This is a genomic window from Allokutzneria multivorans (genome assembly GCF_039537405.1).
Lineage (GTDB): Bacteria > Actinomycetota > Actinomycetes > Mycobacteriales > Pseudonocardiaceae > Allokutzneria > Allokutzneria multivorans.
On record NZ_BAABAL010000017.1, the window covers coordinates 487,523 to 599,867 of the forward strand.

Sequence of the window (112,345 nt, forward strand, 5' to 3'; positions counted from 1 at the left end):
CTCGGTGAGGCCGACCGCATCATCACGCTGCTGTCCCGCCAGCACGGCAAGGTGCGCGCCGCCGCGAAGGGCGTGCGCCGCACCAGCTCCCGCTTCGGCGCGCGGCTCGAGCCGTTCTGCCACGTGGACGTGCAGTTCTACACGGGGCGGACGCTCGACGTCGTCACGCAGGTGGAGACGGTGGACGCCTTCGGCTCCGGGATCGTCGGCGACTACCCGCGCTACACCGCCGCGTGCGCGGTGCTGGAGACCGCGGACCGGCTCTCCGCCGAGGAGGGCGAGCCCGCGCTGAAGCTCTACCTGCTCGTGGTCGGCGCGTTGCGCGCGCTGTCCGGCAGGGAGCGCGATCCGGCGCTCGTGCTCGACGCCTTCCTGTTGCGCGCCATGTCCTTCGCCGGGTGGGCGCCCGCGCTGACCGAGTGCGCGCGCTGCGGCACGCCCGGCCCGCACCACTCCTTCAGCGTGCCCGTCGGCGGCGCGGTCTGCGGCGGCTGCCGTCCCGCGGGCGCGGCCAAGCCGACGGCGGACACCTTCCGCATGCTCGACGCGCTCCAGCACGGCAACTGGCCGGTCGCGGAGGGCATGCCCAACACCACCCGCAGGGAGAGCAGCGGCCTGATCGCCGCGCACCTCCAGTGGCACCTGGAACGACAGCTGAGGTCGCTGCCGCTGGTGGAGCGCAACCGGGTCGCCGAGGTGCAGTGATGGCCATTCGTCCTTATCGCCCAAGCGATTTCGACGCCGTGCACCTCATCTGCAAGGCCACCGCCGACGCCGGGGTGCCGATGACCGGCCTGCCCGACCCGGACATCGTCGGCCACTGCTTCGCCGGTCCCTACGTCACCTTCGAGCCCGAACTGGCGTCCGTCCACGAGGACGAGCAGGGCGTGGCGGGCTACGTGATCGCGGCGCTGGACTCGACGGCCTTCGAGGCCCGCTGGCGCGCGGAGTGGTCGCCGAGGTTCATCGAGAGCCACCCGCCACCCTCGGTCTCCGCCGAGCCCGAGGCCGACGCGTGGCTGCGGGAGCTCCTGCACAACCCGTCGTCCCCGGCGGCCGTGGAGTTCCCCGACCACCCCTCGCACCTGCACATCGACCTGCTGGCGCGGGCGAGGGGAGCCGGGGTCGGCCGCCGCCTGCTGGACGCGCTCTTCGATTCCTTGCGCGCCAAGGGTTCCCCGGGCGTGCACCTGCTCGTCGGCCAGACCAACACGGCAGCCATCTCCTTCTACCGCGCGGTCGGCTTCACCGAGCTGACCACATCGGTCCCCGGCCTGGCCGCCTTCGGCATGCGCCTGGACTAGAGCCTGCGGATGTCCAGCGTGGTCTCGACGACCTTGCCGTCAGCGTCGCGTTCGACCAGGTAGGCGCCGGAGTTCTTGCGCTCCGCCAAGGCTTCCACGAGTTCGGTGCCGTGGTAGAGCAGGCCCGCGCCGTCGTCGGTGCAGTAGGTCCGGCCCAGCTCGCCGGACGCCACGCCCGCGTGCACGAGGGGACGCCGCCGAGCTTCGGAGTCGTAGTGCACGCCGTTGTCGAAGGGCAGCAAACCCAGGCCGTTGTCGATCAGCCGCAGCTCCGGGCCGAAGGAGTCGGTCGGACCGCCCTTGTGCCAGCAGATCGAGCCCGCCGACACCCCGGCCAGCACGACGCCGCTCTGCCACGCCTCGCGCAGCACCTCGTCGACGCCGTGCAGCCGCCACAGCGCGAGCAGGTTGGCCACCGACCCGCCCTGCACCCACACCGCGTCGCACTCCAGAACGAAGCCGCGCAGGTCGTCGGTCGGCGGCATGGGGAACAGGTTGAGGTGCCTGACCTGGTAGCCCGCGAGGTCGGCGGCCTCGGCGAAGTCGGCGTTCCACGAGCGCTGGTCGCCGATGGCCGTGGCGACGTGGCAGATCCGCGGCGCGCGACCGCTCACTCCGGCCAGCTCGACGGCGTGGTGCACCAGTGGCGCGAACTCGATGCGGGTGCGGTCTCCCGCGCGGTAGCCACCCGAGGTGGCGAGGATCGTCGGCTGCTCAGCGGGCATGCGCAGATCCTGCCACCCGGACCCGGCCGATGCGGAGCGTGATCCTCTGCAACCATGGGGGTCGTGACGGAACCGGCCACGAGGAAGCGCCCCAGCCGTGCGCGCTGGGTGCGGCGAGCCCTGTTCGGCGCCGTCCTGGTCGCGGGGCTCGTCGTCGGCGGGACCGCCGCGCGGGTCTGGCAGGTGGCGCGCTCAGACGATCAACGACCCGCGGACGTTGTCGTGGTGCTCGGCGCGGCCCAGTACAACGGCAAGCCCTCCGAGGTGCTCGAAGCCCGGCTCGTGCACGCGCAACGCCTCTACGCGCGCGGAGTCGCGAAGACGATCGTCACGGTCGGTGGCGCGCGCGAGGGGGACGCGTACAGCGAGGCCGAGGCGGGCAAACGATGGCTGCTCGGCACCACCACCCGCACGGGCGATGCGAAGGAGCCGCTGCCGTCGGACCGCGTGGTGGCGCTGACCACCGGATCGGACACGCTGGGCAGCATCCGCGCGGTCGCCGAGGAGGCGAAGCTCCAGGGCTGGAACAGCGCGGTGATCGTGAGCGACCCGTGGCACTCGCTGCGCTCGCGGACCATGGCGCAGGACTTCGGCCTGACCGCGTGGTCGTCGCCGACGCGCAGGGGCCCGATCGTGCAGACCAGGGAAACGCAGATCAACTACATCGTCCGCGAGACCGGCGCGCTGCTCTACTACCGCCTCACCCACGCGCCCGCCAACGATCACACCGTCGTCGGCTGAACGCGCGCCCAGCCGAGGTTCCGCAGTCTTCAAGACCCGCAAACCCCACCGCCAGCGGTCGCAAACCGCGTCATTCCCGCGCGGAATGACGTCGTTGACGACCGCTCGGCCCGGGGTTGCGCGTACTTGAAGACCGGCGAACCCCGGAGGGCCCCGCGCGCCCTACGCTTGCCCGCGTGACGAGCGCCGACTACACCCACGAGGACGCCGAGCGGCTGTACGACGAGCCTCCCAAGCTCGCCGCCGGGCTGTGGAGCGGCGCCGAGGACCGCAGCGACTTCGCCAGGGACCGCGCGCGCGTGCTGCACTCCGCAGCGCTGCGCCGCCTCGCGGCCAAGACGCAGGTCGTGGGCCCGGGGGAGGGCGACGTCCCGCGCACGCGGCTGACCCACTCCCTCGAAGTCGCGCAGATCGGCCGGGGCATCGGTGCCGCACTGGGCTGCGATCCCGACATCGTCGACACCGCCGGGCTCGCGCACGACATCGGCCACCCGCCGTTCGGCCACAACGGCGAGCGCGCGCTCAACGAGCTTTCCCAGTCGTGCGGTGGTTTCGAGGGCAACGCGCAGACGCTGCGCATCTTGACGCGGCTCGAACCGAAGGTCCTCGGGCCGGACGGTCGCGGCTACGGCCTCAACCTCACGCGCGCCTGCCTGGACGCGGCCACCAAGTACCCGTGGGCGCGCAAGGAAGGCAGGGTGAAGTTCGGCGCCTACGCCGACGACATGCACGTGCTCGACTGGGTCCGCAAGGGCGCCCCGAGCGAGCGCAAGTGCCTTGAAGCGCAGGTCATGGACTGGTCGGATGATGTCGCCTACTCGGTGCACGACGTCGAGGACGGCGTCCTGTCCGGCCGTATCTCGTTGCGCGCGCTCACGCACCCCGACGAGGTCACCGCGCTGGCGGAGCTGGCCGCGCACAACTTCTCCGACGAGCCCGTCGCGGACCTCGAAGCCGCGGCGACGCATCTGCTCCAGCTCGACGCTGTGCGCGCGTTGGCGGAGCACGAGTACGACGGCTCGCTCTCCGCACAGGTCGCCTTGAAGCAGCTCACGAGCGAACTGGTCGGACGGTTCGCGTCGGCCGCCGTTGTCGAGACGCGGCGCGTGCACGGAGACGGTCCGCTGCGCCGCTACGACGCCGATCTGGAGATCCCGCACCAGGTCGCGGCCGAAGTGGCGCTGCTGAAGTCCGTCGCCCTGCGCTACGTCATGAGCGACCCCGAGCGCCTGGATCTCCAACTCCGCCAACGGCACATGCTCACCGAACTGCTCGCTGTCCTCGGAGACCTGGCGCCGCGCGCGCTCGACCCGGCGTTCCGCCCCGCGTGGGAAGCGGCGACGTCCGACGCCGAACACCTCCGCGTGCTCATCGACCAGGTCTCGCTGCTCACGGACACCCAAGCGATCGCGTGGCACAAGCAGCTCATCCCCAGGAACTGAGCTGTCACACCTCGAACGGCGGTCTCGTCCACTGAGCGAACCGCCGATCGAGGAGGGCGCAATGCCACGCATTCCCGTTGTCCCGTACGCCAAGGCCAGCAGGCTCACCCGGTTCTTCTACCGCTTCGCCAAGCGCAAGTTCGGCGCGGTGCCCGAGCCCATGTCGGTCCTCGCGCACCACCCCGGCGCGCTGATGTCGTGGACGGTCATGGAAGGCAGCTTGGAGAAGGCGCTCCGCACGCTGCCGGGGAGCTTGCGCGACTTGGCGGTCTACCGCGTCGCCACGCTCGTCGGCTGCTCGTGGTGCGTCGACTTCGGCACCATGAAGCAACGTCTCGACGGCCTCGACATCGAGCGTCTGCGCGAGATCGACGACTACGCCGCTTCGGACCGCTTTACAGAGACCGAAAAGCGCGCGTTGGCGTACGCGGACGCGATGACCGCTCAACCGCCCACGGTCACCGACGAGCAGGTCGCGCAGCTCGATGCCGAACTCGGCCACAAGGGGCTCGCCGAACTGACGTTCGTGATCGGCGTCGAGAACCTCCGCGCGCGGTGCTTCCACGCTCTCGGCATCGTCGACCAGGGCTTCACCTCGGGCGACGCGTGCCAAGTACCGCTGCCTTAGCGCCTCAGAACTCGACCGTGGTCAGCTTGTCGGGGTTGACCACGTCGTACATCGCGGCGATCTTGCCGTCGCGCACCACGAACGCGGTGACCCTGCGGTCGACCGCCTTGCGCTCCTCGGAGCCCTCCGTGCCCGTGAACAGCATGCCGAGGTCGCCGTTGATCAGCACGAAGCGCATGCCCGCCGCGTCCGCCATGACCCCGTACATGCGCATGAGGCCCACGGTGAAGCGCGCGATCTTGTCCGCGCCGACCATCCGCTGAGCCGCCGTGCGCGCCTTGCCGTCGCTGTCGCCGATGAGCACCGCCTCCGGGTGCAGCACCTGAGCGATCGCGGCGGGGTCCCCGGTGGCCATCGCGGCGAGGAAGCTCTCCAGCACGCGGCGCTGCTCCGCGAGGTCGGCGCGGGGCGGCGCGTCCGCGTCCGCGACGGCCTTGCGCCCCCGCGAAGCGTGCTGGCGCGCCGCGGCGACCGAACAGCCCAGCATCTCCGCGATCTCCGCGAACGGCACGCTGAACGCGTCGTGCAGCACGAACGCCACGCGCTGCTCCGGCGACAGCTCGTGCAGCACGACGAGCGCGGCCATGCGCACGCCGTCATCCCGCACTACGAGATCCAACGGGTTCGCCTGCTCCGGCACGCCAACGGGGCGCACGACGGGCTCCGGCAGCCACTGCCCGACATAGCGCTCACGCCGCGCCGCCGCCGACTTCAAACGGTCGAGGCAGAGCCTGCCGACCACGGTCGTCAACCAGCCGCGCAGGTCACGGATGTCCCCGGCGTCCGTACTGGCCAGCCGGAACCACGCCTCCTGGACCGCGTCCTCGGAGTCCGCGAGCGAGCCGGTGATCCGGTACGCGACACCGAGCAGGTGAGCCCTGTGCTCGGTGAACCGTTCGGCAAGCACGTCGTCCGTGGAGGTCACAGGCACGATTCTGGCCCATGCCCACTGCCCGCGACGCGAGCGGCCTAGACTCGGTCACCGTGGCGGGCAGGATTCGGGAAAGCGACATCGCACAGGTACGGGATCGCAACCGGATCGACGACGTCATCGGCGAGTACGTGGCGCTGCGGCGCACCGGTGGCGCGGTCAAGGGACTGTGCCCGTTCCACGACGAGAAGACACCGTCGTTCAACGTGCGGCCCAGCCACGGCACGTTCCACTGCTTCGGCTGCGGCGTCGGCGGCGACGTCATCAGCTTCATCCAGCAGTACGAGCACCTGAGCTTCACCGAGTCCGTCGAACGCCTCGCCGCGCGCGTCGGCATCCAGATCGTCTACACCGGCGGTGGCACCGGCAGCGTGCAGCGCGACCGCGGCACGAACTCGCGGATGCTGGAGGCGCACAAGATCGCGCACCAGTTCTACGTGGAGCTGCTCTCCACCCCCGAGGCGCAGGCCGCGCGGGACTTCCTCAGCGAGCGCGGCTTCGACGCCGACGCCGCCGCGAACTTCGGCTGCGGCTACGCGCCCTCGGGCTGGGACAAGCTCACCAAGCACCTCCTCGGGCGCGGCTTCGAGCTGACCGAGCTGTACAAGGCCGGGCTGTCCAAGGAAGGCCGCCAGGGGCCGATCGACCGCTTCCACAAGCGGCTGCTGTGGCCGCTCAAGGAGCTGGCGGGCGACGTCGTCGGCTTCGGCGCGCGGCGCATCCACGACGACGACCCGATCCAGGCCAAGTACGTCAACACGGCCGAGTCGCCGATCTTCAAGAAGTCCAAGGTGCTCTTCGGCATCGACCTCGCCAAGCGCGAGATCGCCCGCCGCCACCAGGCCGTCGTCGTCGAGGGCTACACCGACGTGATGGCCATGCACATCTCCGGCGTGCCCACCGCCGTCGCCTCGTGCGGCACCGCCTTCGGCTCCGACCACATCTCGGTGCTGCGCAGGCTGATGCTCGACGACGCCGAGTTCCGCGGCGAGGTGATCTTCACCTTCGACGGCGACGAGGCGGGCCAGAAGGCCGCGATGAAGGCCTTCGAGGACGACCAGAAGTTCGCGTCCAAGACCTACATCGCGATCGCCCCCGAGGGCATGGACCCCTGCGAGCTGCGGCAGAGCAAGGGCGACACCGCCGTGCGCGACCTCGTCGCCCGGCGGCAGCCGCTGTTCGAGTTCGCCATCCGCCGCATGCTCGCCGACCACGACCTGGACCGGGCCGAGGGGCGCGTGGAGGCGCTGCGCCGCACCTCCCCGCTCATCGCCCAGATCAAGGACTCCGCGCTGCGGGATGAGTACGCCCGTCAGCTCTCCGGCTGGCTCGGCTGGGACGACACCGCCGAAGTGCTCCGCCGCGTGCGCATCGCCGCTGGTCAGAGCCCGGACGCGCGCGCGGGGCGGCAGCGCAAGCCGCAGCCGGTCGACCCCGACCAGGGCGCGCTCCCCGTCGAGGTGCCCAGCGGTCCGGCTCGCCCCGACCCCCGCGACCCGGGACTGCGGTTGCAGCGCGAGGCGATCAAGGCCGCGCTGCAGATCCCCGCGCTGGCCGGTCCGGTCTACGACTCGCTCTCCGACGAGGCGTTCACCCACCCCGCGTACCTCGCGCTGCACCAGGCGGTCCTGGCCGCCGGGGGCACGGCGTGCGGGCTCGCGGGCGCCGCGCTCAGCGGCTCGGTGGCCGAGCACTGCCCGGAGACGCTGCGGTCGATGGTGACGGAGCTGTGCGTCGAGCCGCTCCAGCTGCCGCCCAAGTCCGACGACGACAGCCGCTACGTCAACGGCGTCCTGTCCGCGTTGCAGGCGAGCCTCGTCGGCAGGCAGATCGCCGAGATCAAGTCCCGGCTCCAGCGGATCTCCCCGGTGACCGACCGCGAGGAGTACCACGCGCTGTTCGGGGATCTGGTAGCCCTTGAGGAGTACCACAAGGGACTGCGCACCCAGGGGATGGCATCGCGGTGAGTGGATGGTGGCGGCGGACGGTCGAGCGGCTGACCGGTGGGGCCAAGCTGCCCGCCGGGTTCACCGAGAGCCTGGAAGCCGAGGAGAACGTCGTCGCCATCGCCGATGTGCGTGGCGGCGGGCACCTCGTGGCGTCCTCGCACGGCCTGTGGCTGCCCGAGGGGTCAGGTGCTCACCGGCGCGTCGGCTGGCACCTGATCAGCAAGGCCGGGTGGGCCAACGGCTCGCTCACCGTCACCGAGGCCGAGGAGACCGGGACCGCCGGTGAGGCCGTGCTGCTGGCCGACCGCGCTCCTCGGCGCTACGTGCTCAGCGAGTCCGGCAAGCTGCCCGAGGCCGTGCACAAGCGGGTCACCGGGTCGATCAAGTCCACCCACCGCAGGGACCTCCCCGGTGGCGGCGCGTGGTTCGTCCAGCGCAAGATCCCCGGCCGCGACGGCTTCGTGCTCCAGGTGCGCGCCGACCCCGGCACCGACATGGCCCTCGTCGAGCCCATCGCCGTCGAGGTCGCCGAGAAGCTCCGCCAGGCGCGCGCCGCCGAGAACTGACCCCCGTCGGGGCCCTTCCCCCGGCCACCACTCTCCCTATACAGTACGTACGTACGGTTTTTATGGAGGTGTGCATGTGGGATCCCGCCCAGTACCTGGCGTTCGCCGACCACCGCGCTCGACCGTTCCACGAGCTGGTGGCCAGGATCGGCGCTTTTGAGCCGAGAGCGGTCGTCGACCTCGGGTGCGGTCCCGGCAACCTGACGACCGTCCTCGCCGAGCGCTGGCCGCGCGCCCGCCTGGAGGCCCTGGACTCCTCCGCCGAGATGGTCGAGGAGGCCCGCCGCCGAGGCGTCCCCGCCGAGGTCATGGACGTCGCCAGGTGGAGCCCCAAGCCCGACACCGATGTCGTCGTGTGCAACGCCGTGCTCCAGTGGGTGCCCGGCCACGCCGAGCTCGTGCGCGGCTGGCTCGCGGCGCTGCCCTCCGGCGCGTGGTTCGCATGGCAGGTGCCCGGCAACTTCGACGCGCCGTCCCACGTCATCTTGCGCGAACTCGCCACCACCCCTCGGTGGAACGAGTCCCTCGGCTCCGCTCTGCGCGACGAGCAGCCCGTCCACACCGCGCACGAGTACGCGTGCCTGCTCGCCGACGCCGGCTGGCACGCCGACGTCTGGGAAACCACCTACCAGCAACGCCTTTCCGGCGCTGACCCCGTGCTCGACTGGGTCGTCGGCACCGCGCTCCGCCCCGTCCGCGCCGCACTCTCCGACAGCGACTGGGCCGCGTTCCTGGCCGAGCTGGCGCCCCGCCTGCGCTCCGCGTACCCGCAGAGCGCCGACGGCAGCACGTGGTTCCCGTTCCGCCGCGTCTTCGCCGTCGGCCAGAAACCCGCCTAGGGCTTCGCCAGCACCGGCTCACGCTTCTCGAAGGGTGCCGTGTGGTTGTTCTTGCCGTGCCCCGTCTTCTCCGAGACCTTCGCGCGCAGGAACCCCGCGGCACCCTGCACCGCCGGGTGGTCCAGCAGCCGGTGGTACGTCCGGTTGATCTGCTCGTACCTCTCCCGCCCCGCCCGCGTCCCCAGCACGTACCCCACCGCCGCGCCCAGTACCAACGCCTTCATCATCACTACCTCCCATGACCTGCGTAAACGCGTCCACGGAGCGGGTACCCGGGGGTGGTGAAAACCAGTCGTCAGGATGCGCTAGAGTTACTTCCTGTCAGGCCGAGGCCGGACAACAACAGAACACGATCCTCCGTAGCTCAATTGGCAGAGCATGCGACTGTTAATCGCAGGGTTACTGGTTCGAGTCCAGTCGGAGGAGCTCCCACCCCAGGTCAGCGACCTGGGGTGTTGTCGTTTCAGGGGGTCGTCCCCGCCCTTCCCGTGGTGAGCGGGCTGCTCGGCCGCGTGCTGTCCCGTGAGGCCGCACCAGCGGCGACCGCTGTGAGGGAGCGGCTAAGCGACCCCGCGGCAGCCAAGTGGATGGACTCCGAAGGGAGCGGGCTGGGCCGAACGAGGACGGTCCCTCAGATTGCCGAGAGACTTGCGTGGCCGGGGTGGTCGACTTCCGTTCCTGCGGGCTGGTCGACGTATTGGCAGAATCGACCAGCCCACAGCCTCGCCTGCGGATAGCGTGAAAGCCTGCTACGAGATGCGATGTGGTGCCGTTACATCTGTGTTGGCAATCGCATGATCAGCGGGTTTCGTAGATCGCTTCTACCACCGTCCCCCAGGGGCAGCTGGCCACGGCTGCGTCGTAGGCGCCATTGTTCAGGGTCTTCCATTTGCTCGACCCGGCCGGGCTGAGGTGGGAGCAATGGGCCACAGCTCGAAATTCTCCCCCGGGCGGACCGCCTCTGCAGCCTGCCAGCGAAGATGTCTCACCGTCGAGAACGTATGCCTGACAGTTCCAGGGGCGAGAATGGGCCGGGTTGGCCGTCGCCGCACCGGCGCCCAGCACGGGGGCGATTGCGACGATCAGCGCGAATGCGCCAATCGAACGCGCACTTCTCTTTCGCATGATTTTTTGTCCTTTCGGTTTGAGGGAATCCTTGAGGACCCCTCTGGGTTCCTGAGGGCTGTGACAGTGAGACGGTATGAACGTCTGATCATTGCGTCAATGATGTTTCCTGATGGCTGAATCAATGAGCAAATTTCATTTTGGTGCCGCCGTGCTGCTGGTTTTTCGCCAAGCCGGTAGTCTTTGGCCAACCCGAGGCGTGTCGCGGGCCAAGTGCGCGTGGTCTCTGTGCGTACAGCGGTTGTGGCCAGCTGTGTCAGCACTGTGTCAGGGGCGTGTCAGGCGACCTGGTGACCATCGTCGGCATGGATGACACGCACAGGTCCACAAGCACGACGGAGCCCCGCCCACTGTCCGGAATCGCGAAGCGGCTACTGGCTGATCGGCACTCGCTGCCGCTGTCCATCGCTTTGCACCTGGTCCCCGGTGCATTGATCGTCGCGATCTATCTGCTGTTCGCCGAACGGTTCGTACTGTCCATCGGCTACCCGGTGTTCCTGGGCTGGGCGATCGCACTGAGCCTGGTTCTCGGGCCTCTGATGGCAGGCTTGTACTGGCTGGGGCGCAAGCGAAACGGCCAGTTCTCGTTGCGCGGAGTGCTGCACTACACCGACAAGCCGTTGTCGCGGGGAAAGCTCGCTGCCCTGGCCATCCCCATGTTCCTGTGGATGATGGTGCTGTCGTTCGCGCTCACGCCCCTGGACAGCTTCATCTTCGACCACTTCTTCACCTGGCTCCCCTTTGCCGACGCGGGCGGTAGCGCCACCACGTACCTCCAGGGGAACGGTCGTTCGGCCATGCTTGCCACGCTGGCGATGTGCTTGCCGCTGACCGGAATCGCACTGCCGCTCATTGAGGAGTTCTACTTCCGAGGGTTCCTCATGCCCCGCATCGCTCACTTGGGCAAAGGGGCGCCGGTGCTCAGCACGGTCTTGTTCTCGGTGTACCACTTCTGGGCGCCGTGGACGGTCATCTCGAAGCTGATCTTCTTCTTCCCGGGCCCCTGGTTCGTGTGGAAGAAGAAGGACATCCGGCTGTCGATCGGGATGCACGTCGGCTCGACCTTGATCTCCACGGTCGGCGGCATCGTCGCAATAGCACTGAACCTCGTGTGATTCCTGGTTTTCCGAACTCATCTGAACAAGACCAACGACGACCAGCCGAGCGCGGTTTCCACGACGGCGGCGACGTGGCCTTCTGCGGTGGCCGTGATGGCGCCAGCGACTCGGCGGAAGGCCACCGCGTCGTCGTGGGCTTTGACTCGGATCGAGTCTTCCACGACTGGCGTTCTACGGATGTAGACGAGCATGTCAGGGTCGCGGGGATCGCCGATCGGCACGCCGATCCACCCCGCCAACATCAATCGCTGCAACGCGAAAACATTCGGATCCACTGAAACTCCCGACGCAGTGAGGTGTGGGCGCCGACATTCAGGAATCAGTCGGTGCGGGATGTCTGATCACGCTACGGTGCGTCTCGGTTTCGTTTCCAGCTTCAGTCAACCTGTCGCATAAAGTCGCTTCTGATGCGCGACAGCAATTCTCGTGCGGCCTCACCGGAGACGGCGTGATCTAGCAGCGCGTCGAACATCCCGGCGTGCTGGGTGATGTCTTTGGGGTCGCGATGGGTCATCACGCCGCTGAACAACTCGACAGTGACCAGCCGGTCGTCATAAATCGTGAAGTAGTTCAACGGCCGGATCGGCAGCCAGGCGTCGCGCGGGAGGATGGCCAGCTCGACGTTCGGGTACTCGGCGACCTGGGCCAGACGATCACACTCGGCGGCCATGATGTCCGGGTTGCCGACCGGCCACCGAATCGCGTTCTCAGTGAGAAGGAACAGGAACCGTCGGTCATGATCGCTCAGTGTGTCCTGAGTGGACAGTCGAGCTGCGACGGCGCGCTCCACGTCTCTCTTGACCTTGCCGGGGATCGCGGGCGTGAGCACGGTGCGGGCGTAGTCAGGGGTTTGCAGCAGTCCTGAAGGCATGACTGGCAGGAATTGCCGCACCAGGGTCGCGGAGCGGATCAGCGCCTTGATGGCGTCCTGTGCCCGCCACAGCCCGGCTTCGGCGTAGGCCCTGAGCGAAGTGAAGTCGGTGTTCGCCACGCGGGCGAGCTGGAGCATGCGTTCGGCGACATCTGGCGGCGTGCCCAAGGCGTGCAGGATGCGTTCCACCTCGGCCACCGTGGGCACCGCTCGCCCGGTCTCGATCCTGCTGATCTTGGTTTGGGACATGGTGCAGCGAGCGGCCAGGCGTTCACCGGACAGGCCTGCCGCTCGCCGCAGCGCGCGCAGAACGGACGCGAGATCGTGCCGGTCATCAGGCAGTCGGTCAGGATCGAGCATCCCAGTCTCGAAGCGGTACAGAGGAGTTGATCGCGACCTGTTGCCAGGAGCGATACCGGTCCTGCTCAGCCTCAGCCACGAGGGTCCGGTTCAGCAAGCGTCCGTCGGGGTCGAAGTTCAACCGCAACACCGTGCACACGTCGGCAGGGCCATCGAAGATCCAAAAATCCTGTTGCGGCGCAACAACATCGGGGTGCGATTCCGGATCGAAGACGCGGACATCCTCTCCTGCCGCCATGTTTCCGGGGATGCCCCAGGCGAGCTGGTACCGCTGGTAATCGGTCAACGGATGCGACAGCACCCGGACACGCGCAATGCGCTTCCCCTCGGCGGTCCACGCGGCGATCCGGCGGTGCCAGGAGGCGTTGTGGTTCTCGGGCTTCGGCTCACCCGCGAGGAATTGGGCCAGGGTGGGTTGCTCCGTGGGAATGGTGTACGTGGGTTGGGCCTCCCACCGCCACGCGCTCCGGCACGCTTGGAACAGGTCGGTCACCGCGGCGCCATCGACTTCGATCACGAGATGTCCTTGCGGCGGTCGAGTTCGGCGACCGCATCCCGAAGGACCTGTTCCGGGAGTTCTACGACCAGTTCACCAGGACCAGGGGGCACGCCGTCCACCTCGGTCACCGGCATGCCTTGGGCAAGGACGTTGCCGGTCTCGTGAGGTAGATCGTCGGGCAGTCCGCTTCCTCGCAGCCCGCGATGCGCTCAGCTCTCATGCCGAAATGGATACCACGCACGTACGCGCTGGTGGGGTGCTAGTCACGCTCATGCATAGACCTCACTCGCACGCAGTACGGCGATTGCCGGTGGCAAGGCGTGCTGTCCAGGGCACGATCCTTCGCAGCCAGGTTGGCAGAGCTTCCGACTGTTAATCGCAGGTTTACTGGTTCGAATTCAGTCGGAGGAGCAGAAAGGCCCAGGTCAGACGACCTGGGCCTGCTTCTTGCTCAAGATCCGTCCAGCTAGTACCGAGCCAAAGGGGGTCAAGCCTGGCCCCATGGCGACGTCTTGGCAGCGCTGACCAGCCCATGGCCTTGCCTGCGGATCATGCACATGCCGGACGGCGAGTACCGCCACACCAGCATGGGTGTGCACGTGATCAACGGGTCTCGTAGATCGCCTTGATCGCTTCTCCCCAGGGACAGTAGGCGTGCCTGGACTTGTAAGAGACCCCGAGCAGGCTCGTCCATTCGCTCGCCCCGGCCGGGCTCAAATGGGAGCAATGGACCACGGCTCGAAATTCCCCTCCGGGCGGGCCGCCGCTGCAACCTGCCCGGGAACCTGACTTGTCGGTGAGAATGCTCGCGGTGCAGTTCCAGGGGCTATAGCTCGCCGGGCTCGCCGTCGCTGCTCCGGCGCTCAGTACGGGAGTGATCGCAGCGATCAGCGCGAGCGCGCTGATCGAGCCCGTGCTCCTTCTCATCCGTACGCCTGAATTTCTGACTGCGATTCGCATGCTCCTGTCCCTTTGTGTTGGGTAGATGTTGCTCGGCTGCGATGGGAAGCTATGAAGCTTTCTTTGCCCCGTCAATACTGTTGCGCAGCGGCTGAATTAGTGAGTCATCTTCAATTTTGTGCCGCTGTGCTTTCCGTGGACGGTCACGTGGACATGTGGCCGATGTTCCGGGATGTGGCGGTGCTGGGGAGTTCCACGCGCTCGTCAGCAGGTCGCCCCAAAGTGTCGATGTGCGCCGAAGTGGTGGCACGATCAGGCGTGAGCCGATAACTGTTGTGTCCCAGGGAAAACCGATGCGGGGAGTGGGGATGGCGAACCCCTACGAGGTGTGCGGCGAGTTCCACGTGCTGACGGACACGCAGGCACATCGTTGGTGCACAACGGAGTTCCGTGCGGGGCGCACGACGACGGAGCGCTGGGTGGTGTGGGACAAGGTCGCGGCCGTACCGCAGGCGAAGTGGGTGGGACCGGCTCCGATCGCACCACAGATCGCCGGAATCCTTGAAACGGCTGGAGAAACCGGCGCGCTACCGGTCTTCGTCGCCTACGCGATCCCGTTCCGCGACGCGGGCGGAGCGTCCTCCGGGGGCTTCCGGAGCGTGAAGGAGTACCAGGCGTGGGCGAAGTCCTTCGCGCGGCTGGTCGGAGCGGCGCCAGCGGTGGTGCTCCTGGAGCCGGACACGCTGATCCACATGCCGGGCCTGAACGCGGAGCAGCGCAGGAATCGCTTGTCCTGCTTGGCATTCGCGGTTCAAGCCTTCAAACAGCACGCGCCCAACACCTATGTGTACCTCGACGGCGGCGACGGTCGCTACAACTCGCCGGAGTCGCTTGCCCCGTGGCTCCTCCAAGCCGGGGTCGCTGACGCGCGCGGCTTCGCGGTCAACGTCTCGAACTACAACACCACTGGAACGTGCGAGTCCTTCGCGGTGGAGCTGCGCGACCTCCTCGGCCTGCCCGACGTCGGCTTCGTCGTCGACACCTCCCGCAACGGCAACGGCCCGCCGCCGGACTCCTACATCCGCGCCAACCCGAGCACCTGGTGGGGCAACCCGCCCGGCCGGAAACTGGGGGATCGGCCGCAGTACCTGGGCGACGCGAACGGTTTCGACGCGAAGTTGTGGGTGAAGCTGCCAGGGGAGTCGGACGGCCCCTTCGGCGTGGCGCCGCACAGCAGCTCGTCGGAGTTCCTGCCCCGCGTGGCCCACGAGCTGTACTACGGGAGGTAGTCGCGCGGTACAGGAAAATGCCCACAAACCGGTAGCGCCCCCGGAGGGGAAGTCACGGTGTGGGTGGACTAACATCGCAGCCCTCACGCGGGGCTACAACGCGTGATGGGGATTGGGCCGTTCGTGGAGATGGGCCATCAAGGGGCAGTAGCTCAGCTGGTCAGAGCAGCAGACTCATAATCTGTCAGGTCGTGGGTTCGAGCCCCACCTGCCCCACCAGCTCCGTTGACGGCTACGGACGCGGAGTCCGCAACGATCGCAATTGCTCCCAGTCTCCGGGTTCGCCACCGCCGAGCAGTTTCCCCGCTACGAGCATCTGCAGGAAGAGCGCCTCGTACGTGTCACCCTGGCGGCGATATCTGTCGGAGTTGGACTCGACCCACGCTTCCGTGATGCGCCAGCCGTCGGGCTGCTCGGAGAAAACCGCCTCGTAGACGCCGAAACCGGTCCACGAGCGGTGCAGGAACAGCCGGTCCGCCTCGACGAGCGCCAGCCAACGGTCCTCCATCTGCCCCGCGGCGAGGCCCAGCCGGATCGCCCGCATCTCCGCGCCGCTCCACACGCGAGCCGGGGGCGGCAGCGGAACCGGTCGAGTGATCGGCTGGAGCGTCGGGAGCTGGTCTCGGGTCACGGGGTCGCGGGCGGTCATGAGCGCATGCTAGCCGCGCTCAGAGCGTCCACTGTGGACTCACTGTGCGAGCCAGTTCCCCAGGCGTTGAGCGAACCACTCCGGCCGTTGCAGCGGAATGCCGTGACCGCACCCGTCCACAATCTCCAGTTCGCTCCCGGGGAGTGATTCGTGAAGCGAAAGTGCTGACTTCTTCATGAAACCGCGCTCTCCCGCACCGGCGAGGACGAGTGCCGCACCGGGAAACTGTGCCCATCCTGGTGGCTCGGTGAACCGGATGTTCTCGCCGACGGTCGTCATGAGCGTCTCTCTGGAGATGCGAGCGGAAGTGCGGAGATAGTCGTCCATCAGGGATGCCGGTATGAACAACGCCCTTGCTTGCAGTTTCGCGAACCATTGCTGCTTCGCGAGCGGCGCTGTGGCGCTGAGAAGGCTGAGCGTCAGTCCTGGTGCGCGTGTCGGTTCGGCTTGTGCGCTGACAACCGCGACTCGCTCCACGAGGTCGGGCCGATTCGCGGCCAGGAGGATCGCGAGCTGAGCTCCGAGGGAGAACCCGACGACGGTCACGGGCCGCTCAGCTTCCCGCTCGACAACAGCTGCCAGCTCGCTCACCGTCTGGTCGTGCGACACGTACCTCTCCGCAGAACTCCGGTCATGTCCGGGAAGGTCGGGGACGATGAACCGGAGCCCTGCGGGAAGAAGTTCCGTCGTCGGTTTCCACATCCAGCCAGCCACACCACCGCCGTGCAGGAGCAGCACGGCTCGCTCGTCACCTATCCCCGACGATCTGACGTGCATGCACTCCGTCCCCTGCTGCTAGTCGGCGCTGTCGCTCGATGTCTGGACACGGTAGTGGTCGGCGATCTCGTCGCTGGTGGTCAACCAGATGTCGGGCTGCGCGGCCAGGAACTCCAGCGCCTGGTCGAGGTACTTGGCGCGGAACGCCTGGCCGATCACGAACGGGTGCAGCGCGAGCGCGAGGACGCGGCCGCTGTGCTCGGAGTCGGCGAGCAGTTGCTCGTACTGGTCCTTGACGATCTGCACGAAGTCCGGCCCGGTGAAGCTCTTGCCGAACAGGAGCAGGTCGTTGAGCTCGACGGTGTACGGAACGCTGAGCATGCCGGGCACCTTCAGCGAGTACGGCTGGTCGTCGTTGGTCCAGTCGAGCACGTACTCCAGACCGAGTTCGGCGAGCAGCGCCGGGGTGTTGGCGGTCTCCGTCAGGCCTGGACCCATCCACCCGCGCGGCCGCTGACCGGTCGCGGCGGCGATGGTCCCGACGACCTCGCTGAGGAACGCGCGCTCCTCGTCGACGGACATGCCGGTGTGCAGGATCGAGTTGGTCTTGCCGTGCGCGAGCCACGCCCAGTTCCGCTCCAGCCCGGCCTCGATGATCTGCGGGTAGTGCTCGGCGACGTCGGAGTTCAGCAACACGCTCGCCCGGAACCCGTGCCGGTCAAGGCTTTGCAACGTGCGCCAGATGCCGACCCGCGTGCCGTAGTCGCGCCAGCCGTGGTTGAGCGGATCGGGCACCAGGTCGGCGGTGCCGGGCCAGATGCTGGTCGAGGGCTTTCCGGGCACGAAGTGCTCGACGTTGAGGCCGACGTAGGCAGCGACCTTGGCCCCGCCGGGCCAGGTGATCGGCGCGCGTTCGGTGATCGGGCTGTAGTCGTAGAGGTCGTTCGTCATGCGACCACGGTAAAATCTGACATCAGTGTCAGGTTCAAGTCCGAGGACGGCCGAGATGAAGATCGGTGAGCTCGCGCGGCGCACGGGGGTCAGTGAGCGGTCGCTGCGCTACTACGAGCAGCAGGGCCTGCTCGTCTCCGAGCGCACGCCGGGCGGCCAGCGCGACTACGCCGAGCGCGCGGTCGACCGGGTGATCCGCATCCAGGAGTTGTTCGCGGCCGGGCTGAACAGCAAGAAGATCGCCCGAGTGCTGCCCTGCATGCGCGATGCCGACGGTGGGCCTTCGGAGATCGCCACCGGCAAGCTGGTCACCGAACTCGCTGAGGAGCGCACGCGGATCGACCAGATGATCAACAGCTTGGTGAACTCCCGCGACGTGCTCGACGGAGTGATCGACGCGGCCGCGGAGGCCGAGCGCTAGCGCACTTCCCGCACGTGGTGCGAATGCCGAACTGTCGTTTGTCCGATCGGGTGAGGAGTCGTGCGCGGGCTAACGAATCTCGGGTCGGGGCGAAACGCGGGGTACTGATCGGGGAGAAGGTGGGGGACATGGCGGCGGAGTCCTGGCACGCGGCACGGCTCATCCCGACCTCGGGCGTCGGTGGTGCCGAGGAGCGGCAGCGGCGGTCGGCCTCCGCCCTGCTCGCCGTTCTCGCGGCGGTCCCGGAGTTCGGCGCGGCGGTCAGCGAGATGCTGGGCGCGCCGTGCGGGCGCGTCGAGTCGTTCGTGGACGTGCCTTTTCGTTTTGGTGACGCGGTTTTCGTGCCGGCCGGGCTGATCCGGGTCACTCGGGGAGCCTGTCGCTGGACCGCGTTGGTGGAGGTGAAGACCGGCGCGGACGTCATCCCCGCCGACCGGCTCGGCATGTGCCTGAGCCTCGCGCGGGAACAGGGTTTCGACGCGGTGCTCACCATCTCCAACGAAGTTCCGGCTGTCCCGGCCCCGCCTCTGTCTACAGTGGACGAAGCGCGGCGGCTCCAGGTCTCCTGGTCCCAGTTGCTGTGCAAGGCGGTCGCGGTGCGGGCGGTGGTCAACTCGGAGCGCGCGTGGATTCTCGGCGAGCTGATCGGATATCTGGAGCACCCGAACTCCGGCACGGTGACCTTCGACGACATGGGTGAGGCGTGGGAACCGGCACGCGCGGCGCTCGCGGCGGGCACGTTGCGCGCGGAGGACCACGCGGCGACTGAGGTCGCGGCCCGCTTCGACGAGCTGTTGCGCTTCGCCAGCCTCCGGCTCGGTGTGGAGGCCACTCCTGCGTTGTCCCGCAAGGAAAGCGTCGACCCGCTGCTGCGCACGCGCACCCTCGCCGAGCGGCTCGCGGAGGACGGTTCGCTGGCCGGAGCCATCCGGATTCCGGGCAGCGCCGCGCTGTTGCACGTTTCCGCCGACCTGCGCGCGGACCGGCTCGCCTGCTACGTGGACATGGACGTGCCCCGCGAGGGACGGCCGACGACCAGGGTGAACTGGGTGGAGCGGCAGATCAGGAACGCGCCGTCGAGCGTGCGGGTCGAGCAGCAGCGGGAGTTGCGCGCGTTCCGGATCTCCCAGGATTTCGCGATGGGCACGGGGCGCGCGGGATTCGTCGGCTCGGTGCTGAGCGCGGTCACCGCGTTCTACGAGGACGTCGTGCAGAACCTCAGGACGCGTACCGCGCCGGTGCCCAGAACGCGTTCCGGAGAAGCCGTCGCGGGCGCGCTGTAGTCCGGCTCAGAACCTCGGCGGGCGCTTGTCGAGGAACGCCCGCACGCCCTCAGCGTACTCCGGGCTGGTGTAGCTCGCCTCGAACAACGCGTGCAGCTCGTCGTTCTCCACGTGCAGGCCGTCGGTGATCCCGTTGACGACCGCCTTCGCCCCGCGCACGCTCACCTGGGCGCGCGTGGCGAGGACCTCGGCCAGCTCCTTGGCCCGCGCGGCGAGCTCGGCCGCGGGGTGCACCTCGTTGACCAGTCCGATGCGCAGCGCGGTCGCCGCGTCGATCAGGTCGGCGGAGTACAGGATCTGCTTCGCCCACGCCGGGCCGACCGCTTCGACGAGCCGCTTGGTCGACATGAAGTGGTAGATGATGCCGAGCTTCGCCGGAGTGATGCCGAAACGCGCGTCCTCGGTGGCCACGCGGATGTCGCACGCCAGCGCGATCTCACAGCCCCCGCCGACGCAGAACCCGGTGATCGCCGCGATCACCGGCTTGCTCAGCGAGGCGATCGCGCGCTCGCCCGCGTGCACGACCTCGCCGTACGCGCGAGCCCCTTCCGCTCCCTTGCGCAGCGTCTCGAACTCGCTGATGTCCGCGCCCGCCGAGAAGTGGTCGCCGCCCTGGACCACCAGGACACGCACCGCGTCGTCGTGCTCGACCCGATCCATCAGGCCGGGCAGCGCCGACCACATGGCGTGGCTCATCGCGTTGCGCTTGGCGGGGCGGTCGATGGTCAGGGTCGCCACCGCGCCGTCGACGGTCAGCTGGAGGTGCTCGCTCACCCGGCCACCGTATCCGCCGAGGCGGTGTCGCCGGGTTGTGCGTTGGCACTCACCCGGCGACGCCGACGGTGCTCTACCAGCGCAGGCCGAGGCTCGCGTCCAGGGCCTGTCCTGTAAGTGGTTGAGCTGCGTATTCCGGTCACGGTGCCGCTGGGGGTCGGGGTGTCTTCAAGACCACCAAACCCCCCTGTTGATCATCGCCAACCGCCGCAAACCCAGCAGCCTCGTGAGGTTTGCCGTCGTTGAAGACCGCTGGGGCAGGGGTGTGTAGGTCTTGAAGACCGCTGAACCCTGCGACTTGCAGGACAGGCCCTAGTCAGTCGTCCGCCGGGGAAGTGCGGGGTGGGCGCCCTTCGCGCCGGAGCCGGAGGTGGCCGCCAGGGCGAGGGAGGAGAGCACGGTGGCACAACCGTGAATTCGCAGGTCAGGGCGCGTAGCCGTGCAAGAAGGCGTGCACGCCGGTCCGCACCATCTCGGTGATCTCCTCGGCGGAGGGCTCGGCGCCGGGGAAGGACGGGTTGAACGCGCCGACCAGGACGAGCAGGTGGACGGCGGCGCGGTCGGCGTTGGTGATCCGCAGCAGGCCCTGGTCGCTGAGTCGCTGGAGGTGCCCGGCCAGCTCGCGGCGGACCCGCAGCGGGCCGGTCTCCTGCCACGCCTCGATCGCGGTGCGCGGGATGTGCGCGGCCTCGGCGTTGATCTGGCGGACCAGCGCGAAGTGCTCGCCGGTGCCGATCGTGGGGCCTGCCCACTCGATGCCGAACTCGATCAGGTCGGCCGCCAGGTCGGTGACCTTGCGCAGGTGCCGGTCGATCACCTCCAGCTGCCGCTGCGCGGTGCGCGCGGAACTCGCCTGGATGACGGCCTCGAACAGCTCGGCCTTGCCCTGGAAGTGGTTGTAGATCGTCCGCGTGGACACCCCGGCGGCCTCGGCGATGGTGTCGATGCTCGCCCGGGTGTAGCCGTCGCGCGCGAAGACGGTGAGCGCTCCGTCGAGCAGGGCGGCGCGCTTGTCGGCGGCCCCGCCGCGTGGTCGTCCCTTGGCGCTGTTCGTGCTGGTCACCGCGGCTCCTGGGGTCGTCGTCCGATCAAAAGTGCAATGAGCGTTGTATTTATTGCCATGGTCGTTGTACTTTACCTCCTGTGTCGAACCGCCCGAGTCGAACCGCACTCAAGGAGCTCATCGGATGACCCGCATCGCAGTTCTCATCGGCAGCACCCGCCCCGGCCGCCGAGGGGTGGTCGTGGCCGACTGGGTCGCCAGGGCGGCCGCCGCGCACGCCTCGGTGGCGGCGGGCGAGGTGGAGATCGACGTGGTCGACCTCGCCGACCACGCGCTGCCGCTGCTGGACGAGCCCGTGCCCGCGCTCGCGGGCGACTACCGCAACGAGCACACCCGCCGCTGGGCCGAGGTGATCGGCGCCTACGACGGCTTCGTCGTCGTGACGCCCGAGTACAACCACTCCTTTCCCGCCGCGCTGAAGAACGCGATCGACTACCTCTACGCCGAGTGGAACGACAAGGCCGCCGGGTTCGTGAGCTACGGCGCGCACGGGGGCATGCGCGCCGTGGAGCAGCTGCGCACGGTGCTCGCCGAAGTGAAGGTCGCCTCCGTGCGCACGCAGGTGTTCTTCTCGATGGCAACCGACCTCGAGCTGTTCACCGAGCCGGACGCGTGGACGGCCAGCTCCTACCAGGCGGAGAACCTGGCCACCATGCTCGACGAGCTCATCGCGTGGTCGAACGCCCTGAAGCCGTTGCGCTCCAAGGTTGCCGCCTAGCCGCCGTTGATTCCCACGCAGAGCAGGGCGTCCGGCGTCTTCGCCCTGCCGGCGACGCGCCCGGTCCACGCGACGCCACCGACGTACTCCGTCTCCGCGCACTGGCCCTTGAAGCGCCCGTGCGCGAAGTCGCCACCGCGCGCCCCTGCGGGACGGTTGTCGCCGCGGTCGAACCACACCGTCCTTCCGTTGGCGCCCAACGACTGCGCAACCCGTTGGCACAGCACCGAGGACATGTCGGCGCCGCGCATCGCGTACCCGGTCACCACGTGCCCGGGCGGGCACTGGAACTTGGTGTAGCCGCTCGCCCAGTCGGAGCCGACGTTGCGCTCATCGCGAACCACTTGCCGCCCAAGCGGATTCGCGTCGAGCCCGGCCTCGGTGCACAGGCCGCGACCGCCGACCTGCGCGAGTCCGACCAGGCGCTGTCCGTCCGGGCACGCGGCCTTGCGCGCGCCGGAGTCCCAGTCCGACTCGCCGAGCAGTCGTGCCGACCGCACGGCATCGCCGTGGTCCGGCGCGAGCATGCTCCACGCGTCGGACCGCGGCACCGGCCCGGTTCTCCCTTGTGCGCCAACGAGTCGACGCCAGGCCGGAGCACGCCAGTCGTCGCCGTCGTCCACGCTCATCCGGTTGCCCGCAACGTCCCAGTGCAGCATCGCCCAGCCGTTCCCTCGCCGGTCCTGGTGCCAGCCCACCAGTGGCCAGTACGCGAAGTCGGTGTCGTTGCGCACCAGGTGGTCCACGAAGTTCTCGAACCACGCGCGCGACTTCGGGTCGGTCTCCTCGCGCCCGCCCGAGCCGAACTCGCTGATCCACACGGGCGCGGTGAAGTGCTGACCGCTCTGCTGCGCCACGAAGAACGCCTGCCGGTCCAGGACGGCGAACAGCTCCTCGCGGCCGAAGTCGCGGTAGCGGGGATCGCTGGTCTCGCCGATCCCCGTGGCACCGCTGTGGTTCGGGCCGGTGTAGCCGTAGAAGTGCGCCGAGTACACCAGTTTCCGCGACCGCACCAGGGTGTGCGACAGCGTCCGGACCGGCTCCAGCGTCGGCCTGCCGTGCGGGAGCCCGTTGACGGGGAGGCCGAACCAGTTGATGCCCTCGATGACGATCAGGATGTCCGGGTTGGCCTCGGTCAGGATGCGGTCGGCCGCCCGCTGCGCCGCCGCGTGCCAGTCGTGTTCGTTGCCCCACCCCCAGTTCGGGTCGTCCAGGATGTTCCGCCGGACCTCGTTGTACAGATCGGCACCGACGACCCGGGCGTTGGAGCGGTAGCGCTTGACCATCAGCAGCCAGTCGGCTTCCCACTTCTGGGTGGCCTGGCTGGTGTTCCACCTCTCGTTTCCGTCCACGCCGCAACACCATCGGCTGGTGTTGGTGTGGTTGTTCAGGATCACCGCGAAACCCGCTGAGGTCAGCGCTTCGACCACCGCGTCGTAGACCTGGAGCGGGGTCTTCCCGCGCAGCGCGGGGTTCGCGCGCACGGCAGCGTCGGGCACCGGGCGGGTGTCGTGCACCATCTCGTTGGAGAACGGCAGGCGGATGCTGTTGAGCCCGATCCCCCGGAAGCTCTCGATCATCGCCGCCATCGGCGCGCGGTCCAGGCCGAGCGGGATCTGGTCGGACTTCTCGCCCGCGTGGTGGGCGGCCGGGTCCGCGATGTCGCCGGAACCGTTCCACGTGCCGCTCGCACCGTGCCAGTTCCCCGACTTCAGCTTGAAGCGGTTGCCCGTCGCATCAACGATGTAGCGCCCCTCGGTGCTCAACGGCGCGGTCCACGACACCGCCTCCGGAGCGGCCCTCGCCGGGGCGGGAACAGTCATCGATGCCAGTAGCAACCCCGCCACCACGACCCGAGTCAGCGCCATGGGGTGATGGTCCCGTCCGCGTGGGAGCGCGCACATCCGACGAACGGAGTTTTATTCACGTTCGTAGTTCGCGGCGAAGCGCTCCAGCGCCGCCGTGGTGCCCTCCCGGTCGCCGGTGGCCAGCAGGTCGAGCAACAGGCCCCGCACCACGGCGAGGCCGAGCCGGGCTTCGGCGCGGGCGGTCGCCGGATCGAGCTCCCAGTGCTCGGCGGCCCGTACGCCCGGCTCCAGCCAGTTCTCCACGACGCCGTCGAGCAGGGAGGTGGTGCCGGGGCGGCCTTGCAGGGCTTGGCCGTAGATCTCGAAGAACAGGCGCTCGTGCGGCCACAGCGCGGGCTCGGACAAGCGGCGCCAGAACTCGCGGATCACCTCGGCGGGCGAACCGGCGGCGTAGAGGTCGGCGAAGGCCTCGCGCTGGCGCAGCTCCACGGCTCGGATGACCTCCACGAGCAGGCCTTCTTTGGAATCGAAGTGGTAGATCAGCATGCGGTGGCTCGTGCCGAGCGCGGTGGCCAGCTGGCGCAGGCTGAGATCGGTCAGGCCGTGCGCCGCCAAGTGCTCCACCGCCGCGTCGAGCAGCCGTTGCCGCGCGTCGCCCATCACGCCCCCTTGCCGCCCGGGTGTACCACTTGGTACATGTACCACATGGTTCACACTATCGAGGTCGAGCGCTTCGCCGCCGCCGAGCCCTCCGTGGTCTACGCCCTGCTCCGCGACGGGTCCGGCTGGCCGACGTGGTCGCCGCTGGGCTCCTTCGAGCTGGAGCGGCCGGGGGAGACCGAGCGCGAGGGCGTCGGCGCGATCAGGGTCTTCCGCACCTGGCCGGTGCGCAGCCGTGAGCGGATCGTCGAGCTGGAGCAGGACCGGCGCCTCGCCTACGTGCTGGAGTCGGGGCTGCCGATCCAGGACTACCGGGCGCAGGTCGACCTGGAGCCGCGCGACGGCGGAACGGTGATCCGCTGGCGCTCCGTCTTCGGCGCCAGGAGGCCGCTGCTGGGCCGTTTGGTCCATACCATGCTTGATCGTTTCATCCGCCGGCTGGTGGCCGGTCTCGCGGCCGCCGCAGAGTCGGTGAACGGGACCCGTACTATGGATGGCCAAGGCCGCTGACCTGCGCAAACACTGTGCGGAGGGTAACGGCTCGCACACGCGCCGCAACGGTGCAACCTGAGTTGCTCGTCATGCGTCTTCTGTATGAAAAGCAACCCGGCGCGACGCGGCCCGGAGTAGCGTTGATCAGCGGGGCGGCCCTGTTTCCGGCCGACTGGAGAATGAGGAGCACCAGTGGGCCGACATCACCGTGCGTTCCGGTACCAACCGGAGCCCATTGTGACGCCGCCGACGAAGTCCCAGGTCAAGCGCGCGCGCACGATGGGCGGCGCTCTGATGCTCGCCCTGTTCTCCGCCGTCCTGCCCGGGTCCGGGCACCTCGTGCTGCGCCGCCGCGTCGGCTACTTCGTCCTCGGCCTGTTCCTGCTGCTGGTCGGCACGGGGGTCTACTTCGCGCTCACCACCTCCACCGACGAGGTGCTGGAGTACGTCGCCTCCTCGGAGTTCCTGCTCTACGTCATGGGCGCGCTCGCGCTGGTGGCGGTGCTGTGGATCACGGTCGTGGTGAGCGCCTACGTCGCCGCCATGCCGCGCCGCAGCGCGACGGGGCACCGCGTGGTCGGCGCGACCCTGGTCACCGTGCTCTGCCTCGCGGTCGCGACGCCGTTCGGCTACGCCGCCTACAACCTCGACGCGCACCGCAACCTGCTGGACACCGTCTTCCCCTCCGGCTCCGCCAGCGCCAACGGCCAGGCGGCGGACGTGAAGGGCTTCCGCAAGCCGCGGATCAACGTGCTGCTCATCGGCAGCGACGCGGGCGCCGACCGGATCGGCACCCGCACCGACACGATGATGACCGCGAGCATCGACACCAAGACCGGCAGGACCACGCTGTTCGCGTTGCCGCGCAACACGCAGAACGCGCTGTTCCCGCCCGGCTCGAAGCTGGCCAAGCAGTTCCCGAACGGCTTCACCGATCCGCGCAGCCCGAACTCCTCGGAGTACCTGCTCAACGCCATGTACAAGTACGGCAACGAGCACCCGGACGCGGTCCCGCCCGGCGGGCCGAGCAAGATCGCCGGGCTGAACCTGCTGTGGTCCTCCGTGAGCACCATGCTCGGCCTGGAGCTGGACTACTACGTGCAGGTCAACATGGAGGGCTTCGCCTCGATCATCGACGCGCTCGGCGGGCTGGACGTCAACGTCGGCCCGCACCGGGTGCCGATGGGCGGCATCGGCCCGTTCGGCGAGGTCGTCAAGCCCTTCGGCTACATCGAGGCCGGGCGCCAGCACCTCACCGGTGACCAGGCGCTGTGGTTCGCCCGCTCCCGCACCAACACCGACGACTACACGCGGATGGGCCGCCAGCGCTGCCTGATCAAGTACGTGGTCGAGCAGAACCCGCCGACCAAGATCCTCAACAACTTCCGCAGCGTCGCCGAGGCGACCAGCGCCAACGTGGCGACGAACATCCCGCAGGACGTGCTGCCCGCCCTGCTCCAGCTGGCCATGAAGATCAAGGAACAGCCGCTGGAGAGCATCTCCTTCGACCCGAACCTGCCCAACCCGAGGGCTCGGGACGGCAAGTTCGACACCGCGCGCCCGGACTACGCGTTCATGAAGCAGGTCGTGCAGGCCGCGATCAGCCCGCCGCCGAACCCGCACGCCGCGCCGGTTCCCGGCACCACCACGACCACGGTCCCGCCGACCACCACCACGAGGCCCGGCGGCAAGACCACCACCGGCAAGCCCAGCGGTTCGGTGAACCCGTCCTCGGCCCCGGCGACCTCGCTCGACGACGCCTGCGCCGCCTGAGCCGGACAGCGGTCGTGGTGCGGGAGTTCGCCTCGGCCGTATCGGGGTGTGATGTGGTTGACGATGATCGACAGGGGGTTCGGTGGTCTTGAAGACACCCCAACCCCGGGACCCTCACCGGTAGCGACGCAGTTCCTCGGGGTCGTGGGAGCTGAAGATCTCGATCTCGGAGCCGTGGTTGGCGGCCAGCTCCCGGAGCCGGTCGCGGTTGGCCCGGCGCCTGGCGTGGTCGGTCCCCACCGCGTACTGGAAGTACTTGAGGCCGGGAGTGCAGTGCGGGTGCTTCGGGTCGACCTCGCCCCGGTAGAAGTAGGCGTCCCCGGCGTGCAACAGCCACCGTGAGCCGTCGCGGATCGCGACGGCGCTGTGGCCCCTGGTGTGCCCGGCGAGCGGGACGAGCAGGACGTCCTCGCTCAGGCCGTCGAGCGCCCGGACCGCGTCGAAGCCGAACCAGCGCTCGCCGTCGGCGCGGTAGGTCGCCCAGTCCGGGCCGTGCGCCCACTGCTCGGTCAGGTAGCGGCGGCGCTCCGGGAGGCTGAGCTTGCCGCTGACCGCGGCCAGCTCGTCGGCGTGCACGTGCACCTTCGCCCACGGGAAGTCGCGCAGCCCGCCCGCGTGGTCGTAGTCGAGGTGGGTCAGCACGACGTGCCGGACGTCCTCCGGGGCGAAGCCGAGCGCGCGCACCTGCTCCACGGCGGTCTCGGAGCGCCGCATCGACGGCCGCATGAACCGCCGGAACTCGGCGGTGGTGTCGCCGGGGCGGGAACCGACGCCGGTGTCGACCAGCACGAGCCCGGCTCCGGTCTCGATCAGCAGGCAGTGGCAGACCAGTTCGGCGCGGTCGAAGAGCCCGCCGTCGCCGTTGACCAGCCTGCGCAGGGGCGGGGCCAGGCTGCCGCAGTTCAGGTGGTGGACGCGCATGGGCTCGAATATATAACGAACGGTCTAGCTAGAGAGCGGGTCGCCCCGTCCCGCGAGCGGAACGGGGCGACCGCAGGGGGTGCGCTCAGGACTGGCTCAGTACTGGGCGCCGCACTGGGTGCAGACGAGCCGGCCGTTGTACCGGACGACCTCGCCGTCGCACTTCGAACAGGTACCGACGTGATCAGTGGCGTACATCGCTCACCTCTGGAACGGATCTCGACTGGGGTGCCCTGCAGGGGTGACGCCGTCGAGTCCTGCCCGTGACGTGAAGCGAGCGGATGACTACTTTCTGTCTGGGTAACTTCAGCCCGGCTCGGGCGCGTCGAGGGTGGCCTCGATGTCCAGCGTGATGGTGATCTGGTCGCTGACCAGCTGTCCTCCGCCGGGCAGGCGCGCGTCGAAGCTCAGCCCGAACTCGCGCCGCCGGATCGTGGTGTGCGCGCTGAACCCCGCCCGGGTCACGCCGCTGTACGGGTCGTCGATGATCCCGTTGAAGGTCAGCTTCAGCCGCACCGGCTTGGTGTGCCCGTGCATCGCCAGCTCGCCGTCGACCAGGAAGTCGGTGTCGTAGGCGTGCACGGCCGAGGAGCGGAACTCCATCGTCGGGTAGGTCTGCGACTCCAGGAACTCCGAGGAGGCGAGGCTGCGGTCCCGCTTGACGCTCCCGGTGTCCAGCGAGGTCGCGTCGATGATCGCGCGCACCGCGGACTGCTCGACGGTCTCGCCGGTGAAGACCTTGCCGACGAAGCGCCGGAAGCGGCCGTGCACCTTGCCGACGGCCATGTGCCTGGCGGTGAACAGGACGCTGGAGTGCTCCTGGTCGATGGACCAGAACCCGCTGCGATAACCCGCGACCGCAGGTGTCGTCATCCGCCCCGCCCTTCCGTTGTCGATCACCCGAAAGGGGGGATCTTGGCGAACGGGGGCCGCCGCGCGCAAGGGCGGTCAGGCCGATCTCAGGCCGATCTCAGACCGATCTGAGCTCGGTCCTGCACTGGTCGGCGACCAGCTGCTCCAGCGAGGAGCTCCTCGGCTGCCAGCCCAGCTTGCCGCGCAGCCTGCCGTTGTCGGCCATCAGCTTGGGCGCCTCGCCCGGGTGCGCCGGGTGGTGCGCGACCGCGAGCTTGCGGCCGGTGAGCTTGCGCGCGGTCTCCAGGATCGAGGACACGCTGGCCGGGGTGGCACCGACGTTGAACACCCGGTGGGTGCCCGTCTCGCACGCCTCCAGCGCCAGCAGCACCGCCCGCGCCACGTCGTTGACGTGCACGAAGTCCCTGATCGCCGAGCCGTCGCCGTAGACGTCGACCCTGCGGGCCCTCCCGGCCGCGACCGCGGCGACCCTGGGGATGATCCGCGAGCCGTCGGGGTCCCCGGTCTCGCCGACCGCTCCGGCGATGTTGAAGATCCGCAGGCTGACCGCGCCGAGCTGGCCGGTCGCGCACTGCCAGGCGATGGCCTGCTCGGCGGCCAGCTTGGAGGCGGCGTAGGGGTTGCGCGGGTCCGGTGGGGCGTCCTCGTCGATCGGCTGCCGCTTGGGCACGCCGTAGACGCTGCCGGTGGAGGCGAAGACCAGGCGCGCGGGCGGGGCGTCCCCGCCGGAGATCGCCAGCGCCTCCATCAGGTTCAGCGTGCCGGCGACGTTGACCCGGTAGTACCTGGTCGGGTGCGCGAAGGCCTCGCGGACCCTGGTCAGCCCGGCCAGGTGCACCACGGCGTCGACGTCGGAGGTCGCCAGCACCAGGGAGTGGAAGTCCAGCAGGTCACCCCGTCGCCACTCCACCCTGGAGAAACCGCGCGGCTGGTGCCGGTGCACGAGGCCGACGACCTCGTGGCCCTCGGCGTCGAGCATCCGCACCGCGACGCGGCCCAGGTACCCGCTCGCCCCCGTGACCAGAATCCGCATGACATCCCCGCACATCCACCGCTGTGACGCTCCCGACAGCGCCGCCGAGGAGTATGCCCGTACGGCGACGGGCGGTTTGGAACCACCCGTCGCCGGGGAAAACCGCGACGCGTGGAGGCGATCTCAGGCCGGGCTGTTGGTCACGGTGAACAGCGAGGTCACGCCCGCGATCTCCAGGATGCGCAGGGCGTACTTGCTCAGGTGCGTCAGCTCCAGTTCGCCCCCCGCCTCCTTGGCCGACTCACGCGCCCGCACCAGAGCGCTGAGGCAGGCGGAGTCGAAGAAGGAGACGCCGGAGAAGTCCACGGTGAGCCGGGTGGCACCCGCCGCGAGCAGGCGCGCGACCTCGGCGTCCAGCTGGGGAGCCCCCGCGTAGTCGATCTCACCGACCAGCTTGATCCGCCCGGCGGTGCCCTCGACCTCGCCGTGCACGGAGCTGCCGATACCGGCCTCGGCAGCGTCGCTCACCGGCTGCGTGGGGTTGTTGCTCGTCATCCTGAACTCCCGCTGAGGTCGTCGTCGGCCGTGCCGCTGCCAGGGACCAGTGCCCGGCAGTTTTCTACAGATGTGTCCAGCCGGGGCCGAGTTGAACCCCGAAGTGCCACTCCGAATATGTTTGCCGCGAGACAAACATACCCGTCGCAGGCAGTGAGGCAGGAAGTCCATGGGTGAACAGCAGCGCCATTCCGGAGCAGAGGTCGCTTCCTTCCTCCTGGAGCACGAGTCCGAGGTCATCGGCTCGTGGCGGCAGCTGCCCTTCTTCGACTCCGGCGACTCCGACACCGCGCAGATCGAGCGGGACTGCGGCGCCGTGGTCCACGCGCTCGCCGAGGCCGTGCGCACCGGGGACGGGGACGATCCTGCCGCAAGCCCCTTCAACGCGCTGCGCGGACTGTTCATGGAGCTGGCGGGCAGGCGCACCCGGCTCGGCGACACCGCCAGCGAGATCGCGGTGGAGGTCGGCAAGCTCAAGCGCCCGGTCATGCGGCTCTGGAAGTCCGTCGGCGGCCAGCGCGGCGTCGAGGAGACCGCGCTGCTGGTCGACGCGCTCGGCACGCTGCGGGTCGCGGTGATGGAGATCGCCGTCGCCAGCGGCGCCGAGCTGATCCAGCAGCAGCAGGAGCAACTGCTGGAGCTGTCCACCCCGGTGATCCGGCTGTGGCGCGGCATCCTGGCGGTCCCGCTGATCGGCACGCTGGACAGCGCGCGCAGCCAGATCGCGATGGAGAGCCTGTTGCAGGCCATCGTGGACCAGAGCGCCGAGGTGGCGATCCTGGACATCACCGGCGTCTCCATGGTCGACACCATGGTGGCCCAGCACCTGCTGAAGACCGTGATGGCGGCCAGGATGATGGGCGCGGAGTGCATCATCAGCGGCATCCGCCCGCAGATCGCGCAGACCATGGTGCAGCTGGGGATCGACCTGGAGGAGGTCACCACCCGCGCCGGTCTCGCGGACGCGCTGGGCTACGCGCTCACCAAGATCGGCTACCAGGTCAGCGCCCCGAGCGGATCGGTCGGCCGGTGAACGCGCTGCCGCTGCTGCGGATCGGCGACGTCCTGCTGGTCAGCATCCAGATCGAGCTGCACGACGAGCTGGCGCTGCGGTTCCAGCGCGAGCTCGCGGAGAAGGTCGCCGACGAGGGCGTCCGGGGCGTGATCATCGACATCTCCGCGCTGGAGATCGTCGACTCCTTCCTGGGCCGCGTGCTGCACGACATCGCCGCGACCACCTCCGTGCTGGCCGCGCGCACCGTCGTGGTCGGCATGCGGCCCGCCGTCGCGATCACCCTGGTGGAGCTGGGCCTGTCGCTGCACGGGCTGCGCACCGCGCTCAACGTCGAGGCCGGGCTGCGCCAGCTCGGCATCCGCAGGCTCGACGTGTCCGGGGAGGCGCGATGAGCCGACTCCTGGCGGCGGACACCATGCCGATCAGGTCCGAGGGCGACATCGTCGGGGTCCGGCAGCTGGTCCGCGAGCACGGGGCGGCGGCCGAGCTGTCGCTGGTCGAGCAGACGAAGCTGGTGACGGCCGCGAGCGAGCTGGCCCGCAACACCCTGCTGCACGGCGGGGGCGGCGAGGTCGAGGTGCGCTCCACCGAGGAGGACAAGCTGCGCACGATCGTGCTGCGCTTCGCCGATTCGGGACCCGGTATCGAGGACCTGGAGCTGGCGTTGACCGACGGCTACACCACGGCGGGCGGACTGGGGCTCGGTCTCGGTGGCACGCGCAGGCTGGCCAGCGAGTTCGAGATCGACTCGAAGCCGGGTGAGGGCACGGTCGTCACCGTGTGCTTCCACACGCGGGTCCGCAGGTGAGCGAACGCCGGCTGGACATGCGGGTGCACGAGCCCAGTCACGTGGGCCGGGCTCGTGCGCTCGCGGTCGAGGCGGCCAAGCGAGCCGGGCTGTCGGAGGACGCGGTCGGCCAGGTCGCGCTCGCGGCCAGCGAGCTGGCCAGCAACCTGGTCAAGCACGCCGTCGACGGCATGCTGCTCGCCCGGCACGCGCCGGGGCGGCTCGACCTGGTCACGGTGGACCGAGGACCGGGCATGCGGGACCCGAAGCGCTGCCTCGCCGACGGGTTCTCCACGGCGGGCAGCATGGGGACCGGCATGGGTGCGATCCGTCGCTCGGCGGACTTCTTCGACCTGTACTCCTTGCGCGGCAAGGGAGCCGCGGTGCTCGCGCGCTGGCTCGAAGGCGGTGCCGAGCCCGGCGCTGCCGGTCTCGTGCTCCCCGCGCCGGGGGAGTCGGCCTGCGGTGACGGCTGGCGCGTTGTCGACGACGGTCGGCGGGTGACGGCCGTGCTGGTCGACGGCTCCGGCCACGGAGAAGCGGCCGAGGCGGCCGCGGCGAGCGCGCTGAGGGTGGTCGACGAGTCCCCGTTCGTGCGACCGCTGGACGTGCTGGAGCTGATGCGCGAGCGGATCGCGCAGACCAGGGGCGCTGCCGCGGCGGTCGTGCGGATCGACCGCGAAGCCGAGATGCTCCACTTCGCCGGGGTGGGCAATATCGTGGTGAAGGTGCACGAACCCGGGGCGGAGCACGGCGTCCAGCTGGTGTCCTCGCCCGGGATAGTCGGCCACCGGAGCCAGCGCCACCGGCCTGTGGAGACGGTGCGGGAGTGGACGGCGGAGACCATGGTGATCATGAACACCGACGGGATCAGCCAGCGGTGGTCGCTGGCCGACTGGCCCGGCGTGCGCGCGGCCGACCCGCTGCTGCTGAGCGCGCTGATCCTGTGGCAGGCCAACCGTCTGCGGGACGACGCGGGGGTGCTCGTGCTCGCCGGGAACGGCGGCGGCCGATGAGCCCGCGCAGAACCGAGCTGGTCACGCGCGAGGTCGGGAACGAGGCCGACGCGGCGCGGCTGCGCGAGCTGGTGCTGCGCGTGGTCCTCCAGCTGCCCGTCGACGACGTGAACCGGGCCGAGCTGCTCGTGGCGACCTCGCGGGAGCTGCGCGCGCTGCTCGGCGCCGGGGGCGGCACGGTGCGGATCGCGGTGGAGGACCTCCCCGAGGGGACACCGCTGCCGGTGCTCGGCGAGGAGCCGGAGCGGCTGGGCGAGGACGCGCTGCTGGTCCCGCTGCTGCGGGTGATCTCCGAGCAGCGCAAGGTGCTCGGCTGGCACCAGACCGAGCTGCAGCAGACCAACGCGGGCCTGCTCGCCCTGCACGCGGAGCTGGAGCAGCAGCGGCGCAGGCTGACCTTCCTCGACGAGATCAGCCGGATGCTGGTCACCTCGCTCGCCGAGGACGAGGTGCTGCAACGGCTGGTGCAGCACCTGGTGCGCGCGGGCTTCGCCGAGACGGCCACCGCGTGGGTGCCCGTCGAGGAGGTCCTGTCCTGCGCCGCCACGACCGAGGACGAGATCCCGCGCATGCCCTCGCAGCGCGTGATCGCGGCCGCGCGGACCCACCGCACGCAGAGCGGCGAGGGCACGCTCGTGCTGCCGTTCCTGGTCGGCACCCAGAGCCTCGGCGTGCTCGAACTGCGGCGGCCGCAACCCGACTACGACGAGGACGAGCGCGAGCTGGGCAACCACGTGGCCAGCCGCGCGGCCGTGGCCATGCGCAACGCCCGCGAGTACGAGCGGGAGCGCGACCTCGCGGAGACCTTGCAGCGGGCGATGCTTCCCGCGCTGCCGCACCCGCCGGGCATGCGGGTCTGCGCGCGCTACCGCCCCGCGACTCGCGGCATCAACGTCGGCGGCGACTGGTTCGACGCGTTCACCCAGCCCGACGGGCGGCTCGTGCTGACCGTCGGCGACGTCACGGGGCACGGCATCGACGCCGCGCTGATGATGGGCCAGCTGCAGAAGGCGTTGCGCGCCTACGCGATCGAGGGGCACGGGCCCGCCACCACGCTCGGCCTGGTGCACAAGCTGATGCGGACGCAGGACACCGACCTCCTCGCGACCGCCGTGCTGGCCGAACTCGACCCGGAGACCGGAGTGCTGCGCTGGGCGGGCGCCGGGCACCTGCCGATGGCGCTGCGCTCTCCGGACGGCGCCGCGCGACTGCTCACCGAGCGGCAGGCTCCGCTGCTCGGACTGCCCATGACCAGCCTGGAAGTGCCCGAGCACGCCACGGTCGTCGAGCCCGGCGGAGGCCTGCTGCTCTACACCGACGGCCTGGTCGAACGACGGCACTACGACATCGATACCGGTTTGAGACGTTTGACCGGTGCGTTTGCTGCCGATCCCGGTATCCAGGGGGAGCCGTTGGTCCGGTCGATGCTCGCCGACCTGTTGACGGACAGTCGGCACGAGGACGACATGTGCCTTCTCCTGTGCGAGCGAGTGGCATCTGAGAACCCTGATGCGGAGTGAGTGCGTGCAAGAGGCAGCGAGTTCGGAGTCCACGCGGACCGTCGTCCCGTTGCAGCGCGATCCCGGGGCCTGCGCGGCGGTCCGGGCCCTCGTGACGCGGGTGCTCGGCGGTTGGGAGATGCCGGAGGAGCTCGTGCGGGACGCGGTGCTGGTCGCGAACGAGTTGGTGGCCAACGCCGTCGAGCACGGTGAGGGGCAGGTGTGGTTCGGCCTGAGCAGGGTTGGAGCAGGCATCCGGATGGAGACCGGCGACAGCGGCGCCGAGCTGCCCCGCCTGCGCAGCACCGGCCCGACCGACGAGCGGCACCGGGGCCTGGTCATCATCGGCGCGCTGAGCACCGGCTGGGGGATCGAGCACCGCCTCGACGGCAAGGTCGTCTGGGCCACCATGACCCCCTGACGTACCAGAGCCTGTCCCGTTGGCGTTTGAGCTGTGCGTTCCGGGGCGCGCGGAACGGGAGCGCGGTGCGGTCAGGGGCGGCCGCGCCAGTCGAGGCAGACCGCCACGGCGTCGTCCTCGGGGTCGGCCTCTCCGCCGAAGCGGCCGAGGTCGGCGAGGAGTGCGCGGACCGTCTCGGCCGCTGACAGCTCCCTGGTGCCTGCCAGCAGGAGGGGCAGCTGCTCGTCGCCGTAGCTGCGCTCGCCGGAGCGCGCCTCGTAGACGCCGTCGCTGATGATCACCAGGCGGTCGCCGGGCACCAGCTCGAAGCGCTGCTCCAGGTAGTGGGTGCTGTCGAACATGCCCAGCGGCAGCTGCGGCTCCAACCGCATGTCCAGCACCTCGTCGCCGCGCAGGCGCCAGATCTGCGGAGAACCCGCGTCGATCACCGCGAGCCGCCCGGTGGCCAGCTCGATCTGCAGCAGCAGCGTGGACACGTGCTGCTTGCCGCCGTGCTGCGCCCAGATCGCCTGGTCCGCCAGCGCCGCCTGGTCGGCCAGCTCGACACCGGCGCGGCGGGCGTTGCGCAGCGCGTGGATGGCCAGGCTGGTCAGCAGCGCCGCGTCGACGCTCTCGCCCATGCCGTTGGTGACCGCGATGGTCAGGTGCTCCTCGTCGGAGCTCCAGTCGAAGTTGTCCCCGCGCACCGCGTACGCGGGCTCCAGCTGACCGGCGAGGCTGAACTCCGCCTGGTCGAGGCCGCGGCCGGGCAGCAGGTCCCACTGCATCTCCGCGGCGAGGGTGAGCCGTTCGGTGCGGCGGGCCCTGCGGAAGCGGTCGGTGACGACCTCCGCGACGATCAGCGCCTGCCCGATCCGATCGGCCAGCTCGGCCAGCTCCGCGAGGTCCCCCGGTGGTGTCCCCGACCAGCGCAGCCGGAGCACGCCGAGCTGGTCGCCCCTGACGCTGATCGGCAGGTGGTGGAAGTCCCCGTCGACCACGGCCCTCTGCTGGGCAAACGCGGTCCCGGCGGGGGAGGAGGGGACGGCGTGCCCGCCCGTTCCCGGGTGCAGCACGGGCTCCAGCGAGCGGGACCGGTAGTCGGCAAGCAACACCTCGGCTTCCTCGGCCCCGTAGCGGGTGTGGAGAATGTCCCGCACGGCGTCGCCGAGGCTGTGCGCGGGCGCGCTCGTCATGGCACGCTCGGCGTCAGTCAGCCGATGGGTCGGGTGCAACAGGTCCTCCTGGAGCGCCGGGCGCGGAACGGATGGCCCAGCCCGGGGCCGTTGTTCTAGTGGATGCCCCGGAACAGGGGCGGAAATGTCGACGCTTCTCGTCAGATCAGAGTGGAGTATGGCGCTGGTGCGGCACACCAACCACCAATCGGCCGACATCGCGGCCGCAGTGGAGGCAGCCGCGGAGGCCCTGGTGATCGTCTGGGGCCGCAGTTCGGAGCGCCTGCACCCGAAGGTCTCGCCGTCCCAGCTGCGCGCGCTGCTGGTGGTGGAGCAGCACGGCGCGCTCACCCTCGGCGGCCTGGCGGAGGAGCTGGGCGCGATCCCGTCCTCGGCGAGCCGGCTGTGCGACCGGCTGCAGGCCGCCGGTCTGCTCGCGCGCACCACGGGCTCCACCGACCGCCGTGAGGTGTCGCTGCGGCTGACCAAGGACGGCCAGCGCCTGCTGGAGGAGCTGCGGCTGACCAGGCGCGAGGAGCTGGCCAGGGTGCTGGAGGCGATGAACCCGCAGGCCAGGGAGGCGTTGCTGGCCGGACTGGACGCCTTCCGGGTGGCGTCGGTGCGCGCGGGACTGCGCAGCGGGGAGACCGGCTAGCGCTGCGGGGAGAACGGCCGGCGCCGAGGAGTGCCCAGACCCGTGAAGCCTCGACATGCCGCCAGCCTCCAGAAGATGTTTGCCCTAGGGCAAGAATTCTAGCGAGCGACCGTTGCCCTTGTGCAAGTAGTAGGTCGAGTACTCCCTCGGCGTGTCCCGCTCACCGGCTCAGCGGCTCGGCGGGACCGCGACGGTGGTGTTCGCCGGAGTGGTCGCGGTCGTCGTCCGCGTGGTGGTGGCGGGCTGGGCCGGGGTGGTCGTGGTCGGCGGGTCGTCCTGGCTCGGCAGCGGGATCAGCACCGTGGGCACGACGATCGAGGGCAGCTGGATCGGCGACGGGCTCGGCGTGACCAGGGTGCTCCCGTTGATCACCGTGGTGGTCGGGACGAGGGTGATCGAGGTGCGGCCGGGCTGGTACTCCATCGGCCTGCCGTCGGGGTTGGTCTCGTAGTGCTGGTCCGCGCCGCCCTCGCCGGGGCGTGACGCGCCGTCGCCGTTCCTGCCGGGGGTTCCGGTGGAGGTGAGCTGGTCGGTCAGCAGGACGCCGAGCACGACGGCGACGGCCGCCGAGGTCGCCAGGGCGAGCGACCAGACCGGGAACGGAAGGCGGGCGCGTGCCGCCGAGCCCTCAAGTGAGGGAGATTCGTGTTCCGCGGCGGTCTTCCGGGGGGAACTGTCGGACAAAAGGGACTCCTGGGCAGGGCGCGGCACACCGCCGCGCATGGCTCCCCGAACCGCGCGGCCATGTAATCACCGAGGCGCTCAAGGACTCGAATCCGTTCACTCGTCCGGGTGGTCCAGGTGGCGGATTGCCGCACTGCGGACCCCATGGGAAAAAGTCTTAACAAATTCCCCGGGGACGGAGACCGTTCATGTTGAAGTGCACGTCAACCCTGGTCAGGAGCCTGGCTGTCGGCGCTGCGGCGGTGCTCGCGCTGGGCGTGGCGACCCCCTCGGCGCTGGCGTACTCGGGGGCCTTCCAGCACACCCAGAGCGTGGGCAACCGGGGCGCGGACGTCGCCGCCGTGCAGCACCTGCTGCGCCAGCACGGGCAGGCCACCGCGGTCGACGGGGTGTTCAGCGCGGACACCGCGACCGCCGTCAAAGCCTTCCAGCAGACCAAGTCCCTGCCCGTCGACGGCATCGTCGGGCCGAAGACCTGGGCCGCGCTGGCGGTGCAGGTGCGCGAGGGCGACACCGGCGAGGCCGTTTCCGCGTTGCAGGCGCAGCTCAACGCCAAGCGCAAGCTCTCGCTGAAGGTCACCGGCACCTTCGACGCCGCGACGAAGCAGGCCGTGACCAGCTTCCAGTCGCACGCGGGCATCGGCGCCGACGGCGTCGCGGGACCCATCACCTGGGAGAACCTGGTGTGGCACTTCGACTACCCGGACTTCGCCGCCGGGTTGTGCGACAAGGACCCCGACGGCAACGGCACCGCGAACTGGGGCACCGCGAGCACCATCGCCCAGCTCGAAGCGGCCGCGCGCGGCTTCGCCTCCACCAACCAGGGCAAGATCCCGCTCGGCGACGTCAGCTTCGAGCACGGCGGCGCGATCAACGGCCACTCCAGCCACCGCGTCGGCATGGACGTCGACATCTGGCCGATCCGCACCGACAGCAAGCAGTGCTCGGCCGGGCGGATCACCTGGGAGTCCTCGACCTACGACCGCGCCGCGACCCGGCAGCTCGTGAAGGCGATCAAGGCGGCGGCGCCCGGCCACGTGAAGGTGGTCTGGTTCAACGACCCCGTGCTGATCAGGGAAGGTCTGACGCAGCCGCTGGTCAACCACTCCAACCACCTGCACGTGCGCTACTGCGCGAAGACCCACCCCAGCAGCCTCTACACCTGTTAGCTAACGGGTGTGCGCGACGAGCGCTGACACGAACGTGCCCCACAGCTGCCTGGGGACCTCGTGCCCTGCCCCTTGCAGGACCAGCAGTTCCGCGCCGGGGATCGCATCGCGCAGCGCTTCGCCGTGGGGCAACGGGAAGACGGGGTCGAGCTCGCCGTGCACGACGAGCGCGGGCACGGCGATGTCCCCGAAGCCGCCTGAGGTCGGGCCGTCGAAGTCGATGAGGAAGTGGTTGGTCAGCGCGGAGGCGATGTTGTTCGTCCGAGCCACGTCCTCTTCGACGAGCGCGCGCGTCGCGTGCTCGTCGAAGTAGGGCGAGCCACCCGAGTACGCCTTGAGCAGATCGGTGACGAACTCGACCACAGCAGCGGTGTCGGTCGGGTCCGGGTTCTCCGGGGTGTGCGCGAGGAACTCCTCGGACATCGGAGGTAGGTCGTCTTCGCCGGTGCTGGTGGTCACGAAGGTCAGCGACGCCACCCGGTCCGGGTGATCAACACCAAGGGTCAGCGCGATCGCCCCGGCCATCGATCTGCCCACCACGTGCGCGCGCTCGATCCCCAGCGCGTCAAGGACTCCGACGGCGTCGCGGGTCATGTCCGACAAGGAGTACCCGGGCTTGCCGGGCGGGTAGCTGACCGAGCGGCCGGTGTCGCGGTTGTCGTAGCGGACCACGAACCGGCCGTGCCCGGCGATCGCCGAGCAGAGGTCGCTCTCCCACCCGAGCATCGACGCACCCGCCCCATGGATCAGCAGGATCGCCGGGTGGGTCGCGTCACCGAAGGTCTCCACGCACAGCTGCACGCCGTTCGCGTCGATGAGCTTCTCCATCGTCTTCTCCTTGCTGTTCGTGGGATCGCTGCTCATGGTGTTGCCTTGATCGCCGGGCCGTCGCGAAGCACGCCGCGGACCTCGTCGGCGGTGACCGAGTGCGGGTCGAACGCGGTGAGACACCAGGTCGCCCCCGCCCGAACGTAGGCCGAGATGTCGGCGCCGGGCTCGACCTCCGCCACGTAGTCGTAGGGCTGGCCGTCCCCGGCGCGCAGGTCGCTGACCTGGCTCACCGCCTCGGCGAACTCCTCGGGCGATGTCAGGTTGACCGGGAAGAACCCGTCGAGGCGGGCCGCCCTGCGCATCGGCCGGATCTTGCCCGGGAAACCCGCAGCCCACACCGGGATGCCCGTCGGCCGCACCGGCGTCGGCAGGAACTGGATGCCGTCGACGGTGTAGTGCTCGCCGTGGTGGTGCACGGTCTCGCCGGACCACGCGGCGGCCAGGATCTCCAGAGCCTCGTCGAGCTTGCGGGCGCGCACGCGGTCGTCGGTCTCCTCTCCGGTGCGGGAGAACTCCCCGGCGAACCGGTCGCTGCCCAGGCCGACGCCGAGGGTGAGCCGCCCGTTGCCGAGCCGGTCCAGCGTCACCGTCTCCCTGGCCAGCTTCGTGGGCCTGCGCCGCGCGATCGCCGAGACCATCGGCCCGAAGCGCAGCCTTTCGGTGGCCGTGGCGACGGCGGCGAGGGTGATCCACGGATCGGCCGTCTCGCGCACCGGCTCGCGCCAGCGGATGTGGTCCCAGACGAACAGCCCGGACCAGCCCGCCTCCTCGGCCTCGGCGGCGAGGCGGGCGATCAGCAGCGGGTCGGCCAGCTCGTCGAAGAGGGGCAGCCAGAGCGCGCATTTCGCAGTGGTCATGCGAGAAACGCTATGGACGCCACGGCATTATGAAAAGTGATTGATTGTGATCCATTCAATCAGCTCTGCTGATAGCTTGGCGGTGTGGTGACCTTCGAGCTGCGGCACCTGGCGACCCTCGACGCGGTTGCCGAGGAGGGCACGTTCGGCAGGGCCGCGCAGCGCCTCGGCTACACGCAATCCGCGGTGAGCCAACAGATCGCGGCGCTGGAGAAGGCCGTCGGTGGCGCGGTGTTCGACCGGCCGGGCGGCCCGAAACCGGTGCGGCTGACCCCGCTCGGCGCGGTGGTGCTCGCGCACGGCCGCGAGCTGCTGGCGGGTGCCGCGCGGACGGCTGAGGCCGTGGAGCGGTTCAACGCGGGCGAGGGCCGGGTGGACATCGGCACCTTCCAGAGCGTGACCAACGAGATCCTGCCGCCCGTGGTGCGGCGGATCCGGGACGAGCACCCGGCCGCCGACCTCCGGCTGTTCGAGGAGGAGACCGATCCGCCGCTGTCGGACGGCTTCGACCTGCTGTTCTTCGACGGCCGGATCGGTGGCGAGGTCGAGCAGATCAAGGTGATCGAGGACCCGTACGTCCTGGTCGCGCGGCGCGGTGACTTCCCGGACGGGCCGGTGCCGCTCGAAGCGCTGCACGGGGCGCCGATGGTGGCCCAGCCCCCGATCTGCGACCAGGCGCGGGTGGAACGGGTGTACGCCGAAGCCGGGGTCGCGCCACGGATCGTGTTCCGGACGGCTGACAACCGCGGCGTGATCTCGATGGTCCGCGCGGGCATGGGTGTCGCCGTCATGCCCCTGCTCGCGCTCGACCTCCGCGCGGACAACGAGATCCTGTGCACGCACGAACTGCTCCCGGCGCTCTCCCCGCGTGAGATCTACCTCGCCTGGCACGCGGGGCGGACCCTGTCACCGCTGGCCCGCCGCGTCCTCGACATCACCCTTGAGGTCACCAAGGACATCGCGGCGCGGTGGCCGCTCAGCGCAGGTGGCGGTAGCCGGGGTGGACACCGGGGATGAGGTCGTGGGCGGTGGAGAGGCGGCTCAGGAGCTGGGCGAGGACGTCGCGCTCGTCCTGGGACAGGGGTGCGCAGACCTCCTCGTCGTGCTCGACGGAGATCAGCATCGCCTGGCGCAGCATGGCGGTGCCCTTGCCGGTCAGGTGCAGCGCGTAGGCCCTGCGGTCCTTGGGGTTGCGCCTGCGCTCGACGAACCCCCGCTTCTCCAGGTCGTCGACGAAGGAGACCATCCGGCTGGGCACCACGCCCATGCGCTCGCCGAGCTCCTGCTGGGAGGCGCCCTCGTTCGCCGAGATCATCCGCAGCAGGCCGACGTGCCTGGGCTCGATCTCCAGCGGCCGCAGGCGCTCGGCGAAGCGCTGCGCCCCGAACGCCCCCAGCTGGGAGAGCAGGAACGCCACGCCCTTGGGTGTCTCCATACCCCCGACCCTACCGCTGAGAAATCATTCAGGTCACGAATGGTTTCGTTGTGGAAGTCATAGGGAGGAGCCACTGTGAGCCGTCAGTTCAAGCCCAGGGCGCGCAAGCTCGCGCTGCTCGTGCACGTGCTGTTCGGGGTCGCGTGGATCGGCTTCGAGGTGATGGTGCTCATCCTCGCGATCACGGGCGTGACCACGGAGAACCCGCGCGTGCTGCACGCCGCCTACGTGGTGCTCGGCGAGTTCGGGCCCGCTCTGTACGCCCCCTTCAGCTTCGGCACCCTGGTCAGCGGCATCGTGCTCTCCGTCGGCACGCACTGGGGGCTCGTGAAGCACTACTGGGTCGTCGCCAAGCTCGCGATCTCCGTGGCGACGCTGCTCGGCGGCAACCTGGTGATCGCCGGGCTGATGCGTGACGCGGGTGAGCGCGTGCTCGGCGCGGACATCGACACCCTTGACGCCTCGGCCGTGGGCTCGATCCAGAACTCCCTCCTGATGAACGCGATCGTGGTGATCACGTTGCTGGTCTTCGCGACGGTGCTCTCCTACTACAAGCCCTGGGGCAAGCTCAGGCGAGCACAGGCCGCGCCATCGGGTGCGGCTGCCCGGCGAGGAAACCGGCCACCGCGACCCCAGCAGCGGCAGACCACGCTTGTGGGCGGCACGCGGCCGGGTACGCCGTGACCGGGTCGCCATCGGCTGCGCTGTCCCCGCCGTACAGCTCGGGCAAGCGGTAGTCGAAGGCCTCCCCGGCCGCGAGGAGCCCTTCGGCGAGCACCCTCGCGCGCTCCTCGTGGCCCTCGGCGAGCAGACCGAACACCGCGATCGCCGTGTCGTGCGGCCAAACGCTGCCGCAGTGGTAGCTCAGCGGGTTGTACCCGGCGGTGTCGGCGGAGAGCGTGCGCAACCCGTAGCCGGAGTTCATGTCCTTGCGCACCAGGATCTCCGCGACCAGCTCCGCCTCCTCCGAGGAGAGGATGCCGGTGCCGAGCAGGTGGCCCATGTTGGACGACGGCCCGGTGACCGCGCGCTTCTGGCCGTCCAGCGCGATCGCCGGGTACCTGCCGAACTTGTCGCTCACCCAGAACGCCGCGCGGAACCGCTCGCGCAGCGCCGCCGCCCAGTCCCGCCACCGCTGTCCGCCGGGTTCGCCCAGCGCATCAAGCACTTCAGCGCCCCCGAGCGCGGCGGCGTGCGCGTAACCCTGGACCTCGCACAGCGCGAGCGGTCGGCTCGCGATCCGGCCGTCGCCCCAGCGCACGCCGTCGGAGGAGTCCTTCCAGCCCTGGTTCGCCAGACCCGCGCCGTCGGAGCCCGCGTACTCGCAGAAGCCGTCTCCGTCCGCATCGCCGGGACCTGCGATCCACTCCAATGCGGCGAGCAGGTGCGGGAGCAGGGGACGGATGCGCTCGGTGTCCTGTTCGGCGCGCCACAGGTCGTGGAGCAGGCAGACCCAGAGAGCGGTCGAGTCCACGCTTCCGTAGTACAGCGGCGGAAGCGTCAGTCCGGGCAGCTTGAGTTCGCCTCGTCGCACCTCGTGGAGGATCTTGCCAGGCTGCTCTTCGGTGACGGGGTCCTCGCGCCTGCCTTGACGTGCGGCCAGTGCCCACAGCGTTCCCAGCGCGAGATCGCGGTTGTTGGGCAGCAGAAGCCTTGCGGCCCACAGGGAATCCCGGCCGAACAGGGTGAAGAACCAGGGGCTTCCCGCCGCCAGGAACGCGGCTCCGGGCTGCTGCGGGTCGGCCAGCAGGAGGCCGTCGAGGTCGGCCAGGCCGCGTTCGGCCAACCGTGCCGCGCGGTGATCCGTGGTGACGATCTTGGTGAGTTTCGGCGGGTTCGCCGGCCTGCGCGGCAGAAAGCCGTCCGCGCCCTCCTCCGAGGGGGTCACGACGACTTCGGTCTCCCAGCTCGCGCCTGGTTCGAGCAACACCTGCCAGGTGATGACCGCCGCGTCCACTGCGGACTCTTGGTGAGGGTCTCCGGTGAAGCGGAGTTCAACGCGGATGCCGTCGTTCTCCCAGCGCGCAAAGGACTTCTCGACGGTGGGGGTGAGTGCGCGGGGCACGGCGCCGGACTTGACGGCGGTGATCGCGGCGAGGTCGGTCGCGGCGGTGATCCGCACGTTCGCGGTCACCGGGGTGGCGCCGGAGTTGATCAGCTCGAAGCGCTCGACCAGCTCGGTGTCGGTGAGCTGGCGTTCGCGGCGCAGGTGCAGCTTCGGGTCGGCTGACGGCTCGCCGAGCCCGCGCAGCACGCAGAGGAACCGCGCCCGCTCGGCCTCTTCGGTGCGGTGGGCGACGCGCGTCGGGGCGACTCCGTCCACGTCGACCTCCAGCTGGGACAACACCCGGCGATCGTCGCGGTAGAAGCCTTGTGCGCCTTCGGCTCGCAGCTGCCCGTCGGCCGCGCCGAGGACGGCGGACGGCGCGCGCAGCACCGTGACGAGTTCGTGCAGCGTCGGTTGCAGGTAGACCCGGTCAGCCACTGGCATCTCCTGGTGTGCGCTCTTGACAAATCCTGTGACGGCGTTCACTCTTCCGCGCAATATGAACGTTCAAATCGCGTCCGCAGGGCCTGTTTGAACGTTCATATCGGCGATGCGACACAGTCTGACACCTCGGCGGCGAACTTGGGAGGGGCCAATGACCGGCAACCGCGCAGGGGCGACTCTGGAGCAGGTGGCGGCGCACATCGGGGTGTCACGGCAGACCGTTTCCAACGCGCTCAACGCTCCGCACAAGCTGCACCCGGACACGTTGGAACGCGTCCAAGCAGCGATCGAGGAGCTGGGCTACCGGCCCAACCGCAGCGCGCGTGGGCTGCGAACGCGGAGCAGCGGGATGATCGGCTACCGGCTGACTCCGCGCGACCGGGGAGTCCTGACGCCGCTGATGGACGACTTCCTGCATGCGCTCTGTGCTGCCGCGGAGGCGCGTGACCGGCACATTCTGCTGTTCACCGCGCCGCTCGGGGACGAGGGGTTGAGCGTCTACGCCGACCTGCTCGCTCAGCGCGCGGTCGACGCGTTCGTGCTGGCTGAGACGGTGGTCGGCGATCCTCGGCCGGGCTGGCTGGCGGAGCGGGGCGTGCCGTTCGCTGCCTTCGGCCGGACTTGGGGGCCCGGTCAGGCCGGCGCGTGGGTGGACGTCGACGGCGCGCACGGGATGGCTCAGGTCGTCGAGCACCTGCATTCCCTCGGTCACCGGCGGATCGGTTTCCTCGGCTGGCGGGAGGGTGACGGGGTCGGCGACGACCGGCTGCGCGGCTGGCGAGGCTCGGCCGAGGGCCTCGGTCTGTCCACAGAGGACGGTCTGATCGTCCGTGGTGCCAACACGATAGACGCGGGACGCAGTGGCGCTGCGGTGTTGTTGAACTCGGCTGAGCCGCCGACGGCGCTGGTCGCGGTCAGTGATGCGGTCGCGCTCGGAGCGTTGGCGCTGCTGGCTGAGCGCGGTGTTTCCGGCGGTGTTGCTGTCACGGGCTTCGACGACAGTCCGCTCGCGTCGGCCACTCTGCCCGGCCTGACGAGCGTGCGGCAGCCGTTGGAGCGAGTCGCCGAACACATCTTGTTGTTGCTGGACAACCAATCCGTGAGCGGATCGCTGCTGCGCCCCGAGCTGGTGGTGCGAGCGAGCAGCGAGAGGAGATGAGATGAACCGACGACGGCGCCACATCGGGGTGGCGCTGGCGGCTGCGCTGGTCTTGGCGGGCTGCGGCGAAGGGTTTGACGAAGATCCGCTTGCGGGATCGAGCATTGGGAGCGCGCCGGGTCGTCAGTCTCTTGGTCCGGCGACGTTGCAGGTGCTGATCGGCTCGGCGACCAGTGTCGAGCTGGAGGCCACGAGGTCGATCATGCAGACCTGGGCGCAGCGCACGGGCAACAAGGTCAACGTGGTCGCTTCCGCCGACCTGCCGCAGCAGCTGGGGCAGGGCTTCGCCGGTGGCACTCCGCCGGACCTGTTCGTGCTGGAGCCCGGCGCGTTCTCGCGGTACGCCCAGCCCGGCGCGCTGCACACCTACGCCGAGCGGCTGCCGGGGGCGGACGACATCTACCCCAACCTGCGCTCGATCTTCACCCACGAAGGCAAGTTCGTGTGTGCTCCCAAGGACTTCTCCACCCTGGCGCTGGTGATCGACACCGAGGCCTGGGCGGGTGCCGGGCTCACCGACGCCGACCTGCCCAAGGACTGGGCGCAGCTGGAGGCGGTGGCCAAGCGGCTCACGACGCCGAAGCGCAAGGGCCTGGTGCTGATGGACGACGTCGACCGCATCGGCGCGTTCTTCAAGCAGGCGGGCGGCTGGCTTGTCGATCCGAGCGGCAAGAAGGCCACTGTGGACAGTCCGCAGAATCTCCAAGCGCTCCAGTACGTTCAGCGCTTGTTGAGGTCGGGGAGCGCGGCGTTCGCCAAGCAGATCGACTCCGGGTGGAGCGGCGAGGCGCTCGGCAAGGGCAGCGCGGCCATGGTCGTCGAGGGCAACTGGGTGATCGGCGCGCTGGGCAAGGACTACCCGCAGCGCAAGTGGCGCGCGGTGGAGCTGCCCGCGGGCCCGGCGGGCAAGGGGACGCTGGCGTTCACCAACTGCTGGGGCATCCCGTCGGTGAGCAAGAACCGGCAGGCGGCGGAGAACCTCGTCGCGCACCTCACCGACGTCTCGCAGCAGAACGCGCTCGGCGAGGGCTTCGGCGTGATCCCGTCCCGACGGCTCGCCGCGAGCCTGTTCGCGCGGTCGCACCCGGAACAGCAGGCGTTCCTGGCCGGGGCCGACTACGCGCAGGGGGAGCCGACCGCGAAGGGCCTGGAGTCGGTGCTGAAGGACTTCGACGCGCAGCTGCTCGGCCTCACCAGCGGCGCAGACCCCAAGGCGATCCTGGCGTCCACGCAGCGCAACGCCGAACAGGTGCTCGGCCGGTGACCGCCGAAGAGAACGTAACCAATGCGGCATTGGTTACGTCTGGCGAAACGAATGCCACATTGGGTACGCAACGGCGGCGCGGGAGGTGGGGGCGCGGCAGCGCGGGTTCCGGCAGAACGGGCGCGGGGGTGAGCGCCAAGCGTGGGGAGGCGGTGGCGGGGTGGTTGTTCGCGGCGCCGGGGATCGCGCTGCTGGCGACGTTCGTGCTGCTGCCGATGCTGTTGGCGTTGTGGGTCAGCGTGTTGGACTGGGACGGCACCTACAGTCCGTTGTCCGGGCGGGCGCCGGTGGTGGGGTTGGACAACTACGCGGCCCTGCTGACCGAGGACGGGTTGGCACGGCGTGACTTCGCGTTGAGCGTGCGCAACACCTTCTACTTCGTGGTGATCTCAGTACCCGTTCAGACGGCGCTCGCGCTCGGGCTGGCGATGGTGGTGCACAACAGGACTCTGCGCGGGCGGGGCTTCTTCCGGGCGGCGTTCTACTTCCCGTCGGTCACCAGCGCGGTGGCGATCTCGGTGGTCTTCCTGTTCCTGTTCTCGGGTTCGGGCGCGATCAACGCGGTGCTCGGCTTCTTCGGCATCGACGGGCCGACGTGGTTCGCGGACCCGCGCGGCGTGGTGCACGAGCTGCTCGGCGCGCTGGGCCTGGTCGACCCGTCCGCGCCGCCGGAGTGGCTGAGCGGGACGCGGCTGTGGGGCCTGACGCTGTGGGAGTGGCTGTCCGGGCCGTCGGTGGCGATGTCAGCGGTGACGCTGCTGATGATCTGGACGACCTCGGGCAACTTCATGCTGATCTTCCTCGCGGCGCTGCAGAACCTGCCGGAGGACGTCCTGGAGGCGGCGGACGTGGACGGCACCACGCGCTGGCAGCGGCTGACGAAGGTGACCGTGCCGATGCTGATGCCGACGGTCTTCGTGGTGCTGACGATGGGGCTGATCGGTAGCTGGCAGGTATTCGACCAGATCTACGTGATGGGCCAGGGCAACCCCGCGAAGACCACGCTGACCCCGGCCTACCTGTCCTACCAGCGGTCCTTCGCGGAGGGCTCCTACGGCCTCGGCGCGGCCATCGCCTTCCTGCTCTTCGCGATCATCGTCGTGCTGACCTGGGCGCAGCGCCGCCTGCTCCGAGACGGGAGGACGTCATGAGGCGCGCGTTCGGTTACGCGGTCCTGCTCGTCGGCGCGGTCTGCTACCTGGGCCCGTTCGTGATCCAGCTGGTCACCACTTTCAAGACCGACGCGGACGCGGTGGCCAACCCCCTGTCGCTCGTGCCGGACCCGTTCTCGACGGCCTCCTACGAGCGCGTGGCGACCGATCCGTCGGTGGAGGTGCCGCGCTGGCTGGCGAACTCCGTGCTGGTGACGCTGTGCGTGACCTTCGGGCGGCTGCTCGTGGACGCCATGGCGGGCTACGCGCTCGCCCGGTTGCGCTGGCCCGGCCGCAAGCTCGTGTTCTCCGGTGTGCTGGCGCTGGCGGCGGTGCCCGCGGTGGTGCTGTTGATCCCGAAGTTCCTGCTGCTGCGCCAGTTCTCGATGTACAACTCCTACCTCGGCATGATCCTGCCGCTGATCACCGACGCGATCGGGATCTTCCTGCTCAAGCAGGCGTTCGAGCAGGTTCCGCGCGAGGTCGAGGAGGCCGCGCGGATCGACGGGGCCGGGGTGGTGCGCACCTGGTGGAACGTGGTGCTGCCGATGGTCCGGCCCGCGCTGGCCACGCTCGCGGTGCTGGCGTTCCAGAACTCCTGGAACGAGTTCGCGCACTTCCTGGTGTCCACTTCGGACTCCCGCTACGAGACGTTGACGCTGGGCCTGGCCCGGTTGGTCAGCGGCGCGCTCGGCGAGGGCCAGCAGTTGCCGCTCAAGCTCACCATCGCGCTCGTGTCCACGATCCCCGTCGCCGTGGTCTTCCTGCTCGCCCAACGCCACTTCATCCGCAACCAACTGGGCGGCGCCGTCAAGGGCTGACGCCATTGGCCGTTCTCGGCCCCCAGGCGAGGGGTTGTGGCGGTTAACGATGATCGACAGGGGGGTCTGGTGGTCTTGAAGACCAGCAAACCCGCGGCCCCCTCCAAGTTGTCCAGCACACGATGAGTGGGGCCTGGCGCGCGGCACGTGGCGTGCGGTGCTGGTACAGCCACAACGTGACCACGCCGGGTCGGCAGGAGCACGCACCGTGGGGGGCGTGGGGGGCTCGGCCCCCCAACGTGGTGAGGAGACGGGGAAGCTCGCGCAGCGAGCGAACACGGAAACGGTCGGGCGTAGGTCGCCTCTCGGCGAATGGCCTGGCGTGGCTCCTGCGTGACCGGTATTCCACGTCGGCCGAAGGGATGAGGCCCGGGGGACACGTACGCACCGACCGCTTCCGGCTTCGATGGTGCCATGACTGGTGTTTCCGTGTCTTCACACCGTTCTTCCGGCCTGGCGGGGCAGAAGGGTGATACCGGCGGGTAGGGCGTGTTTCACAGGTCCGTGTTCGCGATAGCCGGGCCGGGCCCGCCCCTGGCCGCGCCGCCGGGAAGCCCACGTACAACACCGGTACGCGGACTTCCCGCCGTCTAGCCAGGAACGACCTCGATCCCGGCTCTCATCGAACGAGACCTAGGAAACACGCCCTAGTCCCGGTGTTCGCCTGTGCCCGGCCGGGTTCTCCGGGTTGCCCGGCTCCGTGGCCGCCACCACGATCAAGTCACGGGTGGGGCCGAGCGGGGGAGATTCGGGTGGCGGCGAGGGTTCGGGACCTGACCGAGGTGTGGACGGCGTTGGTCGCCCGGCCGAGGGCGCAGCTGCTGGTGGCCGTCCCGCTGTCGCTGTGGGTGTTGGCCTGGGTGTGCGGGCAGTTCGTGGAGGGTGGGGCGCAGTGGTCTCCGCTGGACGTCGTGCGTTCGGTGACCGGGCGGTTCGGTTCGCCGGACCCGGACTGGCTCGCGGCGGTGTCGGCGTGGCTGCGTGATCCGGTGCACCGTGGACTGCTCGGCTGGTTCGCCGTGGCGGCGGGGTTGCTCTGGGCGGCGACGAGCGCGCGGGCGCAGGCTCCGGCGCTGCTCGGGTGGTTCGTGCTGATGGTGGCCGGTGAGGGCCTCGGCTACAGCCCGGCGTTCGGGCGGGCGGCGGTCGCGTTCCTCGGGTTCGTCACCCTGCTGGCCGTGCTCTCGACACCCAATCGTGGCCGGATGATCGTTCGGCGGGTCAGGTTGTTGCCCAAGGACGTGCTGCGGGCGGGCGTTCTCGCCGCGGTGCTCTCGCTGCTGGTGCCCCTGCTGGCGCCGGGCCTGGCGCTGGCCCGGCTGCTGCGGCCGTACCTGACCAGGCCCGCCCGGCCGGATCCGAGCCGGGTGGGTGTCGCCGTACCGGGTGCCATCCCGCCTCCCCGGATCGAGGGACGAGGACCTGAAACAACGGTCACGTCTCCGCCACATCACGGTCGTGGACGTGCTCCGATGTCCGAGTGACAACGATCATGGCACGTAACCATCCCGGTGGACTTGGTCACGATGCGTCTACCAGCAATAATGGTCAACCGTCACGCTAAGTCCGTCCGGCTTCCCCCGAACGGACGATGGCAGATGCTTTCTTGAATTGATTACGTTTGCTCGGCGACGGGGTGTAATTGATGCCCGGCGCGATGCTGGTGTGGGTGGAAAGTCGAAGCGGGGTCGACTTGCCGGTAATTTCCCAACGGCGTTGTGCTGTGTACTTTTAAGGTTCCTCACCAGGGATTATTAGAAGAGTTACACCTCAAGCACCCCAAGTGTGTGGCGTGGACCACTGAGGTGAAAAAGTGACATCCGTTCTGCCTGGGACGTCAAAATCGAATACATCGTTTCATGACAACCCCGCGTTACAACTTCCGAAAAATACGCTCGGTTGGGAACAGCGCTACCAACGGTCGGTGATCGTCAGCGACTTCTGCTCGATCGTGGCCGTGAACACTCTTGTGGCCGTGGGGACGGTCATGAGCGGTAGCGCCGCGTACTCACCGCGCTGGGCCGCGTCACTCGCCGGGGGAGCCGGAGTGGTCGCGGTCGTCATGCTGTCGCTGTCCAGGGCGTGGGACGTCCGGGTGCTGGGACAGGGACCGGAGGAGTTCCGCAGGGTCGGCAGGGCCGCCGTGATCGCGATGCTCGCGCTCTCCGTCGTGGCGCTCGCGCTGCGGCTGGACGACCTGCGGCCGTGGGTCTTCGTCGGCATGCCCGCGCTCGCGGTGACCGCCGTGAGCCAGCGCTTCCTGCTGCGGAAGGTGCTGCACGCGCGGCGCAGGGACGGCAGCTGCCTGCTCCCGGTGCTCGCGGCGGGGACCGTGGAGGCCGTGCAGGACCTGATCCGGCGGACCAGGGCCGACTCGCACCTGGGCTGGCGCGTCGAGGCGGTGTGCACTCCGACCGGACTGGGCGTCGGCCGCGTCGCCGAGATCGACGGCGTCCCGGTGGTGGGCAACCTGGACGAGTTGGTCGAGCGCACGCGTCTGGGCGGCTACCGGGTGGTGGCGGTCGCGCCCGCTCCCGAGTGGACCCCCGACCGGGTGCAGCGGCTGGCCTGGGACCTGGAGGGCGGCACCGCCGAGCTGGTGGTCACGCCCGCGCTCATGGAGGTCGCGGGCCCGAGGCTGCACGTCGCGCCGGTGTTCGGCCTGACGATGCTCTGGGTCAGCGCGCCCACCTTCAGCGGGATCCCGCGCCTGTTCAAGGCGGTGATGGACCGGGTGGGAGCGCTGGTGCTGACGCTGCTGGCCGCTCCGGTGCTGCTGCTGATCGCGGCGGCGATCAAGCTCGACGACGGCGGCCCGGTGTTCTACCGGCAGAGCCGGGTCGGCCGGGGCGGCACGGCCTTCCCGATGCTGAAGTTCCGCTCGATGGTGGTCGACGCGCACGCCATGCGGCCCACCCTGGCCTCGGCGAACCAGGGCTCCGGCCCGCTGTTCAAGATGCGCCGTGACCCCAGGGTGACCCGGGTCGGGGCGGTGCTGCGCCGCTACTCCCTCGACGAGCTGCCCCAGGTGCTCAACGTGCTGTTCGGCTCGATGTCGATGGTCGGGCCGAGGCCGCCGCTGGCGGAGGAGGTCGCCAGCTACGGGCAGGACGCGCGGCGCAAGCTGTTGGTGAAGCCGGGGATGACGGGGCTGTGGCAGGTCAGCGGCCGCAGCGACCTCTCCTGGGAGGAATCGGTCCGGATCGACCTGCGCTACGTGGAGAGCTGGTCGTTGTCCATGGACCTGGTGATCTTGTGGAAAACGGTGTCGGCGGTCGTCGGCGGCAAGGGAGCGTACTGAGCATGAGCACGACAAGCCTGACCGGCGCTGTCGACCGGGTGAGTCCGGTCAGTGGCGGCCTGTCGTGCCGCCTGTGCGGCGCGCGGGAGCTGCACAGCGTGCTCGACCTGGGCGCGAGCCCGCCGTGCGAGCTGTTCCTCACCGAGGCGCAGCTCGACGAGCCGGAGCCGACCTACCCGCTGCACCTGCGGGTGTGCGCGCAGTGCCTGCTCGCGCAGCTGCCTCCGCTGATCAAGCCGGAGGAGACCTTCACCGAGTACGCCTACTTCTCCTCCTTCTCCACCTCGTGGGTGGAGCACGCGCGCCGGTTCGTCGAGACCGCGACGCGGCGGATCGGGCTCGGCCCGGACTCCTTCGTGGTGGAGGTGGCCAGCAACGACGGCTACCTGTTGCAGCACGTGGTCGCGGCGGGCATCCGCTGCCTGGGCATCGAGCCGTCGGTCAACGTCGGCGACGCCGCGCGGGAGAAGGGCGTCCCGACCGTCACGGAGTTCCTCGCGCCGGACAGCGCCGGCCGCGTCCGCGCGCAGCACGGTGCCGCGAACCTGGTGGTGGCGAACAACGTCTACGCGCACATCCCGGACGTGCTGGGCTTCACGCAGGGGCTGCGCGAGCTGGTCGCCGACGACGGCTGGGTGTCGATCGAGGTGCAGCACCTGCTGACGCTGATCAAGCACACCCAGTACGACACGATCTACCACGAGCACTTCCAGTACTACACCGTCGCTTCCGCGCAGCGGGCGCTCGCGGCGGGCGGTCTCGAACTGATCGACGTGGAGCTGGTCCCCACGCACGGCGGCTCGATCCGCTTGTGGGCCAGGCCTTTCGGCACGGGCTCGACGCCGACCGCCGCCGTCGCGGAGGTGCTGGCGGAGGAGCGCGCGGCCGGACTGCACGACGTCGGCGGCTACGGGCAGTTCAGCCAAGCCGTGCAGCGCTCGCGGTGGGAGCTGATGGGCTTCCTCATCGAGGCGGCCGAGCAGGGCCAGACCGTGGTGGGCTACGGCGCGCCGGGCAAGGGCAACACGCTGCTGAACTACTGCGGCGTCCGCCCCGACCTGCTGCGCTACACCGTGGACCGCAACCCCTACAAGCACGGCAGGTACACGCCGGGCACCAGGATCCCGATCCTGCCGGTGGAGCAGATCGCCGAGGACCGGCCCGATTACGTGCTTGTCCTGCCGTGGAACCTGCGCGAGGAACTGACCGCGCAGCTGAGCTACGTGGGCGAATGGGGCGGACGGCTCGTCTTCCCCGTCCCGACTCTGGAGATCGTCGAGGTAGGCCGATGAAGGTCGTGCTGTTCTGCGGCGGGTACGGGATGCGGATGCGCACGGGCTCCGCCGACGACCTGCCCAAGCCGATGCACCCGGTGGGCCCGCGCCCGCTGCTGTGGCACGTGATGCGCTACTACGCGCACTTCGGCCACACGGACTTCGTGCTGTGCCTGGGTTACGGCGCGCAGTACATCAAGGACTACTTCCTCAGCTACTCCGAGGCGGCGTCCAACGACTTCGTGCTCCGAGAGGGCAAGGTCGAGCTGCTGTCCTCCGACATCAGCGACTGGACGATCACCTTCGTCAACACCGGGCAGGACTCGCCGATCGGTGAGCGGCTGCGCCGGGTGCGCCACCTCGTGCAGGACGAGGAGATGTTCCTGGCCAACTACGCCGACGTGCTCACCGACGCGCCGCTGGACGACATGGTGGCGCGCGTGCGCGAGACCGGCGCGGCGGCCTCGATGATGGTCGTGCCGCCGCAGCAGTCCTTCCACTGCGTCGAGGTGGGCGAGGAGGGCAAGGTCTCCGGCATCACCGCGGTGAGCAGCCTGCCGCTGTGGGAGAACGGTGGCTACTTCGTGCTGCGCCCCGAGGTCTTCGACCACCTGCCGCGCAACGGCGACCTGGTCGAGGACGGCTGTGGCGCGCTGGCGGAGCAGGGCAAGCTGATCGCCTACCAGTACAAGGGTTTCTGGCAGCCCGCCGACACCGTGAAGGAGCGCGCGGCACTGGAGCGCGGCTACGCCTCGGGTGATCGTCCGTGGATGCTGTGGGACCGTGACGAGCACGTCGAAGCCCTGGACGGGGTGCGCTGAGTGATTTCCCTTGTGCCGGAACGGTTCGGCAGCGTGGTCGTGCTCGGCGCGCACTGCGACGACATCGCGATCGGCGCGGGTGGCACGTTGCTGGCCGCCTGCGCCGCGTCGCCGGGACTGCGCGTCACCGCGCTCGTGCTGAGCGGCAGCGGGACCAAACGGGAAGAGGAGGAGCGTGCCGCACTGGAGGCCTTCTGCCCGGGGGCGAACCTGGACGTCGAAGTGCTCGACCTGCCCGACGGACGGATGCCCGCCCACTGGGACCGGGCGAAGCAGGCCCTGGAATCCTTGGCGCGCAAGGTGTCCCCGGACGTCGTGATCGGCCCGGCCAAGCACGACGCGCACCAGGACCACCGGACGCTCGCCCAGCTGGTGACGACCGCGTTCCGCGATCAGCTCGTGCTCGGCTACGAGATCATCAAGTGGGACAGCGACCAGGTGCAGCCGGTCGCCTTCGTGCCGTTGGCCCCGAGCGTGGCGCTGCGCAAGGCGGAACTGCTGGACGCGCACTACCCGTCGCAGCGCGGACGGGACTGGTTCGACGCGGAGACCTTCCTCGGGCTGGCGCGGATGCGCGGTGTGCAGTGCCGCGCCCGCTACGCCGAGGCGTTCTTCGTTGACAAGGTTGTGCTCGGTTGGGGAGAGGGATGAGTTCGATGCGTGTCCTGTTGACCGGACACCAGGGGTACCTGGGCAGTGTGATGGCGGTGCGCCTGGCGGAGGCCGGTCACGACGTCGTCGGGCTGGACTCGGGGCTGTTCGCCGACTGCGTGCTCGGGCCTTCGCCTGAGGACCCGCCGACGATCGCGGTGGACCTGCGCGATGTGACCGTGGAGCAGCTGGCGGGCTTCGACGCCGTCATCCACCTCGCGGCGCTGTCCAACGACCCCCTCGGTTCCCTCGCGCCGTCGCTGACCTATGACATCAACCACTTCGCCTCGACCAGGCTGGCCAAGCTCGCGCGCGAGGCCGGAGTGCGTCGTTTCCTCTACGCCTCAACGTGCTCGGTGTACGGCGCGGCGGGGGAGGAGCTGGTCGGCGAGGACGCTCCGCTGCGCCCGGTGACGCCCTACGCGGAGAGCAAGGTCCGGGTCGAGGACGACCTGGTGCAGCTCGCCGACGACGACTTCAGCCCGGTGTTCCTGCGCAACGCCACGGCTTTCGGCTTCTCGCCGAGGCTGCGCGCGGACATCGTGCTGAACAACCTGGTCGGCCACGCGGTGCTCAGCGGCGAGGTGCGCGTGCTCTCCGACGGCACGCCGTGGCGCCCGCTGGTGCACGCCGCCGACATCGCCGACGCGTTCCTGGCGGCGCTCGTGGCTCCGCGCGAGTCCATCCACTGCCGCGCCTTCAACGTCGGCATGGCGGAGAACAACCTGACCGTCGCGCAGATCGCCGAGGCCGTCGTGCAGGCGGTTCCGGGCTCCAAGCTCGTGATCACCGGCGAGGCGGGCGCCGATCCGCGCTCCTACCGGGTGGACTTCGCGCGCATCACCAAGCACCTGCCCGCGTTCGTTCCACAGTGGACGGTCGCGGCGGGCGCGGTGGAGCTGCACACCGCCTACGTGGAGCACGGCCTGACCGAGCACGGCTTCACCAAGCGCTTCACCCGCCTGGCGAGGCTGGCCGACAGGCAGTCGGCGGGCAGCCTCGCCGACGACATGCGTCCGGCGGGTGCGCGCGTTCCGTGATCGGACTACTCGCGTTGAGACGCCGCCCAGGTACCCGCGGCGGCGTCTCGCGCACTGATCAGCTCGACCTCGGCGGGCCAGGCGATGGCCAGCTCGGGGTCGTCGTAGCGCACGGCGACGTCCTCGGCCGGGTCGTGCGGCCTGTCGATGCGGTAGCAAACGTCTGCCCAGTCGCTGAGCACCTGGAACCCGTGCAACAGCCCCGGCGGCACGTAGAGGTGCCGGAAGCTGTCGTCGTCCAGCAGGAAGGCCTCGTGCTCGCCGAAGCTCGGCGAGCCGGGCCTGGCGTCGACGAGCACGTCGTGCACGGCTCCCCGTGCGCAGCGCACGAGCTTGGCCTCGCCGCGCCCGGAGCGCCCGTGCATGCCGCGCAGCACGCCCTTGCGGGACCGCGACTGCGAGTCCTGCGTGAAGGCACCCGGGTCCAGCCCGTGCGCGCGGGCGATCTCGGTGTCGAAGGTCCGGGTGAACAGTCCTCGGTCGTCGTGGTGCGGGGTGGGCGTGAACACCAGCACCCCGGGCAGCGACGTCGTCTCAACCAGCACGCGGACATCTTCGCGCCTACCGGTTTCGTTACGGCTTTCACCCGGTTCAGCAGCGGTGTAGCGAATCCGGGGACCCGCGCGATGGGGCCGATGGACGGCCTTGCGAGGGAGTGGTGATGAGCGAACCTGTGTGCCGCGCGTGCGGGGGCCACAACGGGCAGATCGTGCTCGATCTCGGCCGCCAGCCGGCGTCGGACCACTTCCCGCGTCTGGTGGAGCCGGGGCCCGACGCCCGGCACCCGTTGCAGATGTGGCTGTGCGCCGACTGCGGTCTCGCGCAGCTGCTGACCGACCCGACGGTCCCGGAGGAGCCCAAGGGCGCCGAGCCCGCCGCGCTGGTCGCTCAGGCCCGCGACGCCGTGCACCGGGTGTCCAGGGCCGGTCTGCTGCCGAAGGGCGCCCGCGTCGCGGAGTACGGCAGCCCGCACGGCGGGAGCTGGCTGGGCATGCTGCGCACCAACGGCTTGCACCCGGTCCGCGAGGGCGACCAGGCCGAGGTCATCCTGGACTGCTTCGGGATGATGCACTGCCCCGACCAGGCAGCCGCGCTCGCCGAACGCGCCGGGCGGCTCACCGAGGACGGCGTGCTGCTGATCCAGTACCACTCGCTGGCCACGATCATCCGATGTGGACAGTGGAACGCGTTGCGGCACGGGCACTACGCGTACTACTCGACCACCGCGCTGATCACCATGCTCGCGGCTGCCGGACTGCGCCCGCGCACCGCGTGGACCTTCGACCTCTACGGCGGCACGGTGCTGCTGGCCGCCTCCAGGACGGGGGAGCCGGACGGCATCGTCCGCGCGCTGCTCGCCGAGGAGACGGCGATGCGGATCACCGAGCCGAACCGGCTGCGCGTGCTCCAGGACGAGGCCGCCGCGACGGCCGACGCGCTCCGGCGCTACCTCACCGAGCAGCGGCAGGCCGGGCGGCGGGTGTACGGCTACGGGGCCGCCTCGCGCGCGGTCGCGCTGCTGTGCCGGGCCGGGATCGACAGCGTGCTGCTGCCCGCCATCGCCGACGCCGCGCCCGCCAAGCAGAACCGGCGGATGCCCGGCAGCGGCATCCCGGTGATCTCGCCGGGCGAGCTGGTCTCCGCCGAGCCCGACGAGGTCCTGCTCTTCCTGCCCGACCTGGCCACCGAGGCCAGGACCGCGCTACCTCAGATCGAGGCGAACGGCGGGCGATGGGTGATCGCCGAACCGCGCCCCGACCCGCTCGCCCCGCTTTCCGTCGCCTGAGCCAGGGATAAGCCATGGAGAACAAGGTTTCCCCCCGCACCGCTTCTTCCAACACCGCGCCATCGCTCACCGGCCGCGCGGCCGCCCCCGTCGCCATCGGCCTCCCGGTGTACAACGGTGATCCTTATCTCCGCCTCGCGCTGGAGTCGTTGCTCGCGCAGACCGGCGTCGACTTCGAGCTGCACATCGCGGACAACTGCTCCACCGACGGCACGCAGGAGCTGTGCCGCGACTTCGCCCGCCGCGACGAGCGCGTGGTCTACCACCGCCGTGAGCACAACGTCGGGGTGACCGCGAACCACAACCTGCTGGTCGGCGAGGTCGACAGCCCGTACTTCGCGTGGGCGGGCGCCGACGACGCGTGCAGGCCGAACCGGCTGACGGCGCTGTTCGAGGCGCTGCGGGCGCGGCCGGACGCGGTGATGGCGTTCAGCTCCGCCGCGCAGATCAACGCCGACGGCGAGGTCATCGGCACCTGGCAGAACCCGTGCCGCACCGACGATCCCGACCCCGTCGTGCGACTGCGCGACATGGTGGGCGTCGAGCACCAGGGAGCGAAGCGCTACCGCAAGAACGTGTCCTTCGACTCCGCGCCGATGGCCTACGGGCTCTTCCGCAGGGACATGATGCTGCGCACGAAGCTGCTGCCGCCGGTGAAGAACAACGACAGGCTGATGCTCGCCGAGCTGGCCCTGCACGGTCCGTTCGTCGAGGTGCGCGAGCCGCTGCTGCTGCACCGCCACCACGAGCAGCGGCTGACCCAGGCCACCACGCAGCGGGACTGGTACCGCACCCAGCGCGGCGACGGCAGGACCTTCGTGCTCCCCAACGTGGAGGAGGCGGGCTGGTACCTGCGGGCGGTCTCGCGCTCGCCCCTGCCCCTCGCCGAGCGGGGACGTGCCATGCTCGCCCTGTACCCGTGGATGCGGGCCAACGCCGTGCCGATGGCGCGCAACGTGGCCAAGGCGGCAGTCGAGGCGGCTCGGCTGGCCGTCGGTGGCCGAGCGCGTTCCTGACATCCCCCACCAGCTATCGGAGAAACAACTGTGGACGCTCTGGACTTGCTGCGGACGCTGCGCAGGCGGTGGGCACTGGCCGCTGTGCTGGCCGTGGGGCTCGCCGCCCTGCTGACCAGCGTCGCCTTCGTCGTTCCGCAGCAGTACCGGGCCAACGCCAGCCTGCTCGTGCTGCGCGCGCACGGCGGCGAGGACCGCAACCCCTTCGCCGCCGTCGACCCCGCGCAGGGACAGGCCGCGATCCTGCTGCTGAAGGTGGTGAACACGCCACCGATGCGGCAGCGCATGCTCGCCCAGGGCGCCACCGCCGATCTGGAGATCTCCAACGAGGGCAGCGGCACCGTCGCGGCGGACAGCCCGTTCATCACCGTCGTGGCGACCGGGCGGACTCCGGACTCGGTGCGCACCACGGTGGACATCGCCATGCGCGAGCTGCGCACGGAACTCAAGCGCAGGCAGGACGAGATGCGCGTGCCCGCTGAGGGCCAGCTGAGCCTGACGGTGATCGTCGGGCCGGAGACCGTCACCACGACGCGCTCGGAGCAGCTGCGCGCGCTCGCGATCAGCGGCGGCATCGGCCTGGTGCTGCTGCTGGCGATCGTCGTCATGGTGGACCGGGCGCAGCAGCGGCGCTCCCGCGTGCCGTTCGCGCTCGCCCGCAAGCAGGAGGACGGCGAACCCGAACCGATCGACCCCGCCCCGTCGGTGCAGCTGGCCGCCGAGCGCTCGGCCGCCGCGCGGGCCGCCGTCGCCAGGGCCAGCAAGAGCGCCACGAGCGGCGGTTCCATCGACCGCGAGACCGACGTGCTCGGCATCCGGTACCAACAACGCGTCGAGGACAAGGCGAACCGGTGACGCACCACGCCCCTGACTCCGTGAGCGCCCGGTGATCGCCGGGGCCACCGAGCGGTTGGTGGCGATCCACCGCGCGGAACGCCCGGAAACCCGGTCTCGGCGGAAGCGGCGTGGTCCGCGCGAGTTCTTCGCGGCCCTGCCCGCGCACTACGTCCTGGTGGCCTTCGCGGTGCTGCTCGCCCTGCCGCAGAACGTCGTCATCGCCGGGGTCGGCGGATCTCTCACACCGGCTCGCCTGATCGCCGCGGTCTGCCTGATCTGGTGGGTCGTCGCGCGGGCCGCCGGGGGCATGGGCGTGCGCGTCGACGTGAACCCGGTGCGCGCCACGGTGCTCGGCGGGTCGCTGGTGCTGTTGGCCGCGCACGCGCTCGCGCTCGGGTTGGGGACGCCGCCGGAACTGCTCGGCGGCGCCGATCGCGGCTGGATGCTCTACGCGCTCTGCGTCGGTGTCGCTCTGCTGGCCTGCGACGGGCTCAGCGGGCTCGGTGCCCTGCGGGCGGTGCTCGGCGCGGTCGTGCTCGGCGTGACAGTCTCAGCCATCGCCGCCGTCGCCCACTTCGCGGCGGGCATCGATCTGCGCGCGCTGATCTCCTTGCCCGGCACGGAGGTCCAGGGCATGGGTGCGATCAACCTCGCGCGCGGGGGGCTCGAACGAGCGCTCGGCTTCGCCAACCACCCGATCGAACTCGCCGCCCTCTCGGCGTCGGCGATCCCGCTCGCGCTGTACCTGGGCCGGTACGCGCGCTGGCGGCCGCTGTGGTGGGTGTGCGCCTTCGTGATGGCGGCGGGCATCGTCGTCAGCATCTCGCGCACCGGTCTGCTCGGACTCGCGATGATCGGTGTTTTCCTGTTGCCCCGCTTGGGATTCGTGCGCTGGGCGCTGGGCGCGATCGTGACGGCGGTGTTCGCGGCGCTGGCCATGACGGCCGAGCCGAAGCTGTCCGCGGTCGTCGGTCAGACAGTGGCCGGCTCCAGCAACGACTACAGCGTGTGGAGCCGCCTCGCCGACTACGAGTACGTCCTCGGGCGCCTCGCGCTGAGGCCGTTCAGCGGGCAGGGCTTCGGCACGTACACGGCTCCGCCGCAGCCGTACCTGGACAACCAGTACCTGTTCACCCTCGTGGAGTCCGGCGTCCCTGGCCTGCTGGTGCTGGTGGCACTGCTGCTGGTGCCGGTGATCTCGGCGCGCGCGGCCTGGGTCCGCTTGGGGCGCAAGGCGACCATGCCCGAGCTGCGCGATGCGGCCTGGGCCGTCGGCAGCGCGCTCGCGGTGGCGGCCATGTGCTTCGCGACCTTCGACGCCCTGGCGTTCCCGCAGTTCCAGGGCCTCACGTTCTTGTTGATCGGGATCGCGGGCGCCGTGGCGTCCTGGGAGCGAGCGGAGACGTCGCCATGACGCCACCTGTGCTGATCGCCGTCGTCACCTACAACTCCGCCGACGAGCTGCCAGGACTGGTGCACAGCCTTCCCGACGCGCTGGCAGGGGTGTCCTCCGCGCGGGTGGTGGTCGCGGACAACGCCTCCGCCGACGGCAGCGCGGAGCTGGCCAGAAAGCTGCTGCCCACGGCGGAGGTCGTGGAGACCGGCGCCAACCTCGGCTACGCGGCCGGGGTGAACGCGTGCCTCGCGCGTGCCAAGGAGGGCGAGGCGGTGTTCGTGCTCAACGCCGACGTCCGCCTCGCGCCGGGCTCGGTCGCGAAGCTGCTGGAGTCCTTCGCCGACCACCGCGTCGGCATCGCGGTGCCCGTGGTGACGCGCCCGTCCGGCGAACCCGAGCCGACGCTGCGCCGCAGACCGACGCCGCTGCGGGTGCTCGGGGACTCGGTGCTCGGAGCGCGCGCGACGGCGTTTCCCGTGCTGAGCGAGCAGATCCCGGCGGGCAGGCGCGAGGAGCCCGACTGGGCCAACGGAGCGACGCTGCTCGTCGCGCCGCACGTGTGGCCGCGAGTGGGGCCGTGGCGCGCGGAGCTGTTCCTGTACTCCGAAGAGGTCGACTACTGCCTGCGCGTCAAGGACGCCGGCTGGTCGATCCGCCAGGTCCCCGGCGCGCTGGCCGTCCACCGGGGCGGCGAGGTCGCCACGTCCCCCGCGCTCTGGGCGCAGCTGGTGACCAACCGTGTCGTGCACGCCGCGCGGTGGAACGGGCCGTCTGCCGCGAAGGCGGTGTGGGCGTTCTTGGTGCTGGCACAGGTGATTCGGCTGCCTCTGCGGCGAGGCACGCACGCGAGGGCGCTCAGCGAACTCGTGCGCGGGCGCGCGCGGCTGCTGAGCGGCGAACCGACCAACCCCGCCCAACCCGGCACCGGAGGCCGTGCATGAGCATCAGTCGTCGCGTCAAGGACGTCCTGCGCGCGACCGTCGGCCGCAACGTGCTCGCGACGTGGTGGTGGCGGGTGCGGTACTTCTCCGCCCAGCGCGTTTCCGCTCGCTTCGAGGACGCCGAGGTGGCCCGCCTCGCGAGGACCCTGCCGAATCCGCCGGAGGCGATGGTCACCGTGCTGGTCGCCACGTACAAGCGGCCGGAGGGACTGCGCAAGGCGGTGCACAGCGCGCTGAACCAGACCGTGCGCGACATCGCGGTGGTCGTCGTCGACGACGGCGGTGGCCAGACCGACGGGCTGCCCGACGATCCGCGCCTGACCGTGCTCACCTTGTCCGCCAACCACATCAGCTGCGGGCTGAGCCGCAACGTCGCGATGCGCCTGAGCCGGTCGCCGTACGTCGCCGTGCTCGACGACGACAACACGTGGCGCCCGGAACACCTCGAACACGCCTTGGCGGGGCTGGCCGACGGCAGCGCGGGGCTGGTCTACACGAGGGTCCGGCGGGTGCGCCCCGACGGCAGCGAGGTCGACGTGCTCGGCAAACCCTTCGACCGGCGCGCGCACGCCGACGACTCGTGGGTCGACGCGAACTCCCTGGTGTTCCGGCGCCGCCCCGGCCTGCGGTTCAACCCCTGGGCAAGGCCGAGATCGGTGCACCCCAAGGAGGACTGGGAGTTCGTGCACCACGTCTCGGCCAAGCACACCGTGCGCTACCTGCCCGTGACCACCGTGGAGTACTCGGTGCACAGCGGCAGCTACTTCAGCGACTGGGACGCCGACGCGCTCGGCGCCTGTACCGAAAGGGTCACATGACCGTCGAGCCGACCGCGGCACCGGGGGGCCTCGCCGGCCGGTTCCGCCGAGGGCTGTGGCTCAGCCTGCTCAACACGCTGCTCTCCCGCATCGGCACCTTCGTGATGGGCATCGTGCTCGCGCGACTGCTCGTCCCCGAGGAGTTCGGCCTCTACGCGACGGCGCTCGTCGTACAGGGGTTGTTGTTGGCGTTCAACGACTTCGGCGCGGCGACGGCGGTGGTGCGGCGCTCGGGGGACGTGCGGCCGATGCTGCCGACGGCGTGGACGATCTCCGTGGTCGGCGGGGCGATCGCCTTCGTCGCGTGCGCGCTCAGCGCCCCCGCGCTGTCCACCGCGCTCGGCAGTCCGCACGCCACCGAGATCGTGCGGTTCCTGGCGATCAACGTGCTGCTGGACGGCTTCGCCTGCGTGCCGGGCGCGATGCTCTCCCGCGAGCTGGCGCAGGCCCGCAGGCTCGTCGCCGACCTCACCGGGACTGTGGTCAACCTCGCGGTGACCGGCGTGCTGGCCTTCCTCGGGGCGGGCGCGTGGGCGTTGGCGATCGGCCACGTCTCCGGCACCGCCGTCGTGGTCGTGCTGCTGTTCGTGCTCAGCAAGCACTGGCCGCGCCTGGGTTTCTCCTCGGAGTACTTCAAGGAGGTCGGCGGCTACGGGATCTCCGTCGTGGCGTCCTCACTGCTGCTGATGCTCGCGCAGAGCGTGCCGCAGATGGTCACAGGCAGCGTGCTCGGAGCGACCGCGCTCGGCTTCTTCTACCTGGCCAGCAACGTGTCGAACTGGCCGGTGTCGATCGTCTCCGGCACGGTCGAGCGGGTCGCCCTCGCGGTGTTCGCCCGTGCCCGCGACAACGGCACCGACCTCGACCGGGCCTCCGGCGGGGTGATGGGGCTCGTCGGCGTCGCGGTGCTGCCCGGCGGTGTCGCGCTGGCTCTGCTGGCCGGTCCGCTCGTCGAGCTCGTCTACGGCCACCAGTGGGTCCCGGCCGCGCTCGTGCTGAGCGGCCTGGCGATCGCCGCGATCGGGCGGGTGTTCGCCGACATGGCGCTCAACCTGCTGCTCGCCGTCGGCGCTCCGCTGTCCTCCGCGCTGATCCAGCTCTCGTGGCTGGTGGCCCTCGTGCCCACGACGGTGGCCGCCGCGCACGCGTGGGGGCTCGCCGGGATCGGGTGGGCGCAGGCCGTGGTGGCGCTGTTCGTCGCGGTCCCGGTGCACCTGTGGGGTCTGCGCCGGGTGGGCGTCGGGATCATGTCCCTAGTCCGGGGGATTCTGCCCTCGTTGCTGTCCGCTGTCGTGGTGGCGGTGGGCCTGGTGCTGATCCGGGTGTTCTCGACGAGCCCGCTACTGAGCGTCGCACTCGGCGGAGTTTTCACCGCCGCGGTCATCGCGTACGGGTGGTTTCGGTTCCGCCACACCTTGGACTCGGCCCTTCTCCCCACCGGGTAGGAAAGCGCGGTTCGACGTAGCATTTCCCCTGGTGAGAGGTGGTGGTTGGAGTGCGGGGACGCAGGGCTCGGTTACTGGTCGCACTGGTGTCCGCGGTGGTGCTGCTCGCCGCGTGCGGAACCGCTGTCGAACCGACGCCCCCGCCCGACCGCTCCGACCGCAGCTCCCAGCGCGCTCCGATCCCGGTGCCGAGCCCGATGCGCCCCGGCACCTTCTTCTACGTCGACCCCGAGGCCAACGTCGTCTCGTGGTTGCGGCACAACGGCTCCGACGGCAGGGCTCCGACGATCGACGAGCAGATCGCCAAGCAGGCCACCGCTCGGTGGATCGGGCCCGGCGACAACACGCACAGCCGTGTGTCGAGCTTCGTCTCCGGTGCCTACGCCAAGGGCCAGTTGCCCGTGCTCGTCGGCTACAACATCCCCAACCGCGACTGCGGCAGCCACTCCGCGGGCGGGGCGCGCTCGGCCGAGGAGTACCTGAGGTGGATCGAGGTGGTGGGCCGGGCGATCGGTGACCGGCCCGCGCTGCTCGTGCTCGAACCCGACGCGGTGATCCACCTGGAGTGCCTCGACGAGGCGCAGCGCCAGGAGCGCAAGCGGACCCTGACGGCCGCGGTGTCCGCGCTCAACCGGCTGGCCACCTCGACGTGGGTCTACCTCGACGGCGGCGACGGCGCGCAGAACCCGGCGGAGCGGGTGGCGGCGGGCCTGGTCGACTCCGGCGTCGGAGCGGGCGCGCGGGGCTTCGCGGTCAACGTCTCCAACTTCAACAGCACCGAGGACGCCACCCGGTACGGGAACCGGCTCAAGCAGATCCTGTCGAGCAAGCACGGCGTCGAGACCGGCTTCGTCATCGACGTCAGCCGCAACGGCAACGGCTCCGACGGGAACTGGTGCAACCCGGGTGGTCGCAGGCTCGGCGGCCCGCCCCAGGTCGGCGGCCCCGGCGGGACGGACGCGCTGCTGTGGGTGAAGCGGCCGGGGGAGTCCGACGGCAACTGCGGCATCGGCTCCGGTACCGACTCCGGTGTGTTCTACCCGGAGCTGGCCATGAAGCTCATCAACGGCGACTGATCGGTAACAACGTTCCCGCCCGCTCCGGGGATTCGCTAGCCTCGGCGGCATGAATGACCAGCCCGAGCTGCGGGTCGGCGATGTCGAGCGCGAACAGATCGCCCAGCTGCTCAACCAGGCCGTCGGCGAGGGCCGGCTCACCCTGACCGAGTACAACGAGCGCGTCGGGCTCGCCTACGCCGCCCGTACCAGGGGCGAGTTGGACCTGGTCGTCGCGGACCTCCCGGTCGCCGTCCGCCGCTCCGCCGCCGCACCCCTGCCCGCCGTCTACGAGGGCGGCACCGGCAAGCGCCAGTGGGCCGTCGCGGTGATGAGCGGCGCCGTGCGCAACGGCCGCTGGCGGGTGGAGTCCGAGGTCACCGCGCTCGCCATGATGGGCGGCGTCGAACTGGACTTCCGCAAGGCCGTGCTCACCTCCAAGGTCACCACCGTCACCGCCGTGGCGATCATGGGCGGCATCGAGATCACCGTCCCGCCCGGCGTGAACGTGGAGGTCGGCGGCTTCAGCTTCATGGGCGGCAAGGACGTCAACGTCGACGAGGACTCGGTGACCCCCGACTCGCCGACCATCCGCATCAACGGCTTCGCCCTCATGGGCGGCATCGAGATCGTCACCAAGCACCCCAAGCGCAAGCAGATCGAGGACTGACCCCCTCACGCGAGCAGGGGGGTGGGGACCGCGGTGGCGTTGTGCCGGGTCAGCCACGCGGTGACGTCCACAGTGGACAGAGTGGTGCCGCCGGAGCGCCACTCGGCGATCACCGAGGCGGTCTCGGCGGGGCCGTCGGCGATGAGCCACGGGCCGTCGGGGTCCACCGCCGCGGCGAGCTGAGGGGGCACCACCGAGGGGCGGCCGTGCTCGGCAGCCTCCAGCATCTTCACGCTGATGCCCGTGGACGCGCCGAAGCGGGGCACCACCACGACTCCGACGGCTCGGTAGAAGTCGGCCTCCTCCTCGACACGGCCGAGCGCGGTCACGTTGCGGTGGCCCGCGTAGCTCTGGGTTCCGTTGCCCGCCAACACGTACGGCACGTCCTGGCCGAGCCGGTCCAGCTCCGCGCGCACGGGCCCGACCAGTGCCGCGAGGGCGCGTTCGTTCGGCGGCCAGCTCGCCTTGCCGATGAAGCCGACCGCTTCGGCCTCCGCCGAAATTACCTGGGGCAGCAGCGGTAGCGGCAGGTGCGAGGCACCGATCCCCCACCCGCGCAGCACGTACGCGTCGGTGCGCGAGAGCGCGAAGACCTTGTCCGGCAAGGAGAGCAGCCGTCGCTCAGCGCGGGGCAGGCGCCACGTCTCGCCCAGCAGGCGCAACGGGCGCGGGGAGTGCTCCGCCGCGATCGTCGCCTCCACGTTGTGCGCGATGTGCGAGGCCACGGGCACACCGGCCGCCTCGGCGAGCAGCAGACCGGGCCATCCGCTGGTGATCACCTGACGGCCCACCGCGCGTTCCCGCAGCAGGGCCGCCGCGCGCCGCCACCCCGGGAAGACCGTGAACTTCCTGGCCAGGTAGGGCTCCGGGCTGGTCAGCATGCCCGCCGCCACGCGGAGCAGCCGCGCGCGGTCGCCCCGAACTTCCAAGGGCACCGAGCCCGCGGAGTGGCACGGCACGCCCTCCTCGGTCCAGCTGCCCTCGTCGCCGGTCACGCACACCACGTCGACGTCGTGCTCCTGGCTCAGCACCGCGAGCAGGCGCCGATCCACCCAGCCGCTGCCGCCAAGAGCGCGGTTCCCCAACGGATACGTGGTCACAAAGCAGAGCTTCACGCGCCCCTCCGAAGTCCGAGCCGCTGCGCGAGAACCCTGCCCAGGAACAGCGGATTGCCCACGACGTAGCGCTGGAACAGCCGCCGGGGTTCCTGGGCGAGCCGGTAGAGCCACTCGATCCCGGCGCGGCGCATCCACGCGGGAGCGCGCTCGACCTTGCCCGCGGTGAAGTCCAGGAAGGCGCCCACAGCGACACCCAACCGCGCGCCGGTCGCGGTGAGGTAGCGGTCCAGCCACAGTTCCTGCGCCGGGTTGCCCATCGCCACGACCAGCACTTCCGCGCCACTGGCCCGAATCCGCCCGACAACGGCCTCCACGTCCTGCGAGAACCCGTGCTCCGTGCCCGCGATCTTCAGCCCGGGGATCGCCGCGACCAGCTTCTCCCCGGCCGCCTCCGCGATCCCCGCCTCCCCGCCGAGCAGGTACACCGCGGCTCCGCGATCAGCGGCCTCGCGCAGGATCTTCGGGGTGAAGTCGGTCCCGTTGAGGTTGGCGGGGAAGGCCTGCCCGAGCAGCTTCGCCGCGATGGCCAGCCCGGAGCCGTCGTTGAGCACCAGCGCCGCGTCCTCCAGCACCCGCCGGTACCGGGCGTTCGCGCAGGCCACGTTCAGCGAGTGCGCGTTGGCGTAGGCGACGACCGAGGCCGACGGTCCCTCGAACAGCCGCTTGACTTCGGCCAGGGCCGCTTGCTCGGTCAGCTTGGCGACGCGCACACCGAGGATCGGCACGGTCGGGATGTCCGTTCGCATGTAACTATCTTGCCGCCTCCGCCGATGGGGTGAACGGCAGGACCGTCTTGTACAACAACACATTCCGGTTTCGAAGGTGTCCTATGTGCACAGTTGGCCGACCGAGGTGAGGGCGCGTGCGCTCGCCGGTGCCCTCGTCCGCAGGATCCGCCCGCGCCACCCCGGTTGGCCCGCCGTCCTCGGCCCCGAGCTGGACCAGGGCAGGCGCCTGCGGTTGCGCCCGCCGCGCGTGGAGGACGCCGAGGAGTGGGCGCGCGTCGTCCGAGCCGACCAGGCCCTGTTGGAGCCGTGGTGGCCGAGCAGCGAGCAGTCGTGGGCCGAGCGCTCCGACGTGGCGCGGTGGCAGGAACGCGCCTGGTCGGCCTCGCGCACCGCGCGCAAGGGATACCTGGTGCCGATGGTGATCGAGGTGGACGGGCGCTTCGGCGGTGAGATGGTGCTGGACCGCGTCGACCGCGCGCACGGCACCGCCGAGCTGGGTGCCTGGGTGGCGTCGGACTTCCACGGCACCAGCGTGGCGCGGCGGTCGCTGAGGCTCATGGTGCGGCACGCCTTCGCCGAGGTCGGTCTGCGGCGGATCGTCGCCCCGGTCGGCATCGGCAACCGCGCGGCCAAGCTCGTGCTGGCGCGCAACGGTTTCCGCAAGGAGGGCGTGCTGCGCGAGCACATGCACGTCGGCGGTAAGTTGCTCGACCACGAGTTGTGGGCGTTGCTGCCCGAGGATGCGGACTGGCTGTGAACGAGAACGAGACCTTCGCCCGCTCGGCGAGCATGCAGGCGCGGCTGCACGAGCTGGTCCCCGGCGGCGCGCACACCTACGCGCGCGCCTCCGACCAGTACCCCGAGCACATGACGCCGATCCTGGAGCGCGGCAGCGGCGCGCACGTCTGGGACGTCGACGGCAACCGCTTCGTCGAGTACGGCATGGGCCTGCGCGCGGTGACGCTGGGGCACGGCTACGAGCCGGTGCTCGCCGCCGTCCGCGAGGCCATGGCCAACGGGATCAACTTCACCAGGCCGACCGCGCTCGAACTCGCCGCCGCCGAGGACTTCCTGGCCGGGGTGCCGGGCGCGGACATGGTGAAGTTCGCCAAGAACGGCTCCGACGCCACCACCGCCGCGCTGCGGCTGGCCCGCGCGGCGACCGGGCGGGACAAGGTCGCGATCTGCGCCGACCAGCCCTTCTTCTCCGTCGACGACTGGTTCATCGGCACCGCCGGGATGAACGCGGGCATCCCGGAGTCCGCGCGCGAGCTGACGGTGTCCTTCCGCTACAACGACCTGGACTCGCTGCGCGCGCTCTTCGAGGTCCACAGTGGACAGATCGCGGCGGTGTTCCTCGAAGCCGCGACCGCGCTGCGCGAGCCCGACCCCGGCTTCCTCGAAGGCGTGCGCGAGATCTGCGACCGCGAGGGCGCGGTGCTGGTCTTCGACGAGATGATCACCGGCTTCCGCTGGGCGGCCGGTGGGGCGCAACAGGTCTACGGCGTGCGCCCGGACCTCTCCTGCTGGGGCAAGGCGATGGGCAACGGCTTCCCGATCGCCGCGCTCGCGGGCAAGCGCGAGCTGATGGAGCTGGGCGGGCTGCGCACCGACGCGGCGCGGGTCTTCCTGCTCTCCACCACGCACGGCCCGGAAACGGCTTCACTGGCGGCTTTTCGGGCCGTCGTCCGTGCCTACCGCGAGACCGACCCGGTCGGCGTGATGGAGCGGCGAGGTGCTGTGCTGGCCGACGCCGTCAACGAGCTCTCCCTCGAACTGGGGACCTCGTCGGCGGTCTCGGTCATCGGCAGGCCGTCGTGCTTGGTGTTCACCACCGCCGACGCCGAAGGCAAGCCCTCGCAGGAGTTCCGCACGCTGTTCCTCCAGGAGCTCTTGCGGCACGGTGTGCTCGGCCAGTCCTTCGTGATCTCCGCCGCGCACACCGATGCCGACGTGGAGCACACGGTCAACGCCGTGCGCGCCGCGCTGGAGGTCTACCGCAAGGCGCTGGACGCCGGGAGCACGGACGGGCTGCTCGACGGGCGCCCGGTCGCTCCCGCGCTGCGCTCCCACGCCGAACCGAGGCGACTGCCCGACCGCTGAGCCTCCACCAGCAGCACGGCCACGCCGATCGCCATTGCGAGCACGGCGTGCGAAGCGTGCGGGTTGGTCAGGTCGAGGCCGTGCCGGGTTCCCTCGCGCACGCCGTAGGCGCAGATCAGCAGGCCCGCGAGCGGCCAGCGTGAGTCCACAGTGGGCAGTGCGCGGTCGACCCTGCGGACCACGCGCAGCACTCCGATCAACGCGATCGTGCTGAGCGCCAGCCACAACGGCCTGCTGAGCCACCACCCGAGCCCGGGGGAGGGAAGCAGGAATTCCGGCGCCAGCAAAGCGATTCCGAGCAGCATCGCCCCGGCGGGCAGGTGCCACAGGTACACCGGCATCGTGAGCGGGTTGGCGCGCTTGAGCAACCGCTGAGCCCGCTCGCCGGAGAGCTTGCGCGTGGCCCACGGCTCGACCAGCAGGAACACGCACACCTGCGCGAACGCGAGCACGATCATCGCCAGCGTCGGCGGCGACAGGTTGGAGATCGGCACGCCAGGCAGGCCCAGCATGCTCGGCGGGTACGGCCCGGCGAACACCATCGTCACCATCACGCCGACCGCCGCGAGGACGAGCGCGGACAGCCACGGGCGGGTGAGCTTGGCGAAAGAGCCTCGTGCGTAAGCGATTCCGAACTGGTGCGCGGTCAGCCAGACGAACAGGAAGTTCACATCGCCGCCGATGCCGATGTCGGCGACCAGGCCCACGGTGGAGAACCGAATGAAGTCCACAGTGGACACAACGGCGGTCATGACGAGCGGAACGGCCAGGCCGAACCTGTCGTGCAGCCGCACCATCAGCGGTGCGAGCGCGACGACGACCAGGTAGATCGCCAAGAACCACAAGGGTTTCATCACCTGGTGGCCGACCGTCGCGACCGGCTGGAGGCCGAGCGTGCCGCCCGCCGTGCTCACCGCGGAGAACAACACCACCAACGGGATCGCCGGAATCATCAGGCCCATCGCGCGCTTGGCCAGGAAGGACTCCCCGCGCGCCCGCGCAGCGTCGACCCCGGCGGTGTTCGCGTAGCCGCCAGCGAAGAACACCAGCGGCATCACCTGAAGAACCCAGGTCAGCGTCCACATCACCGGTCCGCTGACGCCGATTCCCACGCGCACGGCGCCGTTCTCCACGCCGACGTAAGCGCCGAACCAGTGGGCGAACACGACCAGCGCCACCGAGCCGACGCGCACCGCGTCGATCACCGGGTTGCGTTCCTTCATGTCCATCCCCTCACGGCCGCCGAACTGCCCATGCTCAGGCTGACGACGAGAAGGCCCGAAACGGATCTGGCAGGCCTCCGACCTGCGTGGCGGCCCGCCCCACGCACGGGGTGGGGCCTGCCCTACCCCGATGCCGGGTCGGTACGGTGACCTCGTGACCGAGCAGCAGGACTTCACCGCTTCCAAGCCCGACCAGCGCATCCCGGTGAGCCGCTGGCTGGTCCCCGCAGTGGTGGTGGTCGCCCTCGTCGCACTGGTCTTCGTCTCGACGGGCAGGGGCGGGGGAGGTGGCGAACAGCCTGCCGCCGCACCGAAGCCGACCACGCAGACGAGCGCTCCGGTCGTCGACGACGGCACGACGGGCAACATCGACGTCTCCGTCGGCCGCCGCCAGGCCGGTGACCCCTACGCGATGGGCAAGGTCGACGCGCCGGTCGTGCTGGTCGAGTTCGCCGACTACCGCTGCCCGTACTGCGTGAAGTTCGCCACGGACACCAAGCCCGAGCTGATCCGCCGCTACGTCGACACCGGCGTGCTGCGCATCGAGTGGCGCGACTACCCGATGTTCGGCGAGGAGTCGCAGTACGCCGCGCTCGCCGCCCGCGCGGCCGGTCGCCAGGGCAAGTTCTGGCCGTACCACGAGATGGCCTTCGCCGAGGCCCCGCGCCAGGGCAGGGCGTCCTTCCCGCGCGAACGCCTTCTGGAGATCGCCCAGCGCGTCGGTGTCGCCGACCTCAAGCGCTTCGAGGCCGACCTGGCCGACCCGAAGATCGCCGAGGAGATCAAGGCCGACCTCGACGAGGGCCGCAGGCTCGGCGTGAGCGGCACTCCCGCGTTCGTCCTCAATGGACGGCCGATGGTCGGCGCCAGGCCGCTGGAGGAGTTCGTCGCGGCGATCGAGCGCCTCAAGAACCAGCGATGAGCTCGGAGGTCGGCTACCTCGGCGCGCTGCTCGGCGGGGTCCTCGCGCTGGCGAGCCCGTGTTCGGCGTTGCTGCTGCCCGCTTTCTTCGCCTACGCCTTCGAGAACCCGAAGCGCCTGCTCGCCCGCACGGCGGTGTTCTACTGTGGACTGATCACCACGCTCGTCCCGCTCGGAGTGGCCTCCGCGGCGCTCGGCGCGCTGTTCACCCAGCACCGTTCCACCGTCACGCTCGTCTCCGGCATCGTGCTGATTCTGCTTGGTACCGCACAGATCCTGGGCAAGGGCTTCGGTTCGCGGCGCGCTCAGGAAGCCGCCGCGCGCATCACGGTCGGCTCAGCCGCATCCGTCTTCGCGCTCGGCGCCGTCTACGGCTTGGCGGGCTTCTGTTCCGGCCCGATCCTCGGCGCGGTGCTCACCGTCGCCGCCGCGGGCGGAGATCCCGTGTACGGCGGAGTGCTGCTCGCGGTCTACGGACTCGGGATGGTGCTGCCGCTGTTCGCGCTGGCGTTGTTGTGGGAGCGGCTGAAGCTCGGCCAGCGCGCGTGGTTGCGCGGTCGCGAGGTGAAGATCGGCCCGCTGCGCGTGCACAGCACGACCTTGGTCTCCGGGCTGCTGTTCATCGCGATCGGCCTGCTGTTCGTGCTCACCGAGGGAACCGCTGGGCTGAGCGGACTCCTCGACGTGGACACGGAGTTCTCGGTGGAGGTCTGGGTTCGTGGTGTCGCGCAGTCCGTGCCCGACCTCGCGGTGATCGCAGCGATCGCGCTGGTGCTCGCCGCCGTGTTCGTGGTGCGGCGCCGTCGCTCAGCCCGGTAGCGGCAACCGCAGCGCCCGCGCCGCGATCCCGCGCAGCGACACGTCCTCCGGTGTGGACGGTGTGCCGATCCACACCGCCTGGACGACGCGGACGCGCTTGGTGTCGCGAGAGGACGCGAAGGCGGCTCCGTCGAAGGAGGTCGGCCCGTTCGTCCAGCCCTTGCCCGAGGCCACCAGGTCGCTGACCGCGCCGGTGCCCGCGGTGTCGGCGAGCTTCTGGAAGTCCTCGGCGTCGGCCGCGTCGGAGAAGCTCACCACCGCGATCGACACGGCCGCCCTGCGCGGTTCCGTGACCTCGAACAGCGTCCGGATGAGCCCGGCGCACGGGTGCGCGTCGAACCAGGTCTGGATGTCGCCGTAGGACTCGCGCGCGCAGTTCGTCGCTTTCTCGTTGCCCCTGGGCGTGAAGTCCAGATCGTCCACAGTGGACCGTGTGCTGGTCGGAGCCGGAGGCTGCGCGGTGGGCTGCTCCTGGCCACCGCTCGTGGTGATCAACACGACTGCGAGCGCCACGACGGCCAGCAGCGCAGCGATGAGCAGTGGTCCACGTTTCCGCTTGGGCGGCAAGGAAACCCGAACCGTTTCGGCGACATCCTGGTAGCGGGGGATGAGCGCGGTGCTCGCGCTGGCGAGGTCGGCGGTGACCGCGTCCGGGAAGCCCTCGGCGATCAGATCGCCCGAGTGCATCCTGCCCGTTTCCTCGTGCAGAGCCGCGAGCACCTTGCACGCCTGCTCGGCGGTGCACGGGCGGTCGCTGATGGCCAGCTCGCGCACGGCGCTGAGCAAAGTGGACGGTTTCGGGTGCAGCACGCGGACTCCGCGATGGATGTCCGAAGTGGGCTGGATGACCCGTTCGACGTACGGCCCCACCGCGATCACCGTGCACACCGGCAGCGGCTCGGCCCGAACTTCCTGCAACCGCGCGGAGACCGCCCGCGTCGCGGCGAGCGCCTCGTCTGTCGGACTGCTCGCGCCGTCGTGGCGGGTCAGCGGCCACCCGTCGACCTTCCACTGCCCCTGCAACGGGGCCTCCACGCGCAGCGCCGGGCTCGGCAGGTCGACCCCGACCACCACGAGCACCACGCGCGGTAAGACGATCAGCGCGTCCAGCGGCCGCGTGCAGCCGGGCGGGGTGACTCCGAGCAGCGCGACACCACCGAGCACCGATGTGCCGTCGCCCCACGCGGCCAGGGCAGCTCGCACGTCGGCGCCGACCTTGGTCGGCTCACCACCGAGCCGAACCAGCCGCACGGCCCACCTCCTGCACACGACGAACTTCGGGGAGACTCTTCGCGGCACACACGGTAGCCTCGGTCACCCCGACCGGTGACCGCGGCCATCCGATCACGGTGCGCGGTCGGCGGCCGATCGTCGCGGGCAGTGTCGTGGAGGCGTGCTCCGCCCGCGTCGAAGGTCTCGGGTGGATGTCGCCGCGTTGGTTCTTATGGCGCACCACCGCGGTTAAGGGCAAAATGACGCCATGTGATCGCCGGGCGGTCACCTGCTGAAGAGCACTGACAGGGCGTAGGGGAAGACGTCCCTCGTCAGCAGCGGAGGTCAGCAGTGAGCAACCGGGGCATCACCAGTGGGGTCGTGTACGTCCACTCCTCGCCGTCAGCGGTCTGTCCGCACGTCGAGTGGGCTATTTCGGGCACCCTGGGCGTCCGCGCTGACCTCAAATGGACAGCACAACCCGCGGCGCCGGGGCAGCTCCGGACCGAGTGCGCCTGGACGGGCGACGCCGGGACGGGCGGCAAACTCTCCTCAGCGCTGCGCGCGTGGCCCATGCTGCGCTTCGAGGTCACCGAGGAACCCAGTCCCGGAGTGGACGGCGAGCGCTTCTGCTTCGCGCCGGGGCTCGGCCTGTGGCGTGCGCGCACTAGTGCCAACGGCGACATCGTGGTCAACGAGGACCAGCTGCGCTCCCTCGTCGGCAACCGCGGCGTCGAGGCCATCGCGCACCGCGTCTCCGAACTCGTCGGCTCCGCGTGGGACGACGCCCTCGAACCGTTCCGCAGAGCGGGTGACGGTGCTCCCGTGACCTGGCTGCACCGGGTGGGCTGAGCCGGGCCGTTCGGCGGCTGTGGCACGCTGGTGCGGTGGTGCCGGTGAGGACGTCGAAGCGCGCCGGGCAACGCTGGTTGCTTCCGGTGGTGTTGGTGGCTGCCGTGTTCGCGGTGGGTGTCGGGCTCGGTGTCCGTGAGCTGTCCGCTCGCGTGGAGACACCCGTCGTCCCCGCCGTCGTGCTGCCCGAGACCACCTCGCGCAACCCCGTGAACCAGCCGGGACCCGACACCGTCCAGCTCACCAAGGACGCCGCCGGCCACCCCCACGCCGAGGAGATCCGCGAGCTGTTGCAGCGCCACTTCAGCGCCATCAACCGCGGTGACTACGAGGTGTGGAAGACCACCGTCGTCCAGGCCCGCGTGCAGGAGATGCCCCAGGCCAAGTGGCGCGCCGAGTACGAGTCCACACAGGACGGCAGCATCTACGTGCACCGCGTCGACGTCGCCCCCGGCGGCTCGCTGCGCGTCATGCTCACCCTCGTCAGCGTGCAGGACCCCAGCAAGGCCCCGCCCGAGCTGCGCGCCAGCTGCGTCCAGTGGCGCGTCGTCTACCCCCTCGTGCCCGAGAACGGCAACTGGAAGATCAGCCACGGCCTCTACAACAGCGCCCGCACCGCCCGCTGCTGACCTCTTCCACTCCGCACTCCGCGCTACGCCCGCACTCCGGCAGCCTGGTCCCGGCTCTCCGCCAACGCCGCACTCCGAAGGCCCGCCCCGGGTTCCCCCGTCTTCAAGTACTACGAACCCCCACTCCATATGTCTTCAACCGCCCCAAACCCTCCGCACAGTCCGTGGTCGCACGGCCGAGTGAGGGTGCTGCGGCGGAGGCGGAGTGCTGGCGATCGGCGTGGTGTCCACCCCCGCCTCGCCTCAACGCGAGCTGCCCCTCCCCAACGGCCCGTTTGGTGCGTTGAGCGCCCTGAAAGGGTCATTCGGGGAGTTGAGGTACCTGAATGAGTCATTCAGGGCTTAAGCGACGGGCGCGAGCTGGGGGATGGGGATGCCGGAGAAAGCGAACGACCCGGTGAGCGTGGAGGCTCACCGGGTCGTGCGCGGGTGGTGCTAAGCCTTGGTGAAGGCCAGTGCGACGTTGTGCCCGCCGAAGCCGAAGGAGTCGTTGACGGCGGCGTCGAGCTTGATGTCGCGGGCCTCTCCGGCCACGATGTCCAGCTCCACGCGGGGGTCGACGTTCTCCAGGTTCAGGGTGGGCGGGACCACGCCGTGGTACAGCGAGAGCACGGTCGCCATGGACTCCACCGCGCCGGAGCCGCCGAGCAGGTGGCCCAGCGCGGACTTCGGAGCGGTGATGACCGGGTGCGTGCCGACGGAGCTGGTGATGGCCATCGCCTCGGCGACGTCCCCGACCGGGGTGGACGTGGCGTGCGCGTTGACGTGACCGATGTCGGCGGGGGAGAGCCCGGCCGTGGTCAGCGCCTTGGTGATCGCCCTCGCCGCGCCCTTGCCCTCGGGGTCGGGCGCGGTGATGTGGTGCGCGTCGGCACTGGTGCCGACACCGGCGAGCTTCGCGTAGACGCGGGCGCCGCGCGCCTTGGCGTGGTCCTCGCGCTCCAGCACGAGCAGACCGGCGCCCTCGCCGAGCACGAACCCGTCGCGCCCGGCGTCGAAGGGCCGCGAGGCGCGCTCGGGCTCGTCGTTGCGCGTGCTCATGGCCCGCATCTGGCTGAACCCGGCGACCGGGAGGCTGGTGATGCACGCCTCCGCGCCACCGGCGACCACGACGTCGACCTCACCGGAGCGCAGCATCCGCCACGCCCAGGCCATGGCCTCCGCGCCGGAGGCGCACGCCGAGACCGGCGCGTGCACCCCGCCGCGGGAACCGAGGTCGAGACCGACCCAGGCGGCCGGGCCGTTGGGCATCAGCATCGGCACCGTGAGCGGTGAGACCTTGCGCTTGCCGTGCTGCTCCAGGAGGTCGTCCTGGTGCAGGATGGTCAGCGCCCCGCCGATCCCGGTGCCCACCACGACGGCGAGCCGCTCGGGATCGATCTCGGGCCGACCGGCGTCGGCCCAGGCCTCGCGGGCGGCGACCAGCGCCACCTGCTCACAGCGGTCCAGACGCCGCGCCTCGACGCGGGGCAGGACCTCCGTCGGGTCGACCGCGAGGTGCGCGGCGATGCGCACGTCGAGCTCGAACCGCTCGGCCCAGTCGCCCTGCATCTTGGTCACGCCGCTGCGGCCGGCGACCAGTCCGTCCCACGTGGACTTCGCGTCACCGCCCAGCGGGGTCGTCGCCCCGATGCCGGTGACGACCACGTCGGGCAAACTCATGCGTTCGAGGCGATGTAGTTCACCGCGTCGCCGACGGTCTTCAGGTTGACCAGCTCGTCGTCCGGGATCTTCACGCCGAACTTGTCCTCGGCCTGCACCGCGACCTCGACCATGGACAGGGAGTCGATGTCGAGGTCGTCCACGAAGGACTTCTCGGCCTTGACGTCCTCCTGGTCGACACCCGCGACCTCTTCGACGATCTCGGCAAGGCCCTGCAGGATCTCTTCGTTGCTCGCCACGTGCGTGTTCCTCTCTTGACTTCCCACCGACCGGAAGAGCGCAGCCGCGCTCCCGGAGTTCTCGTTGCCGCCCGTCAGGGGCAGATGACGACCTGGCCCGCCGAGACCAGACCCGCGCCGAAGCCGACCAGCAGCAGCACCTCGCCCGAGGACAGCTCCCCGGCCCTGCGCATGTGGTCGATGGCGATCGGGATGGAGGCCGCCGAGGTGTTGCCGCTGTGCACGATGTCCCTGGCGACCTTCATGTCCTCGCGCGCGCCGCGCCCGCGCAGGCTCCGCGCGATGGTCTCGATGATGCGCAGGTTGGCCTGGTGCGGGATGAGCGCGTCGATGTCGGAGAGCTTCACCCCGGCCCGCTCGCAGGCGCGCTCCGCGGTCGGCCACACCTCGGTGGTCGCCCAGCGGAACACCGACTGGCCCTCCTGGAAGACGAAGTTGCGCTCGGTGATGCCGATCGTGCTCGACAGGTCACCCCGGCTGGTCCAGGAGACCGGGCCGATCGCGGGCTCGTCGGCGGGACCGACCACCGCGGCGCCCGCGCCGTCGGCGAAGATGATCGCGGTCGACCGGTCCTCCCAGTCCACCCAGTTGGAGAAGCGCTCCGCGCCGATCACCAGCACGTGCCGGGCGGTGCCGGAGCGGATCAGGTCGGTCGCGTTGCCCAGCGCGTAGCAGAAGCCCGCGCACGCGGCGTTGACGTCGAAGGCGCCCGCGCCGGTGATGCCGAGCGCGTCGGCGACCCGGGCGGCGACGTTGGGGATCGGCACCGACATGGTGCAGGTCGCCACGATCACGGTGTCCACATCGGACGGTGAGATGCCGGAGTCGGCCAGCGCCGCCCTGCCCGCCTCGGTGGCCAGCACGTGCAGCGACTGCTCCTCGGTGGCCAGCCTGCGCTCGGCGATGCCGACGCGGGAGCGGATCCACTCGTCGGAGGTCTCGATGACCTTGGCCATGTCGTCGTTGGTGACCACGCGGTCGCCCTGCGCGGAGCCGAAGCCCAGCAGCCTGCTGCCGCGCGAACCTGCGGGCAGCTGGATCAGCGGTCGGGACTCGGTCACACGGCACCAACGATCAGTTCGGCGGCCCTGTCGAGGTCCGCGGGGCTCTTGAGGGGGAGGCGGTCGACCTGCGGCAGCTCGCGCTTCACGAGGTTGACCAGGGTGCCCGCCGGCGGCAGCTCGATCACGGTGGTGACGCCGCGCTCGGCCAGCGTGGCCATGCAGGCGTCCCAGCGCACGGGCAGCGTCACCTGGGCGACCAGCCTGCGCAGGGCGTCGTCGCCGTCGGAGACGACCGCGCCCTCGGCGTTGGACAGCAGCGGGCGCACCGGAGCGGCCGGGGTGATGCTGGTGACGCGCTTGCCGAGGGCCTCCTCGGCGGGCGCCATGAAACGGGTGTGGAAGGCACCGGCGACGGCCAGCGAGCGGATGCGCGCGGACGCGGGCGGCTCAGCGGTCAGCTTCTCCAGCATGGCCACCGAACCGGCGGCGACGACCTGGCCCTTGGCGTTGCGGTTGGCCGGGTCCAGGCCCAGCTCCGCCAGGCGCGAGAGCACCTCGTCCTCGTCCCCGCCGAGCACCGCGCTCATGCCGGTCGGCTCCAGCGCGCACGCCGCGGCCATCTCGGCGCCGCGCACGGCGGCCAGTTCGACGGCCTCGTCGGCGGTGAGCACGCCGCTCACCGCGGCGGCGGCGAGCTCACCGACCGAGTGGCCGGCCACCGGGACGTCGGTGGGAACCTCGACCCGGCGGGCCAACTCCTCGAACACCAGCACCGACAGCGCCACCACGAGGGGCTGCGTCACGGCGGTGTCCTTGATCTCGTCCGCGCTCGCGGTGGTGCCGAGCCGGATCAGGTCCAGCCCGGTCGTCTCCGACCAGCGCGCCAGCCGCCGCTCGGCACCGTCCAACTCCATCCACGGAGTGAGCATGCCGGGCGACTGGGAGCCCTGTCCTGGGGCGAGCAGCGCGATCACGTGCCCACTGAACACGGTCAGCGTCCTCGGCCGGGATGCCGTCGCTGACGAAGTACGGCCACCGATTCTGTCGGGTGTCTACAAAGGTCCGCGTGCCGCGCGGGTTTGCCCACCCCACGACGCCCAGGATGCGGGAGCGTTCACGCAGGGTTAACCCGAGGGAGCGTGCTAACTGCGTCACAGTCGTTTGTTGAATGCACACGAAAACGTGTTCACCAGTGACCGCGAGCACGCGCGAGCCTGCCGACGGCCAACGACATCCGCAGCACCAGGCCGTCGCGCGGGTCGGAAGCGGTGTAGCCGGTGAGCTCGGTGACGCGGCGCAGGCGGTACCGCACGGTGTTGGGGTGCACGAACAACCGCTTCGCGCAGCTCTCCAGCACTCCGCCGACCTCCAGGTAGGCCTCGACCGTCTCCAGCAGCGAGCCGCCGACGTCCACCAGCGGCCGGACCACCTTGTCGATCATCTGGCGCTCCGCCTCGGGATCCCCGGCCAGCGCGCGCTCCGGCAGCAGGTCCGTCGAGCGCACGGGGCGCGGCGCGTCCGGCCACGCCACCACGGCGCGCAGGCCGGAGAGCGCGTCGGCCGCACTGCGGTAGGCGTCGGCCAGCGCGGCGACGGTGGGACCGGCGACGACGGGGCCCTTGTCGAAGGCGTCGGACATCCTGGTCAGCACCTCGTACCCGGCCGGGCTGTCCACCGGACCGGCGAGCACCACGACCAGGCGGGAGCCCTGCACGCTCAACAGCACCGGACGCCCTATCCGCGCCGCGCGGCTGCGCACCTCGTAGACCACGGCGGGCGGGTCGTCGGAGGGGGAGGCGCCGACCAGCACGGTGGCTTCGGCGGCCGGGTCCCAGCCGAGCGCGGCCGCGCGTGAGAGCAACGACTCCTCGGCGTCACCGCGGACGATGCCGTCGACCATGAGCGCTTCGAGGCGGGCGTCCCACGCGCCGCGCGCTTCGGCCGCGGCGGCGTAGGAGGTGGCGGCGGCGAAGGCGATCTCCCTGCCGTAGCGCAGCACCGCCTCGGTCAGCACCGCCCGCTCGACGTCGTCGGCGGCGAGCGCGGGCAGCTCCCGCTCCAGGATGTTGATCGCGATGCGGACCAGCTCGACGGTCTGGCGCAGGCTCACCCAGCGCGAGAAGTCCTTGGGAGCGGCGCGAAAAGCCTCGGCGGTGAGCCGGATCGCCTGCGTCGGGTCGCGCAGCCACTCCACGAAGTTGGCCGCGCCGGTCTGGATCACCAGCAGCACGCTGGCCCGCTGGTCGGCGGGCAGCCTGCGGAACCAGGGCAGCAGCTGGTCCATCTCGCCGATGCTGGAGGAGGCCAGCCCGCCGGACGCGCGTTCCAGGGTGCGCAGGGTGCTGGAGGACATTCCTCTCAGCGGTGGCACGTCGTCGGCGGATGCGGTCATGGGCTACACGATCGCACGTCGCCGACCGGCGCGATGCCAGGTGTGACGGGACAGGGCTGGAAACGCCGAAACCGCTCGGCGCACGCGCCGAGCGGTTTCGGGGTCCCCGGTCCCCACCGGTGTGTCCACTCTGGACGGACGCGGGCGCGGGGGCCAGTTCTCTGACCCGATCGAGCTAATGTCGCCGCCGCCGGTTTGCCGGGCGCGGAACGGGGAGCACACCGGGGCGGGGGACAACCGCAACGATCCCTGGAGGAACCATGGGAGCCGAACTGCGCAGTGGCCTTGCCGACGCGTGGTCGATGATCGCCACCTTCCTGCCCAAGCTGCTGGGCTTCCTGCTGGTGCTGCTGATCGGCTGGCTGATCGCCAAGGGACTGTCCAAAGTGGTCGGTCTGGTGCTCGGCAAGGCCGGGTTCGGCAGGCTGGTGGAGAAGGCGGGCATCGGCCACGTGCTCGCCCGCTCGCGGCTGGACGTCGGCGAGCTGATCGTCAAGCTCGTCTACTACTTCGTGCTGCTGATCGCCCTGCAACTGGCCTTCGGCGCGTTCGGGCCGGGCAACTCGGTGAGCCTGCTGCTCAACGACGTCATCGCCTACCTGCCGAGGATCGTCGTCGCGATCGTGCTCGTGCTGGTGGCCGCGGCGATCGCCAGGGTGCTGCGCGACCTGCTCACCTCCGCGCTCGGGCCGCGCCCCTTCACCCGCCCGCTGAGCACGCTCGCCTACGCGTTCGTGCTGGCGCTGGGCGTGATCGCCGCGCTGAACCAGCTAGGCATCGCGACCACGGTGACTCTGCCCGTGCTGATCACCGTGCTGGCCACGGTCGGCGGCATCCTCGTGGTCGGTGTCGGCGGCGGTCTGATCCGGCCGATGCAGCAGCGCTGGGAGGGCTGGCTGGACCGGCTCCAGACCGAGGCCAACACCTCGCGTGCCACGGCCGCCATGCAGGACATGCCCACCCCGGCCGCTGGAACCCCGATGCCCGGCGCGCCCGGTGGCACGATGCCGCCCGGCACCCCGCCGCCGTACGGTGACCAGCATCCGCCCAAGGACGCATAAGGGCGTCGGAAGTCACTTCTGAGGAATAGCCCCGGTGCGCGACACTGTTGGACTGAATCACGTAGAAGTCGTGCGCTACCGGGGTCGGTGAAAGTCCGAACCGGCGGTGACGGGGGAGACCCCGAAGCCCGCGACCCGCTGGCAGCCAGCTAGCGGTTGACCTGGTGTGAGTCCAGGGCCGACGGTGAAAGTCCGGATGGTAGGCAGCGCACGCGCGTGTTGACGGTGTGCGCTGCCCGCACGCCGTCCGCCGCGTTGTGCCGCCCCGGGACCGCAGGGGAGAGGAGAACGCGGTGGACGTGCTGGTCACAGAGGGCCTCACGCTGTTCGGGCAGAAGATCTCCTACGCCGAGCTTTTCGGTCAGCTGTGCGCGCTCGCGGTGGTGTTCCTCGCCCAGCGCCGCACGCTGTGGACCTGGCCCGTGCAGGTCGGCGCGACCGTGCTGCTGTTCGCGGTCTACCACTCCGCCGAGCTCGGCGGCCTCGCGACCCGGCAGGTCGTCATCTTCGCGATCTCGCTCTACGGCTGGTGGGCGTGGACGCGCAAGCAGGACCCGGTGTACGGCGTCGTGGTGCGCAAGGCGACCGGGGCCGAGCGCTTGGTGCTCCTCGGCGCGATGGTGGTCGGCACTGTGGCGGTGGCCCTTCTCCTGGACGCGTTGGACCAGTCCTGGGCGCCGTGGCCGGACGCGTGGATCTTCGTCGGCACCGTGGTCGCGTTCGCCGCGCAGGGCAGGGGACTCGTCGAGTTCTGGTTGGTGTGGCTCGCCGTGGACGCGGTCGGAGTGCCGTTGCAGTTCGCCTCGGGCCTGTACTTCTCGGCCGCCGTGTACATCGTGTTCTCGGTGCTCGTGGTGCGCGGTCTGCTCGATTGGATGCGAACGGCTGACCGCCACCGAGTCGCAGACACTGCTCTGAAGAGCTCTTGACCTGCGGGTAGCCGCGCGTGGACGACCTTGCCCGAAGAGGCCGCCTTCCTCGGGAAGGTCGCGGCGGGCTCGCGCCGGGTCAAGATCGACCAGATCGGCTCGACCGTGCAGGGCCGTCCGATCCAGCTCGTGCAGATCGCCGAGCCGGGTCCCCGGCCCGCACCGGCGACCGCGGCGGGCTCCGTCGTGCTGTTCATCTGTTCGCAGCACGGTGATGAGCCCGCCGGGCGTGAGGGCTGTCTGAGCCGCATCCGCGACCTCGCGTTCTCTCGCGACGCCGAGATCGTCCGGATGTTGCGCGCCACCACGGCGGTGTTCGTGCCGACCGCCAACCCCGACGGCCGCGTCGCGGACACCAGGGGCAACGCGAACGGCGTGGACATCAACCGCGACCACATCGCGCTGGAGACCCCGGAAGCGCGCGCGACCGCGAAGGTCTTCAAGGACTACAAGCCCGACATCGTCCACGACCTGCACGAGGACGGCACGACTCCGCCGTACTACGAGAAGGACGTGACGTGGTTGTGGCCGCGCAACCTCAACGTCGCCGACCGCGTGCACGACGAGTCGGAGAAGCTGTCGTGCGAACGCCGTGTGCAGATCGAGCTGGCCACGACCTTCAGCCGCAATCTGGAGCCCTTGAAGCGCAAGCTGGTCTACTTCGGTGGCGCGGACAACCAGGCGCCGAAGCCGGAGGAAGTGCTCAACCAGCCGCCGTGCGGGTACCGGCTCACGTCCGCGCAGTTCGCGCAGGTCCAGCAGAAGTTGGAGCTGCACGACGTGCACAGCTGGTCAACGGGCGGCGGGCGCTTCGTGCCACTGGCGCAGCAGGCTCGCGGGCTGATCCCGCTGTTGCTGGACGCGAAGGGCCAGTACAAGATCACCACGGCCGAGCGCGTCAGCACCTGCTGATGTTCTTGTGCCGCAACGGTCATCGCGCTGTGTTTCTGGTAGGTGAAGATGCGGGCATCATGGAGACATGGCAGACACTCAGGTTTTAGGCCGTTCGGTCGAGCGCTCTGAGGAGATCCTCACCCCGCAGGCGCTCGCCTTCGTCGCAGACCTGAACCGCCGGTTCCGGCCGATCCGAGACCGCCTGCTCGCCCAACGGGCGCAGCGGCGCGCGGAGATCGGCCGGACCGGCAGCCTCGACTTCCCCTCGGAGACGGCCTCGCTGCGCTCCGCCGCGTGGAAGGTGGCCCCCGCGCCCGCCGACCTGGTCGACCGGCGCGTGGAGATCACCGGGCCGACCGAGCGGAAGATGACCATCAACGCGCTCAACTCCGGGGCGCGGGTGTGGCTGGCCGACCTGGAGGACGCCAACACCCCGCACTGGGAGAACGTGATCTCCGGGCAGGTCAACCTGGCCGACGCGGTGCGCAGGAAGATCAGTTACAAGGCGCCCGGCGGCAAGGAGTACCGGCTGCGCGGCGACCGCGTCCCGCTGCCCGCGATCGTCGTGCGCCCGCGCGGCTGGCACCTCGACGAGCCGAACCTGCTCGTCGACGGCCACCCCGCGGTGGGCGCGCTGGTGGACTTCGGCCTGTACTTCTTCCACAACGCGCACGAGCTGCTGCGCCGCGACAGCGGGCCCTACTTCTACCTGCCGAAGATGGAGAACCACTACGAGGCCCGGCTGTGGAACCAGGTCTTCGCGCACGCGCAGGAGTCCCTCGGCGTCGCGCACGGGACCATCCGCGCGACCGTGCTGATCGAGACGATCACGGCCGCGTTCGAGATGGAGGAGATCCTCTACGAGCTGCGCGAGCACGCTTCCGGGCTCAACGCGGGCCGGTGGGACTACCTGTTCAGCGTGATCAAGAACTTCCGCGACGCGGGCGAGAAGTTCGTGCTGCCGGACCGCGCGTCGGTCGGCATGACGGCTCCGTTCATGAGCGCCTACGCCGAACTGCTCGTCGCCACCTGCCACCGCAGGGGCGCGCACGCGATCGGTGGCATGGCCGCGTTCATCCCCAACCGCAGGGACTCCGAGGTGACCTCGCAGGCGCTGGCCAAGGTGCACGAGGACAAGCAGCGCGAGGCGGCTCTCGGCTACGACGGCTCCTGGGTGGCGCACCCCGACCTCGTGCAGGTGTGCCGCGCGGTGTTCGATCCCGTCCTCGGCGACGAGCCCAACCAGCTCGCGAAGCGACCTCGTCTGCGCGCCGATGCCGCGCGGCTGCTCGACGTGGCGTCGACCCCGGGCCGCGTCACCGAGGCCGGTGTTCGCACCAACCTCAGCGTCGGAGTGCGTTATGTGGCTTCGTGGCTGCGTGGAACGGGAGCTGCGGCCATCGACAACCTGATGGAGGACGCGGCCACGGCGGAGATCTCGCGCTCCCAGTTGTGGCAGTGGCTGCGCTACTCCGTGCGCCTCAGCGACGGGCGCCGCGTGACCCCCGAGCTGATCCACTCCCTGCTGTCCGAGCAGCGCGCGGCCATGCGCGCCGAGCTGGGCGACAAGGCCTACGTGTCGGAGCGCTTCGCCGAGGCCGAAGAGCTCTTCGCCCGCCTGGTCCTCGACTCCGAGTTCGCCGACTTCCTCACCGTTCCCGCCCAGGCCCTGATCCGCTGACTTGGCAACGAAAAGGCGCCCCACCGGTGATTTCGGTGGGGCGCCTTCGCGCGTGAACGTCAGGCGACGCCGGAGTCCGAGGTCTGCGGACCCGCGGCCTGGACGTCGTCGATGCGGTACTTGCGCGCCGCCTCGACCACCTTGGACTGCTCGACCTCACCGCGCCGGGCCAGTGCGGCCAGCGTGGCGACCACGATCGACTCGGCGTCCACCAGGAAGTGGCGCCGAGCCGCCGGGCGGGTGTCGGAGAACCCGAAACCGTCGGTGCCGAGGGTGACCATGTCGCTGGGCACGTACGGCCGGATCAGGTCCGGGACCGCGCGCATCCAGTCCGACACCGCCACGACGGGGCCGGGCGCGTCCGCGAGCACGCGGCTCACGTACGGAACGCGCGGCGGCACGTCGGGCTGCAACAGGTTCTGCTTGTCGATCTCCACGGCCTCGCGGCGCAGCTCCGACCAGGAGGTCGCGGACCAGACGTCGGCCTGCACACCCCACTCCTCGTTGAGCAGCTCCTGCGCCTTGAGCGCCCACGGCATGGCCACACCGGAGGTGAGCACCTGCGCCTTGGGGCCGGAGCCCTCGGGCGCCGCGCGGAACTTGTAGAGGCCCTTGAGCAGGCCGTCCACGTCCAGGTTCTCCGGCTCGGCCGGCTGCACGTACGGGTCGTTGTAGATCGTCAGGTAGTACATGACCGACTCGGCGTTCTCGCCGTACATCCGGCGGAGACCGTCCTTGACGATGTGCGCCACCTCGAACGACCACGACGGGTCGTAGGCGATGACCGCGGGGTTGGTGTGCGCCAACAGGATCGAGTGGCCGTCGTTGTGCTGGAGGCCCTCGCCGGTCAGCGTGGTGCGACCCGCGGTGGCGCCCAGCACGAAGCCGCGCGCCATCTGGTCGGCCGCCGCCCAGAACGCGTCGCCGGTCCGCTGGAACCCGAACATCGAGTAGAAGATGTAGATCGGGATCATCGGTTCGCCGTGCGTGGCGTAGGAGGTGCCCGCCGCGGTGAACGACGCGACCGACCCGGCCTCGTTGATGCCCTCGTGCAGGATCTGGCCCTGCTCGCTCTCCTTGTAGGACAGCATCAGCTTGGCGTCGACCGAGGTGTAGAGCTGGCCGTTCGGGTTGTAGATCTTCTGCGTGGGGAACATCGAGTCCACGCCGAAGGTCCGCGCCTCGTCCGGGATGATCGGCACGATGCGCGGGCCGATCTCCGGGTCCTTGGCCAGGTCCTTGAGCAGCCGGACGAACGCCATCGTGGTGGCGACCTCCTGCTTGCCCGAGCCGCGCTTGAGCACGTCGTAGACCTTGTCGCCGGGCAGCACCAGCGGCGTGCTCTTGACCCGGCGCTCCGGCGAGTACCCGCCGAGCTGGCGGCGCCGCTCCTGCAGGTACTGGATCTCCGGGGCGTCGTCGCCGGGGTGGTAGTACGGCGGCAGGTACGGGTCGCGCTCCAGCTCCTCGTCGGTGATCGGGATGCGCTGGAGGTCGCGGAAGAGCTTCAGGTCGTTGAGCTTCTTCATCTGGTGCGTGGCGTTGCGCGCCTCGAACTGCGGGCCGAGCCCGTAGCCCTTGATCGTCTTCGCCAGGATCACCGTGGGCTGGCCGTTGCCCTCGGTGGCCGCCTTGTAGGCCGCGTAGACCTTGCGGTAGTCGTGGCCGCCGCGCTTGAGGTTCCAGATCTCCTCGTCGGTCAGCGGCTGCACCAGCTCCTTGGTGCGCGGGTCGCGACCGAAGAAGTGCTCGCGCACGTAGGCGCCGTCGTTGGCCTTGTAGGTCTGGTAGTCCCCGTCAGGGGTGGTGTTCATCAGGTTGACCAGCGCGCCCTGCTTGTCGGCGTGCAGCAGCGAGTCCCACTCGCGGCCCCAGATCACCTTGATGACGTTCCAGCCGGCGCCGCGGAAGAACGACTCCAGCTCCTGGATGATCTTGCCGTTGCCGCGCACCGGACCGTCGAGCCGCTGCAGGTTGCAGTTGATCACGAAGGTCAGGTTGTCCAGGCCCTCGGCCGCGGCGACGTGCACCAGGCCGCGCGACTCCGGCTCGTCCATCTCGCCGTCGCCGAGGAAGGCCCACACCCGCTGCTGCGAGGTGTCCTTGATGCCGCGGTTGTGCAGGTAGCGGTTGAACCGCGCCTGGTAGATGGCGTTCATCGGGCCGAGGCCCATGGACACCGTCGGGAACTCCCAGAAGTCCTGCATCAGCCTGGGGTGCGGGTAGGACGGCAGCCCGTTGCCCGCCCCGCCGTGGGAGAACTCCTGCCGGAAGCCGTCCAGCTGCTCCGCGGACAGGCGGCCCTCCAGGAACGCCCTGGCGTAGATGCCGGGGGAGGCGTGGCCCTGGATGAAGACCTGGTCGCCGCCACCCGGGTGATCCTTGCCACGGAAGAACCAGTTGAAGCCGACCTCGTAGAGCGCGGCGGAGGAGCCGTAGGTGGAGATGTGCCCGCCGACGCCGACACCGGGGCGCTGCGCCCGGTGCACCATGATCGCGGCGTTCCAGCGGATCCACGCCCGGTAGCGGCGCTCGGTCTCCTCATCGCCCGGGAACCACGGCTCGCGCTCGGTCGGGATGGTGTTGACGTAGTCCGTGCTCGTCAGCGACGGGATGCCGACGTGGTTCTCCCGCGCCCGCTCCAGCAGGCGCAGCATCAGGTACCGCGCACGCTGCTGACCTGCGCCTTCGAGGACTGAGTCGAAGGACTCAAGCCACTCGGCGGTCTCCTCCGAGTCGATGTCCGGGAGGTGTGCGGCCAGTCCGTCGCGGATGACGCGCACCCGCTCGGGGGCGCCCACCCCGGAGGGGCCGGTGTTGTGCGGGGCCAAGGGTTCTCCTCGCCTGCTGCTCGTGGTGTTCTCTCGATCCTGGTGGTTACCCGCCCATCCTCCCCCACGCTCGCGTGTGCGCGCACGCGTGGGAGTGCTACCCGCCGGTAACTGTCAATCAACCGATCGAGGCATGCCAGTGCACAACAGTTACGGCGTGTCCCGGTGTGGGCGGTTGCGGAACCGGGCATCTCCAGTGTTCGCTAACCGCGACCGATTTCACATCGAGGAGCGGCGGTCCACCAGGGGTCGCCGCCTCGGCGTAGTTGGAGGAGTGAGAAGCCGTGGTCGCCGCGGAAGACGCCGGCAAGGTCGGTGTCGCCGAGAAGCTCGGTATCGAACCGAGCACTGTCGTCCAGGAGTTCGGCTGGGACGAGGACGTCGACGACGACCTCAGGGCCGCCGTCGAGGAGCGTTGCGGGAGCGAGCTGCTCGACGAGGACGCGCAGGAGGTGGTCGACGTCGTGTTGCTGTGGTGGCGAGAGGACGACGGTGACCTCACCGACGATCTGGTCGACGCCATGAGCCCACTGGCCGACGAGGGCGTGATCTGGCTGCTCACACCGAAGCAGGGCAGGGACGGCCACGTCGAGCCCGCCGACATCGCGGAGGCGGCGCAGACGGCAGGGCTGTCCCAGACCTCGAACATCAGCGCGGCAGAGGACTGGCTGGGCAGCCGCCTGGTCACCTCGCGCTCGGCCAAGTCCAAGCGCTGAGACGGATCTCCACTGGGGCTAGGCTGCACGCAGCACCAGAGCGCGCAGCCTAGACCCTGGAGAGTGCCCGAGATGTCGCTTGAGGTCGGTACCGAGGCCCCGGACTTCACGCTGCCCGACGTGAACAAGGAGCAGGTCAGCCTGTCCTCGTTCCGTGGCGGGAAGAACGTTCTGCTCGTCTTCTACCCGTTCGCCTTCAGCGGGATCTGCACCGGCGAGCTGTGCCAGGTGCGCGACGAGCTGGCGGACTACCAGAACGACGACGTGCAGGTCCTCGGCGTGTCCGTGGACACCCCGTTCTCGCTGAAGGCGTGGGCGGAGAAGGAGGGCTACACCTTCCCGCTGCTGTCGGACTTCTGGCCGCACGGCGAGGTCGCCAAGGCCTACGGCGTGTTCAACGAGGGCGCCGGGTTCGCGGTGCGCGGCACCTTCCTGATCGACAAGCAGGGCGTCGTCCGCTTCGCCGAGGTCAACGCGCCCGGCGAGGCCCGCGACCAGTCCGGCTGGAAGCAGGCCGTCAAGGCGCTCGTCACCGCCTAGTACTCTCGCCTGCGGCGGCCTGTTCTGGCCGCCGCAGGTCGGGGCGCATAGCTCAGTGGGAGAGCACTCGCCTTACAAGCGAGGGGTCGTAGGTTCGAAACCTACTGTGCCCACCGATTTCGCCGACGCGGTCCGTGTGGTCACGGGCCGCGTCGGCCTTTTAGTCACTGCTTGGTGAACGTGCAGCCGGAGATCTTGACGTACTCGCCCTTTTTCGCGGTGAACCGGGATTTGCCCTGGCTGATGTTGTTCGCGATGATCGAGCCGAGTTCTCCGGAATCGTTGCGCATTCGCGCCCAGTAGCACATCGTGCTTCCGCCGTCGGACACGTAGGAGCCAGCGTCGATGTCGTCGCCGACCTTGTAGGTGCCCGCGCCCCAGGTCTGCTGCTGGACTGGTGCTTCCGTTGGGGTGACGGGAGCCTGCGTGGTCGTCGGGGTGACGGTGACGTACTGGGTCTGCGTCTGCGTGTACGTCGTGACCGAGGTGGTCGGTGCCGCGACGGGTGCTTGATCCTGCTTTCCGATGGCCGACCCCATACCGATCAGCAGCAGTCCCGCGAGCACGCCTCCGCCGATCTTCATCGCCTTGTTCATCGCGACCCCCTCGAAGAAATCGTTGAATTGTTTACCTCTTCGCTGGGGCGGGTCGATGTGTTTCCCGTTTTTCGTGCGACCACCTTTTCGGTGGACAAGTGCGTCTTGAGATGTTTTTGGATGCCGAATCGCGATCTGTGCCGTCTACGGCGAGGTCGTCGCGACCGGGGTAGGTTTCGGGGTAACCGGAAACAGGGGAAGTGAGATCGTGGTCCGCCTCGTGCTGATGCGCCTGGACCATCTGGCCGGAGTCCTGGCCCTGGGCAACAGAGTCTTCGATGTCACGGCGATGCCCTACACCTCGTGGTCGCTGTCGAGCGTGGCCGTTCACCTCGACGCGCAGCCGCTGGCCTGCTGGGTTGCGGAGAGCGATGAGGAGGTCGTCGGCTTCGTGCTCGGTTCGATGTCCTACGACGAGCGCGAGGACTGGGGCTACCTGGAGTGGATCGCGGTCGATCCGGCGCACCAGGGGCAGGGCCTGGCGGGGAAGTTGCTCGACGCGTGCTGCGGGGCGCTGTTCGCCGAGGGGGCGACGCGCATCGTGACGGACGTGGAGGCGAGCAACGTGGCCTCGGCGACCTTGATGCAGCGCAACGGTTTCAGTGATCGGGTGACCGTGACGCTGTTCGTGCGGCACGCGGAGCCGACGGGCGCGGTGCCTGGCAAGGCGCACCGCTCGACGAAGCAGCCGAGCGATCCGGCCAAGGCCCGGTTGCGCCGCGCGGCCCGCTCGGACCCCTGAGGTTCGCCGCGCTTCACCTCTTGGCGCCGCCTTCAACGCGCACACCTGCCGCAGCCGCAGGGTTTGCGGCACTTGAAGACCTCCGCCGCGAGGGTTCGCAGGTCTTCAAGTACCGCAGACCCCGGCTGTGGCGGTCTTCAACCGTGGCCTACCTGGCGTGGCGCTGGGGTTTGTGGGTCTTCAAGCACCCCGGACCGTCGGCGTGGCGGTCTCCAACGGTGGCCCACCCGGCGCGACGGCGGTGTTTGGGGCGGCGGTGATTGGAGCGCGTCGGTCCACTGGCGCGTCGGCTCGGTGGTCTTGGGGTGGTGATGTGGCCGGGTTTGTGGTGGTTGGAGACCGCTGCGGCGGGGGTTTGTGGGTCTTGAAGACTGTGGAACCTCGGGTGGGCCTGGGTGGCGGTGAACCCAATGCGGCATTGGTTACGTCTGGCGAAACAAATGCCACATTGGGTACGTCGCACGGTCGGGTGGGCGGGGTGGGTTCTGGCGGTGTGGGGGGTGGGGGCGGCATTGTGGGGGGATGACGTGGATGTTGTACGGCGCCAACGGGTACACGGGTCGCCTCGTCGCGAAGCTGGCGGTGGAGCGCGGAGAGCGGCCGACGCTGGCGGGGCGTTCGCGTGAGCGGGTGGCGCCGTTGGCGGCGGAGCTGGATTTGCCGTACCGGATCTTCGACCTGGCGGACGAGGACGCGACGCGCGCGGCGTTGAGCCAGGTGGACACGGTGGCGCACTGCGCGGGGCCGTTCACGGCGACGGCGGTGCCGATGGTGGCGGCGTGCGTGGACGCGCGGACGAACTACCTGGACGTGACGGGTGAGATCGCGGTCTTCGAGGACGTCTTCGGCTACCACGACGCGGCGGCGGACGCGGGGATCGTGCTGTTGCCGGGCAGCGGGTTCGACGTGGTGCCGACGGACTGCCTGGCGGCGCTGCTGGCGGCGGAGATGCCGGGAGCACGCCGGCTGGAGCTGGCGTTGTCGATCACCGGAGGCGCGAGCCCGGGCACGTTGAAGTCGGCGATCGGCTCGGCAGGGCAGGGCACGTTCGTGCGCGCGGCGGGCGGACTGCGGCGCATCCGCTCGGGACACCACGTCGAGGTGCCGTTCCCGTCGGGGACCGCGTCGGCGATGCCGATCCCGTGGGGCGACCTGGTGACGGCGCACCGCTCGACGGGGATCGAGGAGATCGCGACCTACTTCCGCGTGCCCAAGATGCCCGCGTTCGCACAGGATCTGGGCACCGCGATGCTGAAGCTGCCTGCGGCACAACAGATCGCGGCCGCGCTGGTGGAACGGTTCGTGCCGGGGCCCTCAGAGAAGACGTTGGGGCGCAGCCGTTCCGAGCTGTGGGGCCGCGTCACGGGCGCTGACGGCGAGACGATCTCGGCCACGCTGACCGGGCCGGGGCCGTACCCGATGACGGCCGACGCGGTCGTGCGCGCGGTGCACCGCCTGGAGTCCGGAGTCGTGCGGCCGGGAGCGCACACGCCCTCATCGGCCTTCGGAGCCGACTTCGTCCGCGAGCTCGACGGAGTCCAGGTGAGCGTCGCGCCCAGCTTTCTCTAGGGCTCGCGGAGCACGGGGACGCGGGCGGTGGTGAGCCAGCCGCCGTTCTCGCGGGGGCCTGCGGAGAACGAGCCGCCGAACACCGCGACGCGCTCGCGCATGCCGACCAGGCCGTGACCGCTGCCGGGCTGCCGAGGGGCGAGGTCGACGCCGCCGGTGTCGGACACGACGACCTCGGCGCCGGAGTCGTCGAGCCGGACCTCCACCCGCACGGCCGAGCAGCCGTCGGCGTGCTTCATGGTGTTGGTCAGCGCCTCCTGGACGATGCGGTACACCGCGACCTGCGCGCTCGCGGGCATGCGGTCGGGGTGGCCCTCCAACGCGTAGGTGACGGGCAGGCCCGCCGCCCGCGTCTGCTCGACGAGCTCGCCGAGCGCGGAGATCCCGGGCTGCGGGAACTCCTCAGCCAGCTGGTGCTCCGCGCGCAGCACGCCGAGCACCCGCCGGAGTTCGCCGAGCGCTCCGCGACCGGTGCTGGACACGGCTTCCATCGCGCCGAGCGCCTTCTGCGGGTCGACGCGGGCCACGCTCGTCGCGCCGTCGGCGAGGGAGATCATCACGCCGAGGCTGTGCGCCACGATGTCGTGGATCTCCCGCGCGATGCGGGTGCGCTCCGCCGCAACGGCCAGCTCGGCCTGACGTGCTTCGCGCTCGCGCGTGGAAGCCCGGTAAGCGCGCTGGTTGCGCAAGGTCAACCCGATCAGCCCAGCCATCGTGGCCATGCCGACCGGAGGAATGCCCAGGAAACGTGGAACAACGACGCCGAAGAGCGACTGCACCAGAATCCCGGCGACGACCACCGCCGTGGCCGCGTACGCCTCGCGGGACGGGCGGCGCAGCATGACGCTGTAGTACGCGAAGTACACCGCCAGCTCGCCGACCACGCTGACACCGAGCGCCCACTGCGAGCCGACGAGCACGACGAGCGCCGCGAAAACGGTGACCGGGGCCTTGCGCCACCACAGCAGCGGCAGCACCAAGGCGACCTGGAAGATCCACGGCAGCGCCGCCGTGCCGTACTTCGCCGCGGTCGCCGGAACGCCGATCACGGTGAGCAGCACGGGCGCCAGCACGTCCAACGCGAGCGGGTGGCGCGCGAGAACCCGGCGCACGCGGTTCACGAGCACACTGGACCTCCCCTGTCCCGGTACGTGTTACCAGAAGATCATTTCAGGGGGTAGTGCCAGGCGCGGTCCTCTCGCAGAGCGAAAAGCGTCGGCGCGCCAGGAGAACCCGGCGCGCCGACGGTGAACCAGAGTTCAGTCCATAGTGGACATATGGGGGAACAGGGCTACTTGTACGGGGCCGCCGCCTTGCCCGCCGCGTACATCAGCGCGGGCTTGATCTTCGGCCAGTGCGTGCTGTCCTGGCAGGAGTACTGCGGCAGGAAGCCGCTGCACGCGCCGGAACGCGCGCCGATCTCGAAGGTGTAGCCGGGGACGCCCAGCTTGTCGTACACCCAGTCGTCGGTGCCGCCGGAGGCCGCGTAGCCGACGACCTCGGGCGCGGTGCCGTAGGTGTAGCCGGTGATGCCCGCCATGTCCTTGGCCATCGCGCGGATCTTGGCGTCGTTGCCGGTCTTGGCGCCCGACTTGTGGCTCCACGGGAAGATGATCCCGTTGGTGTAGCTGTGCAGGGTGATCATCAAGCCCTTGGTGTCCGCGGACGCAGCGGTGTTGTCACCGTCGCCACGGGTGTCCGGGAAGATCTTGCCGAGCAGACCTTCCAGCGCCTTCGTCTCCACCTCGGAGGACGCGCCGGGGCCCCGGTAGATCTCGCTGCACGGGTCGGTGGAGGTGCCGCTGCCGCCGTAGTGCGTGTTGGAGTTGCGGTTCAGGTCGACGCCGGTCTGCCCGCCCCAGCCGCACGACGCGCCGTTGGAGTCGTTGCCGTTCTTGCGGTGCAGCTTCGGCGAGTTCCCGCCCTGCTGCACGATCTCCACGCCGTCGGGGTTCGTGATCGGCACGACCCACATCTCTGTGGAGTCCATGAGCTTGGTGACTTCGGCGTCCTTGCCGTAGTTCGCCGTGAGGTGGTCGATCCAGCGCCACGCCATGTCACCGGTGGTGATCTCGCGCGCGTGGATCTGCGCCATCAGGAAGAAACGAGGCTTGGCGGAGTTCGGCTTCTGCTCGCAGTCGCCCGCGTTCTTCTTGGTCAGGCAGATCGCGCGCAGGTCGTAGCCGCCCTTGCCGGTGGACTTGCGCCACGACTGCCCGTACGTCACCAGGCTGCTCAGCGCGGGGAAGTCCGTGGCGACCTTGTCCAGGTGCGCGTGCTGGGCGCGCACCGTGCGGTAGCCGCCGTAGAAGGTCTCGTCGGCGTCCGCGCGAGTGACCGGGCCCGCGTCGCGCTGGGCCTTCGGCGGCGCCCACTTCGGCGCGGGCATCACGGACTCGACGGTCGTGGCGAAGCCGGCGGCGCGGATGCGCTCGCCCTCGGCCCTGTCGCCGAGGACGAACAGGTCGTCCCCGTCGCGCTCCTCCAGCACGTCGGAGCCGAGGCCGAGCAGCCGCTCGGAATCCTTGACCGCCTGCTTCACGCGGTAGACGTACTGCTCCTGTGGCTGTTGGGCCACCTGAGTCTGGCTGTCGGTCTGCGCGACCGGCACCGTTCCGGTGTTCTGCGCCAGCAGCGCGCCGGTGACGGCGAGCGCGACGGCTATGCCCAGGATCGGGACACGGGACATGCTCTGTCCTTCCGCAGGGGGTAAGGCTTGCAGCGACGTTAAGCCGAACGGCGCACCGTCGCTAACCCTCCGAAAGAACCCTCTGTTTCACGGTTTTTGTGAAATCAGACGTCCTCGCGGTCCAGCGAACTCCCGTCCCAGGTCGTGTGCGTGCACGCGACACCGCCGCCGTTCTTCGGCCGCAGCACGTCGAAGATGTGCATGCGCGGGATCTTCGGCGACACGCCCCAACCACTGGGCCAGGTGATGATCCAGTCCATGTCCAGGTCGACCAGCAGCCCGAGCATCCTGGCGATAGTCGGATCGTCAAGCCGTTCAAATGCTTCGTCCAACAGCACGAGGCGAAGCGGCCCTGTGCCAATGCTCGATCCCGCAAGCGGATCTTCGGCCGCGCCCGCAGCGACACCAGTGCCAACAGCGTCGTAAAACGAAGCAGCAGCGGCGAAAAGGGTCACATAGGACACAAGGCGCGTTTCGCCCGAAGACAGCTGGCGGAGCCTGCGCACGCGCGGCTTGCTGTCCGGACCGTTGTCGCGGACCCGCACGGTGAAGGAGTACCAGGTGCGATAGTCCAGCGCCCGAGCCAAGATCTCCGCGTAGCCGCTGGAGTGCGCGTCCCGTTCGGACTCGATGCGCTCGGTGAAAGCCCTGCGCAGCAACGCGTCCTGCTCCTGGTCGCGGTCGGCGAACGGGGTGCGGACCAGTTCCAGCGCGTCCTTGGTGTCGGGGTCCAGCGCCGCCGACGGACGCCATTCGAGCTGCACGTGCACGCCCTGGCTGGAGCGCGCCTGGTCGAGCACCTCGTTCATCCGCTTGCACAGGTCCTCGGCGACACCGATCTGCGTGCGCAGACGCTCGGCGAGGTCGCGCATCAGGTAGTCGGAGAAGATGTCCTGGTAGCGCTCGCCGAGGTAGCCGCGCTGCTCCCCGAGCTTGGACGCCACGCGCGCCGCCGCGTCGGCGACCGGGCGCGGCCCCTCCTCGGAGGTCACGGTCACGGTGAGCACGTCCGCGACGGTCTCGGCGGTGATGTTGTGGCTGCCCGCCAAGGACGACTGGAGCGCCTGGAGCTTGCCGATCACGGTGCCTTCGCTGACCGGCCGCTTGTCCGGAGCCTCGCGCAGCGCCTCGAACGCGGCGCTCAGGTCCTCCAGTGACGGCTCCTCGGCGTCGGGCAGCGCGGCGGCCCACACGCCCGGCGCGGTGAGCAGCGCGCGGAACGCCTCGTTGGCGCGCTCGCGCTCGGCCTCTGTGCCGGATCGTTGCTGCTGCTTGGTTTCCAGCAGCGTCTCGACCTTCGTGGCCTCCTCGCGCACCGCGATCACCCGCTCGCGCGCGGCCGGGAGGTCCTTGCGCGCCTGGCGGTGCTCGCGCTCGACCTCGGTCAGCTGCGCGGCAATCTGCTGCGCCTCCCCGCCGATCGAGCTGGTCAGCTCTTCGAGCGCCCTGGCCTGCTCGCCGTACTCGGTGCAGCGCAGCTCCGCTTCGGCCTCGGCCTCCTCGCGGTCGCTCAGCGCCGCGTGGTGGTTGTGCAGCGCGTCGGCCAGCTGGTTCACCGTGCCCGCGCACCGCTCGACCAGCGATTCCCGGAGCTGCTCAACGGTTCCGCGCGCCTGCTCGGCCGCTCGGTAAGCCTGCTCCAGCGCGGCGGTCTCGTCGGAGAGCCCCGCCTCGGTCGCGGCCTGCGTCAGCTCAGTTCTCGTTGCCTGCCAACGCAGATCGGCTTCCTGGTGCTGCTCGCGCAGCGCCCGCGCACGCTGCTCGGCTTCCGCCGACGCCTCCTGCGCGCTGGCCAGCCGCGCGTGCGCGGTGATCAGGTCGCCGTCGTCGGGGAACGCGGCGAGGTGCTTTTCCCACGCCTTCACGTGCTGGCGCGCGGTTTCCACGGCCTGCTGCGCCTCGGCCCGCAGGCCTCGGAGCTGGTCCAGTTCTTCTTCCAGCTCGGCGATCCGCCGCCCCTGCGCGGCTTTGCGGGCTCCGGCGCCCAAGTACTCCGCCGCGTCCTTGTGCCAGGAGCCGGAAAGCGTTCCGGCGCGCCAGGTGCCGTCCGTGGAGACGGCGGTCGCAGCAGTGCCGGACGGCTCGATCGACACCGACTCCAGCAGGCGTTCGATCATCTCCGTCGGCACCGGGCACCCCGGCTCCGGCGCGGGGGTCAGCACCTCGGCGAGCGTGCGGCCGGGGAGCTGTTCCCCAGGGCTGGCAATGACATCCGCCTCGCCAGCGCCCGCGATCCGACCGTCCGCGTGCACCCACGCGGCGAGCAGGCCGCTGGACTGCAAGGCGGCTTCGAGGCCCGCGCGCTCAGCGGGGGAGAGGACCTGGCGGAAGTCCACCAAGCGGTAGAACTCCGCTCCAGCACCGGAATCGCGCTCGGTCAGCGTGCTTCGCGGTGGCACCGGCTCCTGGCCTTGGCGCAGGCCGCGCAGTTCGGTGTCGCGCTCGCCGATCGAGCCGCGCAGTTCACTCAGCCGCTGTTCGGCGTTGAGCACGTGCTGGCTCGCGGTGTGCAGGTGCGGACCCGCCCACTTGCGGATCTCCTGCGTCGCCCTGCGCCCGGCCGCGCTCTCCGCGACGAGCAGTTCCGGTCGCGGCAGGTGCGGAAGCTGAGTGATGTCCAAAGTGGACAGAGGGCCGTCCTGGGACCAGCGCTGCGCGGCCTCCGACCAGTCCTGCGCGGCCACTTCGACGCGCTGACCGGCCTCGTTGCGCCGCCCAGCCGACTCGGTCGCCGCGATCATCGCGTCCCGCGCCGTGCGGTGCAGCTGCTCCACGCGGTCCCGCGCGCGGTCGGACTCCAGGGCACGCTGGTGCAGCGTCAGCGTGAGCGCACTCCGTTGCCGCACAACGGCTGCGGCCTCTTCGGCGCGCTCACCGGCTTCGCGCAGCCCGGTCAGCAACGCGTCCGGGCTCAGCGACGGCAGTTCCCTGCGCTCGATCGGCAGCGCCTCAGCGTCGGGGTCCGGCTTCGCCCGCACGCGTGCCGTGACGACCTCAACGGCCGCAGGCGGAGCCTCGGGGGCCTGCACGGTCAGCGTCCGCTCCAGGCCCGCCGACGCCAGCAGTTGGCCCGCCTGCTCGGCGAGCCCGCCCGCCGCGGCGGTGTCCCGCTCCAGGCGCTCCAGGCTGCCCAGCACCGCGTCCACCGCGCGATCCTCTTGCGCGCGTTGGCGATTCGCGACCTCAAGTGCGCTCTCCGCACCCTTGCGCGAGGTCGCGACCAGGCGTTCGCGGTCCTGGAGGTCACGCAGCCCCTGGTATGCGGGCAGTGCCTTCAGCGCCTCGATGCGAACCTCTAGCTCGCTCTCGGTCTCCTCCAGCTCAGCGACCTTGGCCTCTGCCTCGGAGCGGTCCGAAGCGGAGGAGATCTTCCTGCGCTCCAAGCGGTTCAGCTCGGACAGCAGCGAGGTGAGCTTGCGCTGCGCGACCTCGGCCTGCTCGGCGGCCTTGCGCACCTCGGTCAGCGCGTAGCCGGAGTAGGAGTTGAGGAACGTGCCGAGCGCGGAGTCCGCGGTGCTCAGCCGGACGATGTTCTCCCGGATCGACTCCAGGTCGTCGAAGGAGGTGGCCAGCCGCTCGATCAGCGCGGTCTCCAACGGCGGCAACGCGTCGGAGAGGATCTGTTCGAGCTGACCCTCCAACACCTTCAGGCCGACGTCGGGGTTGCGCAGCGTGCGCTGGAGGTGCAGCAGGTCGGAGTAGCGGTCGGCCGGAACGCCGTACACGGTCTCGGCGATCTTCGCGCGGAAGGACGCCTCCTCCAGCACGCAGTCCGCGCCGATCACCTCGCGCAGCTGCGCCGGGCCGAGCGGAACCCGTTCCGCCCCGACGAGCTGCAGGTTGCGGCCGACGCGCGCGGAGGTGATGAAGCGCCACGAGTCGGTGACCTGCTGCGAGGTCTTCGACGCCTTCACACCGATGCCGCAGGTCAGGTACTCGCCCTCCCCGCGCTCCAGCTCCACCCACGCGTAGCCGATCCGGTTCGGGCCGCCGGTGTAGTCGTCGAGCATGAGGCGCCGGATGCTGACCGTGTCGAAGCCCTTGGAGCCCATCTGCCGCAGCTCACCGTCCAGGCACAGCGGCAGCAGCAGCTCCAACGTCCGGGACTTGCCGGAACCGTTGGTGCCCTGGAAGATCACCCGGCCGCCGGAGAAGTCGAACTCCTGCTCGGCGTACTGCCAGATGTTGACGATGCCACCACGGTTGAGCCGCCAGCGGTTCACGTGCTCTCCTCATCAAAAAGCGACCAGCTTGGCGTCTGGACAACGGGTTCGGGGGTTTCCTCGACGCTCTCACGCCCAGGGGAAGCGTCGGGGTCGGGGACCCAGCGGTGCGCGGCCGGGCTGATCAACCACGTGCCCTCGTCCTGCTGCACGGCCAGGCTCAGCGCCGCCAGCAGCTCAAGGACTCCGTCGACCAGCTCGTCCACGTCCTCGGTCGCCTGCTTGGACCACGCCGACGGGTAGGACTCGACCAGCTCGGCGCAGACCTCGCGCACGCGCAGCCTGCTCACCTCGGTGCGACCGTCCGCGCGAGGTTCCTCTTCCTGGTGCAGCAGCTCGGGAAGCGACAGCAGCGCGACTCGGGCGACGGTGCCCATGCCGGGGAATCCGAGGTCTGTCAGGTATTCCTCGGGATCGGTCACCGCGACGCCCTCAAGGCGGACCTCGGCGACCAGCCCGAAACAGCGCTCCAGCAACAGCGACTCGCGCTTGTGATTGCGCTGCAACCAGACCCGCTGCGCCTCGGGCAGATCCGCGTGCAGCACAACTGGATCTTCGACGAGCCTGCGCCGCACCGCGTGCTCGACGCCGCGTTCTCCGCCGACCATGCCGGTGCTCGCCGAAGCCGTGATCAGCTCGTCCGGCGTCTCGACCTCGCCGACCGGCCCGGCGAGCAGGTGCCCGAGCAGGTCGGTGTCCACGGTGATCAGCGCTTCGCTCGGAGCTTCACCGGTCCACGGCGCCACCGAACCCTCGGTCTCGGTGATCACGCCGAGCGCGACGAGGTGGCGCAGCGCGGCCGTGAGCGCGCGCCGGTCGGGAAGGCCGTCGGAGACCTCGATCCCGGCCTCAACGGCAGCCGCGCGGACTTCGGCGACGAGCCGCGACAGCAGCACCTGGCGGCCGACGCCGATCAGCGCGGCCATGCTCAGCGCGAGGTAGGCGTAGCCGCGCGGGGTCAGCGACTGCTCGCCGCGAGTGACCTGCGGGCCGGGGCCCGACTTGTACAGGCGAGCGAATTTCCGTTGCACCACAAGGCGATAGCCCAGCAGCGACGAGAACAGCTCCTGCAACGCGACGCGGTGCCGGAAGACCAGCGGGAGGAGGTCGCCGTCGTGGCTGTCCACTCGCAACAATGGACGGCGGAGCAGGGTCCGCGCGCACCGCACCACGTTCGCGGCGTCGATGTCCGACAGCCCGTCGAGCACCGCGACTGCCGCCGCGGAGCCCCGCTGTCTGGTCGCAGTACTCATGAGGAGCGCACCTCGGGCTGTTCGGTGGTGAGGGCGACGCGCGCGCCGTGCAGCGTGAGGACTCCGCTCACCGTCTTGATGCGGGTCGGCTCCTCCTCGGTGGGCTGGAGCGTCAGGCGCAGCCCGCGCACGGGATCGGCGGCCGAGCCCTGGTCGGTGTCGCGCTCGCGCTGCGCCATCGCCAGCGTCAGCAGCTCGCAGAAGACGCCGAGCGCGTCCGAGGACAGCTCCGTCTCCTCCAACTTCGGCGCCGCCGCCGCGAGCTCGAAGACCGCCGCAGCACGCCGCTGATCGGCCTTTCGTGCTTCTGCCAGAAGGGTTTCCTGCGTGAACGGGTCGTCCAGGATGCGTGACGCGCGACCGCGAGCACCACGATCACCGCGGCTCCGGACGCTGACCGTCACGTCCACGACCGGACCGTCGCGCCAAGGCGTGTGCTCGTCGTCGCCGTCGTGCTCCGGCGCGGGCAGGAGGTGCCGCGAGGAGTAGAGCCCGAAAGCCGCCGCGTAGATCGAATGCGCCTCGGCGGGCTCCGCCCAGTCGAACCAGGAGGCCAGCTCCAGCAGCTCCGAGCGCCTGCCGGGTAGCAGCCCGCCGCCCGCCGTCGCGCGCTTGACGCTGGCCAGCAACGAGCCGATCGCGCGCGCCGTGGCCTCGCGCAGCGCCGTGACCTGGCTCGGCCGCCCCGGGCGGTCCACGAACCAGTCCGTCAGCTCCTGCCAGTCCGTCCGCGACCGGCCCCGCGCGCGCTCGACGGCGCCGCCGAGCTGGTCGTTCGGGCCGAGCAGCCGCAGCAACTCGCTCCGCCCGCGTGCCAAGCCCTTCAGCGAGTCAGCGATGGTCGGGGTGTGCCGGAGCACGTCCTCGACGACCATCTGGATGTACTCGACGAGCAGGTTGCGGAAGCCGGAGATCTCGTCCGGCTCCAGGTTGTGCCTGGTCACGACCTGGCCGAGGTAGGCGTAGAAGTCGCGGACCGTCACGGCCAGCTCGGCGTGCTGGAGGAACAGCGTGGTGACCTGCTCGGCCAGCTCCTCGCGCGCCCGCTTGGCCACCGAGCCACCCTGGCGCTCCGCCGTGATCGCCTTTGACAGCGTGCCGCCGAGCTGGGTGAGACCGCGCTCGATCGCGGGCAGCAGCTCGCGGGAGACCTCGCGCGCGCCCTCGGGCACCCGCAGCAGCTCGTCCACGTCGCGCTGCACGCGCACGGCGAGCTTGTTCACCTGGTAGCGGAAGGCGCCGCGGACGAACTCGGCGATGCTGGAGGCGATCGTTTCCCGCCGCCCCTTGACCAGATTCCCCCAGTCGTGGAGCCGCTTGAGCCGGTCGGCGATCACCTCGGGATCGGACTCGCCCGCCTCGATCGCGCCCTCGCGCTCCAGCGGGGCCAGCGCCGCGGCGACCTCGTTGGGTGAGAGGTCCGGCAGCAGCGTCGCGGTGAACAACCGCATGATGGCCAGGTAGCTGCGGCGATGCTCGGCCGTCAGGTAGGCGTACAGGGCCAGTCGGGGCTCGGCCTCGTGGTCCGCCCCGGCCGCCTCGCCCGCGCGGTCCGGCAAGCTGGTCTCGGTGTCGATCGTTCGCCCCTCGTGCCCGGCACTCACTTCGCCGCCACCTTAACCCGCTCCCCGACAGCGCTCGCACGAGCGCTAACGTGCTCGCACTCGTCACGCAGTGCACCACCGGGAGGCCCAGTTGAGCGCGGCTCGCGCGATCGGTCTGTTGCTCGGAGTCGCCGCCGACGCCGCGCTCGGCGATCCCCGCCGGGGACACCCCGTCGCCGCGTTCGGCCGCGCCGCGCAGTCCTTGGAGCGCGTCGTCTACCGCGACAGCCGCGGCGCCGGAGTCCTCTACAACGCCGTGCTGACCGGCGGCGTCGTCGCGCTCGGCGTCGGCGTGGAGCGGCTCGGCCGGGGACGGCCCCTCGTGCAGGCGCTCGGCACGGCCGCCGCGACGTGGGCGGTGCTCGGCGGGACCTCGCTCGGCGCGGAGGGCACCGCGATGGCTCAGTCCCTCGACGGCGGCCGGCTCGACGAGGCCCGCGACCGCCTGCCCAACCTGTGCGGTCGCGAGCCTCAGCTGCTGGACAACCAGGGCCTTTCGCGCGCGACCGTGGAGTCCGTCGCGGAGAACACCTCCGACGCCGTTGTCGCTCCGCTGCTGTGGGGCGCGGTGGCAGGAGTGCCCGGTCTGCTGGGTTACCGCGCGATCAACACCCTCGACGCGATGGTCGGCCACCGCTCGCCGCGCTACACGAACTTCGGCTGGGCCTCGGCGCGGATCGACGATGTGGCCAACCTGGTGCCCGCCCGCGTCGCGGCCATGCTCACCTCGCTGTGCGCGCCCGTCGTCGGCGGCTCCGCGCGCGGGGCTTGGCGGACCTGGCGGCAGGACGCTTCGGCCCACCCCAGCCCCAACGCCGGGCAGATCGAGTCGGCCTTCGCGGGCGCGCTCGGCGTGCGGCTGGGCGGGCGGACGGTCTACGGCTACGGCGCTGAGGAGCGGCCCGTTCTCGGCGAGGGCCGCACGCCGGACTCCGGTGACGTCACGCGCAGCGTCGAGCTGTCGCGGGTGATCGGCACGGCGACTGCGGCGGTGTCAGCGGTGGCTTCCGTAGCGATCAGCTGGCTTCGTCGCCGTCGCTGATCCTTCTTCTGCTGCAAGCATTTCCTGCACAGTCATCTTGCGCGGCTGATCAGGATTCGCTTCCCGGTAAGCGAAGTAGCACATGCCGAGGATCGCCATCACGCCGAAGCCGTACCACTGCAAGGCGTAGGAGAAGTGCGGTCCGGCGTCCAGGTTGGGCAGGGGCAGCGGCCCACGCACTCCGGGCTGCCCCGGGTTGAGCTGCACGAAGCCCGGCTCCAGCTGCACTCCGGTCGCGGCGGTCACCGCGGCCGTGCTCACCGAGTAGACCTGCTTGTGCTTGCCGACGTTGACCATCTCGCGGGTCTCCCCGCCGCCCCCGTCGACGCGCAGCCTGCCCACGACTGTGACCTCACCGCTGGGCGGCGCGTCGTAGTCGGGGATCTGCACGCTGTTGACCGGCCGCTCGAAACCCCGGTTGACCAGCACCGTTCTGCCGTCGTTGAGGCGCATCGGCGTCAGCACCTCGAAGGCCGCCTCGCCGAGCACCGTGCGCAGCCGCGCCACCGTCTCGGCTTCGGCGAGGTAGGTGCCCGTGAGCCGCACCTGGCGCCACTCGTTCGTCGGCGCCGGGCGCTCGTAGGCGATCACCGGGGCCGTCTCCGAGCTGCTCACGTTGGCGATCAGCAGCTGCTTGCGGTCGTGCTGGTCGAACTGCCACGGCCCGAGCAGCAGGAAGCACGCCGCGGAGAACATCAGCACTCCAGCGATCAACGCCAGCCAACCCGGCCGCAGCAGAAACTTCCAACGCACGGGCACCACGGTATGCGTAGTTCAGCTACGAGCCGCCGCCAGGGCTCGCTCCGTGTAGGAACGGCCGAACGCCGCGACGTGCACGAGCAGCGGAAACACCTGGTGCAGCGCAACACGATCACGCCAACCGTCAGCGAACGGGGCCACCTCCAGGTACGCCCCGCGCACCCGCTCCAGATGTGGGCAACCGAACAGTTCGAGCATCGCCAGATCGCTCTCCCGATGCCCTCCGTGCGCCGCCGGATCGATCAGCCAGGCCCTGTCGCGCCCCCAGTGCACGTTCCCGTTCCACAGGTCGCCGTGCACCCTCGCTGGCGGTTCGTCCGGTGCTTCCCAACTCCGGTCGAAGACCCGGGCTTCTTCGTGGCTGAGGTGTCCTCGGTCCACCGCCATGCGCACGTAGGGCTCCACGCGGTGGCTCGCGTAGAACTCCGCCCAGCTGTCGCACTCCTCGTTCCGCATCGGCACCGGCCCGATCCACGCGTCACGCGGCCCTTCTTCTGGCGGGCAGCCGTACTTCGCCGCACCCTTCGCGTGGATCTCCGCCAGCGCCCGCCCCAGCTCTTCGGCCGCGCGCTCGTCCGGCTCGCCCGGGTCGAGGTACTCCATGACGATCCGGTCCTCGTCCCACTCGAAGACCTCCGGCACCGCTGTGCCCAGCCAGGCCAGCGAGGCAGCTTCCGCCCAGGCCCCGTTGCGCTCCGGGACGGTTCTTTCCTTGACCGCCACCGTGCGGTTGTTCCAGGTCGTCCGGTAGACCGTTCCGCTCGCCCCCGAGCCGATCGGGATCACAGTCGCTCCTTCACCCACCGCACCAACCCCGGCGAGGCCGCTTCGATCATGCCCAGCACCTCGGTGAAGCCCTCGTCGCCGCCGTAGTAAGGATCCGGCACGTCCAGATCCGTGCCTTCCGGAGCGAACGACCTCAGCAGCCGGATGCGCTCCGGATCGTCTGCCAACCGCCTCAGCTCGCGCGCGTGCCCCGCGTCCAACGCCACCAACAGGTCCGCGTCCAGGTGCTCCGCGCCCACCTGCGCCGCCCTGTGCGCCGTCGGATACCCGTTGTCCCGCAACGTCGCCCCCGCCCGCGAGTCGATCTTCTCGCCCACGTGCCACGACCCGGTGCCCGAACTGCTCACCCGTACCCGGTCGTCCAACCCCTCGCGCCTCAGGTGCTCCGCGAAGATCAGCGCCGCCATCGGGGACCGGCAGATGTTCCCCGTGCAGACGAAGCAGACGTGCAGGCCCATCTCATCCGTGCTCACCCTCGTAGTCTCCCCGAACGAGCGTGTCCTACCGGCCTGAGGCCGTGAGTCAGTCTTTCTCCGACGCCTTCACCAGGTGCAGTGGTTCGTCGTAGTTCCACTTGATCAGCAGAGGTTGCTTCGGCCGCACTCGTGCGGCAGCGGATGCCGCGCCTTCCTGGATGTAGGGGAAGACCGCAGGTACGACCGACTCGTCGATGAAGCTGCCGATCACGTCCTCGCTCGCGTCGTCGGGCAGCGGTGCCACGGCAAATCTCGCGATGTGTGTCATGAAGACGAGGAGGTCGTCGTCGTAGACCTCGGACAGGACACGGAAGAGCCCGGCTTCACCGTCGACCCTGTATTGGAAGCTCAGCTGAAGGGGGCTGCCGGGTGCGGGGGAATCCAGCGGTTCGACAGTGGCCTGAAAAGACACGCATCGCACATATTCGGGCCAAGCACTCGGTTTAGTCACCCTGCGCTCCCAGCAATACCGGCTCCGACGACCATCCCGCGTTCTTGATCGGCAGTTTTCTCACACGCGGTTGCTCGGCGCGTACGTGCGCCACCGTCACCGGGACGTTCACGGGCTCGGCGGTGTCCCGCACGAGGTGCTCCACCGAAGCGCCGACAGCCATGGCGTAGCGCCGCAGTGTGGAAAGCCTTGGGTCGGTGCTCATCGACTCGATGTCGGAGACCACGCTCTGTGAGCGACCCATCAATTCCCCGAGTTGCGTCTGCGTCAAACCGCGACGCTTGCGCAGCGCCACCAGGGCCGCCACCCAGTCGTAGTCGGCCTCGACGAGTTCGGCGGCGAGGCGCTGCTGGTCGTCCTCCTCGTCGAACCCGAGGAGCAGATCAAGCTCGTCCACGGCCCCTCCCCTGCAAGTATCGGTTATAGCCGATACTACTCCGAGCTGTAGGCATGCCACCACACGTTCCTCAGCGACGCCTCGTCGATGTCTCGGTTCTGCTGCTCCATGCTCCTCTTGATGTTGAACCGCAGTCCGAGCATGACGCGCTCGGTGTACAGCCTCAGCGGTTCGCTGTAGTACAGGCGCCAGTGCGTGCTCTCGAACAGCCATCGCAGTTCGTTGCTGTCCGGACGACGTGCCATCCGGGTCTTCGCATCGGCCGGTGGGACCAACTGGCCAAGCGCGGCTCTCTTGATCTTCAGACGGATCGTGGCAATGAAGTCGTTGCGCGCGGCAATGCCCTCAACCGCCGCGATGGCGCTCGCGTGCTCGCGGATCTCGGCCATCGGGATGTTGACTCCCTCGCGCTCGTAGAAGCGCCAGGTGCCGCCGCCGTTGTACGCGAAGGAAGACCTGGTCGACACCGATTCCCCCTCAGAAATGCGCGCGACTCGTGCTCGCCGTCGAGGACTCCAGTATCTCTCGTGCGTCTTGTGTGGGTTTGTCTAGACGGCTTGATGGCGAGCGGAAGAAGTAGACGACGGAAATTGTTGCGGCAGTGGCAAAAATGATCACGTAGATGTTGCCGAGGAGGAAGGCGGCGGGGCCGTCGGTGAGCACGGGCGGCGCGGTGACGCTGGGGTCGGGGGCGGCGAGCGCGTGCAGCTTCGGGAACGTGAGCGCGAACAGCGGCGCGAGCGCCCACCACGACTTCCGCACGGCGATCACGGCGAGCGGCACGATCCACACCCAGTGGTGCCCCCACGACCACGGCGAGACGGTCGCGGCGCACAGGCCGCACAGCGTCACGGCGAGCAGTTCCTCACCGCGTTGGCTGGCCCACGCGGCGATGGCGAGGGTGCCGATCGTGACGACGGCGGCCAGGACGATCCACAAGCCCTGGCTTTCGGCGGAGACGCCGAAGGCGCGCAGCAGCATTCCGCGCAGTGACTGGTTGTGCACGGCGGCGGGGTTGGGGAATACGCGCGCGGCGTCGGTGAAGGTGCCGCCGAACCAGAAGCGCAGGGAATCCTTCGGTAGAAACAGGAAGCCCGAGGCGATGGTGCCCGCGAATCCTGCCATCGCGGTGGCGGCGGCGCGGAATCGGCGAGTGATGACGAGGTAGGCGACGAAGAACAGCGGTGTGAGCTTGATGCCCGCGGCGATGCCGACACCGATTCCCTTGGTGCGCCGGGAATCGTCGCGGAGCAGATCCCACAGCACGAGCGCGAGCAGCGCCAGGTTCACCTGGCCGATCGAGTGCGTGAGGCGGACGGACTCGGTGAGCAGCAGGGGAGTGGCCATCAGCAGCGTGAGCGCGACGGCCTTCCGCTTGTCGAGGGCGCTCCACGACCGCGACAACGAGTACGTCAGCAGCGCGTAGTTCCCCAGTGCCGCAAGGGATTGCGCGACGATCATCGGCATGAGCGCGAGCGGCACGAAGATCAGGGCGGCGAACGGCGTGTAGGTGAACAGCAGCCCGGCGAACAGCTCGTTCTCGTACACGGGAGCCCCGTCGAGCACTGCCTGCCCGCCCGCGCGGTACACGCCGAGGTCGATGGCGAAGCCGGAGATGGTCCTGACCGCCATGGCCAGTCCGACGAGGTGGACGAGGACGGGGAAAGCGCGCTTCATGAGATGGGATTCGCCTTCGGACGGGGGCTGCTTCGGCGAAACCCAGCTTCGAGCAGTCGCGCGTTCAAGTGCTCCGGGAAAGCCCGGATATGTCAGCGCCCGCGACCCTGAGAAATTATTTCCGCCACCCGAGGTTTGCCGCTGTTGGTGACACCGTCAGGCGGGGTTTGTCGTACTTGAAGACTGCCTAACCCTCGGGCCTGCGAGGCCGTGCTGCCCAGCGTCCGTGGTGTCCCGGGCGCAGTGCATAGACTTTCGCGCTGATGAGCGGAAACGTGGACCGGGCGGCCCTGCGCCACCACGGCGATGTCGAAGCCCTGCCCGGGCTCGCCGACTTCGCCGTGAACGTGCGCGCCGACCGGCCGCCGAGGTGGCTGCACGAGCGCCTCGCCGCCGCCCTCGACGAGCTCGGCCGCTACCCGAGCGCACAGGACGACGCCGCGGCGAGGGCGAGCGCCGCCGCGCGTCACGGCCGCCGACCCGACGAGGTCCTCGTGCTCAACGGGGCGGCCGAGGGATTCGCCTTGCTGCCAGCGCTGAAGCCGCGCTTGGCCGCTGTGATCCACCCGTCCTTCACCGAACCCGAGGTCGCGCTGACCGACGCCGGTGTGCCGGTCACACGCGTGGTGCTGGACGATCACCGGCTCGCCTCCGCGCGAATCCCCGATGAAGCCGACCTCGTCGTGCTCGGCAACCCGACCAACCCGACGTCCGTGCTGCACCCCGCCGAAGCGGTGCGCTCGCTCGCTCGTCCCGGCCGGGTGCTCGTGGTGGACGAGGCGTTCGCCGACACGATCCCCGGCGAGCCCGAGTCGCTTGCCGGAGACACCACGCCCGGCGTGCTCGTCCTGCGCAGCCTGACCAAGACGTGGTCCTTGCCCGGCCTGCGCGCTGGATATGCGTTGGGCGAGGAGGAACTGCTCGCGAAGCTCGGGTTGCACCGTCCACAGTGGCCGGTCAACGCGCTCGTGCTGGAAGCGGTCCGCGCGTGCTGCGAGCCGGGAGCCGTCGCCGAGGCCGAGGCCGTCGCGCGCGAACTGGAGGACCACCGCGCCCAGTTCGCCAAGGCGCTCGCCGAACTCCCCGGCGTGAGCGTGGCCGAGCCCGCTCGCGCGCCCTTCCTGCTGCTGCACGTCGTCGGAGCCGCTGCGCTGCGAGAACGCTTGCGTGACAAGGGTTTCGCCGTGCGGCGCGCCGACACCTTCCCCGGGCTGACCCCGGACCACCTGCGCGTGGCCGTGCGCGCACCCGACCAGACCGCCCCGTTGCTCGCCGCGCTGCGCGAACTACTAGAGGAGCCCGTCCCATGAGCGCCACCCTCGCCGAGGTGATCACCGCGCTGGAGCGGGCCTACCCGCCCGCGCTCGCCGAGTCCTGGGACGCGGTCGGGCTCGTCTGCGGCGATCCCGCCGAGCCGGTGCGGTCCGTGCTCATCTGCGTCGACCCCGTCGAGTCCACTGTGGACGAAGCGTTGGAGCTGGGCGCCGACCTCGTGCTGGCCCACCACCCGCTGCTGCTGCGCGGGGTGAACGGGGTGCCCGCCAGCGACCCCAAGGGCAGGCTCGTCCACCGCCTGATCCGCGCGGGCGCGGCGCTGTACTGCGCCCACACCAACGCCGACTCCGCCGACCCGGGGGTCTCCGACGCGCTGGCCGAGGCGATCGGCCTCATCGACACCGTCCCGCTCGAACCCCGGCCGGACGCACCCAACCTGGGGCTCGGACGCGTGGGCGAGCTGCCGGAAGCGGAGCCGTTCGCCGCGTTCGTCGACCGCGTGGCCAAGGCACTCCCGGCCACCGCGTGGGGCGTTCGGGCCGCGGGCGACGCCGAGCGGATGATCAGGCGGGTCGCGGTCTGCGGAGGCGCGGGCGACTCGATGCTGGGCGCGGCGACGAAGTCCGGGGCGGATGCCTATGTGACGGCCGATCTCCGCCATCACCCGGCGGGCGAGCACCTTGAGAAGGGCGCGCACCTGCCCGCGCTGGTCGACGTCTCGCACTGGGCGAGCGAGTGGCCGTGGTGCGAGCAGGCGGCGCGCGTCATCCGCGAAACCTTCGGCGGTAACGTCGCAGTCCGCGTCTCCGCGCGCCGCACTGATCCGTGGACGCTCGCAGCGTCCAGTTAGACACAGCCCCGCCTCGCCAGACCTCTTGATCACAACTCCATTTGGGGGAGCACTCCGTGAAAGCAGCACCCGCCGTCCAGCGCCGCCTGCTCGACCTGGCCGAGGTCGACACCGAGCTCGACCGCGTCGCCCACCGCAGGCGGACCCTGCCGGAGCTGGCCGAGATCGTCGAGGCGGAGCAGGTGCTGAGGGCCAAGCGCGACGCGGTGGTCGCCGCCGAGACCGCGCTCGGTGACCTGGACCGCGACGTGAAGCGCCTGGAGACCGAGATCGACCAGGTCCGCGCGCGGGCCGACCGCGACCGCAAGCTGCTCGACGACGGCGTGCCCGCCAAGCAGGCGGAGAACCTCAACCACGAGCTGGAGACGCTCAAGCGGCGCCAGGGCGTGCTGGAGGACGAGTCGCTGGAGCTGATGGAGCGGCGCGAGGCCGTCGAGCAGGACGTGAGCTTCGCCAAGGGCGAGCTGAGCACCGCCGAGGACAAGCTCTCGGACGCGCAGGGCCGCCGCGACCAGGTGTTCGCCGACCTGGAGACCACCGAGGCGCGCTCCGGCGACCGCCGCAAGACCGTGCTCACCGAGCTGCCGACCGAGCTGGTCACCCTCTACGAGCGCATCCGCTCCAACAAGGGCACCGGTGCCGCGCTGCTGCGCGCCCGCCGCTGCGGGGCCTGCCGCCTGGAGCTCGACCGGACCGCGATCAGCGACCTGCGCACGGCCGCCGCCGACGAGGTCGTCCGGTGCGAGGAGTGCGGCGCGATCCTGGTCAGGACCTCGGAGTCCGGTCTGTGACCACGCGCGTCGTCGTCGAGGCGGACGGCGGTTCGCGGGGCAACCCCGGGCCCGCCGGGTACGGCGCCGTCGTCCTCGACGCCGCGACGGGGGAGGTGCTGGCCGAGCGCTCCGAGGGCATCGGCGTCGCCACCAACAACGTCGCCGAGTACCAGGGCCTGATCGCCGGGCTCACCGCGGCCGCCGAGCTGGGGCCGGGCACCGAGGTCGAGGTGCGGATGGACTCCAAGCTGGTCATCGAGCAGATGGCCGGGCGGTGGAAGGTCAAGCACCCCGCCATGCAGCCGCTCGCCGCCGAGGCGAAGCAGCTCCTCGCGCGCCTGGGCCGGGTCCGGTGGACCTGGATTCCGCGCGAGCGCAACAAGCGCGCCGACCGGCTGGCCAACCTCGCGATGGACGCCCAGGCGGGCAAGGTTGCCGAAGGCGAAGAGGCCAAGCCCGTCGCGACCCCGTCGTGGACCGGCGCGACCGGCGTCCCGACCAGGCTGATCCTGCTCCGGCACGGTCAGACCCCGCTGTCGGTGGAGCGCCGCTACTCCGGGCGCGGCGACGCCCAGCTGACCGAGGAAGGCCGCCGTCAGGCCGCCGCCGCCGCTCAGCGGCTGGGCAAGCTGACCGACGTGGCCGCGGTGGTCAGCTCCCCGCTGTCCAGGGCCGTCGACACCGCGCGCGGTGTGGCCGACGCGCTCGGCGTGGAGCCGGTCGTGCTCGACGGGCTGACCGAGACGGACTTCGGTTCCTGGGAGGGCCTGACCTTCGCCGAAGCCGCCGAGCGCGACCCCGAGGCGCACCGCGCCTGGCTGTCCGACACCTCGTTCGCCCCTCCTGGCGGTGGGGAGAGCTTCGACGCCGTGCACCGCCGCGTGCGCCGCTGCCGCGACGACCTGATCGCCAAGCACGGCGGCTCGACGATCGTGGTGGTCAGCCACGTGACGCCGATCAAGACGCTGCTGCGGATGGCGCTGGACGTGGGCCCGTCGCTGCTGTTCCGGCTGCACCTCGACCTGGCGTCGGTCTCGATCGCCGAGTTCTACTCCGACGAGCACGCCTCGGTGCGCCTGGTCAACGACACCTCGCACCTCGGGTGATCGTCCCGGGTGCGTAGGCTGGTGCCCGGATGAGTCGGCCGGGCGGCCGCGTCGGCGGGGGAGACCCCGCCGCCGAGGAAAGTCCGGGCTCCGCAGGGCAGGGTGGTTGTCAACGGCAACCTGGGGCGACCCACGGGACAGTGCCACAGAGAACAGACCGCCCGGACGCGCGAGCGGACCGGGTAAGGGTGAAACGGTGGTGTAAGAGACCACCAGCATCCCGGGTGACCGGGATGGCTCGGTAAACCCCACCCGGAGCAAGGCCAAAAAGGTCCGGGTCCTCGGACCCGGACCAGCGCGAGTGCTTGAGGGCTGCCCGCCCGAGCTCGCGGGTAGGCCGCACGAGCCCGTCGGCGACGGCGGGCCTAGATGGATGGCCGCCGAAGGGAGTGCCGCGAGGCACCCCGGAACAGGACCCGGCTTACAGGCCGACTCATCCCCCGTACTGGTGAAACGCGCGATCGAGGGGGCTGAGCGAGATGGACTGGGTGCTGACCCTGCTCGGCCAGATGCTGATCACTCTCGCCTTCCTGCTCCCGCTGGTCACAGCGATGCCGAAGGCTCCGTTCCTGCCGCTCGCGCTGTCCATCGCCGTGGGGCTGCTGCTGGTCGACGAGTTCGTCGCGGCGTTCGGCCAGCCCGGCCAGCTCGTGGCGGCGGCGCTGCTCGCCGGGCTCGGCTGGGTGCTCTCGACGCTCGTCGGCCGACTCCGGGACCAGGCGGACAATCACTGACAGTGAAGCGGGTCCGCGGCCGTTCGGGGGAAGCCCGCGAATTCGGACGCATCGCCGCACTCTTCGCCAGGCGTGCCTAGTCGTGCTCCAGTTGGTCCGGTCGGGGGACGTTGCGGGCGGGGCGTCCCGCGGGCATCCGGTAGACCGGGCGGAACGGCTTGCCGCCGTTGAACTCGGCCTCTAACTCCGCGACCCGGGCCTCGACGGCCGGGTTGACGATGTCGGCGAGGCTGCGCACGCCCGCCTGCGGCTCGTAGGCGGCGAGGTAGGTCGCGGCCGCCCTGGCGCGCTCCAGCACGGTCCGCTCGAAATTGACGGTGCGCTGAACCCTGCGCGGCCCCGCCTGGACGGAGCCGGTAGCCTGATCTTCATCACGTCCGGTTGCGCCGCGGTCGGCCTCGCGTTCAGCGA

The 112,345-nt window shown here is 70.2% G+C and carries 112 protein-coding genes, 3 tRNA genes, 1 other RNA gene and 1 riboswitch (2 of these 117 cut by a window edge); of the genes, 68 read left to right on the forward strand and 48 right to left on the reverse strand.

Annotated features, from left to right (window positions below):
- Both recO and ABD798_RS23275 read left to right on the forward strand, forming a co-directional pair.
- A protein-coding gene (recO, locus tag ABD798_RS23270; protein WP_344878271.1) for a DNA repair protein RecO crosses the window boundary here: on the forward strand, positions 1-705 show its 3' portion. 45 nt of this gene lie to the left of the window's left edge; only the last 705 of its 750 coding nucleotides appear in the window; its start codon lies off the left edge, out of view; it ends in the stop codon at positions 703-705.
- Positions 705-1,304: a GNAT family N-acetyltransferase gene (locus tag ABD798_RS23275; protein ID WP_344878274.1), complete on the forward strand. Its 600-nt coding sequence runs from the start codon at positions 705-707 to the stop codon at positions 1,302-1,304. Before recO ends, ABD798_RS23275 begins: the two co-directional genes overlap by 1 nt.
- Here the strand turns inward: ABD798_RS23275 and ABD798_RS23280 are convergent.
- Positions 1,301-2,029 (reverse strand): Type 1 glutamine amidotransferase-like domain-containing protein, encoded by a 729-nt coding sequence (locus ABD798_RS23280; RefSeq protein ID WP_344878277.1) that lies wholly within the window; start codon positions 2,027-2,029, stop codon positions 1,301-1,303. The two genes, ABD798_RS23275 and ABD798_RS23280, sit on opposite strands and share 4 nt — an antisense overlap.
- Before the next feature lie 63 nt (positions 2,030-2,092).
- Between ABD798_RS23280 and ABD798_RS23285 the strand changes: the two genes are divergently transcribed.
- From ABD798_RS23285 to ABD798_RS23295, 3 genes are all read left to right on the forward strand, one after another.
- Positions 2,093-2,770: a YdcF family protein gene (locus ABD798_RS23285; protein ID WP_344878279.1), complete on the forward strand. Its 678-nt coding sequence runs from the start codon at positions 2,093-2,095 to the stop codon at positions 2,768-2,770.
- Positions 2,771-2,946: 176 nt separating this feature from the next.
- On the forward strand, positions 2,947-4,212 hold the full coding sequence (locus ABD798_RS23290) for a deoxyguanosinetriphosphate triphosphohydrolase (protein ID WP_344878282.1): 1,266 nt from the start codon (positions 2,947-2,949) through the stop codon (positions 4,210-4,212).
- 61 nt (positions 4,213-4,273) lie between these two features.
- Positions 4,274-4,840: a carboxymuconolactone decarboxylase family protein gene (locus ABD798_RS23295; protein ID WP_344878285.1), complete on the forward strand. Its 567-nt coding sequence runs from the start codon at positions 4,274-4,276 to the stop codon at positions 4,838-4,840.
- 4 nt (positions 4,841-4,844) lie between these two features.
- Here the strand turns inward: ABD798_RS23295 and ABD798_RS23300 are convergent, their stop codons facing one another.
- Entirely contained in the window at positions 4,845-5,774 is a 930-nt protein-coding gene (locus tag ABD798_RS23300) for a sigma-70 family RNA polymerase sigma factor (protein ID WP_425549258.1), read from the reverse strand.
- 8 nt (positions 5,775-5,782) lie between these two features.
- On the opposite strand from ABD798_RS23300, the gene dnaG reads away from it, so the two are divergent.
- The 3 genes from dnaG (at position 5,783) to ABD798_RS23315 (ending at position 9,125) form a co-directional block, all read left to right on the forward strand.
- Complete coding sequence (gene dnaG, locus ABD798_RS23305) at positions 5,783-7,738, forward strand: DNA primase (RefSeq protein ID WP_344878291.1); 1,956 nt, start codon at positions 5,783-5,785, stop codon at positions 7,736-7,738.
- Positions 7,735-8,286, forward strand: coding sequence for a hypothetical protein (locus ABD798_RS23310; protein ID WP_344878294.1), 552 nt, complete (start codon positions 7,735-7,737; stop codon positions 8,284-8,286). The genes dnaG and ABD798_RS23310 overlap by 4 nt, the downstream gene beginning before the upstream one ends.
- Positions 8,287-8,360: 74 nt before the next feature.
- Positions 8,361-9,125: a trans-aconitate 2-methyltransferase gene (locus tag ABD798_RS23315; protein ID WP_344878297.1), complete on the forward strand. Its 765-nt coding sequence runs from the start codon at positions 8,361-8,363 to the stop codon at positions 9,123-9,125.
- On the opposite strand, the gene ABD798_RS23320 is transcribed toward ABD798_RS23315, so the two are convergent.
- Positions 9,122-9,349: a hypothetical protein gene (locus ABD798_RS23320; RefSeq protein ID WP_344878300.1), complete on the reverse strand. Its 228-nt coding sequence runs from the start codon at positions 9,347-9,349 to the stop codon at positions 9,122-9,124. The genes ABD798_RS23315 and ABD798_RS23320 overlap by 4 nt on opposite strands.
- A gap of 129 nt (positions 9,350-9,478) precedes the next feature.
- Here ABD798_RS23320 and ABD798_RS23325 point away from each other — a divergent pair.
- Together ABD798_RS23325 and ABD798_RS23330 are read left to right on the forward strand one after the other, a co-directional pair.
- A tRNA-Asn gene (locus ABD798_RS23325) sits at positions 9,479-9,551 on the forward strand.
- Positions 9,552-10,525: 974 nt separating this feature from the next.
- Positions 10,526-11,365 (forward strand): CPBP family intramembrane glutamic endopeptidase, encoded by an 840-nt coding sequence (locus ABD798_RS23330; protein WP_344878303.1) that lies wholly within the window; start codon positions 10,526-10,528, stop codon positions 11,363-11,365.
- Positions 11,366-11,382: 17 nt separating this feature from the next.
- Here ABD798_RS23330 and ABD798_RS23335 read toward each other — a convergent pair whose 3' ends face one another.
- The 3 genes from ABD798_RS23335 to ABD798_RS23345 form a co-directional block, all read right to left on the reverse strand.
- Positions 11,383-11,643 carry a hypothetical protein gene (locus ABD798_RS23335; RefSeq protein WP_344878306.1) on the reverse strand — a complete coding sequence of 87 codons (261 nt, stop codon included), beginning with the start codon at positions 11,641-11,643 and terminating at the stop codon, positions 11,383-11,385.
- 101 nt (positions 11,644-11,744) lie between these two features.
- The gene (locus ABD798_RS23340) at positions 11,745-12,599 is read right to left on the reverse strand and encodes a helix-turn-helix domain-containing protein (RefSeq protein ID WP_344878309.1); all 855 of its coding nucleotides are present in this window, start codon (positions 12,597-12,599) and stop codon (positions 11,745-11,747) included.
- On the reverse strand, positions 12,586-13,116 hold the full coding sequence (locus tag ABD798_RS23345) for a DUF6879 family protein (RefSeq protein WP_344878312.1): 531 nt from the start codon (positions 13,114-13,116) through the stop codon (positions 12,586-12,588). The genes ABD798_RS23340 and ABD798_RS23345 overlap by 14 nt, the downstream gene beginning before the upstream one ends.
- Before the next feature lie 1,250 nt (positions 13,117-14,366).
- Between ABD798_RS23345 and ABD798_RS23350 the strand changes: the two genes are divergently transcribed.
- Together ABD798_RS23350 and ABD798_RS23355 are read left to right on the forward strand one after the other, a co-directional pair.
- Positions 14,367-15,287: a glycoside hydrolase family 6 protein gene (locus ABD798_RS23350; RefSeq protein ID WP_344878315.1), complete on the forward strand. Its 921-nt coding sequence runs from the start codon at positions 14,367-14,369 to the stop codon at positions 15,285-15,287.
- 141 nt (positions 15,288-15,428) lie between these two features.
- A tRNA-Ile gene (locus ABD798_RS23355) sits at positions 15,429-15,506 on the forward strand.
- 13 nt (positions 15,507-15,519) lie between these two features.
- Here the strand turns inward: ABD798_RS23355 and ABD798_RS23360 are convergent.
- From ABD798_RS23360 to ABD798_RS23370, 3 genes are read right to left on the reverse strand one after another with little or no spacing between them, the layout of a single operon-like run.
- A complete protein-coding gene (locus tag ABD798_RS23360) occupies positions 15,520-15,936 on the reverse strand; it encodes a hypothetical protein (protein WP_344878318.1) in 417 nt (138 codons plus the stop codon).
- Between the two features lie 39 nt (positions 15,937-15,975).
- A complete protein-coding gene (locus tag ABD798_RS23365; RefSeq protein WP_344878321.1) occupies positions 15,976-16,713 on the reverse strand; it encodes an alpha/beta fold hydrolase in 738 nt (245 codons plus the stop codon).
- An 18-nt stretch (positions 16,714-16,731) separates the two neighbouring features.
- Entirely contained in the window at positions 16,732-17,604 is an 873-nt protein-coding gene (locus ABD798_RS23370; RefSeq protein ID WP_344878324.1) for a polysaccharide deacetylase family protein, read from the reverse strand.
- A gap of 55 nt (positions 17,605-17,659) precedes the next feature.
- Between ABD798_RS23370 and ABD798_RS23375 the strand changes: the two genes are divergently transcribed.
- Both ABD798_RS23375 and ABD798_RS23380 read left to right on the forward strand, forming a co-directional pair.
- Positions 17,660-18,025: a MerR family transcriptional regulator gene (locus ABD798_RS23375; protein WP_344878327.1), complete on the forward strand. Its 366-nt coding sequence runs from the start codon at positions 17,660-17,662 to the stop codon at positions 18,023-18,025.
- 128 nt (positions 18,026-18,153) lie between these two features.
- A complete protein-coding gene (locus tag ABD798_RS23380; protein ID WP_344878330.1) occupies positions 18,154-19,308 on the forward strand; it encodes a hypothetical protein in 1,155 nt (384 codons plus the stop codon).
- Positions 19,309-19,314: 6 nt separating this feature from the next.
- Here ABD798_RS23380 and ABD798_RS23385 read toward each other — a convergent pair whose 3' ends face one another.
- Both ABD798_RS23385 and ABD798_RS23390 read right to left on the reverse strand, forming a co-directional pair.
- Positions 19,315-20,082 carry an enoyl-CoA hydratase/isomerase family protein gene (locus tag ABD798_RS23385; protein ID WP_344878332.1) on the reverse strand — a complete coding sequence of 256 codons (768 nt, stop codon included), beginning with the start codon at positions 20,080-20,082 and terminating at the stop codon, positions 19,315-19,317.
- 424 nt (positions 20,083-20,506) lie between these two features.
- Positions 20,507-21,145, reverse strand: coding sequence for a TetR/AcrR family transcriptional regulator (locus tag ABD798_RS23390; RefSeq protein WP_344878335.1), 639 nt, complete (start codon positions 21,143-21,145; stop codon positions 20,507-20,509).
- Between the two features lie 124 nt (positions 21,146-21,269).
- Here ABD798_RS23390 and ABD798_RS23395 point away from each other — a divergent pair, with 124 nt between their 5' ends.
- On the forward strand, positions 21,270-21,863 hold the full coding sequence (locus ABD798_RS23395; RefSeq protein WP_344878338.1) for an NADPH-dependent FMN reductase: 594 nt from the start codon (positions 21,270-21,272) through the stop codon (positions 21,861-21,863).
- Here the strand turns inward: ABD798_RS23395 and ABD798_RS23400 are convergent.
- Positions 21,860-23,731 (reverse strand): glycoside hydrolase family 5 protein, encoded by a 1,872-nt coding sequence (locus tag ABD798_RS23400; RefSeq protein WP_344878341.1) that lies wholly within the window; start codon positions 23,729-23,731, stop codon positions 21,860-21,862. The genes ABD798_RS23395 and ABD798_RS23400 overlap by 4 nt on opposite strands.
- A 51-nt stretch (positions 23,732-23,782) precedes the next feature.
- Positions 23,783-24,331, reverse strand: a complete 549-nt coding sequence (locus ABD798_RS23405; RefSeq protein WP_344878344.1) for a TetR/AcrR family transcriptional regulator — start codon at positions 24,329-24,331, stop codon at positions 23,783-23,785.
- 45 nt (positions 24,332-24,376) lie between these two features.
- Here ABD798_RS23405 and ABD798_RS23410 point away from each other — a divergent pair, with 45 nt between their 5' ends.
- Both ABD798_RS23410 and ABD798_RS23415 read left to right on the forward strand, forming a co-directional pair.
- Positions 24,377-24,841 (forward strand): SRPBCC family protein, encoded by a 465-nt coding sequence (locus ABD798_RS23410; RefSeq protein ID WP_344878347.1) that lies wholly within the window; start codon positions 24,377-24,379, stop codon positions 24,839-24,841.
- Between the two features lie 219 nt (positions 24,842-25,060).
- Positions 25,061-26,596 carry an LCP family protein gene (locus ABD798_RS23415; RefSeq protein WP_344878350.1) on the forward strand — a complete coding sequence of 512 codons (1,536 nt, stop codon included), beginning with the start codon at positions 25,061-25,063 and terminating at the stop codon, positions 26,594-26,596.
- A gap of 114 nt (positions 26,597-26,710) precedes the next feature.
- On the opposite strand, the gene ABD798_RS23420 is transcribed toward ABD798_RS23415, so the two are convergent.
- From ABD798_RS23420 to ABD798_RS23435, 4 genes are all read right to left on the reverse strand, one after another.
- Positions 26,711-27,517, reverse strand: a complete 807-nt coding sequence (locus ABD798_RS23420) for an MBL fold metallo-hydrolase (protein ID WP_344878353.1) — start codon at positions 27,515-27,517, stop codon at positions 26,711-26,713.
- A gap of 306 nt (positions 27,518-27,823) precedes the next feature.
- Positions 27,824-28,390, reverse strand: a complete 567-nt coding sequence (locus ABD798_RS23425; RefSeq protein ID WP_344878356.1) for a YceI family protein — start codon at positions 28,388-28,390, stop codon at positions 27,824-27,826.
- Positions 28,391-28,487: 97 nt separating this feature from the next.
- Positions 28,488-29,423 carry an NAD-dependent epimerase/dehydratase family protein gene (locus ABD798_RS23430; protein WP_344878359.1) on the reverse strand — a complete coding sequence of 312 codons (936 nt, stop codon included), beginning with the start codon at positions 29,421-29,423 and terminating at the stop codon, positions 28,488-28,490.
- Positions 29,424-29,546: 123 nt separating this feature from the next.
- Complete coding sequence (locus tag ABD798_RS23435) at positions 29,547-29,918, reverse strand: STAS domain-containing protein (RefSeq protein WP_344878362.1); 372 nt, start codon at positions 29,916-29,918, stop codon at positions 29,547-29,549.
- A gap of 169 nt (positions 29,919-30,087) precedes the next feature.
- Between ABD798_RS23435 and ABD798_RS23440 the strand changes: the two genes are divergently transcribed.
- Genes ABD798_RS23440 through ABD798_RS23465 form a run of 6 tightly spaced genes read left to right on the forward strand, consistent with a single transcriptional unit; the run spans position 30,088 to position 34,656 of the window.
- A complete protein-coding gene (locus ABD798_RS23440) occupies positions 30,088-30,951 on the forward strand; it encodes an STAS domain-containing protein (RefSeq protein WP_344878365.1) in 864 nt (287 codons plus the stop codon).
- Complete coding sequence (locus ABD798_RS23445; protein ID WP_344878368.1) at positions 30,948-31,325, forward strand: STAS domain-containing protein; 378 nt, start codon at positions 30,948-30,950, stop codon at positions 31,323-31,325. Before ABD798_RS23440 ends, ABD798_RS23445 begins: the two co-directional genes overlap by 4 nt.
- The gene (locus tag ABD798_RS23450; RefSeq protein ID WP_344878371.1) at positions 31,322-31,741 is read left to right on the forward strand and encodes an anti-sigma regulatory factor; all 420 of its coding nucleotides are present in this window, start codon (positions 31,322-31,324) and stop codon (positions 31,739-31,741) included. The genes ABD798_RS23445 and ABD798_RS23450 overlap by 4 nt, the downstream gene beginning before the upstream one ends.
- Positions 31,738-32,736 carry an ATP-binding protein gene (locus ABD798_RS23455; protein ID WP_344878374.1) on the forward strand — a complete coding sequence of 333 codons (999 nt, stop codon included), beginning with the start codon at positions 31,738-31,740 and terminating at the stop codon, positions 32,734-32,736. Before ABD798_RS23450 ends, ABD798_RS23455 begins: the two co-directional genes overlap by 4 nt.
- Complete coding sequence (locus ABD798_RS23460; protein ID WP_344878376.1) at positions 32,733-34,256, forward strand: PP2C family protein-serine/threonine phosphatase; 1,524 nt, start codon at positions 32,733-32,735, stop codon at positions 34,254-34,256. Before ABD798_RS23455 ends, ABD798_RS23460 begins: the two co-directional genes overlap by 4 nt.
- A 4-nt stretch (positions 34,257-34,260) precedes the next feature.
- Entirely contained in the window at positions 34,261-34,656 is a 396-nt protein-coding gene (locus ABD798_RS23465) for an ATP-binding protein (protein WP_344878379.1), read from the forward strand.
- Positions 34,657-34,727: 71 nt separating this feature from the next.
- Here the strand turns inward: ABD798_RS23465 and ABD798_RS23470 are convergent, their stop codons facing one another.
- On the reverse strand, positions 34,728-35,831 hold the full coding sequence (locus tag ABD798_RS23470; RefSeq protein WP_344878382.1) for a PP2C family protein-serine/threonine phosphatase: 1,104 nt from the start codon (positions 35,829-35,831) through the stop codon (positions 34,728-34,730).
- Between the two features lie 166 nt (positions 35,832-35,997).
- On the opposite strand from ABD798_RS23470, the gene ABD798_RS23475 reads away from it, so the two are divergent.
- Positions 35,998-36,465: a MarR family winged helix-turn-helix transcriptional regulator gene (locus ABD798_RS23475; RefSeq protein ID WP_344878385.1), complete on the forward strand. Its 468-nt coding sequence runs from the start codon at positions 35,998-36,000 to the stop codon at positions 36,463-36,465.
- A 168-nt stretch (positions 36,466-36,633) separates the two neighbouring features.
- Here ABD798_RS23475 and ABD798_RS23480 read toward each other — a convergent pair whose 3' ends face one another.
- Positions 36,634-37,149: a hypothetical protein gene (locus ABD798_RS23480; RefSeq protein WP_344878388.1), complete on the reverse strand. Its 516-nt coding sequence runs from the start codon at positions 37,147-37,149 to the stop codon at positions 36,634-36,636.
- Positions 37,150-37,337: 188 nt separating this feature from the next.
- Between ABD798_RS23480 and ABD798_RS23485 the strand changes: the two genes are divergently transcribed.
- The gene (locus ABD798_RS23485) at positions 37,338-38,318 is read left to right on the forward strand and encodes a penicillin-insensitive murein endopeptidase (RefSeq protein WP_344878391.1); all 981 of its coding nucleotides are present in this window, start codon (positions 37,338-37,340) and stop codon (positions 38,316-38,318) included.
- On the opposite strand, the gene ABD798_RS23490 is transcribed toward ABD798_RS23485, so the two are convergent.
- Positions 38,319-39,182 carry an alpha/beta fold hydrolase gene (locus ABD798_RS23490; RefSeq protein ID WP_344878394.1) on the reverse strand — a complete coding sequence of 288 codons (864 nt, stop codon included), beginning with the start codon at positions 39,180-39,182 and terminating at the stop codon, positions 38,319-38,321.
- Complete coding sequence (locus ABD798_RS23495) at positions 39,179-40,006, reverse strand: LLM class flavin-dependent oxidoreductase (protein ID WP_344878397.1); 828 nt, start codon at positions 40,004-40,006, stop codon at positions 39,179-39,181. The genes ABD798_RS23490 and ABD798_RS23495 overlap by 4 nt, the downstream gene beginning before the upstream one ends.
- Before the next feature lie 84 nt (positions 40,007-40,090).
- On the opposite strand from ABD798_RS23495, the gene ABD798_RS23500 reads away from it, so the two are divergent.
- Complete coding sequence (locus tag ABD798_RS23500) at positions 40,091-41,023, forward strand: LysR family transcriptional regulator (protein ID WP_344878400.1); 933 nt, start codon at positions 40,091-40,093, stop codon at positions 41,021-41,023.
- Here ABD798_RS23500 and ABD798_RS23505 read toward each other — a convergent pair.
- The gene (locus ABD798_RS23505) at positions 40,983-41,441 is read right to left on the reverse strand and encodes a MarR family winged helix-turn-helix transcriptional regulator (protein ID WP_344878402.1); all 459 of its coding nucleotides are present in this window, start codon (positions 41,439-41,441) and stop codon (positions 40,983-40,985) included. The two genes, ABD798_RS23500 and ABD798_RS23505, sit on opposite strands and share 41 nt — an antisense overlap.
- Before the next feature lie 75 nt (positions 41,442-41,516).
- Between ABD798_RS23505 and ABD798_RS23510 the strand changes: the two genes are divergently transcribed.
- Positions 41,517-42,125 carry a hypothetical protein gene (locus ABD798_RS23510; RefSeq protein ID WP_344878405.1) on the forward strand — a complete coding sequence of 203 codons (609 nt, stop codon included), beginning with the start codon at positions 41,517-41,519 and terminating at the stop codon, positions 42,123-42,125.
- On the opposite strand, the gene ABD798_RS23515 is transcribed toward ABD798_RS23510, so the two are convergent.
- Positions 42,010-43,926 (reverse strand): amylo-alpha-1,6-glucosidase, encoded by a 1,917-nt coding sequence (locus ABD798_RS23515; protein WP_344878408.1) that lies wholly within the window; start codon positions 43,924-43,926, stop codon positions 42,010-42,012. The two genes, ABD798_RS23510 and ABD798_RS23515, sit on opposite strands and share 116 nt — an antisense overlap.
- 157 nt (positions 43,927-44,083) lie before the next feature.
- On the opposite strand from ABD798_RS23515, the gene ABD798_RS23520 reads away from it, so the two are divergent.
- From ABD798_RS23520 to ABD798_RS23565, 10 genes are all read left to right on the forward strand, one after another.
- A complete protein-coding gene (locus ABD798_RS23520) occupies positions 44,084-45,091 on the forward strand; it encodes a LacI family DNA-binding transcriptional regulator (protein WP_344878411.1) in 1,008 nt (335 codons plus the stop codon).
- Between the two features lies 1 nt (position 45,092).
- Positions 45,093-46,355, forward strand: coding sequence for a sugar ABC transporter substrate-binding protein (locus ABD798_RS23525; RefSeq protein WP_344878414.1), 1,263 nt, complete (start codon positions 45,093-45,095; stop codon positions 46,353-46,355).
- A gap of 128 nt (positions 46,356-46,483) precedes the next feature.
- Entirely contained in the window at positions 46,484-47,506 is a 1,023-nt protein-coding gene (locus ABD798_RS23530; protein WP_344878417.1) for a carbohydrate ABC transporter permease, read from the forward strand.
- Positions 47,503-48,327 carry a carbohydrate ABC transporter permease gene (locus tag ABD798_RS23535; protein WP_344878420.1) on the forward strand — a complete coding sequence of 275 codons (825 nt, stop codon included), beginning with the start codon at positions 47,503-47,505 and terminating at the stop codon, positions 48,325-48,327. Before ABD798_RS23530 ends, ABD798_RS23535 begins: the two co-directional genes overlap by 4 nt.
- A gap of 752 nt (positions 48,328-49,079) precedes the next feature.
- On the forward strand, positions 49,080-49,811 hold the full coding sequence (locus ABD798_RS23540) for a hypothetical protein (RefSeq protein WP_344878423.1): 732 nt from the start codon (positions 49,080-49,082) through the stop codon (positions 49,809-49,811).
- Between the two features lie 440 nt (positions 49,812-50,251).
- On the forward strand, positions 50,252-51,628 hold the full coding sequence (locus tag ABD798_RS23545) for a sugar transferase (protein WP_344878426.1): 1,377 nt from the start codon (positions 50,252-50,254) through the stop codon (positions 51,626-51,628).
- A 2-nt stretch (positions 51,629-51,630) separates the two neighbouring features.
- Positions 51,631-52,920, forward strand: a complete 1,290-nt coding sequence (locus ABD798_RS23550) for a methyltransferase domain-containing protein (RefSeq protein ID WP_344878429.1) — start codon at positions 51,631-51,633, stop codon at positions 52,918-52,920.
- Positions 52,917-53,723, forward strand: coding sequence for a sugar phosphate nucleotidyltransferase (locus tag ABD798_RS23555; protein ID WP_344878432.1), 807 nt, complete (start codon positions 52,917-52,919; stop codon positions 53,721-53,723). The genes ABD798_RS23550 and ABD798_RS23555 overlap by 4 nt, the downstream gene beginning before the upstream one ends.
- Complete coding sequence (locus ABD798_RS23560) at positions 53,724-54,374, forward strand: PIG-L deacetylase family protein (RefSeq protein ID WP_344878435.1); 651 nt, start codon at positions 53,724-53,726, stop codon at positions 54,372-54,374.
- A 5-nt stretch (positions 54,375-54,379) separates the two neighbouring features.
- On the forward strand, positions 54,380-55,414 hold the full coding sequence (locus tag ABD798_RS23565) for an NAD-dependent epimerase/dehydratase family protein (protein ID WP_344878438.1): 1,035 nt from the start codon (positions 54,380-54,382) through the stop codon (positions 55,412-55,414).
- 5 nt (positions 55,415-55,419) lie between these two features.
- Here ABD798_RS23565 and ABD798_RS23570 read toward each other — a convergent pair whose 3' ends face one another.
- A complete protein-coding gene (locus ABD798_RS23570; protein ID WP_344878441.1) occupies positions 55,420-55,959 on the reverse strand; it encodes a dTDP-4-dehydrorhamnose 3,5-epimerase family protein in 540 nt (179 codons plus the stop codon).
- Positions 55,960-56,075: 116 nt separating this feature from the next.
- Here ABD798_RS23570 and ABD798_RS23575 point away from each other — a divergent pair, with 116 nt between their 5' ends.
- The 9 genes from ABD798_RS23575 to ABD798_RS23615 are packed head-to-tail and all read left to right on the forward strand — an operon-like array spanning position 56,076 to position 65,378.
- Complete coding sequence (locus tag ABD798_RS23575; protein ID WP_344878445.1) at positions 56,076-57,200, forward strand: class I SAM-dependent methyltransferase; 1,125 nt, start codon at positions 56,076-56,078, stop codon at positions 57,198-57,200.
- Positions 57,201-57,214: 14 nt separating this feature from the next.
- On the forward strand, positions 57,215-58,216 hold the full coding sequence (locus ABD798_RS23580; RefSeq protein WP_344878448.1) for a glycosyltransferase: 1,002 nt from the start codon (positions 57,215-57,217) through the stop codon (positions 58,214-58,216).
- A gap of 30 nt (positions 58,217-58,246) precedes the next feature.
- Positions 58,247-59,071: a hypothetical protein gene (locus tag ABD798_RS23585; RefSeq protein ID WP_344878450.1), complete on the forward strand. Its 825-nt coding sequence runs from the start codon at positions 58,247-58,249 to the stop codon at positions 59,069-59,071.
- Between the two features lie 31 nt (positions 59,072-59,102).
- A complete protein-coding gene (locus tag ABD798_RS23590; protein WP_344878453.1) occupies positions 59,103-60,467 on the forward strand; it encodes an O-antigen ligase family protein in 1,365 nt (454 codons plus the stop codon).
- Positions 60,464-61,390 carry a glycosyltransferase gene (locus ABD798_RS23595; protein WP_344878456.1) on the forward strand — a complete coding sequence of 309 codons (927 nt, stop codon included), beginning with the start codon at positions 60,464-60,466 and terminating at the stop codon, positions 61,388-61,390. Before ABD798_RS23590 ends, ABD798_RS23595 begins: the two co-directional genes overlap by 4 nt.
- Positions 61,387-62,208, forward strand: coding sequence for a glycosyltransferase family 2 protein (locus ABD798_RS23600; RefSeq protein WP_344878458.1), 822 nt, complete (start codon positions 61,387-61,389; stop codon positions 62,206-62,208). The genes ABD798_RS23595 and ABD798_RS23600 overlap by 4 nt, the downstream gene beginning before the upstream one ends.
- A complete protein-coding gene (locus tag ABD798_RS23605) occupies positions 62,205-63,653 on the forward strand; it encodes a lipopolysaccharide biosynthesis protein (RefSeq protein WP_344878461.1) in 1,449 nt (482 codons plus the stop codon). The genes ABD798_RS23600 and ABD798_RS23605 overlap by 4 nt, the downstream gene beginning before the upstream one ends.
- A gap of 50 nt (positions 63,654-63,703) precedes the next feature.
- Positions 63,704-64,729 carry a glycoside hydrolase family 6 protein gene (locus ABD798_RS23610; RefSeq protein ID WP_344878463.1) on the forward strand — a complete coding sequence of 342 codons (1,026 nt, stop codon included), beginning with the start codon at positions 63,704-63,706 and terminating at the stop codon, positions 64,727-64,729.
- A 49-nt stretch (positions 64,730-64,778) separates the two neighbouring features.
- On the forward strand, positions 64,779-65,378 hold the full coding sequence (locus ABD798_RS23615; protein WP_344878467.1) for a DUF1707 SHOCT-like domain-containing protein: 600 nt from the start codon (positions 64,779-64,781) through the stop codon (positions 65,376-65,378).
- Between the two features lie 5 nt (positions 65,379-65,383).
- On the opposite strand, the gene ABD798_RS23620 is transcribed toward ABD798_RS23615, so the two are convergent.
- Together ABD798_RS23620 and ABD798_RS23625 are read right to left on the reverse strand one after the other, a co-directional pair.
- A complete protein-coding gene (locus ABD798_RS23620; protein ID WP_344878470.1) occupies positions 65,384-66,493 on the reverse strand; it encodes a glycosyltransferase in 1,110 nt (369 codons plus the stop codon).
- The gene (locus tag ABD798_RS23625) at positions 66,490-67,242 is read right to left on the reverse strand and encodes a WecB/TagA/CpsF family glycosyltransferase (protein ID WP_344878472.1); all 753 of its coding nucleotides are present in this window, start codon (positions 67,240-67,242) and stop codon (positions 66,490-66,492) included. The genes ABD798_RS23620 and ABD798_RS23625 overlap by 4 nt, the downstream gene beginning before the upstream one ends.
- Positions 67,243-67,327: 85 nt before the next feature.
- Here ABD798_RS23625 and ABD798_RS23630 point away from each other — a divergent pair, with 85 nt between their 5' ends.
- Both ABD798_RS23630 and ABD798_RS23635 read left to right on the forward strand, forming a co-directional pair.
- Complete coding sequence (locus ABD798_RS23630) at positions 67,328-67,981, forward strand: GNAT family N-acetyltransferase (RefSeq protein ID WP_344878476.1); 654 nt, start codon at positions 67,328-67,330, stop codon at positions 67,979-67,981.
- A 32-nt stretch (positions 67,982-68,013) separates the two neighbouring features.
- Complete coding sequence (locus ABD798_RS23635; protein ID WP_344878697.1) at positions 68,014-69,327, forward strand: glutamate-1-semialdehyde 2,1-aminomutase; 1,314 nt, start codon at positions 68,014-68,016, stop codon at positions 69,325-69,327.
- On the opposite strand, the gene ABD798_RS23640 is transcribed toward ABD798_RS23635, so the two are convergent.
- The gene (locus tag ABD798_RS23640) at positions 69,219-70,550 is read right to left on the reverse strand and encodes an acyltransferase family protein (RefSeq protein WP_344878479.1); all 1,332 of its coding nucleotides are present in this window, start codon (positions 70,548-70,550) and stop codon (positions 69,219-69,221) included. The genes ABD798_RS23635 and ABD798_RS23640 overlap by 109 nt on opposite strands.
- A gap of 154 nt (positions 70,551-70,704) precedes the next feature.
- Between ABD798_RS23640 and ABD798_RS23645 the strand changes: the two genes are divergently transcribed.
- Both ABD798_RS23645 and ABD798_RS23650 read left to right on the forward strand, forming a co-directional pair.
- Positions 70,705-71,472: a DsbA family protein gene (locus ABD798_RS23645; RefSeq protein ID WP_344878482.1), complete on the forward strand. Its 768-nt coding sequence runs from the start codon at positions 70,705-70,707 to the stop codon at positions 71,470-71,472.
- Entirely contained in the window at positions 71,469-72,290 is an 822-nt protein-coding gene (locus ABD798_RS23650) for a cytochrome c biogenesis CcdA family protein (RefSeq protein WP_344878485.1), read from the forward strand. Before ABD798_RS23645 ends, ABD798_RS23650 begins: the two co-directional genes overlap by 4 nt.
- Here ABD798_RS23650 and ABD798_RS23655 read toward each other — a convergent pair.
- A complete protein-coding gene (locus ABD798_RS23655) occupies positions 72,279-73,541 on the reverse strand; it encodes a hypothetical protein (RefSeq protein ID WP_344878488.1) in 1,263 nt (420 codons plus the stop codon). The two genes, ABD798_RS23650 and ABD798_RS23655, sit on opposite strands and share 12 nt — an antisense overlap.
- A gap of 312 nt (positions 73,542-73,853) precedes the next feature.
- On the opposite strand from ABD798_RS23655, the gene ABD798_RS23660 reads away from it, so the two are divergent.
- Both ABD798_RS23660 and ABD798_RS23665 read left to right on the forward strand, forming a co-directional pair.
- Positions 73,854-74,354: a DUF3145 domain-containing protein gene (locus ABD798_RS23660; protein WP_344878491.1), complete on the forward strand. Its 501-nt coding sequence runs from the start codon at positions 73,854-73,856 to the stop codon at positions 74,352-74,354.
- Between the two features lie 44 nt (positions 74,355-74,398).
- Positions 74,399-74,983 carry a hypothetical protein gene (locus ABD798_RS23665; RefSeq protein ID WP_344878494.1) on the forward strand — a complete coding sequence of 195 codons (585 nt, stop codon included), beginning with the start codon at positions 74,399-74,401 and terminating at the stop codon, positions 74,981-74,983.
- A 435-nt stretch (positions 74,984-75,418) separates the two neighbouring features.
- Here the strand turns inward: ABD798_RS23665 and ABD798_RS23670 are convergent, their stop codons facing one another.
- The 5 genes from ABD798_RS23670 to ABD798_RS23690 form a co-directional block, all read right to left on the reverse strand.
- The gene (locus ABD798_RS23670; RefSeq protein ID WP_344878497.1) at positions 75,419-76,645 is read right to left on the reverse strand and encodes a beta-ketoacyl-[acyl-carrier-protein] synthase family protein; all 1,227 of its coding nucleotides are present in this window, start codon (positions 76,643-76,645) and stop codon (positions 75,419-75,421) included.
- Positions 76,642-76,884, reverse strand: a complete 243-nt coding sequence (locus tag ABD798_RS23675; protein ID WP_344878500.1) for an acyl carrier protein — start codon at positions 76,882-76,884, stop codon at positions 76,642-76,644. The genes ABD798_RS23670 and ABD798_RS23675 overlap by 4 nt, the downstream gene beginning before the upstream one ends.
- Before the next feature lie 74 nt (positions 76,885-76,958).
- A complete protein-coding gene (locus ABD798_RS23680) occupies positions 76,959-77,945 on the reverse strand; it encodes a beta-ketoacyl-ACP synthase III (protein WP_344878503.1) in 987 nt (328 codons plus the stop codon).
- Positions 77,942-78,877 (reverse strand): ACP S-malonyltransferase, encoded by a 936-nt coding sequence (locus ABD798_RS23685; protein ID WP_344878506.1) that lies wholly within the window; start codon positions 78,875-78,877, stop codon positions 77,942-77,944. The genes ABD798_RS23680 and ABD798_RS23685 overlap by 4 nt, the downstream gene beginning before the upstream one ends.
- Before the next feature lie 197 nt (positions 78,878-79,074).
- Entirely contained in the window at positions 79,075-80,280 is a 1,206-nt protein-coding gene (locus ABD798_RS23690) for a PucR family transcriptional regulator (protein ID WP_344878509.1), read from the reverse strand.
- Between the two features lie 260 nt (positions 80,281-80,540).
- On the opposite strand from ABD798_RS23690, the gene ABD798_RS23695 reads away from it, so the two are divergent.
- The 4 genes from ABD798_RS23695 (at position 80,541) to aceB (ending at position 84,845) form a co-directional block, all read left to right on the forward strand.
- Positions 80,541-81,341, forward strand: a complete 801-nt coding sequence (locus ABD798_RS23695) for a mechanosensitive ion channel family protein (protein WP_344878512.1) — start codon at positions 80,541-80,543, stop codon at positions 81,339-81,341.
- A 70-nt stretch (positions 81,342-81,411) separates the two neighbouring features.
- Positions 81,412-81,553: riboswitch (FMN riboswitch) on the forward strand.
- An 81-nt stretch (positions 81,554-81,634) separates the two neighbouring features.
- Positions 81,635-82,270 carry a nicotinamide riboside transporter PnuC gene (gene pnuC, locus ABD798_RS23700; protein WP_344878515.1) on the forward strand — a complete coding sequence of 212 codons (636 nt, stop codon included), beginning with the start codon at positions 81,635-81,637 and terminating at the stop codon, positions 82,268-82,270.
- A 27-nt stretch (positions 82,271-82,297) separates the two neighbouring features.
- On the forward strand, positions 82,298-83,182 hold the full coding sequence (locus ABD798_RS23705) for a M14 family zinc carboxypeptidase (protein ID WP_344878518.1): 885 nt from the start codon (positions 82,298-82,300) through the stop codon (positions 83,180-83,182).
- Positions 83,183-83,249: 67 nt separating this feature from the next.
- Positions 83,250-84,845 (forward strand): malate synthase A, encoded by a 1,596-nt coding sequence (gene aceB, locus ABD798_RS23710; RefSeq protein WP_344878521.1) that lies wholly within the window; start codon positions 83,250-83,252, stop codon positions 84,843-84,845.
- Positions 84,846-84,904: 59 nt separating this feature from the next.
- On the opposite strand, the gene aceE is transcribed toward aceB, so the two are convergent.
- Positions 84,905-87,676, reverse strand: coding sequence for a pyruvate dehydrogenase (acetyl-transferring), homodimeric type (gene aceE, locus ABD798_RS23715; RefSeq protein WP_344878524.1), 2,772 nt, complete (start codon positions 87,674-87,676; stop codon positions 84,905-84,907).
- A gap of 284 nt (positions 87,677-87,960) precedes the next feature.
- On the opposite strand from aceE, the gene ABD798_RS23720 reads away from it, so the two are divergent.
- The 3 genes from ABD798_RS23720 to ABD798_RS23730 all read left to right on the forward strand — a co-directional run bounded on the left by ABD798_RS23720 (position 87,961) and on the right by ABD798_RS23730 (position 89,045).
- Positions 87,961-88,392 (forward strand): DUF3052 domain-containing protein, encoded by a 432-nt coding sequence (locus ABD798_RS23720; RefSeq protein WP_344878527.1) that lies wholly within the window; start codon positions 87,961-87,963, stop codon positions 88,390-88,392.
- A gap of 72 nt (positions 88,393-88,464) precedes the next feature.
- Positions 88,465-88,932 (forward strand): peroxiredoxin, encoded by a 468-nt coding sequence (locus ABD798_RS23725; RefSeq protein ID WP_344878530.1) that lies wholly within the window; start codon positions 88,465-88,467, stop codon positions 88,930-88,932.
- Positions 88,933-88,973: 41 nt separating this feature from the next.
- Positions 88,974-89,045: transfer RNA gene (locus tag ABD798_RS23730), tRNA-Val, on the forward strand.
- Between the two features lie 51 nt (positions 89,046-89,096).
- Here ABD798_RS23730 and ABD798_RS23735 read toward each other — a convergent pair.
- Entirely contained in the window at positions 89,097-89,528 is a 432-nt protein-coding gene (locus ABD798_RS23735; protein WP_344878533.1) for an Rv1352/Rv1906c domain-containing protein, read from the reverse strand.
- A gap of 208 nt (positions 89,529-89,736) precedes the next feature.
- On the opposite strand from ABD798_RS23735, the gene ABD798_RS23740 reads away from it, so the two are divergent.
- Positions 89,737-90,270: a GNAT family N-acetyltransferase gene (locus tag ABD798_RS23740; RefSeq protein ID WP_344878536.1), complete on the forward strand. Its 534-nt coding sequence runs from the start codon at positions 89,737-89,739 to the stop codon at positions 90,268-90,270.
- A gap of 522 nt (positions 90,271-90,792) precedes the next feature.
- Positions 90,793-91,839, forward strand: coding sequence for a saccharopine dehydrogenase family protein (locus ABD798_RS23745; protein WP_344878540.1), 1,047 nt, complete (start codon positions 90,793-90,795; stop codon positions 91,837-91,839).
- On the opposite strand, the gene ABD798_RS23750 is transcribed toward ABD798_RS23745, so the two are convergent.
- From ABD798_RS23750 to ABD798_RS23770, 5 genes are all read right to left on the reverse strand, one after another.
- Positions 91,836-92,966 carry a sensor histidine kinase gene (locus tag ABD798_RS23750; protein WP_344878543.1) on the reverse strand — a complete coding sequence of 377 codons (1,131 nt, stop codon included), beginning with the start codon at positions 92,964-92,966 and terminating at the stop codon, positions 91,836-91,838. The genes ABD798_RS23745 and ABD798_RS23750 overlap by 4 nt on opposite strands.
- 164 nt (positions 92,967-93,130) lie before the next feature.
- Positions 93,131-94,528, reverse strand: a complete 1,398-nt coding sequence (locus ABD798_RS23755; RefSeq protein WP_344878546.1) for a M14 family zinc carboxypeptidase — start codon at positions 94,526-94,528, stop codon at positions 93,131-93,133.
- Positions 94,529-94,632: 104 nt separating this feature from the next.
- Positions 94,633-98,751, reverse strand: coding sequence for a TIGR02680 family protein (locus ABD798_RS23760; protein WP_344878549.1), 4,119 nt, complete (start codon positions 98,749-98,751; stop codon positions 94,633-94,635).
- A complete protein-coding gene (locus tag ABD798_RS23765; RefSeq protein WP_344878552.1) occupies positions 98,748-100,004 on the reverse strand; it encodes a TIGR02678 family protein in 1,257 nt (418 codons plus the stop codon). Before ABD798_RS23765 ends, ABD798_RS23760 begins: the two co-directional genes overlap by 4 nt.
- Positions 100,001-101,608 carry a DUF2397 domain-containing protein gene (locus tag ABD798_RS23770; RefSeq protein WP_344878555.1) on the reverse strand — a complete coding sequence of 536 codons (1,608 nt, stop codon included), beginning with the start codon at positions 101,606-101,608 and terminating at the stop codon, positions 100,001-100,003. Before ABD798_RS23770 ends, ABD798_RS23765 begins: the two co-directional genes overlap by 4 nt.
- A gap of 91 nt (positions 101,609-101,699) precedes the next feature.
- On the opposite strand from ABD798_RS23770, the gene ABD798_RS23775 reads away from it, so the two are divergent.
- Positions 101,700-102,650 (forward strand): cobalamin biosynthesis protein, encoded by a 951-nt coding sequence (locus ABD798_RS23775; protein ID WP_344878558.1) that lies wholly within the window; start codon positions 101,700-101,702, stop codon positions 102,648-102,650.
- Here ABD798_RS23775 and ABD798_RS23780 read toward each other — a convergent pair.
- From ABD798_RS23780 to ABD798_RS23810, 7 genes are all read right to left on the reverse strand, one after another.
- On the reverse strand, positions 102,603-103,403 hold the full coding sequence (locus ABD798_RS23780) for an SURF1 family cytochrome oxidase biogenesis protein (RefSeq protein ID WP_344878561.1): 801 nt from the start codon (positions 103,401-103,403) through the stop codon (positions 102,603-102,605). The genes ABD798_RS23775 and ABD798_RS23780 overlap by 48 nt on opposite strands.
- A gap of 21 nt (positions 103,404-103,424) precedes the next feature.
- Positions 103,425-104,195 (reverse strand): fructosamine kinase family protein, encoded by a 771-nt coding sequence (locus tag ABD798_RS23785; RefSeq protein WP_344878564.1) that lies wholly within the window; start codon positions 104,193-104,195, stop codon positions 103,425-103,427.
- The gene (locus ABD798_RS23790) at positions 104,192-104,653 is read right to left on the reverse strand and encodes a low molecular weight protein-tyrosine-phosphatase (protein ID WP_344878700.1); all 462 of its coding nucleotides are present in this window, start codon (positions 104,651-104,653) and stop codon (positions 104,192-104,194) included. The genes ABD798_RS23785 and ABD798_RS23790 overlap by 4 nt, the downstream gene beginning before the upstream one ends.
- A 64-nt stretch (positions 104,654-104,717) precedes the next feature.
- A complete protein-coding gene (locus ABD798_RS23795; RefSeq protein ID WP_344878567.1) occupies positions 104,718-105,083 on the reverse strand; it encodes a hypothetical protein in 366 nt (121 codons plus the stop codon).
- Positions 105,084-105,114: 31 nt separating this feature from the next.
- The gene (locus ABD798_RS23800) at positions 105,115-105,519 is read right to left on the reverse strand and encodes a helix-turn-helix domain-containing protein (protein ID WP_344878570.1); all 405 of its coding nucleotides are present in this window, start codon (positions 105,517-105,519) and stop codon (positions 105,115-105,117) included.
- A 35-nt stretch (positions 105,520-105,554) separates the two neighbouring features.
- Positions 105,555-105,986, reverse strand: coding sequence for a hypothetical protein (locus tag ABD798_RS23805; RefSeq protein WP_344878573.1), 432 nt, complete (start codon positions 105,984-105,986; stop codon positions 105,555-105,557).
- Positions 105,987-105,996: 10 nt separating this feature from the next.
- Positions 105,997-107,196: a glycosyltransferase 87 family protein gene (locus ABD798_RS23810; RefSeq protein WP_344878576.1), complete on the reverse strand. Its 1,200-nt coding sequence runs from the start codon at positions 107,194-107,196 to the stop codon at positions 105,997-105,999.
- A gap of 263 nt (positions 107,197-107,459) precedes the next feature.
- Between ABD798_RS23810 and cobC the strand changes: the two genes are divergently transcribed.
- The 6 genes from cobC to ABD798_RS23840 all read left to right on the forward strand — a co-directional run bounded on the left by cobC (position 107,460) and on the right by ABD798_RS23840 (position 111,934).
- Positions 107,460-108,506: an Rv2231c family histidinol phosphate aminotransferase CobC gene (gene cobC, locus ABD798_RS23815; RefSeq protein ID WP_344878578.1), complete on the forward strand. Its 1,047-nt coding sequence runs from the start codon at positions 107,460-107,462 to the stop codon at positions 108,504-108,506.
- The gene (locus ABD798_RS23820; RefSeq protein ID WP_344878581.1) at positions 108,503-109,321 is read left to right on the forward strand and encodes a Nif3-like dinuclear metal center hexameric protein; all 819 of its coding nucleotides are present in this window, start codon (positions 108,503-108,505) and stop codon (positions 109,319-109,321) included. Before cobC ends, ABD798_RS23820 begins: the two co-directional genes overlap by 4 nt.
- Before the next feature lie 56 nt (positions 109,322-109,377).
- Positions 109,378-110,112, forward strand: coding sequence for a zinc ribbon domain-containing protein (locus ABD798_RS23825; protein ID WP_344878584.1), 735 nt, complete (start codon positions 109,378-109,380; stop codon positions 110,110-110,112).
- Positions 110,109-111,200: a bifunctional RNase H/acid phosphatase gene (locus ABD798_RS23830; protein WP_344878587.1), complete on the forward strand. Its 1,092-nt coding sequence runs from the start codon at positions 110,109-110,111 to the stop codon at positions 111,198-111,200. Before ABD798_RS23825 ends, ABD798_RS23830 begins: the two co-directional genes overlap by 4 nt.
- Positions 111,201-111,230: 30 nt before the next feature.
- Positions 111,231-111,640, forward strand: an RNA gene (rnpB, locus tag ABD798_RS23835) — RNase P RNA component class A.
- Positions 111,641-111,679: 39 nt separating this feature from the next.
- The gene (locus ABD798_RS23840; RefSeq protein WP_344878590.1) at positions 111,680-111,934 is read left to right on the forward strand and encodes a hypothetical protein; all 255 of its coding nucleotides are present in this window, start codon (positions 111,680-111,682) and stop codon (positions 111,932-111,934) included.
- Positions 111,935-112,010: 76 nt separating this feature from the next.
- On the opposite strand, the gene ABD798_RS23845 is transcribed toward ABD798_RS23840, so the two are convergent.
- Positions 112,011-112,345, reverse strand: partial view of a hypothetical protein gene (locus tag ABD798_RS23845; RefSeq protein WP_344878593.1) — the 3' portion only. 46 nt of this gene lie beyond the right edge of the window; 335 of the gene's 381 nt are visible here — the last part of the coding sequence; the start codon falls outside the window, past its right edge; the stop codon is at positions 112,011-112,013.

Coding starts and splice junctions, on each gene's coding strand:
- ABD798_RS23275 (WP_344878274.1), top strand. CDS start 705: ATGGCCATTCGTCCTTATCGCCCAAGCGATTTCGACGCCGTGCACCTC.
- ABD798_RS23280 (WP_344878277.1), bottom strand. CDS start 2,029: ATGCCCGCTGAGCAGCCGACGATCCTCGCCACCTCGGGTGGCTACCGC.
- ABD798_RS23295 (WP_344878285.1), top strand. CDS start 4,274: ATGCCACGCATTCCCGTTGTCCCGTACGCCAAGGCCAGCAGGCTCACC.
- dnaG (WP_344878291.1), top strand. CDS start 5,783: ATGCCCACTGCCCGCGACGCGAGCGGCCTAGACTCGGTCACCGTGGCG.
- ABD798_RS23315 (WP_344878297.1), top strand. CDS start 8,361: ATGTGGGATCCCGCCCAGTACCTGGCGTTCGCCGACCACCGCGCTCGA.
- ABD798_RS23320 (WP_344878300.1), bottom strand. CDS start 9,349: ATGAAGGCGTTGGTACTGGGCGCGGCGGTGGGGTACGTGCTGGGGACG.
- ABD798_RS23340 (WP_344878309.1), bottom strand. CDS start 12,599: ATGCTCGATCCTGACCGACTGCCTGATGACCGGCACGATCTCGCGTCC.
- ABD798_RS23350 (WP_344878315.1), top strand. CDS start 14,367: ATGGCGAACCCCTACGAGGTGTGCGGCGAGTTCCACGTGCTGACGGAC.
- ABD798_RS23360 (WP_344878318.1), bottom strand. CDS start 15,936: ATGACCGCCCGCGACCCCGTGACCCGAGACCAGCTCCCGACGCTCCAG.
- ABD798_RS23365 (WP_344878321.1), bottom strand. CDS start 16,713: ATGCACGTCAGATCGTCGGGGATAGGTGACGAGCGAGCCGTGCTGCTC.
- ABD798_RS23370 (WP_344878324.1), bottom strand. CDS start 17,604: ATGACGAACGACCTCTACGACTACAGCCCGATCACCGAACGCGCGCCG.
- ABD798_RS23375 (WP_344878327.1), top strand. CDS start 17,660: ATGAAGATCGGTGAGCTCGCGCGGCGCACGGGGGTCAGTGAGCGGTCG.
- ABD798_RS23380 (WP_344878330.1), top strand. CDS start 18,154: ATGGCGGCGGAGTCCTGGCACGCGGCACGGCTCATCCCGACCTCGGGC.
- ABD798_RS23395 (WP_344878338.1), top strand. CDS start 21,270: ATGACCCGCATCGCAGTTCTCATCGGCAGCACCCGCCCCGGCCGCCGA.
- ABD798_RS23400 (WP_344878341.1), bottom strand. CDS start 23,731: ATGGCGCTGACTCGGGTCGTGGTGGCGGGGTTGCTACTGGCATCGATG.
- ABD798_RS23405 (WP_344878344.1), bottom strand. CDS start 24,331: ATGGGCGACGCGCGGCAACGGCTGCTCGACGCGGCGGTGGAGCACTTG.
- ABD798_RS23410 (WP_344878347.1), top strand. CDS start 24,377: ATGGTTCACACTATCGAGGTCGAGCGCTTCGCCGCCGCCGAGCCCTCC.
- ABD798_RS23420 (WP_344878353.1), bottom strand. CDS start 27,517: ATGCGCGTCCACCACCTGAACTGCGGCAGCCTGGCCCCGCCCCTGCGC.
- ABD798_RS23425 (WP_344878356.1), bottom strand. CDS start 28,390: ATGACGACACCTGCGGTCGCGGGTTATCGCAGCGGGTTCTGGTCCATC.
- ABD798_RS23430 (WP_344878359.1), bottom strand. CDS start 29,423: ATGCGGATTCTGGTCACGGGGGCGAGCGGGTACCTGGGCCGCGTCGCG.
- ABD798_RS23435 (WP_344878362.1), bottom strand. CDS start 29,918: ATGACGAGCAACAACCCCACGCAGCCGGTGAGCGACGCTGCCGAGGCC.
- ABD798_RS23440 (WP_344878365.1), top strand. CDS start 30,088: ATGGGTGAACAGCAGCGCCATTCCGGAGCAGAGGTCGCTTCCTTCCTC.
- ABD798_RS23450 (WP_344878371.1), top strand. CDS start 31,322: ATGAGCCGACTCCTGGCGGCGGACACCATGCCGATCAGGTCCGAGGGC.
- ABD798_RS23460 (WP_344878376.1), top strand. CDS start 32,733: ATGAGCCCGCGCAGAACCGAGCTGGTCACGCGCGAGGTCGGGAACGAG.
- ABD798_RS23470 (WP_344878382.1), bottom strand. CDS start 35,831: ATGACGAGCGCGCCCGCGCACAGCCTCGGCGACGCCGTGCGGGACATT.
- ABD798_RS23485 (WP_344878391.1), top strand. CDS start 37,338: ATGTTGAAGTGCACGTCAACCCTGGTCAGGAGCCTGGCTGTCGGCGCT.
- ABD798_RS23490 (WP_344878394.1), bottom strand. CDS start 39,182: ATGAGCAGCGATCCCACGAACAGCAAGGAGAAGACGATGGAGAAGCTC.
- ABD798_RS23495 (WP_344878397.1), bottom strand. CDS start 40,006: ATGACCACTGCGAAATGCGCGCTCTGGCTGCCCCTCTTCGACGAGCTG.
- ABD798_RS23505 (WP_344878402.1), bottom strand. CDS start 41,441: ATGGAGACACCCAAGGGCGTGGCGTTCCTGCTCTCCCAGCTGGGGGCG.
- ABD798_RS23520 (WP_344878411.1), top strand. CDS start 44,084: ATGACCGGCAACCGCGCAGGGGCGACTCTGGAGCAGGTGGCGGCGCAC.
- ABD798_RS23525 (WP_344878414.1), top strand. CDS start 45,093: ATGAACCGACGACGGCGCCACATCGGGGTGGCGCTGGCGGCTGCGCTG.
- ABD798_RS23535 (WP_344878420.1), top strand. CDS start 47,503: ATGAGGCGCGCGTTCGGTTACGCGGTCCTGCTCGTCGGCGCGGTCTGC.
- ABD798_RS23550 (WP_344878429.1), top strand. CDS start 51,631: ATGAGCACGACAAGCCTGACCGGCGCTGTCGACCGGGTGAGTCCGGTC.
- ABD798_RS23555 (WP_344878432.1), top strand. CDS start 52,917: ATGAAGGTCGTGCTGTTCTGCGGCGGGTACGGGATGCGGATGCGCACG.
- ABD798_RS23565 (WP_344878438.1), top strand. CDS start 54,380: ATGCGTGTCCTGTTGACCGGACACCAGGGGTACCTGGGCAGTGTGATG.
- ABD798_RS23575 (WP_344878445.1), top strand. CDS start 56,076: ATGAGCGAACCTGTGTGCCGCGCGTGCGGGGGCCACAACGGGCAGATC.
- ABD798_RS23580 (WP_344878448.1), top strand. CDS start 57,215: ATGGAGAACAAGGTTTCCCCCCGCACCGCTTCTTCCAACACCGCGCCA.
- ABD798_RS23595 (WP_344878456.1), top strand. CDS start 60,464: ATGACGCCACCTGTGCTGATCGCCGTCGTCACCTACAACTCCGCCGAC.
- ABD798_RS23600 (WP_344878458.1), top strand. CDS start 61,387: ATGAGCATCAGTCGTCGCGTCAAGGACGTCCTGCGCGCGACCGTCGGC.
- ABD798_RS23605 (WP_344878461.1), top strand. CDS start 62,205: ATGACCGTCGAGCCGACCGCGGCACCGGGGGGCCTCGCCGGCCGGTTC.
- ABD798_RS23615 (WP_344878467.1), top strand. CDS start 64,779: ATGAATGACCAGCCCGAGCTGCGGGTCGGCGATGTCGAGCGCGAACAG.
- ABD798_RS23625 (WP_344878472.1), bottom strand. CDS start 67,242: ATGCGAACGGACATCCCGACCGTGCCGATCCTCGGTGTGCGCGTCGCC.
- ABD798_RS23635 (WP_344878697.1), top strand. CDS start 68,014: ATGCAGGCGCGGCTGCACGAGCTGGTCCCCGGCGGCGCGCACACCTAC.
- ABD798_RS23640 (WP_344878479.1), bottom strand. CDS start 70,550: ATGAAGGAACGCAACCCGGTGATCGACGCGGTGCGCGTCGGCTCGGTG.
- ABD798_RS23650 (WP_344878485.1), top strand. CDS start 71,469: ATGAGCTCGGAGGTCGGCTACCTCGGCGCGCTGCTCGGCGGGGTCCTC.
- ABD798_RS23670 (WP_344878497.1), bottom strand. CDS start 76,645: ATGAGTTTGCCCGACGTGGTCGTCACCGGCATCGGGGCGACGACCCCG.
- ABD798_RS23690 (WP_344878509.1), bottom strand. CDS start 80,280: ATGACCGCATCCGCCGACGACGTGCCACCGCTGAGAGGAATGTCCTCC.
- ABD798_RS23695 (WP_344878512.1), top strand. CDS start 80,541: ATGGGAGCCGAACTGCGCAGTGGCCTTGCCGACGCGTGGTCGATGATC.
- aceB (WP_344878521.1), top strand. CDS start 83,250: ATGGCAGACACTCAGGTTTTAGGCCGTTCGGTCGAGCGCTCTGAGGAG.
- ABD798_RS23725 (WP_344878530.1), top strand. CDS start 88,465: ATGTCGCTTGAGGTCGGTACCGAGGCCCCGGACTTCACGCTGCCCGAC.
- ABD798_RS23735 (WP_344878533.1), bottom strand. CDS start 89,528: ATGAACAAGGCGATGAAGATCGGCGGAGGCGTGCTCGCGGGACTGCTG.
- ABD798_RS23745 (WP_344878540.1), top strand. CDS start 90,793: ATGACGTGGATGTTGTACGGCGCCAACGGGTACACGGGTCGCCTCGTC.
- ABD798_RS23755 (WP_344878546.1), bottom strand. CDS start 94,528: ATGTCCCGTGTCCCGATCCTGGGCATAGCCGTCGCGCTCGCCGTCACC.
- ABD798_RS23765 (WP_344878552.1), bottom strand. CDS start 100,004: ATGAGTACTGCGACCAGACAGCGGGGCTCCGCGGCGGCAGTCGCGGTG.
- ABD798_RS23790 (WP_344878700.1), bottom strand. CDS start 104,653: ATGGGCCTGCACGTCTGCTTCGTCTGCACGGGGAACATCTGCCGGTCC.
- ABD798_RS23810 (WP_344878576.1), bottom strand. CDS start 107,196: ATGAAGCGCGCTTTCCCCGTCCTCGTCCACCTCGTCGGACTGGCCATG.
- cobC (WP_344878578.1), top strand. CDS start 107,460: ATGAGCGGAAACGTGGACCGGGCGGCCCTGCGCCACCACGGCGATGTC.
- ABD798_RS23820 (WP_344878581.1), top strand. CDS start 108,503: ATGAGCGCCACCCTCGCCGAGGTGATCACCGCGCTGGAGCGGGCCTAC.
- ABD798_RS23840 (WP_344878590.1), top strand. CDS start 111,680: ATGGACTGGGTGCTGACCCTGCTCGGCCAGATGCTGATCACTCTCGCC.